Below are 114,965 nucleotides of genomic sequence, written 5' to 3' on the forward strand. Positions count from 1 at the left end.
CATGACCAGGGCTCCTCTTCCGTGCTCGCCAGGATCTCCGCGATGTGGACGGGGCGCATCGCGGTGTGCAGGCGGGACATCGTGCCGCCGAGGTGCATCAGGCAGGAGTTGTCCGCCGCGCACAGGACGTCGGCGCCGGTCGACGTGGCGTTGCGGACCTTGTCCTCGCCCATTGCTGCCGAGACATCGGAGTTCTTCACGGCGAAGGTGCCGCCGAACCCGCAGCACTCCTGCGCGCCCGGCAGCTCCTTGAGCTCAAGTCCCTTCACCGCCTTGAGCAGTTGGTAGGGCCGGTCGCCGAGCCCGAGGGAGCGCAGGCCGTGGCACGTCGGGTGGTACGTCACCGTGTGCGGGTAGTACGCGCCCACGTCCGTCACGCCGAGCACGTCCACCAGGAACTCGGTGAGCTCGTACGTCTTCGGCACGACCGGCGCAAGAGTGGCCGCGAGCCCGTCGCCGCGGCCCTCGGCACGGGCACGCTCGCCCATCCGCGGGTACAGCTCGCGCACCATCGCCCCGCACGATCCCGACGGCGTCACGATCGCGTCGTATTCACCGAATACATCGGAGAACTTTCGGGCGAGCGGCTCCGCCTCATGGCGATAGCCGGTGTTGTAGTGCGCCTGCCCGCAACAGGTCTGCCCCATCGGGAAGTCGATGTCGACACCCAGTCTGGTCAGCAGTTTCACCACCGCGCGGCCGGTGTCCGGATAGAGCGTGTCGTTGACACACGTCAGGAACAGTGCGACGCGCATCGCGGCCCCTTCGTATCGATCATCGGATGGGTGCAGGGTACGCGGCAGGCGGCCCCGAGGGGAGACACCTGGCGTCACCGTTCGGCGAGGCGCCGCTCGGCGGCCCGCCACGCGGTGTGGTTCCCGCGCGGTTCGTACCGGGTCAGGGACTGGGTGCCGACGATGAGTTCACGTATCGCCGCCCGGTCACCGACGAGGCCGTGGGCGCGCGCCTGCACGAGTACGTTGCCCAGGGCCGCCGCCTCGGCGGGGCCCGCCACGACGGGGAGGCCGCAGGCGTCGGCCGTCAGCTGGCACAGCAGTGCGTTGCGGGCACCGCCGCCCACGATGTGCACGACGTCGACCGCGCGGTCGGCCAGGCGTGCCGCGTCGACGATCGCCCGCCGGTGCGCGAGCGCCAGGGAGTCGAGGATGCACCGGGTCGTCTCGGCTCGGCCGCGCGGCACCTGCTCGCCCGTGGCGCGGCAGGCGTCCGCGATGCGCTCGGGCATCCGACCTGGGACGAGGAACGCGGCGTCGCCCGCGTCCACCACCGACCGCAGCGGTGCGACGTCCCCCGCTTCCCGCAGCAGCGCCCCCAGTTCGGGATCCCCCCAGGCGCGCAGGCACTCCTGAAGCAGCCACAGGCCCATGATGTTGCGCAGATAGCGGACCGTGCCGTCCAGGCCCAGCTCGTTCGTGAAGTTCGCGGCGCGGCTCGCCTCGCTCAGGACAGGGGCGTCGAGTTCGAGTCCGGCCAGCGACCAGGTGCCGGTGCAGATGTAGGCGAACCGCTCGCCGGATGCGGCCGGGACGGCGGCCACCGCGGACGCCGTGTCGTGCGAGCCGACGGCCGTCACGGGAACCGGACCCGCCAGCCCCGTCTCCTCCAGCACCTCCGGCAGCAGCTGCCCCGCCGGGTCCCCGGGCCGCCGCAGCGGCGGGAAGAGCCCGAGATCGACCCCGACGCGCTCGGCGACCGAGGACGCCCAGTCGCCCGTGCGCGGGTCGATCAGCTGGGTGGTCGAGGCGTTGGTCACCTCCGTGCCCTGCTCGCCCGTCAGCCAGTACGAGATCAGATCGGGAATAAGCAACAGGCGCCGGGCGGCAGCCAGTTGAGCACTGCCCTGCGCCGCCACGAGTTGATAGAGCGTGTTGAACGGCGCGTACTGCAGCCCCGTCGCCGCGTACAACTCCGCCGCCGGCACGCTCGCCCACACCTTCTCCGCCACGCCTTCGGTGCGTCCGTCGCGGTAGTGCACGGGGTGGCCGAGCAGCGCGCCGTCCGCGTCGAGGAGGCCGTAGTCCACGGCCCAGCTGTCGATGCCGACCGACGCGATCCGCCCGCCCGCCGTGGCCCCCGCGGACCGCAGCCCGTCGAGCACGCCCGCGTACAGGCCGAGCACGTCCCAGCGCAGCCCCTCCGGAAGCCGCACCGGCCGGTTGGGGAAACGGTGGGCCTCCACCAGGCCGAGGCTGCCGGGGCCGACCCGGCCGATCATGACGCGCCCGCTGGAGGCACCCAGATCGACCGCGGCGAACGCTCCCTCGCGCGCCCCCGCCGCACCGCTCGCCAGCGCGCTCACCGCAGGAAGGCCGCGGCGACGCCGGCGTCCACGGGTATGTGCAGCCCGGTCGTGTGCGTGAGGTCCCCGCCCGTCAGGGCGAACACCGCGTTCGCGACATGCTCCGGCAGTACCTCGCGCTTGAGGATGGTCCGCTGCGCGTAGAACTCGCCGAGCTTGTCCTCCTCGATCCCGTACGTCGCCGCGCGCTGCGCCCCCCAGCCGCCCGCGAAGATCCCGGAGCCGCGCACCACACCGTCCGGATTCACTCCATTGACCCGGATGCCGTGCTCGCCCAACTCGGCTGCCAAAAGCCGGACTTGATGTGCCTGGTCCGCCTTGGTCGCGGAGTACGCGACGTTGTTCGGGCCCGCGAACACCGCGTTCTTCGAGGCGATGTACACGATGTCGCCGCCGAGCCCCTGCGCCCGCATGACACGGGCGGCCTCGCGCGAGACGAGGAAGGAGCCGCGCGCCATGATGTCGTGCTGGAGGTCCCAGTCCCGGGCCGTGGTCTCCAGGAGCGGCTTCGAGATGGAGATGCCCGCGTTGTTCACCACGAGGTCGACCCCGCCGAACGCCAGGACCGCCGCCCCGAAGGCGCCGGCGATCTGCTCCTCCGACGTCACGTCCACCGTGACAGCCACCGCCTTGTCGGGGCCGCCCAACTCCTCGGCCACCGCGGCCGCGTTGTCCCCGTTCAGATCTGCGACCACCACGCACGCGCCCTCCGCCACGAGCCTGCGGGCGATCGCCTTCCCGATGCCGCTGCCCGCGCCGGTCACGAGCGCGATCCGGGTGGCGAGCGGCCTGGGCTCGGGCATCCGCCGGAGCTTGGCCTCCTCCAGGGACCAATACTCGATGCGGAACTTCTCCGACTCCTCGATCGGCGCGTAGACCGACACGGCCTCGGCGCCGCGCATCACGTTGATCGCGTTGACGTAGAACTCGCCCGCCACGCGCGCGGTCTGCTTGTCCTTGCCGAAGCTGAACATGCCGACTCCGGGGACGAGCACGATCGCCGGATCGGCTCCCCGCATGGCCGGCGAGTCCGGGCCCGCGTGCCGCGCGTAGTAGGCCGCGTACTCCTCGCGGTACTCGGCGTGCAGCTCCTTCAGACGCGCGACCGCCTCGTCCAGGGGAGCGGTCGGCGGCAGATCGAGGACCAGGGGCCTGACCTTCGTGCGGAGGAAGTGGTCGGGGCAGGACGTGCCGAGGGCCGCGAGGCGCGGGTGCTTGGTGCGCGACAGGAAGTCGAGCACGACGTCCGAGTCGTCGAAGTGGCCCACCTGGGGGCGGTCCTGCGAGGCGAGCGCCCTGATGAACGGGGCGAGCGCGGCGGCCCGCTCCCTGCGCGCGGCCGGTCCCGCGCCGGTGTACCCCGCGAGCAGCGGGCCGAACGGCTCGGACCTGCCCCGCTCGGTGAGGAACGCCTCCGCGGTACGGATGATGTGCAGGGAGCGCTGCTCGCACTCGTCCGCCGTGTCGCCCCACGCCGTGATGCCGTGGCCGCCGAGCACGCAGCCGATCGCCCGCGGGTTGGCCGCCTGGACCGCGGCGATGTCCAGGCCGAGCTGGAACCCGGGCCTGCGCCACGGCACCCACACCACCGTGTCGCCGAAGCACTCGGCGGTCAGCTTCTCGCCGTCCGCCGCACAGGCCAGCGCGATCCCGGAGTCGGGGTGCAGATGGTCCACGTGCGCCGCGTCCACCATGCCGTGCATCGCGGTGTCGATGGACGGCGCGGCGCCGCCCTTGCCGTGCAGGCAGTAGTCGAACGCGGCGACCATCTCGTCCTCGCGCTCCACCCCCGGATAGACGCCCGCCAGCGCGCGCAGCCGGTCCAGGCGCAAGGCCGCGAGCCCGTCGGCCGTGAGCGTCCCCAGGTCGCCGCCCGAACCCTTGACCCACATCAGCTCGACGTCACCACCGGTCACCGGGTCGCTCGACGTGCCCTTCGCCGATGTGTTGCCCCCCGCGTAGTTCGTATTGCGCGGATCGGCCCCCAACCGGTGGGAACGGTCCAGGAGTTCGCTCAACACAGCGTGCTGCTCCGTCATGTCGCTCATGCCCCCCATCCGGCCTGTACGCCTCCGACGCGGTCCTTGACGATCCGCTCCTGCCATCCTGACCGCCGGTAGGCCCCCATGGGATCCGGGTCGAGCCCCAGCTCTTCCCTGACCTCCCCCAGTAGGGGACGCACGTCCGTGTTGTACGCGTCCATCAGCGCCCCGTTGGCCGCCAGCACATCGCCCTCCCGCTGCGCCGCGGCGAGCGCCTCGGTGTCGATGAGCAGCGCCTTGGCCGTCGCCTCCTGGACGTTCATCACCGAGCGGATGATCGCGGGGATCTTGGCCTCGATGTTGTGGCACTGGTCGAGCATGAACGCGATCCCGGAGTCCGCCTCCAGACCGCCGCCGCGCCGCACCTCGTACAGGATGCGGAACAGCTGGAAGGGGTCGGCCGCGCCGACCATCAGGTCGTCGTCCGCGTAGAAGCGCGAGTTGAAGTCGAAGGCGCCGAGCCGGCCCTCCCGCAGCAGGAACGCGACGATGAACTCGATGTTGGTGCCGGGCGCGTGATGCCCGGTGTCCACACACACCTGCGCCTTCTCGCCGAGCTTGAGGCAGTGCGCGTACGACGTGCCCCAGTCCGGCACGTCCGTGGCGTAGAAGGCGGGCTCGAAGAGCTTGTACTCGAGGACCATCCGCTGGTCGTCGCCCAGCCGGTCGTACACGGTCCGCAGTGCCTCGGCGAGCCGGTCCTGGCGGTCCCGGAGGTCGTCCTGGCCGGGGTAGTTGGTGCCGTCGGAGAACCACAGCTTCAGGTCGCGCGATCCGGTGGCGTCCATGATGTCGACGCACTCCAGGAGGTGGCCGACGGCCTTGCGGCGCACCGCGGGGTCCGGGTTGGTGACGCTGCCCAGCTTGTAGTCGTCGTCCTGGAAGACATTGGAGTTGACCGCACCCAGCCTCACGCCGCGCTCCTCGGCGTACGCGGCGAGCTTCGCGTATCCCTCGGGTCCGCCCTCGACGCGGTCCCACGGTATGTGCAGCGCCACGGTCGGGGCGGCCCCCGTGAACGCGTGGACCTGCGCGGCGTCGTCGAGCTTCTCCCGCGGGGTGCGGGGCACGCCGGCCTGGGCGAACACCTTGAAGCGGGTGCCCGAGTTTCCGTAAGCCCAGGACGGTGTCTCGATCGACTGGCGCTTCAGGACGGCCTTGGCGGCCGCCGTCCGCGCCTCGTGTGCTGTGGACCCGGTCATGTCTCTCCTGTGAACGAACGATCGTTGTGAAACGATTCAAAGCCTGACGCTAAAGGGCCGTGCGGGGTGTGTCAACGGCCCCGCACGGCCTGGTCCGTGACTGCGCCCGCGGCCCGATCGCCAGGGCCGCAGGCGCAGTTCACCCCTCGCGCGTCAGCGTGAAGCGGTGGGTGCCCGGGGTGAGACCGGAGACCGTCACGCGGCCGGAGTCCAGGCGCGCCCCGGACACCGCGGATCTGCCGTCCCGCCAGAGCGTCCGCCCGCCGGAGCGCACGGTCGCGCCCCGCCCGTCCGTGGGCAGCGCGACGACGCCCCGGGTGCCCCGCGGCGCATGCACGGTCAGCGTGAAGGTGTCACCCTCAAGCGCCCACTCCACACCCAACGGACCGTGCGGGGTCGGCAGTTCACCGCGCGCCCAGCGCACCGAGCCGGTGAACGGACGCACCTCCCAGGCGGCGTACCCCGGCGACGTCGGCTTCGCGCCGAGGAGCTGATGCGTGAGCGCCGGCAGGACTCCGGTGGACCACCCGTGCGCCATGCTCGTGTAAGCGCCCTCGTACAGCGAGCCGTTCGGACCGATGCCCTCCCAGTGCGTGATGCCGGGGTCGTGGCTCTCCATCCACCCGTAGGTGCGCTTGATCTGGTCGATCGCCGAGTCGGCCAGGCCGCTCTCGAAGCGCGCCACGAACTCCGGGTACGAGGTGAAGGCGTACACCCGCTGGGAGGCCCCGCCGAAGAGGGTGTCGTTGTCCATGAAGGCGTTGCCGTACCGGAGTTTCGTCGTCGCGTCCAGGTGGGCGAGCGCCGACGCCGCCCGCTCCGCGCCCGCGACGCCCGATGTGATGGCGATCGCGTTGCCGTCCTGCGCGTGCCGGACGGCGCCGGTCGCGGAGTCCAGATAGGCGCCCGCCGCCTCGTCCCACAGGTGCGTGTTGACCGCCTGGGCGACCTTGTCCGCACGCTCCCGCCACCGCCCCGCGTCCGCGCCACGGCCCACATGGTCCGCGATGCGGGCCGCGTCCCTCAGCGCCTGCACATAGTTCGCGTTGTAGTACGTGATGCGGCCCGTGCGCCCGAGGAACGCGTAATCCCCGTACCCGGACGTGCCGTTGAGGCCCTTGCTCAGCAGGCCCGCGTCGTCCGTCACGCTCGGGTACCACGTGTCGAGGACCTTGACGAGCTGCGGGTAGTACCGCTCGGCGTAGTCCTTGTCGCCGGTGTACAGGACGTAGTCCCAGCTGCACGTCACCCACCACAGCGGGTAGTCGAACAGCGGGAGCGTGTAGTCGTTGATGGAGGCCGGCGGGATCCAGCCGTCGGCCCTCTGGTGCTCGGCCAGGTCCGCCAGCACGTTGCGCGCGGCCTCGGCCGCGTCGTCGTGCGTGAGATAGAGGGTGCGCCCCGCCACCGCCACGTCGCCGACGTACGGATCGCGGTCCCGCTTCGCGCCGTCGTGCAGGACGAGCTTGCCGTCGAGCGACGCGCTGAAGGCGCCCCTCGGGTCCACGTCGTCCTCGCGGAAGGTGTCGACGACCAGCTCGTTCGTGTACGAGGCGCCGTACCAGTAGCGGTTCAACTCTTCGTCGGAGCACAGGAACCAGCCACGGTACGACTGCGGTGTGCCGAGATACGCCGTGAAGTCGAGCGACACGGAGTCCACGGCCACGGTGCCCCACGGCTGCGCGGCGGGCGCGTCGGACGGCAGCGCGTCCAGCGTGATCCTGAGATAGCGGAAGCCGTGCAGGCCGTCCGCGTACACCTTGTCACCGCCCGAGGCGTAGCCCTTTCGGTCCGTCCACTTGGCGCCGCCCGCGGGGACGGCGTACTGGTCCGTTCCCTTCGAGGCGCCGCCCGCCTGGTCGTTGCGGGTGAAGTCGGAGCGTTCGGTGAGGAACTGGAGCGTCTCGGAGAAGGCGAGGCGCACCCCCGGGTGGTTGTCGGACGCCGAGGCGAAGTCGACCTTCGGGTAGCCGACGACGACCTTGCCGAAGTCGATCGTCACGCTCGGCGCCACGACAGGTTCCACGGCCTCGGGCCAGACCTCGTTGATCCGCGTGAACACGCCCTGGCCGAGGTCCTGGGCCGAGTTGACCGTGATCCGGACCCGCGCCGTGGACACCGGCGCGTCGAAGCGGACGGCGCGCTGCACCGCGCTGTTGCCGGTGACGGCCGCGACCTTCCGCCACTCCGAGTCCACCCAGGCGTCCACAGTGAAATCGGTGGGGACGCCGTCCGTGTCGGACACGACGGTCAGGCCCGACAGCGTGAGCGTATCGGGCGCCGTCACCGTCAGGGTGTCGGGGAAGGCGCGCTCGGTGTCGTCGTTCCAGAAGGTGTCGAGGTCGCCGTCGACGGCGTTCGGCGCGTCGTACGTGCGCGGCCGGCCGTCCCCTCCGTTGTTGCCGGCGTGCGTGGTGGAGCCTTCCGCGGTGGTGCCGTCGGGCCAGCGCGGCGGCGCGGGAGGCTCGGGGCGGCGCAGGACGGTGACCTGGCCGCCGGGCTTGAGGAGGGCGTCGGGGCGCGTCACGTCACCGGCGGACCCGATGATCCGTACCGGTCGCACCGTACGGCTGGACGGCGCCTGGACGTAGCGGTGCCAGGCCGCATCCGCGACCGGTCCGGCGGCCGATCCCTGAACCGGCGTCGCTGCCGCGGCCGTTCCCGGGCCCAGGAGGGGCAGCCCGGCCGCGGCCAGCACCGCCCCGCCCACACCCGCTCCGAGCACGGCGCGCCGGTCGGGCCCCTGTGCTGACTTCACGTCATCCGTCACGTCTGTGTGCCTCCGTCTGCCCGCACCGGGACCGGGCAGGAGTGAATCGATTTAGGCATGGGCTCATCTGGGCCTCGCGGTACGTCAGTTGGAGAAGCGGTGAGTGCCGGACGCCGCCGCGAAGACGGCACACCCGTCGTCCATGCGGAGGAACTTCGCCGCGCCGTGGGCGACCTCGGCCGCGTCGGAAGCGGGGATCCACACCTCGGCGGTCGTGTTGGTCGGCACGGTGAGCGTGAGCCGGAACTCGTCGGAGTCCACCGACCACTTGGTGCTGATCGGCCCCTGGACGGAGTCGTAGCGCCCTTCCGCTCGCGTGATCCCGCCACCGGGCCGTGGCCGCACGAGGATCTTGCGGAAGCCCGGCTCGGCCGGCGCGATACCGGCGATGTTCGCGTACATCCACTCGCCGACCGAGCCGTACGCGTAGTGGTTGAACGAGTTCATCCCGGCGTCCTGGAAGCTGCCGTCCGGCCTGATGGAGTCCCAGCGCTCCCACATCGTCGTCGCGCCCTTGTCGATCTGGTAGCCCCAACTGGGGAAGGACCGCTGGACGAGCAGCCGGTAGGCGACGTCGGTGTGACCGGCCGCGGTGAGGACCGGCAGCAGGCGCGGAGTGCCGAGGAACCCCGTCGACAGGTGCCAGTCCTTGGCCTTGATGAGAGCGACGAGACGGTCGGCGGCGGGACCCCGGTCGGCCTCCGAGAGCAGGTCCATCGACAGCGCGAGCACATACGCGGTCTGCGTGTCGCCCTTCACCTTGCCGCCGTCCGAGACGTACGCCGCGCGGAACGCGTCGCGCACACTCGCGAACAGCGAGGTGTACGGGGCCGGGTCCTTGCCCAGCGCCTTCGCCGCCCGCGCGACGAGGTCGGCGGCGTGCGCGAAGTAGGCCGTCCCGATGACGTCCTTGGGCGTCTCGTCCTGGAGGTTGAGCCAGTCGCCGAAACCCTCGGCGGGACGCAGGAAGCCGCTGCTGTGCTTCTCCAGGTAGTCGAGCCACTTCAGCATCGATGACCAGGACTCTTCGAGGACACGGGTGTCGCCGTACGCCTGGTACAGCGCCCAGGGGACGGTCACGCCCGCGTCGCCCCAGCCCGCGACGCCGTCGCCGACGCCGGGCATGTCGGGGGCCACGTTCGTGAAGGCGCCCTCGTCGCTCTGGCCGTCGCGCAGGTCGCCCAGCCACTTGGTGAGGAAGCGGGCCGACTCCATGTTGTAGGCGGCCGTCGGCGCGAAGACGTTGATGTCGCCGGTCCAGCCGAGCCGCTCGTCGCGCGCCGGGGTGTCGGTGGGGATGGAGACGAAGTTGCCGCGCTGGCCCCAAGTGATGTTCTGGTGCAGCTGGTTGAGCATCGGCACGTTCGTCGAGAAGTCCATGGTGAAGGGCGCCGACGTATGGATGACCCGCCCCACGACGGCGTTCAGCGGGGGCTTGCCGGGGTAGCCGGTCACCTCGACGTAGCGGAAGCCGTGGAAGGTGAAGCGCGGCTCGTACGTCTCCTTGCCACCGCCCTTGAGGGTGTACGAGTCCGTGGCCTTCGCCGTCCGGAGGTTGGCGGTGTAGATCGTGCCGTCCGGGTTGAGGACCTCGGCGTGTCGCAGCCGTACGGTGGTGCCGGCCTTCCCGGCGACGGTGAGGCGGACCGCGCCGACCATGTTCTGGCCGAGGTCGTAGACGAACACGCCGGGCGTCGGCTCGGTCAACTTCCTTGCGGGCAGCTCGCGTTCGAGGCGGGTGGGGCCGCCGGCCTCGGCCACGAGAGCGGCGCTCACCTTGTCGACGGCGGCGGCCGCGACCCAGGCGGAGTCGTCGAACCCGGCGCGCGTCCAACCATCGGTCTCCAGGCGCGCGTCGTACTCCTCGCCCGCCATCAGGTCGGCCTCGGTGACGGGCCCGGTCGAGGCGCGCCAGTCGGTGCCGGACAGCACCCGCTCGGTCGAACCGTCGGTGTACGTGACCTCCAACTGGGCGAGGAACGCGGGCCGTTCGCCGTACTGATGCGGACCGAACCAGGCGATGTTCCCCGCGTACCAGCCCGCGGCGACCGTCGCCCCGAGCGCGTTGGCCCCGGACTTCACCAGCTTCGTCACGTCGTACGTCTGGTACTGGACGCGCTTGCGGTAGTCCGTCCAGCCCGGCGCGAGCCGGTCCTCGCCGACCCGCTCGCCGTTGATGTGGGCCTCGTACAGGCCGAGCGCCGACGCGTAGAGGCGTGCCCGCGCGACGGACTTGCCCTTGAGCCGGAACTCGTGGCGCAGCTGGGCGGCGGGGGAGTGCGACGGCGCGACCTTGCCCCAGGGGCCCGACCCCCACTTCGCGAGTGCTTTCGCCGCCTTCCACGCGGTGTCGTCGAACCCGGCCGACTTCCAGTCGCCGACGGGCTCCTGGTCGGCGGCCTTCCATTCGGCGCCCGTGGCGAAGGTCTTCACCCCGTCCGCCGTCGTCAGCTCCAGGAGGCCGAGGAGTCCGGCGGGGCTGTCCGTGGCGTTGACGGCGGCGACCGCCAACACGGCTGTTCCGGCGCGGAGTTGGGCCGTCACGTCGACGACGGCCGGGCGACGCCAGTTCTCCGCCGGGCCGTCCGGGTCGGCGTGCGCCACCTCGGTGCCGTTCACGTACGCGGTGTAGCCGTCGTCGGCGGTCATGACCAGGCGGGCCCGGGTCAGTCCTTCCGGGATGTCGGCGCGGCCGCGGAAGTAGCGGGTTCCCGCCGGGGCGCCGGCGGCCGGGTCCCCCTCGGGGAACCAGATCCAGGAGGCGTCGTCGAGCGCGGGCGTGCCGATCAGCGCAGCGGGCGCGCCGATCCACCGGGCGGACCAGTCCGACGCGGCGGTCAGGCCGGTCTCCCACCAGGAGGGCTCGCTCCACCCGGAGGCCCGGCCCGTGGTGTCCCAGACCCGGACCGACCAGTAGTAGCGGGTACGCGCGGCCAGGGCGGGTCCCGCGTAGGGGACGAGGGTCGACTCGGGGGAGTCGACCTTGCGGCTGTCCCACACGTCGGGGTCCGTGAGGCGGCTCGCGGCGGTGGCCACGCGTATCTGATAGGCGCTCTGGGCCCGGCCCGGCTCGTCCGACTCCAGGGGCCAACTCAGCCTGGGACGCGGTACGTCGAGGCCGAGCGGGTGCCTCACGTACTCGACGGTGGGCGCGCTCACGCGCACGGCCTCGGCGGCCCGCGCCCCTCCGGCGGCTCCCGAGGCGGGTGCGGCCTGCGCGGCTCCCGGCGCGGCGGAGGCGATGGCCGTCCCCAGGGCGGCTGTCGCGGTCGTGCTGAGAAGTCGTCTTCTGCTGATCACACTCGGCTCCATACGACTCGGCTATGAATCGTTTCAGGGAGGGAAGCTAGAGTGGCGAATGTGGCCTGTCAAGGGTTTGCCGCAGTGCTGCAAAGGGTTGAGAGATTTCCAAGTCCCCACCATTGACGCCGCAGTTGGTGCGGGACTAGCTTCCGTGCAATCTGTTTGAAACCTTTCATAGTCAAGCCCTTCAGACCCGATCGGTGCCATCCCATGAGAGAGCCCCCCGTCCTGGCCGTAGAGGGACTCGACAAGTCCTTCGGTGCCGTGCGCGCCCTCCACGGCGTGTCCCTGCAGCTCCACGCCGGAGAGGCGCACGCCCTCGCCGGAGAGAACGGCGCGGGGAAGTCCACCCTCATCAAGACGCTCGCCGGGGTCCACCGGCCCGACGCCGGCACCGTGCTCATCGACGGCGAACCCGTCACCCTGCACGGACCCGCCGACGCCCGCGACGCCGGGATCGCGGTCATCTACCAGGAGCCCACGCTCTTTCCGGACCTCTCCGTCGCCGAGAACATCTTCATGGGGCGCCAGCCCCGCCGCTCCCTCGGCCGGATCGACCACAAGGCGGTCAACGCCGCGGCCGCCGCGCTCTTCGCGCGACTCGGCGTCGACCTCGCCCCCGAGCAGCCCGCACGTGGCCTGTCCATCGCCGACCAGCAGATCGTCGAGATCGCCAAGGCGCTCTCCTTCGACGCCCGGGTCCTGATCATGGACGAGCCGACCGCCGCGCTCACCGGCAGCGAAGTGGCCCGCCTCTTCGCCGTGGTGCGCACCCTGCGCGAGCAGGGTTCAGCCATCCTCTTCATCTCGCACCGCCTGGAGGAGATCTTCGGGCTGTGCCAGCGCGTCACGACGTTGCGCGACGGCGCCCTGATCGCGAGCGAACCCGTCGAGGGCCTCACGGAGGACGACCTGGTACGCCGGATGGTCGGCCGTGACCTCGACGAGCTCTACCCCAAGCAGGCCACGGACATCGGCGCGGTCGCCCTGAGCGTGCGCCGCCTCACCCGCGAAGGCGTCTTCACCGACGTGTCGTTCGACGTGCGGCGCGGCGAGATCGTCGGCCTCGCGGGGCTCGTCGGCGCCGGTCGCAGTGAGGTCGCCCGGGCGGTCTTCGGCATCGACCACCGGGACGCGGGCACCGTCGAGGTCGACGGCCACGCGCTCGTCAACGGCGCCCCGAGCACCGCTATGGCCGCCGGACTCGCCCTCGTGCCCGAGGACCGGCGCGCCCAGGGCCTCGTGATGGGCATGTCGATCGAACGCAACATCGGGCTCACGGGGTTGCGCACGACCGCGCGGGCCGGACTCATGGACCGTGGGGCCGAGCGCAGCCGCTCACTGGACTGGGCCATGAAGCTCCAGGTCAAGTACGCGCGGATCGCCGACGCGGTCGGCACCCTGTCCGGCGGCAACCAGCAGAAGGTCGTCCTCGCCAAGTGGCTCGCCACCGGCCCCCGCGTGCTGATCGTCGACGAGCCGACGCGCGGCATCGACGTCGGCACCAAGGCCGAGGTGCACCGGCTGCTTTCCGGACTCGCCGCGGACGGCGTCGCGGTGCTGATGATCTCGTCCGACCTGCCGGAGATCCTCGGCATGGCCGACCGCGTCCTCGTCATGCACGAAGGCCGCCTCACGGCGGAGATCCCACGCACCGAGGCGACGGAGGAGTCCGTGATGGCGGCGGCGACGGGGAGGGCGGCCTGATGCGCGGCCCGAACGAAACGCACCCCGGAAGGAGGACCCCATGACCGTCACCGCACAGCCGCCCGCACCCGCCGTCGACCCCGACAAGGCCGGTGGCACCCGGCTCGTCGACCGGGTCTTCAAGATGCGTGAACTCGCCATCCTGCTGGTCTTCCTGGTGATGATCGGCGTCACCCAGGCCGGCAACAGCGAGTTCCTCTCGGAGCAGGGCATCAAGGACCTGCTCCTCAACGCCACCATCCTCGTCCTCGTCGCCACCGGGCAGGCGCTGGTCGTCATCACGCGGAACGTCGACCTGTCCGTCGGCTCGACCCTCGGCATCAGCGCCTTCGCCGCCGGTGACTACCTCCACGGCGGCGGCAACTCCGTCGTCGCGATCACGCTCGCCGTCGCCCTCGGCATCGGCTGCGGGCTCCTCAACGGCGCCCTCGTCAGCCTCGGCCAGGTACCGGCCCTCGTCGTCACCCTCGGCACGCTCTACGTCATCCGCGGCATCGACTCCATCTGGGTCGGCTCGCGGCAGATCACCGCGTCCGATCTGCCGGGCGGATACGTCGACTTCGGCTCCGGCGGCATCTCCGCCGTGCCGTATCTCGCGCTGATCGCCCTCGCCGTCCTCATCGCGGTCGCGTACTACCTGCGTCACTTCGGCGGCGGGCGCGAGCTGTACGCGCTCGGCTCCAACCCGGAGGCCGCGCGCCTCGCCGGTATCCCCGTGCGCCGCCGGATCCTCGCCGCCTACACCGCGTGCGGGGCGCTCGCCGGGCTCGCGGGCGCCCTGTACCTGGCACGCTTCGGCAACGTCGACTCCGCCACCGGCAACGGCTACGAACTCACCGTCGTCAGCGCCGTCGTGGTCGGCGGCGTCGCCTTCACCGGCGGCTCCGGCAGCGTCTACGGCGCGGCCCTCGGCGCCCTCCTGCTGACCTCCATCAACAGCGTGCTGCCCGCCCTCGGCGTCAGTTCGGTGTGGGTGCTCGCCATCAACGGCGTCCTGCTGGTCCTCGCCATCGCCGTCGACCGGGTCGTCGCCCTGCGCGTCGCCCAGGCACTGAAGAAGAGGGCTGCAGCCAACAGAAGGAATGGCAGCCATGGCTGATCTCCCCCTCGCCCGTGCCGTCCGCTGGGACACCGTGGTGGGCGCACTCCTGGTGGTTCTCCTCCTGGCGTCGTTCTCGTTCGTCGACGGCTTCGGCAACGCGCTCAACCTGTCGTTCCTGCTGGGCAACACCCTGCCCATCGCGCTGATCGCGCTCCCGATGACCCTCCTGGTGGTCGCCGGCGAGATCGACCTCTCCGTCGCCTCGACCGCCGGACTGTCCGGGGCCGTGATGGGCTCCCTGTGGAACGCGGGCATGGCCATCGAGACGATCATCCCGCTGTGCCTCGTCCTCGGCGTCGTCTGCGGACTCGTCAACGGCCTTCTGGTGACCCGCCTCGGACTGCCCTCCCTCGCCGTCACCATCGGCACCATGGCCGCCTACCGCGGCATCGCCCAGATCATCCTCGGCTCGGACGCGGTCACCGACTTCCCGTCGCGGTACCTGGACTTCGCCGCGGGACGTATCGGCGACACCTTCCTGCCGTACACGTTCCTGCCCTTCCTCGCGCTGCTCGCGATCGCGGTCGTCATCCTGCACGCGACGCCGTTCGGCCGCTCGCTCTTCGCGATCGGCGCCAACGAAGAGGCGGCGCGCTTCGCCGGGATCCGCGTCCGGCGCCACAAGCTGTGGCTCTTCGTCGCCACCGGCCTCATGGCCTCCCTGACCGGCGTCTTCTGGGCCCTGCACTACGCCAGCGCCCGCTACGACAACGCCACCGGGCTCGAACTCTCCGTCGTCGCCGCCGTGCTGCTCGGCGGCATCGACTTCGACGGCGGCAAGGGCACCCTCGGCGGCGCGATCGCCGGAGTGTTCCTGCTCGGCGCCCTCCAGAACGCCATGAGCCTGCTCAACGTCTCCGCCCAGTCGCAGATCGTCGTCACCGGCGTCCTGCTCGTCGTCTCCGTGCTCGGACCCCGCGTCGCCCGGCAGCTCGCCACCGCACGAGCGGGCCGCCAGGCCGCCACCCCCTCGCACTGACCTCCCGTACCGCCCGAAAGGGGCCCATGATGTCCGCACCCGCACTCCGCCGAGCCTGCCTGGCGCTCGCCGCCGTCACCTCGCTCGCGCTCGCCGCCACCGCGTGCGGCGGCACCACCAAGGACTCGGCGAAGGACGACGACGCCGGGACGTCCTCCCACGCCAAGGCCGATCCGGGGGCCGCGACCAAGAAGGGCCTGAAGGTCGCCTTCCTGCCCAAGCAGGTCAACAACCCGTACTTCACGACCGCCGACAAGGGCGGCGAGAAGGCCGTCACCGAGCTCGGCTCGACGTACAAGGAGACCGGCCCCAACAGCGCCACCGACACCAGCGGGCAGGTCAGTTACGTCAACACGCTCACTCAGCAGCAGGTCGACGCCATGGCCGTTTCGGCGCAGGACCCCGGCGCGCTGTGCACCGCCCTCAAGCAGGCCATGAAGAACGGCATCAAGGTCGTCACGTACGACTCCGACACCAAGCCCGAGTGCCGTAACGCGTTCGTGTCGCAGGCCAGTGCCGAGGCGCTCGGCCGTACCCAGGTCCAGCTCCTGGGCGAACAGACCGGCTACAAGGGCGAGATCGCGATCCTGTCCGCCGCGCAGACCGCGACGAACCAGAACACCTGGATCGACTTCATGAAGGACGAGCTGAAGAAGCCCAAGTACAAGAACATGAAGCTGGTGAAGGTCGCGTACGGCAACGACGACGCCCAGCAGTCCTTCCAGCAGACCCAGGGCCTCCTCCAGGAACACCCCGGGCTCGCCGGGATCATCTCCCCGACCACCGTCGGCATCAAGGCCGCCGCCCAGTACCTGTCCGGCTCCAAGTACAAGGGCAAGGTCGCCCTGACCGGCCTCGGCACCCCCAACGACATGCGCAAGTACGTCAAGAACGGCACCGTCGAGGGCTTCGAGCTGTGGGACCCGGCCAAGCTCGGCGAGCTCGCCGCCCGCACCGCCGTCGCGCTGTCCTCCGGGCAGATCACCGGCAAGGAGGGCGAGACCTTCAAGGCCGGCGGCATGGGCACCTTCACCGTCGGCAAGGACGGCGTGATCGACCTCGGCAAGCCCACCGTCTTCGACCGGAAGAACATCGACGACTACCACTTCTGAGTCCCCGGACTCCCGAGTCCACCGTCCCCACAGCCACCAGCGCATTCACGGGTAATCTGAACCATTCCCGTCGCTCATCGCCCCATGGAGGTCCCCGCCCGATGGCCCAGTCGGTGGGTATCAAGGACGTCGCCCGCGCCGCCGGAGTCTCCGTCGGCACGGTCTCGAACGTCATCAACCGCCCGGACTCCGTCGCCTCCGACACCAGGGCCCGGGTGCTGTCCGCCATCGACCGGCTCGGCTACGTACGCAGTGAGTCGGCGCGCCAGCTGCGCGCCGGCCGCAGCCGCATCATGGGGCTGCTCGTCCTCGACATGGGGAACCCGTTCTTCGTGGACGTCGCGCGCGGCGCCGAGCGTGCCGCGCGCGACGCGGGGCTCGGCGTGATGGTGTGCAACAGCGCGCAGGACCCTTCCGAGGAGGCCGAGTACCTCTCCCTGTTCGCCGAGCAGCGCGTGCGGGGCGTGCTCCTCACCCCGGCAGACGCGAGCGGCCGCAACATCGAGAGCTTCCGCCGGCACGGCATCCCGTTCGTACTCGTCGACCGCGTCGCCGAGGGCACCTCGGAGTGCTCCGTGTCCGTGGACGATGTCACCGGCGGCGCGCTCGCCGTGCGCCACCTCGTGGACGCCGGACACCGCAGCATCGCCTACGTCAGCGGTCCGCCCGCGCTCAACCAGGTCAAGGACCGCCGCACCGGCGCCCTCCAGGCCCTGGCCGAGGCGGGCCTGCCGGCCGGAGCGCTGCGTGAACTGCCCACCGAGCGGCTCGACGTCGCGGCGGGACGCGACGCCGGAGCCCGCCTGCTCGGCCTCGCGGAACGTCCCACCGCCGCGTTCTGCGCCAACGACCTGCTCGCCCTCGGTGTCCTCCAGTCGATGTACGCGGCCGGTGTACGGGTCCCCGAGGACATCGCGATCGTCGGCTACGACGACATCGAGTTCGCGTCGGCCGCCACGGTGCCCCTGACCTCAGTACGCCAGCCCGCCGTCACCATGGGAGCGATGGCCGCCGAGCTCCTCCTGGAGGAGACGGAACCCGCGAGCGGCGAACCCCACCACCACCGCAGGGTCGTCCTCCAGCCCGAGCTGGTCGTACGGGGGTCGAGTCTGGGCTCGCGCTGAGATGTGCTGAACTGAGCGGACAGCACGCACCGTATTCCGAACGCCGCCCAGGAGCCTCCTTGTCGACCGCCACCTACCGCCAGCCCGGAGTCGTCCTCACCGACCGCCGCTTCTCCGTGCCGCTCGACCACGACCACCCCGAGGGCGAGCGCATCGAGCTGTTCGCCCGCGAGGCGGTGGCCGTCGGCAAGGAACACGCGAACCTCCCGTGGCTGCTCTACCTCCAGGGCGGCCCCGGATTCGGCGCCAACCGGTTCTCCGGCAAGCAGGCCTGGCTCGGCCGGGCGCTCCAGGACCACCGGGTGCTCCTCCTCGATCAGCGCGGCACCGGCAGCTCGACCCCGGCCAACCGGCAGACGCTCCCGCTGCGCGGCGGCCCGCGCGAACAGGCCGACTACCTCGCGCACTTCCGCGCCGACTCGATCGTCCGCGACTGCGAGGCGATCCGCGGCGAGGTGACCGGCGGCGCCCCCTGGACGGTCCTCGGCCAGAGCTTCGGCGGGTTCTGCGCCACGCACTATCTGTCGACGGCCCCCGAGGGACTCACCGCCGCCGTCATCACCGGCGGCCTGCCCACCCTCGACGGTCACGCGGACGACGTCTACCGCGCCGCGTACCCGCGCATCGAGCGCAAGGTCGCCGCCCACTACGCGCGCTACCCGCAGGACGTCGAGCGCGCCCGCGCCATCGCCGAATACCTCGCCGAGCACGAGCCCGTACTGAACGGCGGCTACAAGCTGACCGTCGAGGCGTTCCAGTCCCTCGGCATCCTGCTCGGCGGGACCGGCGGCAGCGACCGCCTGCACTACCTCCTGGAGGACGCCTTCGTGCGCACGCCGGGCGGCGTCGAACTGTCCGACGCCTTCCAGGAGGACGTACAGGCCACGCTCTCCTACGCCGGACACCCGCTGTACGCGCTCGTGCACGAGGCCATCTACGGGCAGGACGCCCGGCCCACGAACTGGTCGGCCGAGCGCGTACGCGGCGAGTTCCCGCAGTTCGACGCCGCGAAGACGCTCGCCGGTGACGGGCCCCTGCTCTTCACGGGCGAGTCCGTCCACCCGTGGATGCTCGACTGCGACCCGGCCCTGCGCCCCCTGCGCGAGACCGCCGAACTCCTCGCCGCCCGCACCGACTGGGCCCCGCTGTACGACTCCGAGCGCCTGGCCGCCAACGAGGTGCCGGCCGTAGCCGCCGTCTACCACGACGACATGTACGTCGACACCGCCCACGCCCTGCGCACGGCCCGCGCCGTCAAGGGCCTGCGCACGTGGGTCACCGACGAGTTCGAGCACGACGGGCTGCGGGCCGGTGCGCCGCGCGTCCTCGACCGGCTGCTCGCCATGCTGCACGGCGACATCTGACACACGCCGACGGGGAGGACGGGCGAGAGGCGGGGGAGGCGCGACGGCTTCCCCCGCCCGCCAGAGCCTCCGCATGGGGGGCGGCGGCGGTCGAAGTGGGTGTCCGGTGGGAGCTGCCTCAGGTGCTCGGTGCGGTCCCGGTTACGCCGGCTCACGCCCACCGGCCGGCGAACCGGCACCGTTGTCACGGATTCAGGTATCCATCAGGGGTAGACCGGGCAGCACCTTCTCGATGGTGATGGGGAAGTCGCGCACGCGCACGCCGGTGGCGTTGAACACCGCGTTCGCGATCGACGCACCGGCCCCGCAGATGCCCAGCTCGCCGACGCCCTTCGCGCCCAGGACATTGGCCTTGTCGTCGTACCCGTCGAGGACGACCGCGTCGACGTCGGGGACGTCGGCGTGCACCGGCACCAGGTATTGCGCGAAGTCCCGGTTGACGAAGGCGCCGGATCGCAGGTCGACCACGGCCTCTTCTTCGAGGGCCGCGCCGGCTCCCCAGATCATGCCGCCCATCAGCTGCGAGCGAGCCGTCTTCGCGTTGAGCACGCGGCCCACCGAGAACACGCCGAGCATCCGCCGCAGACGGATCTCGGCGGTGTCCGCGTCGACCCCCACCTCGGCGAAATGGGCCCCGTAGGTGTTGATCGAGTAGTCCGTGTAGTTCGGATCATCGCCCATGAAGCGAGTACCGCCCTCCGCCTCGAACCCTTCCGGACGGTTGCGCGCGACGATCTCGCTCAGCGCCTCGGACGCGCCGCCGACAGCCACGTTGCCGTCGGAGAACACGGCGTCCGCCGGGTCCAGGCCGTGCAGCGGCGAGTGCGTGTCGCCGCGCGCCGCGGTCAGGAGCTGCTCGCGCAGGGCCATACACGCACCATGCACCGCATTGCTCGAACTGGCGGCGCCCCACGAGCCGCCGGACCCCCAGCTGGTGGGAAACTCGGAACGCCCTAGCTCGATCTGCACCCGATCGGGCGGCAGTCCGAGCCCGTCGGCCGCGACCTGGGTCAGGACGGTGTACGTGCCCGTGCCGAGATCGGTCATGTCTGTCTGGACGACGGCGATGCCGTCAGCCTCCAACCGCACTCGCACTGCTGTCGGCCCTTGGAAGTGCCCGCGGATGGCGGCCGACATGCCGTAGCCGACCAGCCACCGCCCGTCGCGCGCACTCGCCGGGGTGGCGGGGCGGTGCTCCCAGCCGAACCGGCGAGCGCCCTCGCGCAGGCACTCGACCAGGTGCCGGTCGCTGTACGGCACGTCGCGCTCGGGATCGACGGTGGGCTCGTTGAGGATCCGCAGCTCGACCGGGTCCATCCCGAGCGCATGGGCCAGCTCGTCCATCGCCGACTCGACCGCCAGCATGCCCGGCGCTTCGCCCGGCGCGCGTACGTCCGTCCCGGGCGGCAGATCGAGCGGCGCAAGCCGGTGGCTGGTCAACCGGTGGGGCGCGGCGTAGAGACTGCGGGTCGTGGCGGCGGTCTGCTCGGCGTACTCCAGGTCGGGGTTGGTGTGCATGGTGACGTCATGGGCGATCGCGTTCAGCCGTCCGTCCTGCTCCGCGCCCAGTCGGACCCGCTGGCTGGTTGTGGGCCGGTTGCCGACGAGCTGGAAGATCTGCTGCCTGGTCATCGCGACCTTGACCGGTTGGCGCAACTCGCGAGCGGCGAGCGCCGCCAGGATCGTCTCGGAATGGATGCCCAGCTTGGAGCCGAATCCCCCGCCGACGAAGGGGGTGACGATGTGAACCCGCTCCGGGGCGAGCCGAAGCGTGGCGGCGACGGAGGCACGCGCCGCGTCGACGATCTGGCAGCTGACGTAGACGACCAGGTCCTCGTCGCGCGGTTCCGCCAGACACGCGTGCGGTTCCATCGGCATCGAGAGCTCGTACGGCGTCGTGTACTCCTGGTCGAGCTTGACCGCCGCGCTGTCGAAACCTGCATCGAAATCGCCGACCGCAGTGTCGGTCGGGAGACCGGCGTTGACCACTTTCGGGATGTACACCTCGTCTTCCTGCTCGGCGAAGTTGAAACGTCCGTGTTCGCCGGCGTATTCGACTTCGACCAGACCGGCGGCCGCTCGGGCCTGTTCGAGGGCCGTGGCGACGACGAAAGCCACCGGCTCGCCGTAATAGTGGATGTCGGGGCCGGTCAGCACCGGCTGGGCGCGCCAGTATTCGGCCGGAACGGACTCGTCGCGGACACCCTGCGCAGGGGCATTGTGATAGGTCATCACCATCTTTACGCCAGGCGCGCGTTCGGCGTTCTCGGTGTCGATCCGGGTGATGCGGCCTTTACCGATCGTCGCGCCGACGATGAACCCGTAGAGAGGCTTACCGGCCCCCCACTGCTCGTAGGCGTATGTGGCCCGGCCGGCGACCTTCAACGGGCCGTCGACACGGTTCAGCGCTTGCCCGATCATCTCGTCTCCTCAGCTCGCCCGAGCCGCTTGCGCCAGCGTGCGGCACAGCGTGCGCCTGGCCAGCTCGATCTTGAAGTCGTTCTGCCCCTGTCCCACGGCGTCGCGCATCGCGGCCTCGGCGGCAGCGCGATAGGTGGCCATCGTGGCGGGACGGCCGGTCAACGCGGCCTCGGCCTCGATGGACCGCCAGGGCTTGTGCGCCACACCGCCGAAAGCCACCCGCGCCTCACTGATCGTTCCCTGATCGGTCGAGACGACAGCCGCCACGGAGACCAGCGCGAACTCGTACGACGCCCGGTCCCGCACCTTGCGGTAGATCTGCCGGCCCGACGGGGGCGGGGGCAGGAGCACGCTCGTGATCATCTCGCCAGGACGCAGCACGGTCTCGATGTGCGGCGTGTCGCCCGGCAGCCGGTAGAAGTCCGCGATGGCGACGCGGCGTACCGACCCGTCGGCGTCGAGCAGCTCGATCTCCGCCTCCAGCGCGGTCATCGCGACAGCCATGTCCGAGGGATGGGTGGCGATGCAGGAGTCGCTGGCGCCGAGGACGGCGTGAATCCGGTTGAACCCGCCGATCGCCGAGCATCCGGAACCGGGATCCCGCTTGTTGCAGCCCGCAGCTGTGTCGTAGAAGTAGGGGCAGCGAGTGCGCTGCAACAGATTTCCCCCGGTGGACGCCTTGTTGCGCAGCTGGCCCGAGGCTCCGGCCACCAGTGCCTCCGACAGCACCGGGTAGCGGGTACGCACTCGGGTGTCGGCGGACACATCGGAATTCGCCGCCTGGGCCCCGATGCGCAGTCCGCCGTCCGGGAGCTCCTCGATGTTCCGCAACGGAAGCCGACTGATGTCGACCAGATGGCTGGGCTTCTCGATGTCGAGCTTCATCAGGTCGAGCAGGTTGGTGCCGCCGCTGATGAACTTCGCGCCGGTTCTGGACACCGCTGAGACGGCGGCCTGTGCGTCCGTCGCTCGCTCGTACGTGAAGGATCTCATTGCGGGTCTCCCACCGCGATGCCGCGGATGGCCGCGACGATGTTCGGATAGGCGGCGCACCGACAGATATTGCCGCTCATCCGCTCGCGGATCTCAGCATCGGTCAACGCGATCTGCGGCGAGGTCACGTCAGCGGTGGCGTGGCTGGGCCAGCCCGCCTCCACCTCGGCGAGCATGCCGACGGCCGAACAGATCTGGCCGGGAGTGCAGTAGCCGCATTGGAAGCCGTCACGCTCGACGAAGGCACGTTGCATGGGGTGCAGGCCATCGGGATCGCCCAGGCCTTCGATCGTCACGATCTCGTCGTCCTCGTGCATCACGGCGAGCGTCAGACAGGAGTTGACCCGCCGGCCGTTGATCAGCACCGTGCAGGCGCCGCACTGCCCGTGATCACACCCCTTCTTGGTCCCGCTCAGGCGCAGGTGCTCGCGCAGCGCGTCGAGCAGTGAGGTCCGTGGATCCACCTCAAGCCGTCGCACCTGATCGTTGACGTTCAACTCGATCGCCGAGAGCTGGGCCGTCTCGCCCTGGCTCCGCTCCGCGGCGCCCGTATCCGAATCACTCACCACAGCCCGCCTTCCTCGCTCGGTGCGGGTGTCACCCTGGACATGCGTCGCCGCTGTGGGGCGCACTCCTCCTCAAGATCTCGCAGAAATCGACGCACCGCTCGTCGGGAGGCGCGGGGCCGCGCCCGCCTCACTCGGCCGGGCGCTTTTGCGCGGCAGCCCGGCGCGGATCCCGCGCCGGCCACCCCGCGAACCGGCGCGGGTGGCGAAGACGCGCCAGCGGCGTGTCTGTGCGGGGGGTGTCGGGGAAATCTTGAGCTGCAACCAGTCGACCCCACCCTCGGCCTCTTCGACGACGTGCCAGTTGAAGCGGCCGGAAGAGGGGCCGCAGCGTCGAGGCGCAACTCGTCGACGGGCGCGATCTCTGCGCGATCGGCATGTCTTAGATTTGGCGTTCGAACTCTTCAGTCGGTAGGGCCTGTCACCTACCCTGCCCCTTCCGATGACGCGTCTGATGACACGTCAGAAATGGTGGGGTGGTCGCGGGATGATCGACACGACAGGCAAGGAACTCCCCGACGACGAGGACGGCGAGCGGCGGCTCCGGCTGGACGTGGAGGACGGCGGCATAGGCGTCCTCACCCTGTGCCGGCCGGAGAAGCTGAACGCCTGGAGCTGGGAGTCGAGCCGCCAACTCGGCCTGCTCGCCGACCGGATCCGCTTCGACGACGCGATCCGGGTGGTGCTGCTGCGGGCCGAGGGGCGGGCCTTCTGCGCGGGCATCGACATCAAGGCGCCCGGCGGCGCGATCACCGGCCGCACCGGGTCCGAGCGAACGCGCAACTACTACGAGGGCATCCGCTGGGTCCACGAGCGGTTCCGCGCGTTCGCCGGCCTGCCGCAGCCCGTCGTCGCGGCGGTACAGGGCTACTGCCTCGGCGTCGGGTTCGAGCTGGCGCTGATGGCCGATGTGCGGATCGCGGCCGACGACGCCGTGTTCGCGCTGCCGGAGGCGCAGCTCGGGGTCGCGGTCGACGCGGGCGGCGATCTGCGGATCGCGCGCGAGGCGGGCGCGGGATGGGCCAAGTACCTCGCGCTGACGGGCCGCCGCATCGACGCGGGGGCGGCGCACCGGCTGAACCTCGTCCAACAGGTCACCACGACAAGCGAGTTGGAAGCTGCTGCCCGTTCCGTCGCCACGGAGATCGCGGCCAACGCGCCGCTCGCCACGCAGTCCGTCAAGCGCGACATCGACGCCTTCGCGGACGCGGGCCTCGGGGCCGCGCTCGACCGGGTCGCGATGAGCGCGGCCCTCACGCTCACGTCGGAGGACATCCGGGAGGGGTACGCGGCGAAGGCGCAGCGGCGCGCGCCGCGCTTCGACGGGAAGTAGCGCCCGCGGTGCCCGTGCCCTTCACAGTCAATACTCGAACGGCCCCCTCCCCATCTGCTCCCGCACGGTCACCACGGGCGGGCTCACGAGGCCGCGCCGCTGCCAGTTCGCCCCGTCCACGACGAGGGTGTGGCCGCTGATGAAGCGGGCGTAGGGGGAGGCGAGGAAGGTGGCGGCCCAGCCCAGCTCGCGGGGTGCGCCGACGCGCAGGGCGGGCTGCCGGGCGTCGTGGCCGGCGTCGCCTGTCGCGGTGGTCTCCTCTCCGGGGCCGCCCCTCTCAAGGTTGGCGCGGATGTCCCCCGTCATGTCCTCGTGCGGCATGAGCCCCGGCACGAGGCCGTTGACCTGGATCCCGTACGGGCCCCACTCCACGGCCAGCGTCTCCACCAGGTTCTTCACGCCTGCCTTGGCCGCCGCGCTGTGGGCGAAGCCGGGGCCGCCCGTCCACGCGTACGAGGCGCCGACGGCGATCACCGAGCCCGGCGTGCCTGCCGCGAGGTGTCTGCGGCCGAACTCGCGGGTCATGTAGAAGGTGCCGTTGAGGGTGATGTCGACGACGGTGCGCCAGGCGTTCGGGCTCATGTCCTCGGCGGGTACGGGGAAGTTGGCGGCCGCGTTGTTGACGAGGACGTCGGGTGTACGCCCGTGCGCAGCCTCCGCCGCGTCGAAGACCTCGGCGATGCGGTCCGGGTCCCTGATGTCGCAGACCGCAGCCGTCACCGTGCCGCCGTCACGGCTCACCCGCGCCAGTTCCTCCAGTGCGGGCTCCAGATGCGCGGCCCGGCGGCTCACGATCATCACGTCCGCGCCGAGGCGTGCGAACTCGGCGGCGACGGCCTTCCCGAGCCCGGTCCCGCCACCGGTGACCAGAACCAGGTTTCCCCGGTACGTTCCCGGGGGCAGCGCCGTCGTGCCGGCCGGGGGAGGGGCGGGCAGTCCCCGTGGGGTCGTCGCACGGGCGGGGCGGGTCGAGTCCGTCATGCCGTATCGATACCGCGTGGCTGCCGAAAGCTCCATGCCTGCGACAACGCCTGCCGCATCGCCTGCGACACCGCCTGGGGCATGCCTGCGGCGGCGGGCGCGAAAAAGGGTCGCCGGCCTGTTCCCAGATATCCAAGCGACCGCTTAGTATGCGAACGAGCCCGGTAAGACGAAGCAGTCCCGTGGAGGCCCCGCATGCAGGCATGGCAAGTGCACCGGAACGGCGAGCCTAGCGAGGTGATGGAGCTCGCCGACGTCGAGCGGCCCGTCCCCGGCGACGGCCAGGTCCTGCTCAGGGTGCGCGCGGCGAACATCAACTTCCCGGACGCGCTGATGTGCCGCGGCCAGTACCAGGTGCGGCCGCCGATGCCGTTCACGCCCGGCGTGGAGATCTGCGGCGAGACCGAGGACGGCCGGCGCGTGCTGGCCAACCCCGCGCTGCCGCACGGTGGCTTCGCCGAGTACGCCGTGGCGGACGCCGCCGCCCTGCTGCCCGCGCCCGACGCGCTCGACGACGCGGAGGCCGCGGCCCTGCACATCGGCTACCAGACGGGCTGGTTCGGCCTGCACCGCAGGGCGCACCTCCAGGCGGGCGAGACGCTCCTCGTGCACGCGGCGGCCGGCGGCGTCGGCAGCGCCGCCGTCCAGCTCGGCAAGGCGGCCGGCGCCACCGTCATCGGCGTCGTCGGCGGCGAGGAGAAGGCGAAGGTGGCCCGCGACCTCGGCTGCGACGTCGTCATCGACCGCCGCGCGCAGGACGTCATCGCCGCCGTGAAGGAGGCCACCGGCGGCCGCGGCGCCGACGTCATCTACGACCCGGTCGGCGGCGAGGCGTACACGCAGTCCACGAAGGTAGTCGCCTTCGAGGGCCGGATCATCGTCGTCGGATTCGCGAGCGGCACCATCCCGAGCCCGGCCCTCAACCACGCCCTGGTGAAGAACTACGCGATCCTCGGCCTGCACTGGGGCCTGTACAACACCAAGGACCCGAAGCTGGTGGCCCACTGCCACGAGCAGCTCACCGAGCTCGCGGCGCGCGGTGCGATCAAGCCGCTGATCAGCGAGCGGGTGCCGCTGGGCGGCGCGGCGGCGGCCGTGCAGCGCGTCGCCGACGGCGTCACCACCGGCCGTGTCGCCGTGGTGCCCGGCCACGAGGGGGCGGGCGCATGACCGACGCCGCCGAACTGCGCAGCCGCACCCAGGAGTTGCTGGCCGCCCACCCGCCCGCGACCACGGACCGTATCGACTTCCTGAAGGCCCGCTTCGACGCCGGACTCGCGTGGGTGCACTACCCGCAGGGCCTGGGCGGGCTCGGTCTGCCGCGCTCGCTCCAGGCCGTGGTGGACGCCGAACTCGCCGCAGCGGACGCCCCGGACAACGACCCGCGCCGCATCGGCATCGGCCTCGGCATGGCGGCCCCGACGGTGCTCGGCTTCGGCACCGACGAGCAGAAGCAGCGCTTCCTGCGCCCGCTGTGGATCGGCGAGGAGGTGTGGTGCCAGCTGTTCAGCGAGCCCGGCGCGGGCTCCGACCTCGCGGCGCTCGGCACCCGCGCCGTGCGTGACGAGGCCACCGGCGACTGGGTGATCAACGGCCAGAAGGTGTGGACGTCCGGCGCGCACGCGGCCCGCTGGGCCATCCTCATCGCCCGTACCGACCCGGACGTGCCCAAGCGTCGCGGCATCACGTACTTCATCTGCGACATGACCGACCCGGGCGTCGAGGTGCGGCCGCTGCGCCAGATCACCGGCGAGGCCGAGTTCAACGAGGTGTTCCTCACCGACGTCCGCATCCCGGACGCGCACCGCCTCGGCGAGATCGGCGACGGCTGGAAGGTCGCGCAGACCACGCTGATGAACGAGCGCGTGTCGATCGGCGGCTCCCGCATCCCGCGCGAGGGCGGCATGATCTCCGCGGTCGCGAAGACGTGGCGCGAACGCCCCGAGCTGCGCACCCACGACCTGCACCAGCGGCTCCTGAAGCTGTGGGTCGAGGCCGAGGTCGCCCGTCTCACCGGCGAGCGCCTGCGCCAGCAGCTGGTCGCGGGTCAGCCGGGCCCCGAGGGCTCGGGCATGAAGCTCGGCTTCGCCCGGCTCAACCAGGAGATCAGCGGCCTGGAGATCGAACTCCTCGGCGATGAGGGCATGTTGTACGAAGACTGGACCATGCGCCGGCCGGCCGTCGTGGACTTCCTGGCCCGTGACGCCGGATACCGCTATCTGCGCGCCAAGGGCAACAGCATCGAGGGCGGGACGAGCGAGGTCCTGCTCAACATCGTCGCCGAACGCGTCCTCGGGCTGCCGTCCGAGCCGCGCACCGACAAGGACGTCGCCTGGAAGGACCTCGCGCGATGAGCGATCTGCTGTACACGGAGGACGAAGAGGCGCTGCGGTCCGCGGTGCGCGGCCTCCTCGCCGCCCACTGCGACGCCGCGTCGGTGCTCGCCCGCGTCGAGACGGACGAGCCGCACGACCGCGCACTGTGGAAGTCCCTCGCCGAGGGCATGGGGCTCGCGGGCCTGCTGATCCCCGAGGAGCTCGGCGGCCAGGGCGCCACGCACCGTGAAGTAGCCGTGGTTCTTGAGGAGTTGGGGCGTTCCGTCGCCCCCGTCCCGTATCTCACCAGTGCCGTCGTCGCGACCGAGGCGCTCCTCGACTGCGCGGGCGACGAGGCCTCCGCCCTGCTCGGCGCGCTCGCGTCGGGCCGCACCGTGGGCGTGCTGGCCGTCCCCCTGTCGGCCGCGCCCGGCCAGGCCTTCACCGGTGTACAGGAAGAGGGTGGCCGGCTGGAAGGGCGGGTCACCGGAGTCGCCGACGCGGCGGCGGCCGACGTGCTCCTCGTACCGACGAGCAGCGGCCTGTACGCGGTCGATGTCACCGACGACGGCGTCACCGTCGAGGCGCGGACGTCCCTCGACCCCACCCGGCCCGTCGCCACGGTGACCTTCGCCGGTGCACGCGCGCGCGTGCTGACCGGCAACGCCGTCCCGGCCGTCCGCCGCGCGCTGCGGGCCGGAGCGGGACTCCTCGCCTCCGAGCAACTCGGCCTCGCCGACTGGTGCTTGACCGAGACGGTCCGCTACACGCGCGAGCGCCACCAGTTCAACCGGCCCGTCGGCTCCTTCCAGGCGCTCAAGCACCGGCTCGCCCAGGTGTGGCTGGAGGTCGTCGGCGTCCGTGCCGCGGCCCGCAGCGCGGCGGACACCCTCGCCGCCGGGAGCGACGACGCGGACGTAGCGGTGGCCGTCGCCCAGGCGTACGCGGGACCCGCGGCCGTCCACGCGGCGGAAGAGGCTCTCCAGCTGCACGGCGGTATCGGCATGACCTGGGAGCACCCCGTCCACCTCTACCTCAAGCGGGCCAAGGCCGACTCGATCGCGCTGGGTTCCGCGGGCAGGCACCGGGAGGAGCTGGCCGAGCTGGTCGACCTCCGGGCGCCCTGACGCCGGGTCCGATGCCTGACATGGCATCGGGCCTGCCTGCGGGTTTTACCTTCCCTTGACGAGATGGCATTATTGCGACTCGTTCGCAATAGGAGTTGATCTTCAATAGGGGTAGGTATGGTGGTCAGGCCGGCACGAGGCGCGACAGCGATGGCGGCGGTCGCCGCATTGTCGGTGACCGCCGCGGCGTGTTCGGCGCCCGGCGGGCCGGGCGAGGGCGGCGAGGGGCGGGCGGGGTCGAGCGCGGTCGTGGGCATCGCCTACGAACCGGACACGCTCAGCCCGCTCCTGGGCTACGGCAAGGACGGCAACTCGAAGATCTTCGACGGGCTGCTCACCCACGACGCGGACCTGAAGCTGAAGCCCGCGCTCGCCGCCGAGCTCCCGAAGGTGAGCGCCGACGGCCGCACGTACACGTACAAGCTGCGCGACGGCGTGCGGTTCAGTGACGGCAAGCCCTTCTCGGCGAAGGACGTCGTCTTCACCTACGAGACGATCCTCGACAAGAAGACCAACAACGCTTCCAGGACCGAGCTCGACGCCGTCGACACCGTCGAGGCCAAGGGTGACGACACCGTCGTCTTCCGCCTCAAGTACGCCTACGCCCCGTTCGCCGAGCGCACCGTCCTGCCCATCGCGCCGGAGCGCATAGCGGGCAAACAGGACGTCAACACCGGCGACTTCACCACGAAGCCGGTCGGCACCGGGCCCTACACGCTCGTGAAGTGGTCCAAGGGCGAGAAGCTCACCTTCAAGGCCAACCCCCGCTACTGGGGCGGCGAGCCGAAGGTCAAGAACTTCACCATGGCCGTCGTCAAGGACGACGACGTGCGCGCCACCCGGCTGCGCTCCGGCGACCTCGACGGCGCCATCCTGCCGCCCAACCTCGCCGCGACCTTCAAGAACGACGGCGACAAGAAGACGTACACCGCCCGAACCTTCGACTACCGCGTCGTGACCCTGCCCACCGGCAACAAGGTCACCGGCGACACCGCCGTCCGGCGCGCACTCGACACCGGCGTCGACCGCAAGGCCATGGTCGACTCGATCCTCGACGGCGCGGGCAAGGAGGCGTACGGCCCGGTCCCGACCGACAGCCCTTGGTTCACCAAGGGCACCGAACGCACCCACGACCTCGCGAAGGCCAGGAAGATCCTCGACGACGCGGGCTGGAAGGCCGGCGAGGACGGGATCCGCGCGAGGGACGGCGTCCGCGCCGCCTTCCCGCTCTGGTACCTGACCGGCGACAAGCTCCGCCAGGACCACGCCCTCGCCTACGCCTCCGACGCCAAGAAGCTCGGCATCCAGATCAAGGTCGAGTCCGGCACCTGGGAGGTCATCGAGCCGCGCATGCCCAAGGACGCGGTCCTCGCGGGCGGCGGCTCACCGGCCGACCCCGACTTCGACCAGTACACGCTCCTCAAGTCCTCCCTCGCGGGCGACGGCTTCAACAACATGGCCTGGTACGACAACGCGCGCGTCGACAAGGCACTCGACGACGCCCGCAGGACCGACGACCGCGACGAGCGCAAGGCCGCGTACGACACCGTGCAGCGCGAACTCGTGAAGAACCCCGGCTACACCTTCCTCACCCACATCGACCATCTCTACGTCGTCGGCGACCGGTTCGGCGACCTCACCACCCAGGTCGAGCCGCACGACCACGGGCTCGCGTCCGGCCCCTGGTGGAACGTCGAGAAGTGGCAGCCGGCCTCGTGAAGCGGCGGCTCCCCTGGGGGCCGATGGCGCGCCTGACGGGACGGCGGATCCTGTTCGCCGTCCCGGTCCTCGCCACCGTGACCTTCGGCGTCTTCGCGATCGCCGCCGCGTCCCCCTTCGACCCGGTCAAGGCCTACGCGGGCACGGCCGGCCTCACCGCCTCGCAGGACAACCTCGACCAGCTCCGCGCCAACCTCGGAGTCGACCGTCCCCTCGTCACCCGCTGGTGGGACTGGCTGACCTCGGCGCTCCAGGGCGACCTGGGCGACTCCTCCGTCCTGCGGCAGCCCGTCGCCGACGTCGTCGGCGAACGCATCGGCTGGTCCGTGCTGCTCGCCGCCACCGCCTTCCTCGCCGCCGTCCTGCTCGGCACGGCGCTCGGCGTCCTCGCCGCGCGCCGCCAGGGAGGATGGCTCGACCGAGCCGTCAGCGGAGTTGCCTACACCCTCGAAGCTGCACCCCCGTTCTGGCTGGGCCTACTCGCCATTTGGCTGTTCGCCCTCAAACTCGGCGCACTTCCGGCCGGCGGACTCACCGACACCGCCAGCACCACGATCACGGCCGGACAGGTCGCCTCGCACCTGGTGCTCCCCGCCGCCGTCCTCGCCCTCTCCCAACTGCCCTGGTTCGTCCTGTACGTACGCCAGGGCGTCGGCGACGCACTTGAGGAGGACCCCGTCCGCGGGGCGCGCGCCCGCGGACTCGCCCCGCGCACCGTCCTGCTCGGCCACGCCCTGCGCTCCGGAATGCTGCCCGTACTGACCCTCATCGGCTCCCGCGTACCCGAACTGATCACCGGCGCTCTTCTGGTGGAGACCGTGTTCAGCTGGCCGGGCATCGCCGCCGCGACCGTCCAGGCCGCGACGTCCGTCGACTTCCCGTTGCTCGCCGCGCTGACCGTGCTCGCCACGCTCGCCGTGCTCCTCGGCAACCTGGCCGCCGACCTCCTCTACGGCCTCGCCGACCCGAGAGTGGGCTTCGATGGCTGAACTCACCTGGCGCACCTACGGCGGCGCGCGCCGCTCCACGCGCGTGTGGCGGGTGCGCATGTCCGCCGTCCTCGTCGCGGCGGTCGTCCTCGCCGTCCTCGTCGTCCCGCCCCTTGCGCACCTAGACGAACAGGCCGTCGACCTCGCCGCCAAGCTCCAACCGCCGTCGTGGGTCAACCCGTTCGGCACCGACGACGTGGGCCGCGACCTGCTGCTGCGCTGCGTGTACGGGCTGCGGGTCTCCCTCCTCGTCGGAATCGTCGCCGCCGTCGTGGCGACCGTCATCGGCACGGCCGTGGGGGCGCTCGCGGGCGCCGTCGGCGGCTGGACGGACCGGGTCGTCATGCGGGTCGTGGACGTCTTCTCGTCGGTGCCGCACCTGCTGCTCGGCATCTTCATCGTCGCCATGTTCCGGCCGGGCGTGTGGCCGGTCGTCGTCTCCGTGGCGCTCACTCACTGGCTGTCCACGGCCCGTATCGTGCGCGCCGAAGTGCTCTCCCTGCGCTCGCGGCCGTACATCGACGCGGCCTTGTCCGGGGGCTCTTCGCGGTGGCGGATCGCCGTGCGCCACCTGCTGCCGGGCGTCCTTCCGCAGGCCGCGCTCGCCGCCGTCCTGATGGTGCCGCACGCCATCTGGCACGAGTCCGCCCTGTCGTTCCTCGGCCTGGGCCTGCCCGCGCACCAGGCGAGCCTGGGCACCCTCGTGCAGTCCGCGCGGGGTTCGCTGCTCGCCGGGGACTGGTGGCCGACCCTCTTCCCCGGCCTGTTCATCATCGTGCCGACCCTGGCGATCGCGGGCCTCGCGGGCGCCTGGCGGGAACGGCTCAACCCGCGCCGCCGATCGGAGCTCATGCTTTGACCCGGCCCCGACCAGTCCTCTCTGTACGGGACTTGTCCGTACGGTTCCGGATGCGCGACGGCGCGTACGTCCAGGCCGTCGGCGGCGTACGCTTCGACCTCGCGGCGGGCGAGTGCCTCGCCCTCGTCGGGGAGAGCGGCTGCGGCAAGTCGGTGCTCGCGTCGGCCCTCCTCGGGCTCCTCCCGGGGAACGCCGAGATCGCCGGGTCCGCGCTCGCCGGGGGCCTCGACCTGCTCGCCGCCGACGAGCGCACCCTGGCCCGCACCGTCCGCGGGCGCCGCGTCGGCCTCGTACCGCAGAGCCCCGCCGCGCACCTCACGCCCGTACGGACCGTCCGCTCCCAACTGGAGGAAACCGTACGTGAGTTGACTGGAGTCCGCCGCGGACCACGGCTGCGGGCCGCCGCAGAGGAGGCGGCGGAGCGCGCCGCGTTCCCCGCCGGGCATCTCGACCGCCACCCGCACCAACTGTCCGGCGGGCTCGCCCAGCGGGCCGCGACCGCGCTGGCTCTCGTCGGCGACGCGCCCCTGCTCCTTGCCGACGAACCCACGACCGGGCTCGACCGTGACCTCGTGGAGCGCACCGTCGACGAACTGCGCCGCCACGTCGGGGCGGAGCGCGCGCTCCTGCTCATCACCCACGACCTCGCGGCGGCCGAGCGGATCGCCGACCGGGTGGCCGTGATGTACGCGAGCCGTATCGTCGAACTCGCCGAAGCCGCCGCCTTCTTCGGCAACCCCGGGCCACGGCACCCGTACGCCCGCGGCCTCCTCGACGCCCTGCCCGACCGGGAGTTCACGCCCATCCCCGGTATGCCGCCCGAACTGGGCGCGCTCCCGGCCGGCTGCGCGTTCGCCGCGCGCTGCGACCGCGCCACCGACACCTGCGCGATCCGGCCCGCACTCGCGGACGGCGTGGCCTGCCACCACCCCGCGACCGTGCCGCTGGAGGCGCCGCGTGCTTGAACTGATCTCCGTGACGGCCGGGTACGAGCGCGCGAACCCCGTCGTGCGGAACGCCGGCCTGACCATCGCCCCCGGGGAGGCCGTCGGGCTCCTCGGGCCGAGCGGCTGCGGCAAATCCACCCTCGCTCGTGTCGCCGCCCTGCTCCACCGCCCTGACTCCGGCCACGTCGTCATCGACGGGGAGCCGGCCCGCGGCTGGCGCCACCGCGCGCCCCGCGAGCAGCGCACCGCGTTCGGCGTGGTCTTCCAGCAGCCGCGCATGTCGGCCGACCCGCGGCTGCGCCTCGCCGACCTCATCGCCGAACCGCTGCGGGCCTCGGGACGCGCACCGGCCGCCCGGGTAGGAGAGCTGGCCGCGACCGTCGGCCTGGGCACCGACCTCCTGTCGCGGCGCCCCCACGAAGTCAGCGACGGACAGCTGCAACGCGCCTGCCTCGCCCGAGCCCTGGCCCTGCGCCCGCGCTGGCTGATCTGCGACGAGATGACGGCGATGCTCGACGCGTCCACGACGGCGGCGCTGGTGGGTGTCGTGGAGGCCTATCGCGAGGAGACGGGCGCGGGGCTGCTGGCCGTGGGCCACGACCGGCATCTCCTTGAACGCTGGTGCGGTCGAACGGTGGAGTGGGACACGCTGGGCTCCGCCGGGGGTGGCGGGTGAGCGGGGCCGTCCGGTGAGCGACGGGCGGGCCGGCCCCCGCCCGGCAGCCCCGCGTTCACCCTGATCGCACAGGTGAACGCGGAGTGCCGGTCCGGCCAACTCCCGCTCCGGGCCTGCCCATCGGCACCTGTGGGACCTCATACTCGCTGGGGTCCCGTACGGCACTCCCCGGGAGGAACACATGGCCCACCCCACCCGTCGCAGAGCCCTCACCACCCTCGCCGCGGCGCTCACCGCCACCGTCGCCGTGCCCGGCTACGCGCAGGCGTCCGAGCGGGGGCGCGCCCCCCGCCCCCTGACGCGCGCCCACGCGCACAACGACTACGAGCACCCCCGGCCCCTCCTCGACGCCCTCGACCACCGCTTCGCCAGCGTCGAGGCGGACATCTACCTCGTCGACGGTCAGCTCCTCGTCGCCCACGACCCGGTCGACCTCGACCCGAAGCGCACCCTCGCGGCGCTCTACCTGGAGCCGCTCGCGGCCCGCGTCAGGGCCAACCACGGCTCCGTGTACCGGGGTTACCGCACGCCTCTCCAGCTCCTCGTCGACATCAAGACCGAGGGCTCGGCCACCTACCTCGAACTCGACCGCCAACTGCGCGGCTACCGCCATCTGTTCACCACGTACGCGCACGGCCGGGTGCGTACCGGCGCGGTGACCGCGGTGATCTCCGGCGACCGTGCCGCCCGGGAGCCCATGGAGCGGCAGCGGGCACGCAGCGCGTTCTACGACGGCCGCCTCACCGACCTCGGCGCCGCCGCGCCCGCCTCCTTCACACCGCTCATCAGCGACAACTGGGCGAACAACTTCACCTGGCAGGGCGCGGGACCGATCCCGGCCGCCGAGCGCGAGAAGCTGCGCTCCATCGTGTCGGCCGCCCATCAGGAGGGCCGCCGCGTCCGCTTCTGGGCCACGCCCGACGTCGCGGGACCGGAGCGCGACGCCGTGTGGGGCGAACTGCTCGCCGCCGGCGTCGACCACCTCAACACGGACGACCTCGCGGGTCTCGAAGCGTTCCTCGACGCCCACGAGAAGTAGGCCCCGCCGTCACATCACTCGTTCGGCGGACACGTCACTCGCCCGGGCGCAGCCTCCGCTACGCCACACTTGCGGCCGAAAGCCGCGGTGTTGGCGTGGCGGAGGAGGTTCGGCGATGTCCCTGTCGATTTCGGTCGTGCTGCTGCTTCTGATCCTGGCGGTGGTCTTCCTGCGCAACGGCGCGATGAAGATCTCGCACGCGACGGTCTGCGTGCTGCTGGGGTTCCTGCTGGCCGGTACGAGTATGGCGCCCACGCTGCAAAACGGTCTGACGGCGACGGCGGGGATCGTGAGCAGCCTGCATCCGTGATCCATCGACTGTCACCCAAGGGCTCGTTGATCGTTTCGGGTTCATGAACAACACCCTTGTGCGCATGGACACTTCAAGGGTGTGGCCATAGCTTCGCGCCATGACGAGCAGAGCCCTGAGTCGCGCCCTCGCCCTGACCATGACGATCGCCGCGGTCTCGGTCGCGTACCCCGCCCAGGCCGACGACATCCCCAAGGCGCCCGGTCACCGGCTGGTGGAGCAGTACGCGGGCGCGCCCGCCGAGGCGCACCCCGTGCCGGGTCAGGCGCCGCCGCAGCACCCGTACCTCGCGGCGAACGGGCGCAGTGGCATGCACGCGGACGCGGCCGGCAGCGGCACGTACCCCTGGAGCGGGCCGCTGGGGAACAAGCCCACCGCGAGCAGCGAGAAGATGGCCGCGCTCGGCGGCGAATGCGCGACGGTGACCTTCGACAAGGACGGCCGCATCGTCACCGTCTGCGGCACGTTCACCGGCTTCCTGGTGAAGCTGCTCGACCCGCACACCCTCAAGACCCTCGCCGAGTACAAGCTCCCGCAGCGCCCGTCCACCGTCGAGGCCATCACGCGCCTCGACTTCTCGAAGATCTTCAAGGACACCTCGGGCGGCGCCTACTCGTACCTCGACAACGAGGACCGGCTCGTCCTCGCCGACTCGCGCCAGCACATCATCAGGCTCGCGCACGAGCAGGCGGCGGACGGCAGTTGGAGCTTCCGCGTGACCGACGACTGGGACCTGACGGGGCAGGTGCCGCACGACTGCGTGAGCTGGACGAACCTCTACCCGAGCGGCGCCTGTGACCCGGTGACGTCGGTGATGCCCGACTGGCAGGGCCGCATCTGGTGGGTGACGCGCCAGGGTCGCGTCGGCACGGTCGACCCGTCCAACGCGACGATCAAGTCGATCCAGCTTCCGGGGGAGGAGATCCAGAACTCCTTCTCGGTCGCCGAGGATGGCGTCTCGATCGTCTCCGACCATGCGCTCTACAGCTTCGAGGCGGGTGCGGACGGCACTCCGAAGGTCGTCTGGCGCCAGACGTACGACCGCGGCACGGGCACCAAGCCCGGCTCGGTGAACCAGGGTTCGGGCACCACGCCCGACCTGTTCGGCGCGGGCGAGGACTACGTGGCGATCACCGACAACGCGGACGACCGCATGAACATCCTGGTCTACCGCCGCGGCCGCGACGTCCCCGACGACCGCCGCCTTGTCTGCAAGGTCCCCGTCTTCGGCTCCGGCGCCTCCACGACGGACAACTCCCTGATCAGCTACGGCAACAGCCTCGTGGTGGAGAACAACTACGGCTACGAAAACATCACCTCACTCACCTTCGGCCGCTCCGTCGTGGGCGGCGTCACCCGGGTCGACGTACGCAAGGACGGCTCGGGCTGCGACACGGTCTGGGAGAGCAAGGTCCGCTCCCCCTCGACGGTCCCCAAACTCTCCACCGCGAACGGCCTCCTGTACTTCTACACGAAGGACCCCAACTCCCTCGGCATAGACGCCTGGTACCTCACGGCAGTCGACTTCCGCACCGGCGAACCCCGCTGGAAGCAACTGGCGGGCACGGGCATCGCCTACGACAACAACTGGGCCCCGATCACCCTCGGCCCGGACGGAACGGCGTATGTGGGGGCCTTCAACGGACTGGTGGCGGTGCGAGACGGGAAGTGAGGCACGCGGCGCGCTCCGAGTAGGCTTCTCCCAACAGAATCCAACAGAACCGAACGCATCGGTCGACGGAGGAGCTCGCTGTGAAGGTATTGATCGCCGGAGGCGCCGGATTCATCGGCAGCACGATCGCCTCGGCCTGCCTGGATGCCGGGATCACCCCGGTCATCCTCGACAGCCTGGTGACAGGGAGGCGGGAGTTCACCGAGGGGCGCGTGTTCTACGAGGGTGACATCGCGGACGGCGCGCTCGTGGACCGCGTCTTCGCCGAGCATCCCGACATCGACGCCGTCATCCAGTGCGCCGCCCTGATCGTCGTGCCGGACTCGGTCGCGGATCCGGTGGGCTACTACGAGGCGAACGTGGCGAAGAGCCTCGACTTCGTCGGCCATCTCCTGCGCAACGGCTGCCCCCGCCTGATCTTCAGCTCCTCCGCCTCGATCTACCGCGCGAACGACGACCTGACCGTGGACGAGGAGTCTGCCGTCGAGCCGCTGAGCCCCTACGCCCGCACCAAGGCCGTGTGCGAGGCGATGTTCGCCGACATCGCCGCCACCCGGCCCCTCCGCGTGCTGTCCCTGCGCTACTTCAACCCGATCGGCGCCGACCCCAAGATGCGCACGGGCCTGCAACTGCCGCGCCCCAGCCATGCCCTGGGCCAGATGATCCTGGCCCAGGAGGACGGCGTGCCGTTCCGGGTGACCGGCACCGATTACCCGACCCGCGACGGGTCCGGGATCCGGGACTACGTGCATGTCTGGGACCTCGCGGCCGCCCACGTGGCCGCCCTGCGGACCTTCGACACCCTCCTGGCCGGGGCGATCACGTCCACCGCCGTCAACCTCGGCACCGGTAGGGGTACCACCGTGCGTGAACTCCTCGACGCCTTCAACAGCGTGACGGACGCGCCGATCGCGTCCGTCGACACCCAGCGCCGGCCCGGTGACGTCGTGGGGGCCTATACGCGCAGTGTCCGGGCGAAGGAACTCCTGGGGTGGCAGCCCCGATACTCGGTCGCCGAGGGCATCCGCGACTCGCTCCGGTGGGCGGCGCTCCGGGACGAGGTTCTGGCACGCTGAATCCCTGGCTCAGTGCCGCGAGAAGACTCCGATCCCATTCGCGACGGCCCGCTCCGGCACGTCCGTCGGGTGGTTTCGTACGGTGACCGCCGCGGCGCCCGGATCCCTGGTCACCAGGGTCGACGAGCCGCCGCCGTCCAGGCTGAACGCGTCGTCCGCACCCAACTTGCTCATCGCGTCCGCCACTTCCGCGATGGTCAGGCCCGTGCGGTACTGGGGGGCGCCGTCGAGGGCCAGGAGGAAGAGGTGGTGGCCGTCTGCCGTGGCGCCCGCGGCGGTGCGGACCGCGGCCGTCTTCGCGTCGAGGCCGGGCAGCGGCGCGCCGTCCCGCAGTACGGGGTAGCCGCCGACCGCGAACCGGTATGGAATGTGGGACGTCGCCGCCACCAGGCGGTGCCTGATCTGGACGCGGTCGCCCACCGACAGCTTCCGCAGCTCCTGCGCGCCCGCCTCGCGCCCGACGAGCACAGTGGTGCCGGATGCTATGGGCCCACTGCCGGGAGTGTCGGCCGATGACACGACGCGACCGTGGCGCACCGTCACCTCGTACGTGTCCGTGCTGCACGGCGCGGCCCGGTTCGTGTCGGTGCCGCACGTCGCGCGCACGCGGGACACGGCGCCCCAGTCGGAGGTGAACGCGCCGACCGAACCGACCGGCAGGGCGTACTGGTTGAGGCCGCCGAGCGGCAGCCGCCGGCCGTCGGCGCTGACCGAGCCGTCGAGGGCCATGCGGTCGAGCCGGACCCGGCGGTCGACGCCCACGCCGAGCACGTCCTCGGTGGTGGTGCCGGGCGGGAGCGCGGGGCCGAAGCGCTGGCCGTCCGGCACGGCGGCCTTGAGCGTCCGGCCGCCGGCGACGGCGGGACCGACGGAGGCGCCGGTGGCCTCGACGCCGGGGTGCTGGGACTCGGTGATGTTGAAGAAGTCGCCGTTGACGCCGCCGACCGCGCCGCTCGCGTCGGCCATCGAGGACACGGTGGCGCGGGCGCCGACCGCGTCCGGGTGCAGCAGATCGACCCGCACCCGCGCGTTGCGCAGGTCGACGCTCAGCACGTGGGCGTGCGTGAGGCCCTTCGCCGCGGGGATGTCGAACTCCTCGTACGTGACACCCGGGGCGATCGCCGTGCCGCCGCCCTCCGCGCCACTTGCCGGTACGGCCCCGGCGAGGACGGTGGCGGCCAGCGCGCCGAATGCGGCACATGCCGCCAGGGCCGATCTGTAGCGTCCGTCTCGGCAGTGTCCGTCGCGATGTCTCACGTGACCCCCCTGGTGTCCGCGTAACTCACCCGTGTCACAAGGGAGTTCACCAGACGCGGAGGGGCACGTCGATGGCTAGGTGCCGACCAGCCGGGAACGGATCAGGAAACGTACACCTTCGGGTGCTTCCAGGGAGAATCCGCTGCCGCGGCCCTCGACCACGTCGACGATCAGCCGGGTGTGGCTCCACACCGCGAACTGGCTTTTCGACATCCAGAAAGCGACCGGCTCCGCGACACCCTCGACGGTCAGGGAAGCGAGCCGCACATCGCTGCCACCCGTACGGAACTCGCCCTCCGGGAAGCACATGGGAGCACTGCCGTCGCAGCACCCGCCGGACTGGTGGAACATCAGGGGTCCATGGGCCGTACGCAGGCGCCGCACCAGATCGGCGGCCGCCGGGGTCAGCTCCACACGCGGGGCCTCGTCACTCACGGCAGGTTCCTTCCGTAGGGCGGTGTAGCGGGGCCACAGTCAACTCCCCGCCAGGTTGCAGGAAGGTTGCGCCCCGCGTCACGCCCCGCGTCACGTCCTGTCGCAGCTAGGAACCCTCAGGGACCAGCCGTTCGCGAAGGAAGGAGACGACTCGCTCGCGGGCGGCGAGCGCCGGGTTGCCCGGCTCCTCGCGCACCTCCGCGGTGAGCACCGCGTGCGCGGTCCTGGCGAAGCCGCCCGCGTTGCCCGGTGACGAGTCCAGCGCGATGACCTCGAAGGCGTCGCCGAGATGGTCGTGCAGCGTGCGGAAACGCTGGTCGGGCACCGCCTTGTCCTCGCTGAAGCGCAGGCCGAGCACGCACAGACCGGACTCCTTTGAGCGGCTGACCACCGTGTCGAACTCGGCGCGGGACAGCCCCGGGTCGACCCGCCGGGCCCCGCTGACGGGGAACGGGACCGACGGCTGGCTGAGCACCGGCGCAAGCACCACGTCGTCCACCGCGGCGGCGAGCGCGAAGCCTCCGGTGAAGCACATGCCGATGACGCCGACACCGGGCCCTGGCGTGCGCGCCGCGAGATCGCGGGCAAGGGCGCGCAGATAGTCCGCGATGGGCCGGCGCGCGTTGGTGGCGAAGGCGCGGAACTCGGAGGCGACGCAGAGCCGGGCCATGACCTTGAGGGCGTAGCCGACGGACTCCTCGCGGCCCGGCTCGCCGAACGGGGACGGGATCGCGACCGTGAACCCCCGCTCGACCAGATGGTCGGCGAGGCCGAGCACGGCGGGCGTGATACCGGGGATCTCCGGGATCAGTACGACGCCGGGTCCGCTGCCCTTCTCGTACACGTCGTAGGTCAGCCCGGCGCCCGTGAACGGCGCCTTGTGCCAGCCGGTGAGATCAGAGGTCGGTGCCGAACCGGTCACGACGCTTCTCCTTCGACGTGATTGAGCAACGAGCGGGCGTGGCCCACGATCTCACGCGGCGAACGCCGAGATCTTCAGTGTGTCCGAAAGGATCTGCCACACCGCCAGGGCGAACAGCCCGCTCACCACACTGCAGCCGTTGGTGCACGTCGTCACCTCGTCGTACCAGGCGCGCACGGTCAGGAAGTGCAGGCCGAGGGTCCGCGAGAAGGAGAACCGGATGTGGAGACCGTCCCCGAGGCTGTGGCCCGGCAGCGTGGTGATCTGGAAATAGGTCTTCCCGACGCGCTCGACGGACACGGGGTTGTCGCCCACCAGCGAACACCGGTCGCCCTGCCGGACCGGCCCCCGGCAGCCGCTGCCGGCCACGGGGAACAGCCAGAAGTGGTGCGTGAGCTGGGACCGGACGTCGTGCGGGGTGGTGAACGGATGCAGCCCGAGGGCGAAGTTGTACTCGTACAGCCAGTTCACCCCGGAGCACGGATAGGCGTCGGTGCCGCACTCCGCGCGGCGGCTCCCGGCCTGGGCGGCGGAGGGCTGAGGGGCGAAGGGTCCTTGCGGCGCGGTGACGAGGGTGCTCCACATGACGACCGCCAGTACGGCCCGCGCCCACGCGAGACGCCGCATGCGTACTCCCTACTTCCTCACGGCCCGGTCATGTCCGTGAAGCACCATAAGTCGGACCAAGTGGCGGCGGGCTACGTACTGGGTCAGTCGGCCCAAGGGCCACTCCCGAATCCGTTCCCGAGTCCGTGTCCGTCACTTGTCCGAGCCGTCCCAGGCGTATCGCGCGGGGCGTGGCGCCCCACCAGCGCCGGCAGCAGCGGTTGAGGGCGGACTGCTCGGACAGGCCGAGGAGGAGTGCCACCTGGCCGAGGGGCAGGCCGGTGCCGGTGAGGTAGCGGTGGGCGGCGGTGCGGCGCTCCTCGTCGATGATCTCGGCGAACGTCGTGCCCGCGGCGCGCAGCCGCCGCTGCAGGGTCCGCGGATGGACGTTGAGGAGGCCGGCGACGGCCGAGATCTCGGGCGACGACGTGCCGAGCGACTGCTCGACGACGGCCCGGACGCTGCCCACGACGTCCGCCGGTTCCTTCGGCAACTGCTCGTCGAGGTACGCGAGCGCGAGGTGGCGCAGATGCGCGTTGCTGCCGCCGAGCGACCGGTTGGCCAGGCTCAGGGGGACGCGCAGCAGCGCCGCGGGGCGGTCGCCCTTGACCGGTACGCCGAAGAACTCCTCGTACACGGACAGCGGGGCCAGCAGGGGATGGGGGAGTTCCACGGAGCCCAGTCCGTACGGGCCGACCAGATATCTGATGGCCCGGTGTATGAAGCCGAGGGAGAGGTCGATGCCCTGCGGCGGCGCCACCACTCCCTCGCGCACGCCGTAGCGCAGCGCGGCCATCCCCGGAGTGCCGTACGGATCCGGTTCGAGGCTGAGTTTCACCGAACGGGCGTGGACGAAGAGGTAGCGGGTCGTGCATTCGAGGGCGTCCCCGAGGGTGTCGGAGTTCTGGATCGCGAGGGCCAGGGCGCCGAGCATGCCCAGGTCCTGCCGGGCCGCGATGCGCAGCCCGAGATCGGTGCAGCCGAGGTCGGCGGCGGCCAGTTCGAGCACCGTCGCCATCGCCTCCTCCGGCACCAGGAGGTCGTCCACGTCGAGTGCGGCCGGCGGGCAACCGGCCTGTCGGGCGTACGACTCGGCGTCACCGCCGAGCTCCGCCACCGTGGCGCGGAAGCCGCGCAGCCCCGCCGATCTGATCACGGACATGTCGTACAGCGTCAAAGATCTGTCGTCCCAGGTCAATTCCTGCGGGGTGTGGGTCCCGACACTGGGAAACATGACGCACACCGCAGACTCCAGCACCGCCGGCTCCGCGGCCCCTGCCGAGCACATCGACGTGGTGATCGTGGGCGCCGGCCTGTCCGGCGTCGGCGCCGCGTACCGGCTCCAGACGGAATGCCCGGAACGCTCGTACGCGATCGTCGAGGCGCGCCAGGCCATGGGCGGGACGTGGGACCTGTTCCGCTACCCGGGCGTGCGCTCGGACTCCGACATGTTCACGCTGGGCTACCCGTTCAAGCCGTGGCGGGACCGCAAGGTCCTCGCCGACGGCGGGTCCATCCTGAGCTACATCAAGGAGACGGCGGCCGAGTTCGGCATCGACCGCCGGATCCGCTACGGCATGAAGGTGCTCGCCGCCGACTGGTCGACCGAGGCGGCGCGCTGGACCCTGACGCTGGAGCGCACCGACGAGAACGGCCACCGCGCACTGTCCACCGTCACCTGCGACTTCCTCTACTCCTGCGCGGGCTACTACGACTACGACAAGGGGCACACCCCGGAGTTCGAGGGCGCCGACTCGTTCTCCGGCACGGTCGTGCACCCGCAGTTCTGGCCCGAGGACCTGGACTACGCGGGCCGGCGCGTCGTCGTCATCGGCAGCGGCGCCACCGCCGTCACGCTGGTCCCCGCGATGGCGCGGAGCGCCGCGCACGTCACCATGCTCCAACGCTCCCCGACCTGGATCAGCTCGCTGCCCTCGCGCGACAGACTGGCCGACGGCATCCGCGCCGCGCTGCCGGCCAAAGCCGCCCACCGGGTGGTGCGCAGCAAGAACATCCTGTTCACCATCGGCGTCTACCAGTTCTGCCGACGCAGCCCGAAGGCCGCACGGCGCGTGCTCACCGGGCTCAACAAGCGCATCGTCCAGAACGACCGGCTGGTCGACGAGCACTTGACGCCGTCTTACGACCCGTGGGACCAGCGACTGTGCGCGGTGCCCGACGCGGACCTGTTCAAGGCCCTCAAGTCGGGTGACGCGGAGATCGTCACGGACCACATCGAGCGCTTCGTCCCCGAGGGCATCCGGTTGCGGTCGGGCCGCGTCGTGGAGGCCGACATCATCGTGTCCGCGACCGGACTCAAGCTCCTCGCCTTCGGCGGCATCGTGCCGCGTGTCGACGGTGAACCCGTGGCGCTGAACCGCCAGTTCGTGTGGCGCGGCGCGATGATGACCGGCGTCCCCAACTTCGCGGTGTGCATCGGCTACACCAACGCCTCCTGGACGCTGCGTGCCGACCTCACGTCCCGGCTGGTGTGCAAGGTGCTCAACCACATGCGCCGCCACGACTACGCGGCCGTGGAGCCGAGGCCGACGGGCGCCCTGAACGAGCGCCCGCTGCTCGACCTCGCCGCCGGCTATGTGAAGCGCTCCATCGACGCGTTCCCCCGGCAGGGCGACCGCAGCCCCTGGAAGGTCCGGCAGAATTACGTGCTCGACGCCGCGTCGACCATGCGCACCAACCTACACCGGACGCTCGCACCCACCCCGGCGTCCAAGGTGCGCGCGGCCCGCAGCGGCATGGGCGAGAAGCCGGCCGAGACGGCGACCGCGGCACGGTGACGGGACGCGGTCCACGTGCCGACCCCTGCACGGCACGGTGACGGGCTCCGTCGCCGTGGTGTCGCGCGCCCGGACTACCCCTCGTCGACGAGCGAGTCGAGGATGGTGCGGACGGTCTCCTCGGTGATGTCCGGGTGGAGGAAGGCGAGGCGGGCGACCGTCTCGCCCTCCCAGACGCTCGGGGTGACGAAGGCGGTCCCCGAGGCGAGCAGCTTCTTGGACCAGGCGTAGTAGTCCTCCGGCTGCCAGCCGGTGCGGCGCACGAGGACCACGGTCAGCTCGGGCTCGCGCAGCAGCTCCAGGCCGTCGGTCCGCTCGACGAGGCGCGCGGTGCGACGGGCGATGTCGGCGCCCCGGGCGACGGCGTCGCGGTAGGCGTCCGTGCCGTGCACGGCGAGCGAGAACCATAGCGGCAGACCGCGCGGGCGGCGCGTGAGGTGGTACGCGTAGTCGCTCGGGTTCCACTCGCTCTCGTCGTCGGCGCCGTCCGCCCCGTGGATGGCGTCGAGGTAGGAGGCGTCCTGGGTGTGGACCGCGCGGGCCAGTTTCGGATCGCGGTAGAGCAGCGCGCCGCAGTCGAAGGGCGCGAACATCCATTTGTGCGGGTCGACCACGAGCGAGTCGGCGTGCTCGATGCCGCGCAGCCGCTCGCGCAGCTCCGGGACGAAGAGCGCCGCGCCGCCGTACGCGGCGTCGATGTGCAGCCACAGGTCACGGGCGCGGGTCTGTTCGGCGACACCCTCGAGGTCGTCGATGATGCCGGCGTTGGTGGTGCCCGCGGTCGCGACCGCCGCGACGACGGGCGCGCCGCCGTCCCGCTCGGCGGCATCCAGAGCGGCGCGCAGGGCGTCACCGGTGAGGCGGTGGTCGGCCGTCGGTACGACGAGGGGCTCGACGCCCAGGATGCGCAGGGTGTTGCCGACCGAGGAATGGACCTGGTCGCTCACCGCGATCCGGACCGGAGCGCGCTCGTCGAGACCGCGGCGGTGGCGGCCGGTGTCCCGGGCGACGACGAGGGCGGAGAGGTTGCCGGCGGAGCCGCCGCTCACGAAGCAGCCGCCGGCGTTCGCGGGCAGCCCGGCCAGGTCGGCGAACAGCCGCAGCACCTGGTTCTCCGCCGCGACCGCGCCGGACGCCTCCAGCCAGGAGACACCGTGGAGCGAGGACGCGGAGAGCACCATGTCGAACAGGGCGGCGGCCTTGGTGGGGGCGCCGGGTATGAACGCGAGGAACGCCGGGTGGTCGCACGAGACGACCGTGGGCTCAAGGGCGTCGGTGTACGTGCGCAGTACGTCGGCGGGCGGCTGCGGGGTGGGTCCGATCGCGTCCTTGAGCGCCAGGGTCAGTTCCTGGTGGTCGCCGAGGCGGCCGAGCGGCGGCGGGTCGAGCCGGAGTCGGTGCAGCAGGTGGTCCATGACCTGCTGAGTGAGGTCCTCGTCGTAAGAGTGCACGGGGCGTCTCTCCTGTCGCGCGCTACGGGATGCTGTGAGTCCCAGCCTTTTGGGTCTCGACTGGACCCATTTCGGAGAGTAGGCGTCACCGAGGCACGCGTCAACCGAGGCACGCGTCAACCGAGGCACGCGTCAACCGAGGCCGTGAGTCGGTCGAGGCGCCCGTCAAGCGAGGTGCGCGTCAATCGGCGGGTGTGCGGAGCGCGGGTGCAGGGGGTCGGGTGTCAGGGGGCGGCGGCGCGTGGCGCGTGGCGCGGGATCGTGCCCGTGGTCAGTCCTGTGCGGCGAACTGGTCCAGCAGCGCCAGGAATTGGCGATGCGAATCGTGCAGGTGATCCCGCATCCGCGCCTCGGCCACGTCGCCGTCGCCGGACAGCACGGCGAGCGCGATGGCCTCGTGTTCCTCCCGGAACGCGGAGCCGAAGTCCCGCTCCGCCGGGTACACGCGGCTCCAGTCGGAGCCGAGCCACAGGGCGTTGCCACCCACGAACATCTCGGCGCGTGCCCGAGTCACTGCTTCGGCGAGCACCTCGTTGCCGCCGGCGGCCGCGATGCCCAGGTGGAACGCGGTGTCGCAGCGGTGGTACTCGCCGAGGTCGGCGACGTCGGTGGCGAGCATCGCCACCAGTTCTCGGCGGGCCGCACCGGCCCCGCGCTCGGCGGCGAGGCGCGCCGCGTACGGCTCGATCGCGAGGCGGTACTCCATGTAGTCGCGCAGTGAGGCCCGGATCGTCGCGGTGACCGCGGCCCGTGACCCTTCGCCGCCGGGGCATGCGGGTGCCACGCGGGTGCCGCCGTTGCGTCCCAGTGTGGTCGTGACCAGGCCTTCCTCGGCCAGCTCTCGCACCGCCTGCCGCACGGTGTTGCGGCCCACCCCGAAGACGGCGGACAGCTCCCGCTCGGTCGGCAGCCGGTCGCCCGGTCCGAAACCGCCGAGCGCGATGCGCTGTCGGAGCGCCTCGGCCACCACGGCGTGCGACGCCGCCTGGCGCGTTCCGGCCGTCCATTCGTCACGACTCTCGCTGTTGCTCACGGGCCCTCTCCCAGCTCGCGGGTCATGCGCGTCCCGTCATGCCCCGGGTGGCCATGGTATTGGACTTGACGCGAACCCTATTGACAGCCCCCATTGAGCGCCTTAGCGTCACCTCCACGTTTTTGGGTCCATGACGAACCCAATCGTTGCCGTGAAGGAGTACGCACATGAGCACAGTCGCAGGTGGCGCTACGGACCCCGGGGCACGGCGCCGATCGGGCCCGTGGAAGGTCGCCGGGGCCTCGATGATCGGCACCAGCGTCGAGTGGTACGACTTCGGCATCTACGCCACCGCCGCGGCGCTCGTCTTCCCCGAGCTGTTCTTCCCGGAGATGAACCGGGCGCTCGGCACGCTCATGTCGTTCGCGACGCTCTTCGTGGGATCCCTCGGACGCCCGCTCGGCGCGGTCGTGTTCGGGCACATCGGCGATCGCTACGGCCGTAAGCGAGCCCTGATCTGGTCCATGACCCTCATGGGCGGCGCCACCTTCTGTATCGGCCTTCTCCCTGGCTACGCCACCATCGGTGCCGCCGCGCCGCTCCTGCTCGTCCTCATCCGCATGGTCCAGTCGCTCGCGGTCGGCGGCGAGTGGGGCGGCGCCGTGCTGTTCGCCGTCGAGCACGCGCCGCCCCGGCGCCGGGCGTTCTTCGGCTCTTTCCCCCAAGTCGGCGACGGCGTCGGCTACTTCATGTCCACCGGCGTCTTCGCCCTGGTGGCACTGGCGGGCCATGACGCACTCGTCGGCTGGGCCTGGCGCCTGCCCTTCCTGCTGTCCGCCGTTCTGGTGCTGGTCGGCCTCGTGATCCGCAGTTCCATGGAGGAGTCGCCCGAGTTCGAGGCGGCGCGCCAGGCCGAGGCCGCCGAGGAGAAGCAGGCGGCACCGTTCGTCGCCGTCGTCCGCGACGCCTGGAAGACCTGGCTGCTCGCCTCCGGCGCCTTCCTCATCACCGTCGGCGGCTACTACGTGGTCGTCACGTTCATGTCGACCTACGCCGTCAACGAACTCGGCTTCACCGATTCGCAGGTGGCGGGCGCCGGCACGGCCGCCTCCGTCGTCGTCATCGTGTGCACCCCGCTGGCCGCGCTGGTCGCCGACCGCCTGGGCCTGCGCCGCGTGACACTGACCGGCATCCTGCTGCACCTCGTCGTGGCCTTCCCGATGTTCTGGCTCGCCGACACCCGCTCCGTGCCCGGACTCTGGCTCGCCATGTGCCTGCCGATGCTCGCCAGTACCGTCGCGTACGCCTCGATCGGCACCCTCATATCCGGCTGGTTCGCTCCCCGGGTGCGCTACACCGGTCTGTCCATGAGCTTCCAGACGGCGGGGCTCATCGGCACGCTGGCACCGGCGGCGGCGACCTGGCTGTTCAGTGCCGCCGGAAACACGTGGATCCCGGTCGCCACCGCCTTCGCCGCGATGGCGCTGATCAGTGCGGTCTGCCTCGCCGCGTTCCGGCAGGCGCCGGAGTTGGAACCGGAGTTGGAACCGGAGACGGCACCGGAGACGGAGTCGCAGTCGGCGCTGGAGTCGGCGCCGGACGCCGGGGAGCGGGAAGCGGCGAAGAGCTGATCGACGGTGACCAACGGCGATGGACGGCGACCAACGCCGATCGACGGCGACCAACGCCGATCGACGGCGACCAACGCCGATCGACGGCAACTAAGGCCGACCGGCAGTGCCTAACGCTGATCGGTAGTGACTGACGCCGATCGGCAGTGCCTAACCGCGCGTGCCCCTGATCGCTGTCCGTCTCGATCGTCATGCCCGGCCCGGCCCTCTCCCCGTGGGGATGCGCCGGGTTCGCCGGCCGGAGCAGCCGCAGCGGGTAGTCGGCTGTGGGTGCGCTCGGCGATGCGGCAGCCCTCGGGGTTCCCCCGGTTACGTAGCGTCCCTGTCGGAGAGCTGCGACGCCGCGTTGGAGAAGTAGCGCAGTGCCGAGTCGCGGGTGCCGGCCACGTGGTGTCGGGCCAGTTCCTCCGCGCGGGACGCGTCGTGGTCGCGGATCGCCTCGTACAGGCGCTCGTGCTCCCCGCACATCGGATCTCCGTCGTTGAGGTCGGAGGTCAGCCGGAAGAGCCGGCGCAGCCGGGCGTCGAGAGGGGCCATCAGCTCCTGGAGGAGCGGGTTGCCCGACGCCTCGACTATCTGCTGGTGGAAGTCCGCGTTGTGGGCCACGGCCTGGCGCAGCCGCCCCGCGTCGGAGGCCTTGCGGCTGCGGGCCAACAGGCGCTCCATCGTGCGTAGTTGGACGGTAGTGGCGTGTTGCGCCGCGAGCCCCGCCGCCAGGCCCTCCAGGTTCTCCCGGACGTCGAAGAGGTAGGCGGCGTCCTGTGCGCCGAAGTCCGTGACCACGGAGCCGCGCCTGGCCTGCACGGTCAGGAAGCCCTCCTGTTCGAGCCGCTGCATGGCTTCCCTCAAGGGGATGCGCGAGACGCCCAGCTGATCCGCCAGGTCGCGCTCCACCAGTCGCATGCCCGCCGCGAAGGTCCCCTCGATGATCCGCTCGCGGAGTTCCACGTAGACCCGTTCTCTCAGGGACTGGTGGGTCTCACCGATCGTGGGGCGGCGGTCAGTGCGGGTGGTCATCGAGTCCTCTCCAGTGGCGAGCGGGCGCGGCCGTGACCGCGCCAGGGGGTGCTCCTGATCATCGCAGACCGCGGAAACAAGATCCCTCAGACCATTGCCTGGTATTTGGTATACCAGTTAGCTTGTCGTTGCCCGCCGCTCACCAGCAGCGTTCCGCCGCTTCGCGACCGGCTGGTCAGTCGTGCCGGGCGCCGAACGAACAGTTGGAGGAAGTCTTGTCGCATCCCGCCGACACTCCGTCGATCCCGCTCGCCCCCGAGGTCCTCAGGAACGCCACGCTGCCCGACGGCCGGCGCGCCGACATCCACCTCGCCGAGGGTCGGGTCACGGCTTTGGTCGACCAACCCGACACGGCTGACCAACCCGACCACTCCCACCGGCCCGACGTCGGCCGGGGCCCAGCGGCCGGGCCCGGCAGCATCGACCTCGGGGGCGCTCTCGTCCTGCCCGCGCTCGTCGACGGGCACGCTCACCTGGACAAGACGCTGCTCGGCGCACCCTGGCAGCCGCACGCCACCTCGGCCACGCTGCGCGAACACATCGCGAACGAACGGGCCCTGCGCGCCTCCGTCGGCGTATCCGTGACGGACCGGGCCACGGCCCTGGCGCACCGCATGGTGTCCCTCGGCACCGGCCATGTGCGATCACACGTCGACATCGACCCGGACGTGCGTCTGGACGGTCTGCACGCGCTGGCCGAGGTGCGGGAGAAGTTCCGCGACCGGCTGGGCATCCAGATCGTCGCGTTCCCGCAGAGCGGTGTGGTCACCGCGCCGGGCGTCGCCGACCTTCTCGACGCGGCGCTCGCGGAGGGTGCCGACCTGATCGGCGGGCTCGATCCGGCGGGCTTCGACCAAGACGTGGACGGCCAGCTCGACATCGTCTTCGGGCTGGCCGAGCGGCACGGCGCGGGCGTCGACATCCATCTGCACGACGGAGGCGAGACCGGCGTCCGGCAGCTACGGGCCATTGCGGAGCGGACGGCGGCCCTCGGCCTCAACGGCACCGTCACCGTCAGCCACGCCTACGCCCTCGGTGAGGTAGACGCCACCGAACTCGACCGCACCGCCAGTGCCCTGGCGACGGCCGGTGTGGCGATCATGACCAACGGCCCCCGGCGCTCCATGCCGCCCGTGCTGCGCCTGCGCGAACATGGCGTCCGCGTCTTCGCCGGCTCGGACAACATCCGCGACACCTGGTGGCCCTACGGCACCGCGGACATGCTCGAACGCGCCACCATCATCGGCCTCCAGGGCGATCTGATGACCGACGACGAACTGCGCCACGCTGCCTCGATGGTCACCGACGAGGCCGCCGCGGCCCTCGGTCTCAACGGCTACGGCCTCGCCCCCGGCTGCCGCGCGGACCTCGTCGTCATCGCGGCAGGCGGCGTGGCGGAAGCGGTCGCTGCCCATCCGCGACGCCTCCTGGTCCTCCACGACGGACAGGTCGTCGGGCCCGCGCCCGAGCCGGAATTCCCGGACTTCCCCACCTTCTCGGCATTGGGCGGCGACGCCTCTGCCCCACAGGGAGAGCGATGAGCGTCCAGCCGTCCACAGCCGACCCCGCCGGAGCCGTCGGTAGACCCGGACCCGGAGTCGCCGGGCCGGACACGGGCGATGGCCTCTCTTCCGGACAGATCGGCACGTTCGATCTCGTCTTCTTCGTCGTGGCCGCCGCCGCGCCACTCACCGTGCTCGCCGGAGTAGCACCCGTCGCCATCGCCATCGGCGGACCCGGCGCCCCTCTGGGCTACCTGATCTCAGGAGCCCTGCTCGTCCTCTTCGCCGCAGGCTTCACGGCCATGAGCCTGTATGTACGCAACGCCGGTGCCTTCTACGCCTATGTGGCCCGTGGCCTCGGCCGCACCCTCGGCGTCGGTATCGCCTACGTCGCCGTGGTGTCGTACAACCTCATCACCCCCGGAGTGGCTGCGGCCTTCGGCTACTTCGCGGCCGGCTCGGTGCACGACGCGACCGGAGCGGACATCCCGTGGTGGGTGCTCTCCGGTGTCTGCATCCTCGCCGTGGGCGTGCTCGGCTGGCTCAGAGTGACCCTCAGCGCCAAGGTCCTCGGCGTCGCGCTGGTCCTCGAAGTGCTGACCCTGCTCATCATGGACGGCGGCATCCTCGGCCACCGGGGCACAGCGGCCCTCGACGTGCACTCCTTCGACCCGGGCACACTCGCCACCGGCGGGATCGCGGGCATGTTCGTCATCGTGATCGGCGCCTTCACGGGCTTCGAAGCCACCGCCATCTATGCGGAGGAGGCGCGCGAACCGAGCCGCACCGTCCCGCGTGCCACCTTCATCGCCATCGGGTTCCTCGCCCTGTTCTACTCCGCGGGCGTGTGGCTCGTCATGGGCGCGTTCGGCACGGACCAGGCGGTGGCCATGGCCCGTGCCGCCGCTGGCCCCGAACTCACCTTCAGGGCAGGTGAGTTGTACGTCGGCTCCTGGCTGGCCGACACCATGCACGCCCTCGTCATCGTCAGTGCCTTCGCTGCCACCCTCGCCTTCCACAACGCCGCCGCGCGCTATCTCTATGCTCTCGGACGCGAGGGACTCCTGCCGCGGCGACTGGGCATCGTCTCCGCCCGGCACGGCTCTCCCGGCGTCGCGGTGAGTGCGCAGACCGTCTTCAACCTCCTGGTGATCCTCGTCGGCGCCGCCCTCGCCGCCGACCCGTTCTCACAGGTCCTGATCTGGACCAACAGCATCGCCGTCCTCGGCATCATGGTCATGCAGGCCCTGGCGGCCCTCGCCGTATGGGCCTTCTTCCGCCGGGACCGCCGGGGCATGTCGGCCGCCCGAGTGGTCTGGTCCCCACTGATCGCGTTCGCCGGCCTCGCGCTCCTGACCGTCCTGGCGGTCCTCCACTTCGACCTTCTGACGGGCGCGTCGGACACGGTGAACGCCGTCCTCCTGGCACCCCTGCCCGTGGTCCTGCTGGCAGGCATGTACATCGCCCTGCGCATCCGGAACAGGGACCCGCAGCGCTACGCCCGGCTGACCAACATCGACGTCGAAAGGGACTGACACCCGGCGGCAGGGCCTGACACAGCGGCAGGGCCTGAAATGGGGGACGTACGCGGGTGGCGCGCCCGCCCGCGTACGTCCCGCGTCGAGTACGTCTCCTGTCGAGCGATGAGTCCTGGGGGCGTGCTCGGTCTATGCATGTAAGGGCTTCGCGTGACGGACACCCAGGAGATGTGATGAGCAAAGTGGTCATGCACAACGTCGTTTCCGTGGACGGCTTCATCGCCGACTCGGAGGACCAGGTCGGCCCGCTGTTCGACTGGTACGCGAACGGCGGCATCGAGATCGGCTCGAACGGGAAGGTGTCGGTGTCCAAGGTTTCGGCCGACTACGTCCGGCCGATGTGGGAGAGCATCGGGACGCTGGTGATCGGGCGGCACCTGTTCGACATGACCAACGGCTGGGAGGGGCAGCCCCCGGCGGGTGAACACGTGGTCGTGGTGTCCCACCGGCCGAGGCCCGAGGGCTGGCACCCCGAAGCGTCGTACCACTTCGTGGACGGCGTGGCGCAGGCGATCGCGAAGGCCAAGGAACTCGCCGGGGACCGCACCGTCGGAGTGGCCGCCGGCGAGACAGGCGGCCAGGCGCTCGCCCTGGGGCTGGTGGACGAGGTGTCCATGGACGTCGTGCCCGTCGTCTTCGGCTCGGGCAAGCGGTACTTCGGGTCCGTCGACGCCCAGCACCTCCTCGAGGACCCCCACGTCGTGATCCAGGGCGACCGCGTACTGCACCTCCTCTACAAGGTCCGTCACTAGGGCCTCTCGTTTGGATCAGGCTGGGCTCGCGGGGTCTGGCACGCGCATCTGCGGCGTTGTCGTCAATCGAAAGGCCCTAGTTCACGAGGTCAGAACGGAAACGACCCGGTTGGTCATGTCCTGCGGCGACGCCAACGGGGTCTGGGTGTACGCGAGAACCCAACGCAGGCGCTGATCGCGCGTGGAAAGCACTCGCGTCCGGTATCCGGACGTGTCACCTGTCTTCCCCCAGAACGTCACGCCGTTCACCGTGGCCTGCTGCAGTCCCAGGCTGTACCGGGCGGGACCGCCGTCGAGCATGCGCACACTGTCGGGTGGCAGCGTGAACAGGTGGTTCATCGCGCGCGGTGGCAGCAACTCGCCTGAGAACAGCGCCTGATGGAACCGGAAGAGATCGGTGACCGTCGACACCAGTTCGCCCTCGCCCCAGGCGCTGGACTGGTCGTACACGGTGACGTCCCGGAGCGACCCGTCGGTCATCTTCAGGTATCCGTGCACATGGGAGCCGTGCAGTCGCGGGTCGCGGTCCGGTATCAGAGTCCCTCGCAGACCCAGCGGGCGGACGACACGCTCCCTGATCACCTCGCCGTACGGGCGTCCGGTGAGGGCCTCGACCAGCAGGGCGAGCAGGACGTAATGGATGCCCCGGTACTCCTGCTTGCTGCCTGGTCGGAACTTCAGCGGATCGAGCGTCACAGTGCGCACCAGCTTCTGCGGTGTCCACTTGTCGAACCGATGGCGCAGGACGGCTTCCGGGGTGCTGACGTCGGGCAGGCCGCGATGGTCGGGGAGCCCGCTCGTGTGGTTCAGCAACTGCGCGACGGTGATCCGCGCAGACTCAGCCGGAAGCAGACCGGGAAGATGCCGTCCGATGGGCTCGCCGAGCTCCACGAGCCCCCGCGCCCACAACTGCAGCACCACGGTCGCCACGAATGCCTTCGTGACGCTGCCCGCGCGGAACGCGTCGTCCGGGCGTACCTGACGTGCGGTTCTGATGTCGGCCACGCCTGCCGTGCCGTACCAGCGCTGCCCCGGGCGGTCGACGAGTAACTGTGCGGACGTGGCCGGTGGGTGGGTGAGGTCGGAGATCGCTTCTTGCAAGGCGCGCGTGTCGAGTGAGGCCGAGCCCGACGGCGTATGCGCGGCGGCACGTCCCGTGCCGGCCAGCATCGCGCCCGCCGCCGCACTGCCTGCCAACAGGGAACGTCGCGAGAGGAATGTCATGACGTCGATCTTGCCGCCGACGCCCCGCGCTTCCATCAGGGATGGCCCCCACGCGCACCCTGATTGATCCCGGGGTCCTGGGCGGACGCCCGCGCGAGGAAGCGCCGCCGGTCGACGATCACCCGGTCGATCTCGCCCGTCGCGACCAGCTCGCCCGCGCTGTCCACGGCTCGTACGAGGAAGGTGAGCCGCCGGCCTTCCGCCTCGGCCGGCGGCTCCGCGAGGACGTCGACCCAGGCGCCCACCCGCGTGGCACGAAGATGCTTGACGCGCACGCCGGTTCCCACCGTCGTCCGGCCCGGCGCTGTGAAGGGCGCGGCGGCCCGCACGGTGGCCGCCTCCATCCACGCGATCAACCACGGAGTGGCGAGAACGGGCAGGTCACCGCTCCCCACCGCCATCGCGGTATGGGCGTCGGACACCTCATGGCGCATCACACCAAGCTAGCCCGAGGCCGGAGCCTCGCGCGCGTCGGCCGTCGTTCGCTACCGCTGGTGATGGAGCCGTTCCAGCAGGAGGTACGCACGTTGCTCGGCGGCCGCGAGTTCGGCGGGATCGATCCCCGCCGGCCACAGTTCTCCCGCGGCGGCGTCGTCGGCATCGCGCAACTCCACTACCGCCAGCACCAGTTGGACCTGGACGACCGGGAGCTGTGGCCCCGAGCCCTCGGTCAGTGAGCGCTGCGCCTGATCGGATGCCTGCGAGCATTCGGCCAGCGCACGCTCGACGCGCAGGGCGGCATGGTCATGGACGACGAGGAGCGCGCAGACGAGCCCGACGACGATGCCGAGCACGCTTCCCAGCACCCGGTCGGCGACGAGCTCCCCGGCAGGGGCGGGCGCGGCCAGGTCGCTCATCAGCAAGGCCAGTGGGGTGAGGAAGACGACGCCCAGTCCGTAGTTGCGCGGGACGAAGTATTCGAGGAGGAATTCGAGGAGCACGATCACGCAGGCGAGTGCCACCGGCGTCGGGTCCGTGGCCAGCACGCCCAGGGCGAGCAGCAGGCCGATGACCGTGCCGAGGGTTCGCTGGACGGCACGCTGGGCCGTGGTGCGGAGGTTGACCGAGTGCAGCACGGCGGCCGCGGAGATCGACGCCCAGTAGCTGTGCTCCAGCCCTCCGGCCACCGCCAGCCCGCCCGCGATCCCGGTGCCCAGGACCATCCGCACTGCGGGAACCGCGAGGACGGCCCGGTGTTCGGGGCCACCTGCGCGTCGCCCCATCAGCAGCTCGGTGGCGCGCCAGGCGACAGGTTGAGCCGGTCCCGCGGCCGGTCCTGAGACGGGGGCCGTGGGCGGAGCCTCGCTGTCCTGCGCCGCCCAGGACAGGAGGGACAGCTCGGGCAGAAGCGCGGGTGGACGCCGGCGCCGCTCGGTGAGGATCCGAGCCTGCCGAAGCAGTTGCCCGGCCGTCGCGGCGGGGTCATGGAGCGGCCGACGCGCGGAGCTGATCAGCAGTGACCAGGACAGGTCGGTGAGGCGTACGAAGATTCCGTCCCGGCCGGCCTGGTGCGCCCGCGTCGGAGGCGCGATACCGAGGGAGTGGTACGCCTGCAGCACCGCGACGGTCGTGCGGTGTCGCGCCTTCCGTGCATCGCCGCTCGCTCCAGGCATGGTGAGCAGTCCCGCGAGCTCACGCAGGGCCCTGGCGACGGCGAATCTCTGCGGACGGTCCGGGTGCAGGAGCCAGCCGGACACACCGAGCACCCAGGCGACCGCCGCTCCGGCCGCGGCAAGGCCTGTCTGTGGCAGGACGTCGGCGGCAGAGGGCGAGCCGTTGGCCGCCACCGCGAAGGAGAACAGCAGCAGCACCGCCCCGAGCCCGCTCAACCGGGTCGCATCGCACGCCAGCTTCGCCAGCCCGGCGACCACCGCCGTCGCCACGACCACGACGGCGGCACCCCCGCCTCCTTCCCCTGGCCGGACCCAGGCGGCGAGAGCCGATCCGCAGCCCACACAGGCCGTCATGGCAACCGCCACCAGCGCGAGCACGCGAGCACGACGCGGGTAGGGCAGGTTGCGCCCGAACGTCGTCGTGAAGGTGCCCAGCATCGCGTAGACGGAAAGCTCGGGCCGCCCCGCGATCGCGACCGGCAGTGCCACCAGCGCCATCGCCAAGGCGCCGCGCACGGCGAAGAGAAGTGCCCCGTCGGCCCGCTGGAGCGTGAGTGACCCGCGCGGGGAGAGCAGGCGCACCGCGCTGGCCACGGCAGGCCGCCAGCCGTGCCTGGTCACGGCAGCGAGTGGGCGGCGGGTAGAAGGCATCCGGTATGTACCACCGGCTCCGAGCGGGGTTTCTGATCCGAATCCAGCTGAATCCAGTCTGTGTCCAGGCAGCGGGCTCCGCCAGGCTGGCCGACGGCGGAAAGACTAGTCTGGTGATCCATGAGCGCATGGCTGCCTTTGTCCGCGGTTCACCGGCTGGGTGTCGCTGTGGTTGCCGGTGCGGTGGTCGGGGCGATCGTCGCGGTGACGAACAACGCTGCGCTGGGTGTTCTCTCCGGTATCGCAGCGACCGAACTGGTCTTCGTGCTGGCGGGTTGGGCAGTGCTGTGGCCGATGGATGCGAAAGCCACAAAGGCCAACGCCCGACGTGAGGACTTCCAGCCCGTCACCGACGAGCTCGTGATCGTCGGCGTCGCCCTGTGCGGCCTGGTGGCGACCGTGCTGCTGCTCCTGCTGGGCAAATCCGAGAGCGGCCACGCCGCGGCGGCGGTCGCGCTCGGCGGCGTCTTCATGGCTTGGGCGGCGCTCCATCTCATGTACGCCACGCGTTACGCGTACCTGTACTACACGGCCTCCGGCGGGATCGACTTCAACAACGACGACCCGCCCGCGTACAGCGACTTCCTCTACTTCAGCTACAACCTCGGCATGACCTACCAGGTGTCCGACACCAACGTCTCGACCTCGACGATCCGCGCCGTGGTGCTGCGGCACTCGCTCCTGTCGTACGTGTTCGGCACCAGCATCCTCGCCACGACCATCAACCTCGTCACAGGCATCGTCACCGGCTGAGATCGGCCGTGACGCCTTCGCCGGCAGGACGACCGAAGCAGGACGGGGGACACTGGGGGAGGAACGGCGCCTCTGGGCGCCTGCTTGCTGCTGCCATCGGCTACTTGCTGCTGCCATCGGCTACTTGCTGCTGCCATCGGCGTTGTCATTGCCGGCGGCGCTGATTTCGATGGCGCGCCGCGTCACCGCCGCGGTCTTCGGCAGGCGCAGAGTCAGGACACCGTCCGCCATATCCGCCTGGATGCGATCGACATCGACGTCGCCGGGCACGCGAACCCCATAGGAAAAGGTCCCTGACCGGCGCCGCAGCGCATTTCCGTCCGTGGTCTCGTCCACGGAACCGGAGATGTGGAGTTCCCTGCCGTCCACCTCTACCTTCACGCGTTCACGACGGACACCGGGCAGTTCCGCGCGCACCACGTAGGCGACACCGGAATCCGCTTCTTCCACCACGGGCATCCAGTGCTGCGAAGGGCCGGCCGGCTGCGAAGAGCGCTCGAGGAGACGGCTCACCTCGCCCCACAGGTGCTGGAGCTCCGTTGTCGGATCGGCCCCGGCCCACCAGGCAGTTCGTGCCGGATTCGACCGGGCGACGTCTGCGCGCTCATCCATGATTACTCTCCGACTCCGTCGACTCTCGCGGCGCTCGGCCGCCGGATTCCCTGACGACAGCCTGCGTCCCGGGCCCCCTGCCCGCAATTAGGCCCACGCCATTGGGTTGCATTCCCCTCCTCACTCAATTCTGGAGCTCGGAGGCGCCGATTTCGCTGCTGTTGCGACCCGGCTGACATCGCGCTTGAGTTGAACCAATCTCTCTCGGCACCTGGAGCAGGCATGTCGATGTCCTTCGGATCCGGGTTCGGCTCGTCCGACCCCTTCAGCGACTTGTTCAACCGGTTCTTCGGAATGTCACCTGCCTCGTCACCGCCGGCCGTCCAACGCGTGCCGATCGGGCGGCTCTTGACGGATTCGTCGCAGGAACTCCTCAATCTCGCCGCCCGGAAAGCGATCGAGGACGGAACCTCCGATCTCGACACCGAGCACCTGCTCTGGGCGACCACGAAGGTCGATCCGACCCGGAAGCTGCTCGCCCAGATCGGCGTGGACCCCGACGCGCTGTCCACGGAGGTCGCCGCTGTCCTGCCGCAGGAGTCCGGCCAGCCATCGGCCGAGCCCGGACTCACCCCTGCGGCCAAGCGCACGCTCCAGGCCGCTTACTCCCATTCACAGGCCGCCGGGGCCTCGTACATCGGCCCCGAGCACATCCTCGCGGCACTCCTGAGCGACGCCGACAGCGGCGCCGCCCGACTGCTGCGCGCGCAGGGCTTCAGCCCGGACCGCCTGGAGGGCCTCGCGGACCAGGCGTCCCGCGCGGACGGGTCCGCGGAGCCCAAGAAGCCGGCGACGACGCTCGACGAGTACGGCCGGGACCTGACGGAGGACGCGAAGGCCGGGATGCTCGACCCGGTGGTGGGGCGGGCCGACGAGATCGAGCAGACCGTCGAGATCCTCTCGCGGCGCTCCAAGAACAACCCCGTACTCATCGGCGAGCCCGGCGTCGGAAAGACCGCCATCGTGGAGGGCCTGGCCCAGCGGATCGTGGCGGGCGAAGTCCCGGACACCTTGAGGGACAAGCGAGTTGTGTCACTCGACCTCTCCGGCATGGTCGCCGGCGCCCAGTACCGCGGCCAGTTCGAGGAGCGCCTGAAGAAGGTCATCGAGGACGTCCAGGACGCCAGCGGCGACATCATCCTGTTCATCGACGAGCTGCACACGGTCGTGGGCGCCGGAGCGACCGGCGAGGGTTCCATGGACGCGGGCAACATGCTGAAGCCCGCGCTCGCGCGTGGCGAGCTGCAGCTCGTGGGCGCGACGACCATCGACGAGTACCGCAAGCACATCGAGAAGGACGCCGCGCTGGAGCGCCGTTTCCAGCCCGTCCTGATTCCGGAGCCGACCGTCGAGCAGACGGTGCAGATCCTGGAAGGGCTGCGGGACGCATACGAGGCCCACCACCAGGTCCGCTTCGCCGACGGCGCCCTGGCGGCGGCGGCCGAGCTCTCCGACCGTTACATCAGCGACCGGTTCCTGCCCGACAAGGCCATCGACCTGATGGACCAGGCAGGCGCGCGCGTGCGGCTGCGCAGCGCCGGGCGTTCCACCGAGGTCGTGAGCCGCGAGGACCGCATCGCCAAGCTCCGGCGGGAGCAGCAAGAGGCCGTGGCCGGTGAGGACTTCGAGAAGGCGTCGGAGTACAAGCGGCAGATCGCCCAGCTGGAGGGCGAGCTCGCGGGCATCGAGGAGCGACGCGAGGGCGTCGTCTCGGTCACCGAGGCCGACATCGCCGACGTCGTCTCGCGCCGCACGGGCATCCCGGTCTCCCAGCTCACCGCGAGCGAGAAGGAGAAGCTCCTCAACCTCGAGGCGGAGATGCACGCGCGGATCGTCGGCCAGGACGAGGCGGTCACCGCGGTCTCCGAGGCCGTGCGGCGCAACCGCGCGGGCATGGGCGACCCCAACCGCCCCGTGGGCTCGTTCCTCTTCCTCGGCCCCACCGGCGTGGGCAAGACGGAACTCGCGAAGACCCTCGCCGACCTCCTGTTCGGCGACGAGGATCACATGATCCGCTTCGACATGAGCGAGTTCCAGGAGAAGCACACGGTCGCCCGTCTCGTCGGCGCCCCTCCCGGATACGTCGGTTACGAGGAGGCCGGCCAGCTCACCGAGAAGGTCCGCCGGCAGCCGTACAGCGTGGTGCTGTTCGACGAGGTGGAGAAGGCACACCCCGACGTCTTCAACACCCTGCTCCAGATCCTCGACGACGGGCGTCTCACCGACGGCCAGGGCCGCACGGTCGACTTCCGCCACTGCGTCATCATCATGACGTCGAACATCGGCGCCCACAGGATCCTCGCCCACCACGGTGATGTGTCCGAGATCAAGGACGACTTGATGGAGGACCTGCACGCCAGGTTCCTACCCGAGTTCCTCAACCGCATCGACGACATCATCATCTTCCACGCCCTCACCGAGGACGACCTGTCGCAGATCGTGGACCACCTCCTGGACCAGAGCAAGCGCCGGGTGCACGCGCAGGGCATGACCCTGGACGTCACGGAAGCGGCCAAGAAGCTGCTCGTGGCCCACGGCCACCAGCCGGAGTTCGGTGCGCGTCCGCTGCGGCGCACGATCCAGGCCGAGCTCGACAACCGCATCGCGTCGATCCTGCTGAGCGGTGACGCGGAGCCCGGGGACACCATCGTCGCGGACGTGGTGAACGACACCATTCACTGCACCGTGAGCAAGGGCGACGCCGCGGGGGAGGCGAAGGCCGAAGGGTCCGCGGAGGAACCGCCCGCGGCCGAGGCGCAGCAGACGCCCGATGCCTGATCCGGTCGGGCGCGCCTGACGGCGCCTGAACCAAGGAGGACACATGGTCCATCACCACAAGTCCAACCGAGCCGTCGAGGGCAACCCCGACGACCGGCGAGGCATGCCTCTGCGCCCCAACATGGACGCACTCGAAAGGCGCACCCAGGAGGACCTGCGGGACGTCGGGCTGCGGGTGAAGAAGCCCGAGCGGCCCGCGAAGCAGTACGAGGCGATCCTGAACGAGGTCGAACGCGAGGTCGACAGCGGCGAGATGCCGAGCGGCAAGATGTCCCGCGCGGAGCGAGAGGCTTTCCCGCCGACCCGCTACAACAGGTGACCTTCCTGCAGTGAGGCCACGCCAGCAGTGCGGCCACGACAGGTGAAGGGAGCGGGAACGGGAATGAGCGGAGAGCCCGAACCGATGAGCGCCGTCGAGCGACGCGCGCTCGAGAAGGAACTCGCCGACGTGACGGCCGAACGCGACGCGGACGCCGGCACGTTGCAGGACACCACCGAGGTGGGCGACCGAGCCGACCAGGCCGACGAGTTGATCCGCTCCGACGAGACCCACCGTCTCGACGCACGCATCGACGAGATCAAGGTGCGCCTGCGCGAAGCCGCCGACGCGGGCCCGCCCGGCACGGACGTGGTGGGCGTGGGCAGCACGGTCGAGGTGCGGTACTCGGACGGCTCGGTGGCGACCGTCCAGATCGGCGAGGGCGCGGCGGTCCTGGACCAGACACTGGTCACCGCCGACAGTCCGCTCGGCAGCGCGCTGCTCGGGGCCCGGCCCGGCGACAGCGTCAGCTATGACGCGCCCGACGGGCGGGCGACGGTCACGGTCGTGTCGCTGGGCGCGTAGCCGGCCGGGTCTACGCGCCCCCGGGACCCCCCGGGAGACGTTCCAACGCGGAAGCCACATCCGTGTGCCGGGCGACTTCCACCAGTGCGCGGGCCATGACCGAACCTGGCTCGCGGGCCGTGACCACGAGCCCGACCGGCACCGTCCGGGCGGGCTCGACGAGTGGCACCGCCCGCATGCCGTGCGGGACGCCGAAGACATGCAGCCACGCGTGCGGCACGATGCTGGCCCACCGGCCCGTCCTGACATGGGCGAACAACGCGCCCACCGAGTCGGTCTCGACCCGGGGCGAGGGCCGGGACCCGGCCTCGGCGAACACCTCGTCCAGCACGCGGCGCCCCTGCATGGAGTCGGTCAGCAGGCACAGCGGCAGCCGCGACGCCTCCGTCCACGTGGCGGTCGTCCGATGGGCCAGGGCGTCGGCGGCCGTGATCAGGAGCACGTACCGTTCCTCGTACAGAGGGACGGTGTGGAAGTTCTCCGCAAGTTCCTTGTGCAGATAGGTGATTCCGGCGTCGAGCTCGAAATTCTGCAGTTGCCGGAGAATGTCCCGCGACTGGAGATCCGCTATCACCTCCACGGTCACCAGCGGGTGCTGCGCGCAGAACGGGCTGGTCAGCAGGGAGACGGCGCCGGACGCCGTCGGGACAGAGCCGATCCGAATCCGGCCGCTCAGTCCGGTGCGCAGCGCGCCGACCTCGTCCTTGAGCGCGTCGCGATCGGCGAGGATCCGCTGCGCCCACACCACGATGCGTTCACCTTCGGGCGTGAGGCCCTCGTACTTGCGGCCGCGCCGGACCAGCGGCACGTCCAGCTCCTCCTCCAGCTTGCGGATCGCCTCAGAGAGGGCGGGCTGGGAGACGTAACAGGCCTGGGCGGCGCGGGCGAAGTGGCGCTCCCGCGAGAGGGCCACCAGGTATTCGAGCTGGCGAAACAACACGCCATGGGTCTACCCGACGGCCATGGGGAAAGCCAATCGGGCTCGCTGGCCGCCGGGCGAATCCTCGGTCGGGGCGTCAGGCCACGGGCACCCGTTCCAGCCGCTCGGCGCCGGTGTAGACGTTCATCGAGGAGCCGCGCAGGAAGCCGATCAGGGTCAGCCCGCTCTCGGCGGCGAGGTCCACGGCGAGCGACGACGGGGCGGAGACGGCCGCCAGCATGGGGATTCCGGCCATCAGCGCCTTCTGCACCAGCTCGAAGGAGGCCCGGCCGCTCACCATCAGCACGCTCTCGCGAAGCGGCAGCAGCCCCTCGCGCAGCGCGTGGCCGACCACCTTGTCGACGGCGTTGTGCCGGCCCACGTCCTCGCGCAGGCACAGCATTTCCCCGTCGGCGCCGAACAGGCCCGCGGCGTGCAGGCCGCCCGTGCTGTCGAACACCTTCTGGGCCGCCCGCAGCCGGTCCGGCAGCGCCGTCACCAGCTCGGGACCGACGCGCAGCGGATCCTCGGAGACGGTCCACGCCGCCGAGGTGCGCACCGCGTCCAGGCTGGCCTTGCCGCACAGCCCGCACGAGGACGTGGTGTAGAAGTTCCGCTCCAGAGAAGCGTCAGGGGCGGCCACACCGGGGGCCAGGGCCGCGTCCACCACGTTGTACGTGTTGCCGCCGTCGGCCGTGGCGCCCGCGCAGTAACGGATCCCCGTCAGATCGTCGGCGGCGTGCACCACGCCCTCGCTCACCAGGAAGCCGGCCGCGAGATCGAAGTCGTCGCCCGGTGTCCGCATGGTCACCGTGAGTGCCCGCCCGCCCACCCTGATCTCCATCGGCTCCTCGACGGCCAGGGTGTCCGGCCGGTACGAGGACACTCCGTCCCGAACTCGCAGCACACGCCGCCGCGCGGTCACGCGTCCCATGATGTTGCTCCTCTCCTCGGAGCAGCACTCCGATGGTGTCGACGATATGACTCGTGGCGGGCCCCGTCCTGCGGCCGCGCACTCAGGGAAGACTCCGGCGGCTGTACCCAGCTGTGACAGCCAGGCACAGCAGACCCACGGCCGCCATGCCCGCCAGGAGCGCCGGGTAGGGGGCGGTGCCCGCGTCCGCCGTCAGGGCGAGCAGAAGCGGTGTGAGGAAGCCGCTGTAGGTGGCGCCCTGATAGAGGACCGCTGTCGAGGGGTGTGCTCTCGGTGGCATGAGCCGTTCGATCTCCATCAGGCCCGCCGCCAGGGTGAGGCCGTATCCGGCGCCGAGAAGGGCCGCCGCGGCCATCACGAGACCTGCGGAGTTCCGGTGCGCGGCGATCGCGCCCACCGCGAGTCCGCCGATCACCGTGACCATGGCGGCCAGAGTGGCCCGCGCGCTGTGCGCATGGTCCAGCCGGACGGCCAGGGGGCGGACGGCGATGCCCGCCGTGAGCGTCAGCGCCGTCACGAGACCGCTGAAGAGCGGCGCGTATCCGGGAACCCGGTCGGCCACCAGCGGCGGCAGCACGACGTACGCGACGGTCGCGGCGCCGAACACCGCCGGGCTCGCGGGAAGCACGACCCACAGGAAGCGCCGGTTCCTGACGACGGCCCGGTGCAGGTCCACGAAGCGGTACGTCCCCGGGGCGGCACCGGGTGCCGGCACCGTCTCCGGTACGCGGCGGGTCGCGCCCAGCACCAGCAGGGCCAGCAGACAGTGGGCGAGGCCGGGCAGCACCATCGGATGCGGCAGCCACTCGGCGAAAGCGCCCGCCGTCACCGCGCCCGCCGCGAACCCACCACCGGTGGCGTACGTCGCGCGCCGGTCGCCGGCATCCGGGCCCGATGCCCCGGCGGACAGTTCCCGGAGCCATATGGTGCCCGCGGTCAGGACGACACCCGCCGCGAATCCGGTGACCGGCCGGCTCACGTAGACGGCGGCAGGGCTCACCGGAGCCGCCGCCAGCAGGGCGCTCGCGGCGGCGGACAGGGCCAGGGCGGGCCGGACCGTGAGGCAGCGGCCGAACCTGTCCGCGGCCGCGCCGCCGACCAGCAGACCGGGGAGCAGCCCCAGAAGATAGGTGGTGAACATCGCGGCGACCGGGACGGGAGGCCAGTGCTCCTGGGTCCGGTACACCACCGCGAGCGGAGTGAACTGGTTCGCGCCCCACCCGGCGGCGAACACCGCGGCCGCCGCCGGAAGCCAGCCGCGGACGGCGCGAGATGCGGGCATGCAGGAACGTACCTTTCTGACTGAACACGGTGCGTCAGTGCGTCAGTGAGTCGACGCGTCGGCCCGCCGTCGCGGCGAGCGCTCCGAGGGATCCGCACCCCCGAACTGTCCTGGGAGTGCCGGGTGTTGGGTCAGCTCGGGGTGCCGACGGGCTCCAGACGCACTACAACTCCCTTGGAGGTGGGGCAGTTGCTGATGTCGGCGACGCTGTCCAGCGGTACCAGGACGTTCGTCTCGGGGTAGTAGGCCGCGGCGGAGCCGGGGCTGGCCGGGTAGGCGACGACCTTGAAGTTCTCGGCGCGGCGCTCCCGCTCGTCGTGCCAGACGCTGACCAGGTCGACCATGTCGCCGTCCTCGATGCCGAGCAGCTTGAGGTCAGTGGGGTTCACCATCACGACACGGCGGGCGTTGTGGATGCCGCGGTAGCGGTCGTTGGGGGCGTACCAGATGGTGTTCCACTGGTCGTGCGAGCGCAGCGTCTGGAGCAGCAGGTGACCCTTCGGCACGTGCGGCATCGTGAACTCGTTCTGCGTGAACACGGCCTTTCCACTGGGGGTGTTGAAGACGCCGCGGTTGGCCGGGTTGGGCAGGTTGAAGCCGCCCGGCTCGGTCACACGCGCGTTGAAGTCCTCGAAGCCCGGGATGACGCGGGAGATCCGGTCGCGGACGGTGCCGTAGTCGTCCTCGAAGCCCTGCCACGGGATGCCGTACCTGTCGCCGACGGTCGCGAGGGCCATGCGGCTGATGATGGCGACCTCGCTGAGTAGGTGGGGGGAGGCCGGCGGCAGCTTGCCGCGGGAGGCGTGCACGTCGCTCATCGAGTCCTCGACGGTGATGAACTGCTCGCCGGAGGCCTGGAAGTCCTTGTCGCTGCGGCCCAGCGTGGGCAGGATCAGGGCGGTCTCACCGCACACCGTGTGGGAGCGGTTGAGCTTCGTCGAGACGTGGGCCGTCAGGCTGCAGTTGCGCATCGCCTGCTCGGTCACCTCGCTGTCGGGGGTGGCCCGTACGAAGTTGCCGGCGACGCCGAGGAAGAACCTGGCGCGCTTCTCGTACATGGCACGGATGCCGTCGACGGCGTCCAGGCCGTGGTGGCTGGGCGGCGTGAAGCCGAACTCCTGGCCCAGGGAGTCCAGGAACTTCTGCGGCATCCGCTCCCACACGCCCATCGTGCGGTCGCCCTGCACGTTGCTGTGGCCGCGCACCGGGCACGCGCCCGCACCGGGCTTGCCTATGTTGCCGCGCAGCATGAGGAAGTTGATGACTTCGCGGATGGAGGGGACGCCGTGCTTGTGCTGGGTGAGGCCCATCGCCCAGCACACGATGACCGACTTGGCGTTCAGGACGCGCTCGAAGACCTCGTCGATCTCCTCGCGGGACAGGCCGGTCGCGTCGTAGATGTGCTCCCACGTGACCTGGCGCGCGTGCTTCTCGAAGGCCTCGAAGCCGATGGTGTTCTTCCCGATGAAGGCGTGGTCGATCACCGTGCCGGGGTTGGCGTCCTCGGCCTCCAGGAGCAGCAGGTTCAGGGCCTGGAACAGGGCGAGGTCGCCGCCGGCCCTGATGTGCAGGAACTGGTCGGCGATCTGTGTGCCCTTGCCGACGATGCCGCGCGGGCGCTGCGGGTGCTTGAAGCGGAGCAGGCCGGCCTCGGGAAGCGTGTTGACGGCGACGATCTTGCCGCCGTTGCGCTTGGTCTCCTCCAGGGAGGACAGCATGCGCGGGTGGTTGGTGCCCGGGTTCTGGCCCACGACGAAGACCAGGTCGGAGTTCTCCAGGTCGTCGAGCGAGACCGTGCCCTTGCCGATGCCCAGGGTCTCCGACATCGCGGAGCCGCTGGACTCGTGGCACATGTTGGAGCAGTCAGGCAGGTTGTTGGTGCCGTAGGCGCGGGCGAAGAGCTGGAGGAGGAATGCGGCCTCGTTGTTGAGGCGCCCCGAGACGTAGAACAGGGCCTCGTCGGGGGAGGTGAGCTGCTTGAGCTCCTTGGCGAGGATGCCGAACGCCTCGTCCCAGCCGATCGGCTCGTAGTGGGTCGCGCCGGGCCGCTTGACCATCGGCTCGGTCAGCCGGCCCTGCTGATTGAGCCAGTAGTCGGACTTGGAGTCCAGCTCGGCGATCGAGTGCTCGCGGAAGAAGTCGCGGGTGACGCGGCGCGAGGTGGCCTCGTCATTGATGTGCTTGGCGCCGTTCTCGCAGTACTCGTTCATGTGCCGCTTGCCCGGCGCGGGCTCCGGCCAGGCACAGCCGGGGCAGTCGATGCCCTTGGCCTGGTTGATGTTCAGCAGCGTCAGCATGGTGCGGCGCGGTGACGTCTGGCTGAGGGAATACTCCAGCGCGTGCGTCACGGCGGGGAGGCCCGTCGCCCAGGTCTTGGGGGGCGTGACGGTCAGGTCATCGATCGGGTCCTCGATGCTGCGGCTCATGATCTGGTCTGCCTCTTTCTTCCATGCACCTGGGTGGACGGGTCCCCGGGAAACGGCGGCCTGTTCTCCGTGTTCACTTTTACGCGGTTTATCTGTGCGCGCCGATTGTGTTGCGCCGGTTACGTTTACGTGTCACCACCGCGAGAGAAGCTTCCTGCAATCCGGTGGGCGCGTCAAAGAGGCATTTCCGATCACCTGATAGGTACCGCTTATCAAGGCTCCTGCCCTTGTCCTGCCTGGGCTCCGAGGCCCGATAGCCCTGACCGATCATGCCATCGAGAGTCCCTCTTTGACTTCTTGGGGAGACTTTTCCATGATGATCGACGAGCGAGGAAAGCTGAAGTGACGAGCGAGGAAAGCTGAAGTGGGGAAAGGCTTCGGATTCCGACCTCTGGATAATTCGCGAACTTTGGTCTCTAATGTTTCACCAACCCCGGCTGATATTTCATGGGAGGGCGCAACCGTGCTTGATCACCGCGACGAGCCGACCGGGACCGGTCGGTCCCGGCGCCACCGCGCGGAGCGCCTTCCCGCCGTTCCGTCGCCCCTCGTGGACCGCTTCGGCCGGGTCCACACGGACCTGCGGGTCTCGCTGACCGACCGCTGCAACCTGCGGTGCGCGTACTGCATGCCGGCCGAGGGGCTGAACTGGCTGCCCCGTGCCGAAGTGCTGACCGACGACGAGGTCGTACGCCTCGTGCGCATCGGCACCGAGCGCCTGGGGATCACCGAAGTCCGGCTGACCGGAGGTGAGCCGCTGCTGCGCCGTGGCCTGCCCGGTCTGGTGGCCCGCCTGTCCGGCCTGAACCCGGCGCCGGAACTGTCGATCACCACCAACGGCATCGGCCTGGCGCGCAGCGCGGTCGCCCTGCGCGATGCCGGGCTCAGCCGGGTCAACGTCAGCCTGGACACACTCCGCCCGGACCGGTTCGCGGAGATCACCCGGCGCGACCGGATCAAGGACGTACTGGCCGGGCTCTCGGCCGCCCGTGACGCAGGCCTGAACCCGGTGAAGATCAACGCGGTGCCGGTGCGGGGTGTCAACGACGACGAGATCGTCCATCTGACGGCGTTCGCGGCGGAGCATGGCTACCAGATGCGGTTCATCGAATCGATGCCGCTCGATGCGCAGGGTGCCTGGGACCGGGACCGGATGGTCACCGCCGCGGAGGTCCTCGACCGGCTCGGCGAGCACTTCGAACTCGTGCCGGTCGGGCGGCAGGACAACGCGCCCGCCGAGGAGTGGCGGATCGCCGGCACGGAGGCTCTGGTGGGTGTCATCGCCAGTGTCACCCGTCCGTTCTGCGGTACGTGCGACCGCGTGCGGCTGACGGCGGACGGGCAGCTGCGCAACTGCCTCTTCGCCACCGAGGAATCCGACCTTCGGGCGCTGCTGAGAGGTGGCGCCGACGACGCGACGGTGGAGGCGGCGTGGCGGACCTCGGTCGGCGGGAAGGGCCCCGGCCACGAGATCAACAGCCCGGAGTTCCGCCGCCCGGAACGCCCGATGTCGGCCATCGGCGGCTGACGGGCCCCACCCCAAGAGCCTCCGAGGCGGACAGGCGGCGGACAAGCGGCTGACGAGCGGCAGGCAAGAGGCAGACAAGAACGAAGGTGAGCTGGATGCGAAGTTGGATCGAGGACGTCAAGTCCGAACTCGACGTCGACCTTGACGTCGCGAACCGCAAGCTGACGGCGTCGGCCGAACGCTGGGCGACCGGGACCGAGAACAGCGCGGGCACCGCATGACCGCGACAGCCACGCCCGCCCGGCGCGGCTCGGGGAGAGCGCAAGTGGCGGCAGACACCCACATGCCCTGGGAACAGGCCCGGCAGGTGGCAAGAGACTGCGGCGGACAGCCGCTGCCGGTCGTCCCCCGATCCTTGACGGACGCGCTCGGTCACGCTCTGGCCGAAGCGCTGACGGCGCTCACCGATCTGCCGCCGTTCGACACGTCCGCGATGGACGGCTGGGCCGTGGCCGGACCGGGACCCTGGCTGGTGGGCGGCGCCGCCGTCCTCGCCGGCGACCGGGCGGCGCCGCTCAGCGACTACGGCACCGCCGTTCCCATCGCCACCGGCGCCCGGCTGCCGACGGGCGCAACGGCCGTACTGCGCAGGGAACATGGGGAGTTCGATGCCGGGGGCGGGACGCTGCGCGAGTGCTCCACCGGGCCCGGCTCGGTGGCTGCGGGCCGCGACATCCGGCCGCGTGGCCAGGAGTGCCACGCGGGCGAAGCGCTGATCCCGGCCGGCAGCACGGTGACCCCGGCCGTGCTGGGCCTCGCGGCGGCGGCCGGGTACGACCGGCTCGCCGTACACCGCCGCCCGACCGTCGAACTCCTTGTCCTCGGAGACGAGTTGCTGGAGTCCGGCCTGCCCCGGCACGGGCGGGTCCGCGACGCGCTCGGCCCCATGCTGTCGCCGTGGCTGCGGAGCTGCGGCGCCGACGTGATCAGCCGCCGCCTGGTGGCGGACGACCTGGGATCGCTTCGGGAGGCCGTACGCGATTCGGCCGCCGATGTCGTCGTCACCACCGGCAGCACCGCCGCAGGACCGGTGGACTTCCTGCACGCCACTCTCGAAGAGGCGGGCGCCCATCTGCCGGTCGACTCCGTCGCCGTACGGCCCGGACACCCCATGCTGCTCGCCGAGCTGCCGCCCACCGCCGACGGCCGGGCCCGCCGGCTGGTCGGCCTGCCCGGCAACCCGCTCGCCGCCGTCGCCGGCACGATGACGCTGGCCGCGCCACTGCTGCGACGTCTCGGCGGGCACGCGGACGCGGAACCGCGGCGGATTCGCGCCACCGCCGGCTTGCCGGGGCACCCGCGGGACACCCGGTTGCTGCCGGTGCGACGCACGGGCCACGAAGTGGCGCCGCTCCCGTTCGACGGCCCCGCCATGCTGCGCGGGCTGGCATGTGCCGACGGTTTCGCAGTCGTCCCGCCCGGGGGTGTGCCCGCCGGAGCCACCGCGGAGGTGTGGGAGGTGCCGGGACGGTGACCGCGACGACAGAGGGCACCGCTGCGGCGACGCCCGCCGGCACCATCCGCTACTGGGCGGCGGCCAAGGCCGCGGCCGGTACGGCGGAGGAGCCCTACCGCGCGACGACACTCGCCGAGGCGCTGGAGCACGTCCGGTCCCGGCATGACGAACGTCCGGGGTTGGCGCGGGTGCTCGGGTACTGCTCGTTCCTCGTGGACGGCCGTCCGGTCGGCGGACGCGACCACGCCTCGGTCCACCTCGCCCAAGGGGGAACGGTCGAGGTACTGCCCCCGTTCGCGGGCGGCTGACCCACCCCAACTCGCCACGCCCAGGCGGGATTTCCTGCGTCCCGCACACACCACACCCACCACCTCGGGATCGAACCATGCCGCACACTCCAGCCCCCTCCGGCCCTCCCATTCAACTGCTCGCGCTGCGCGACACCCCGCTCTCCCTGGACGAGGTGTACGAGGCGGTGGGCGATGACACCGCCGGAGGTACCGCCGTCTTCATCGGTACGGTGCGCAACCACGACGGGGGCAGGTCGGTGGACGCCCTCGAGTACAGCGCCCACCCCGGCGCCGGGGGAGAGTTGCGCCGGGTGGCCGAGAAGGTCGCCGCCGACTTCCCGGTCAGCGCCCTCGCCGCCGTCCACAGAACGGGCCGTCTGGAGATCGGTGACGTCGCGGTGATAGCGGCGGTCTCCTGTCCGCACCGCGCGGAGGCCTTCGCCGCCTGCGCCCGCCTGGTCGAGGACCTCAAGCACGAGGTGCCGATCTGGAAGCACCAGTTCTTCTCGGACGGCGACGAGGAGTGGGTCGGCGCCTGCTGACGCCCTACCGCTGGTCACTCTGGGTGTGTGCGGCTCTGCGCCTGCCTCGACCCGGCCGCCGTGCGGGACACTCGGCCGTCACATAGGGTCGCGGTGCTGCTACGACAAGGCGGGAGTGCCCATGTCAGGACAGTTCGAAGCGACGTTCGTGGTCGCACGGCCCGTCGACGAGGTCTTCGAGTACCTCGCCGACGGTCGCAACGATCCGCAGTTCAGTCCGCGGGTGCTGAAGATCGAGCGTGTACCCGACACCCCGACCAACGTGGGCACCGTCTTCCGGAGCACCGTCAAGGACGCCGGGATGAGGTCCGCGAGGGAGTTCCGCATCACCGACCTCGACGCCCCCGTGAAGATCCGGTGGGCCGAGGTGTCGAAGAACAGTGTGATGGCACGTGAGGGCGGCTACGACCTGGAGGGGCTGCCCGACGGCGGGACCCAGGTCCGCATCTTCAACGTGCTGGAAGGCCACGGCGTGGGCAAGCTCCTCGTCGGTCTGGCGCTCTCCGCCGCCCGTAAGGACGCCGACGCCTTCGGGGCCCGGATCAAGGCGGCGGCCGAGGCGGCCATCGCTCCCAGCTGACCCCGCCCCGCCCCGCCCCGCCCCGGCGCGCAGCCACGCCGCGCCGCATCACGCCACGCGCGTCTAGACCGCCGACGCGAGCCTGTCGTCCTCGCGAGCGGGTGTCAGGTGGCTGCGGAAGAAATCCGTCAGCCGGGCCACCGCGGGCGTCACGTACTCGTCCTTGTCGTACAGGTCGACGTGTACCGCGCCGTCGATCCATACGAGTTCCTTTGGGCCGCGCGCGTGCTGGAACGCGTGCACACTCATCCAGGAGGTCACCGCCTCCCGCCCGACGATCATCATCAGGGGACGCGGCGCGATCAGGTCGACGCGCACGAAGGCGTCGAAGCCCGCGATGCGGTCGACGCTGCTCCAGGTCAGCGCCTTGGCGGACCGGGGATGCCGCGCGCGCGGAGTGCAGTAGTAATCCCAGCCCTCGAACACGTGCGGTCCTGCCTGGCGGGCCTCCTCCTCGGTGGCCGGGAAGAGGCCGAAGCGCTGGACCCCTTCGCCGCGCGCCTCGGCGCTGCGGGCCTGCGCCGCCGCGTCGAGCATGCCCTGGAAGACGGCCGGGTCCTGGCTGCCGTCCGCGCCGAGGCGGAACTGGCGGGAGATGTCGACGGCGCTGACCGTGCCGACGGCCCTGATGCGGTGGTCGGTCGCGGCGGCCGAGAGCGTGTAGCCGCCGGAGGCACAGATCCCCAGCACCCCGATGCGTTCCGGGGCGACCTCGTTCCGGGTGGTCAGGAACGAGACGGCCGCCTTGAGATCCTCGACGCGTTGGCCCGGGTCCTCCAGGCCGCGCGGCTCGCCCGCACTCTCGCCCTGGTAGGCGGCGTCGAAGGCGAGGGCGATGAAACCCCGGTCGGCGAGGCGCCGCGCGTACAGCCCCGCGGCCTGTTCCTTGACGCCGCTGCCGGGATGGCCGACGACGACCGCCGGTCCCGGGGCGGCGTCCACGCCGTCCACGCCGTCCGGGGTGTAGAGGTGGCCTGCGAGCGTCAGGCCGCCGCTGGGGAAGGTGACGTCGATGCGCATGGTGGTTCACTCCAGTCGTGCGTCGATGGGGAGGGGCCTCGCGGGGGATTGGGCGGCGGGCCCGGTGGGCGCCGGCTTCCCCTGGCCACGTCACCACCATCGGCTCGCCCGCCACGGGGTGCCAGGGAGGGCCCTGCCTATGCGCGCCAGTACCAGGCACGCGGCCGTGCCCGCGAGGACACTGGAGGGATGGCATCCGCGAACACTCCGGCCGGCGGCAATGAGCTGGGCGACTTCCTGCGCTCCCGCCGCGCCGGCCTCGACCCGCAGCGGGCGGGCTTCCCGGACGACGGCCGCCTGCGCCGCGTGCCGGGGCTGCGCCGGGAGGAGCTGGCCCAGCTCGCGCACGTGAGCATCGACTACGTCGTCCGTCTTGAACAGGGGCGCACCCGCCGGGTGTCCCGTCCCGTCCTCGACGCCCTCGCCGACGCGCTTCAACTCGTTCCGGACGAGCGTTCCTACCTCTTCACGCTCGCCGACGCCGCCCCCGCCACACCCGCGCGCCGGCTCGGCCGCCCGGAGGTCGCACCGGAGCTGCGGCAACTCCTCGACACCATGGAGAACGTGCCCGCCATGGTGCTGCACCGCGGCATGGACGTGCTGGCCTGGAACTCCGCTGCCGTCGCGCTGCTCACCGACTTCGGCGCCCTCGCCCCGGCCGAGCGCAACCTGATCCGGCTGACCTTCCTCGACGCGAACTTCCGTGATCTGTATGCGGATTGGCCCCGCGCCGCCCGCGAGTGCGTCGCTGTCCTGCGCATGGAGACCGGCCGCACCCCCCACGACCCGGCGCTGGCCGCCCTGGTCGGTGAGCTCAGCGTCCGCGACCCCGACTTCCGTACCTGGTGGGCCGGCCACCAGGTACGCGGGCCTCGCCGGCTCACCAAGACCTACGTCCACCCGGTGGCGGGGAGTCTCACTCTCGACGTCCAGCAGTTCACCGTGGACACCCACCCCGAGCAGTTCCTCGTCGCCTACACCGCCCCACCCGACTCCCCGTCCCACGAGGCACTGCGCTTCCTGCTCCAGTGGTCCGCCACACCCACGACCACCCGCGCCCCACATACTCCTCACTAGCGCAGGACGGGCGCAGGACGGGCGCGATGGCTGGCGCAGGCCTCGGAATGGTCACCATCAGGTCCCAGCCCGAGCACCCGTGCAACCTGAGCGACCCGTGACCGGTCTACCTGGCAGAGAACGCTTCGAGCGCATCGAGCGCCCTGCAAGGAAAGGCCGACCATGGGGGACGTACGCAGACGGGGAGCCGTCGCACTGGGGATCACCGGACTCGTCGCACCGCTGACACTCGCACTGGGCGCCGCGCCCGCGCAGGCCGCGAGCTGCACGACCTCGACCGGTCCCTATCAGAAGCAGGTGGAGGGGTTCCTCGGCCGGCCGGTCGACGGAAAGCAGTCCGCCGCCGACTGCAAGGCCGTCCAGGCTTTCCAGAACAAGCACGGGATCACCCCGAACATCGGCTACGCGGGGCCTGTCACGTGGGGCGTCATGGACCTCATGAACAAGCAGAAGGCCGTCGGCAGCAATCCCAACAAGGCGGGCAAATGCCCCGTCAACAAGGGGCGCATCGCCTGTGTGAACCTGACGCTGCAGCTCAGCTGGATCCAGGACGGCAAGAAGCTCGTCTACGGGCCGGTGCCGGTCCGCACCGGTCGTAACGGCTACGAGACCCGCACCGGCCTGAAGAAGATCTACTGGCGGCACATCGACCACGTGTCGAGCATCTACAACGTGCCCATGCCGTACAGCCAGTTCTTCGACGGCGGCCAGGCCTTCCACTCGGTCGGCGTGAGCATGTGGAACCCGCCCGGCTCGCACGGCTGCGTCAACATGACCAGCACCACCGCGAAGAAGTTCTGGTCCCTGCTGAAGACGGGCGACGACGTCTACGTCTACGGCCGCAAGCCGGGCACCTGATCCCAACAGGCGGCCGCGCGTTCCGCGTTGTCCTCGTTCCCCTGCTCTTATACGTTCCAGGTACTGGAATTGACGAACAGTCATGGAACGGAGCGTGCGGTGACGTCGGGGGAAACGAACGGTGGCGAGCTGATCGGCAAGGTACTCGGGGGCGTTACCGCGTCACCTCGATGATCGGGCGCGGCGGCATCCACTGTGGCGGATACGGGCGGCGGCCTGCGCCTCCCGCTAAGCGCGCGCAGGGCAAGGAGCCGGGCCCGGCATCGGACATCTGGTCGCTCGGCATGACGCTGTACGCGGCGGTCGAGGGCACGTCGCCGTTCCGCCGTACGTCGGTGTGGTCGACGCTGGCGGCGATCGTGACGGAGCCGCTGCCGGACGGGCCCCGGCCCCTCCCACGTCCAAGCCGAGCTCGGTGTCGAAGAGTTGCAGCGGCTGGACCCACCGCGACCCGAACCCGGGCACGTACGGCTACATGTCCGGCAGCTACCACATCGTGACCGGGCCCTACCAGACGTGCTCCTCCGTCGCGCTGGCCGAGAACGGCTCGAAGCTCTGGTACCACTGCTCGGTCGTCAACGCGTACGGCCACAACTGGACCTACGCCCGGGTGGCGGGAACGAACACGTCGGGCTGGATGTCCAACGACAACCTCACCAACCAGTCGGGTGCGTCGACGCGCTTCTGAGCCCTCCCCGGCAGCAGCGGCTCAGCCCGTCCCGTAGCGCGCTTCGATCCCCGCGATCACCAGGGCGAGACCGTCCTCGAAGTGCTGCTCGTAGTCCTCGAAGATCTCCGCGCCCGCCGCGGCCGACAGCGGGAAGTCGGCCATCCGGCGGGCGCGTTCGTCGATGTCGTACCCCTCGCGGCGCTCGCCCGGCAGAGGTCGGACGCCCTGTTCCTCGGTGACGAAGCCGAGCGTGTACACGTACGCGGTCGTGGTGGCGCGCACCGCCTGGGCGAGCGTGAATCCGGCGTCGGTGAACAGCCGCAGCGTCCTTTCCATCTCCACCGCGTGCAGTGTGCCGGTGAAGCGTGAGCCGCTGAAGACCTTGGCGCCGTCGCGGTGGCTCAGGAGCGCGGTGCGCAGACCGCGGTTCGCCGTCACCAGGCGCTCCCGCCAGGTGGCGTCGGGCGTGAGCGGGTCGTCGGCGGTCATGCGGCGGTACATCTCCGTCGCCATCTCGTCCAGCAGCTCCTGCTTGTTCTTGAAGTGCCAGTAGAGCGCGGGCGCCTGAACGTTCAGCTCCTTGGCGATGGCGCGGAGCGTGAGGCCGTCGAGGCCGACGTCGTTGAGCAGGCGCAGTGCGGTGTCGACGACCTGCGTCTTGTCCAGCTTGGGGGATCTCCGGGTAGCCACGCTTGACAGTTTAACGCCGTTAAGCGCATGCTGCGAAGCATGGAACTTAACGGCGTTAAGGAGCTGGCCATGGACACCCGTACAGACGCGATCACACACACAGACGCGATCACACACACCGAGGTCCTCGTCGTCGGCGCCGGGCCCACCGGCCTGGCCCTGGCTGTCGACCTGGCCCGGCGCGGGGTCGACGCCCTGGTCGTCGAGCGGGCGGACGCGCTCTTCCCCGGGTCGCGAGGCAAGGGGATCCAGCCCCGCACGAGGGAGGTCTTCCACGATCTCGGCGTGCTGGACGCGATCCACGCCGCGGGCGGCCCCTACCCCGTCGGGATGATCTGGCAGGACGGCGCGCGGGTCGGCGAGCACAGGATGTTCGACCCGGCGGAGGCGAGCGACGACTCCCCGTACACCGAGCCGTGGATGGTGCCGCAGTGGCGCACGCAGCAGATCCTGTCCGAGCGGCTCACGGAGCTCGGCGGCCGGGTGGAGTTCGGCCGTGAGCTGGTGGCGGTGGAACAGGACGCGGACACGGTGACCGCGGTCTTCGCCGCCGGAGGCGCGGTCCGCGCCCGGTACGCCGTGGCCGCCGACGGCGGCCGCTCGACCGTGCGCCGCGCGCTGGGCATCGCCATGACCGGCGAGACCGTCGACCCGCATCCGATGCTCGTGGCGGACGTACGCATCACCGTCCTCGACCGCGACAACTGGCATGTCTTCCCGCCCCGCGAGGGAGGCGACGGATTCCTCGCGATCTGCCCGCTCGCCGGCACCGAGGACTTCCAGGTGTCCGCGCAGTTCCCCGAGTCAGCCGTGCCCGACCTCTCACTCGACGGCATCCGCAAGGTGGTCGCCGCGCGCTCCCACCTGGCGCCCGAGGACGTGACCGAGCTGCTCTGGGCCTCGGACTTCCGGCCAAGGGCCGCGCTCGCCGACCGCTTCCGTGCAGGGCGCGTCCTCCTGGCCGGGGACGCCGCGCACGTCCACTCGCCGGCCGGGGGGCAAGGGCTGAACACCAGCGTCCAGGACGCGTACAACCTGGGGTGGAAGCTGGGCGCGGTCCTGCGCGACGGCGCCCCGGAGTCCCTCGTCGAGACGTACGAGGAGGAGCGCCGCCCGGTCGCCGCGCACATGCTCGGCATCTCGACGGGCGTCCACCGCGGCGAGATCCGCCGCGGCGAGGCGACCCGCCAACTCGGCCTGGACTACCGCGAATCGTCGCTCGCGGTGGACACCCGCACGACCGCGGGCCCGGTGCGCGCGGGCGACCGGGCGCCGGACGGAACGGCGGACGGCATCCGACTCTTCGACACCTTCCGCGGGCCCCACTGGACGCTGCTCACGGTCGGCACGGACACCGAACTCCCCGCGCTCGGCGTCCCCACCGTCCGCATCCCGGCGTGCGAGGCGTACGGCACGGGCGTACACCTCGTCCGGCCCGACGGCTACGTGGGGTGGGCGGGCGACACGGCCGACGGCCTCGCGGAGTACGCGCGCCGCATGGGCCTTTAGGGCACGCGAGCGACCCCGACGTAGAAGCCGCTCAGCTCCTTCTCGGGCGCGGGCGAGTCCTTGTACCACCGCGTCGACGTCACCAGACCCGGATCCACCAGCTCCAGGCCCTCGAAGAACGGTTCGACCTCGGCCCGTGTACGCATCCGCAAGGGGATCTCGCCCTTCCGGTACGTGTTCTTCACCGTCTTCGCGAGGTGCGGGTGCTCATCGGTGGTGCCGTGGGAGAGCACGAAGTAACTTCCCGAGGGCAGGGCGTCGATGACGGTCCGCGCCAGGCCGTAGGGGTCCTCATCGTCGGTGATGAAGTGCATCAGGGCGACCATCGACAGCGCGACGGGCCGGGTGAAGTCCAGGAACGTACGCGCGTGGTCGAGAATGACCTGGGGCTGACGGACGTCCGCCTCGATGTAGTCGGTCGCCCCCTCGAGGGTGCTGACCAGCAAGGCCTGCGCGTGCCGCAGCACGATGGGGTCGTTGTCGGCGTACGCGACCCGCGCCGACGGCACGATGGACTGCACGATCTGGTGCAGGTTCGGCTTGGTCGGTATGCCCGTGCCGATGTCGAGGAACTGGTCGATGCCGTTTCCGGCCAGCCAGGCCGCCGCGCGGTGCATGAACGCCCGGTTGCGCACGGCGCTGAGGCGCGACTCCGGTGGCAGCTTCTCCGCGACTTCCCTGTCGACCGGATAGTTGTCCTTGCCGCCCAGCAGCCAGTCGTAGACACGCGCCGGATGGGCCCTGCTCGTGTCGATGCGGCTTCCGGAGGACTGTGCCGTCATGCGTGACTCCAGCGTGTACTAGATCGCCGACCGACTCACCGGGACCGCTGCGTGCCCCTGGGTCAGGCCGTGAAGGACCTCGCGATTATGTCACTGGCCACGTCGTCGCGCAGAGTTGTCAGCGTGAGGCCGCCACAGGTCATCTCACCTCCGGTGACGGTGAGTTGAGGCAAGAGGACCGGGGGAGGAGACGGGCTCCCTACGGCGGGCGGCGCCTTCGACGCCGTACCGGGCCCGTCTCCTCTCAGTGCGCCGGTCAGGCCGTGTTCAGGGTCAGGCCGTACCTGTTGAGGATCTCGTTGATCGGCTGGTACCAGGTCTCGCCGCCGCCGGAGCAGTCGCCCCAGCCGCCCGAGGTGACTCCCTGGGCCTGGTCACCGCTGATGAACGAGCCGCCCGAGTCGCCCGGTTCGGCGCACACGTTCGTCTTGGTCATCTCGTGCACCGCGCCCTGGCTGTAGTTCACGGTCTCGTTCTTGGCCAGCACATTGCCGCAGTGCCAGTGCGAGGTGGAGCCCGAGCGGCAGATGGACGCGCCGATCGGGGCCTCGGCCGAGCCGCGTACCAGCTGGTCGGGGACGGTGCCCCAGCCGAGAACCACGGGGACGGTCCACCAGCCGCTGCCGACGTTGACCCAGGCGTAGTCGTTGTCCGGGAACGACGACCCCTGGAAGTTGCCGATGTACGAACCGTCCCAGCCGTTCACGGCGGCGCCGGCGCCGCTGCAGTGGCCGGCCGTGACGAATCCGCCGATCACCGAGAAGCCGATCGAGCAGCGCACGTTGCCGGTGTAGTAGGGATCCCCTCCCACCGTGCCGGCGGCGAGGGTGCGGGGCGCGTGGGCCGTCTTCCCGACGGTGACAGGACCCTCCTCACGGGCCTGCGCGAGGAAGTGCTTGACATCGTTGTCTCCCTGCCGTCCGGCCAGGGTCTCGATCACGATCCGGTTGGACTGCGGATCGACGTGCCAACTTGCCACGCCCTTGGGGGCCTCGAGCGCGTCGATGTGCTCCTTGGCCGCGTCGAGCTGCTTGGCCGTGTACTTCACCAGCTTGGCCTCGGCGCCCGTCGACCGTACGGCCGCGGCCTTGTTCCGGTCGGTGACGGCCACGGTCAGCCGGCCGCTCTCCGGTGTGAACCACGCGCCGCCGTAGGACGATCCGGCGGCCCGCCGCGCCTTTCCTTCGACGGCCGTGGCCTTTTTCTCCGCGCTCAGCCGTGCCTCGGCCTGGCTCTTGGTGAGGCCGAAGTCGCGCTGCATCGCGGCGAGCACGGCGCCGGAGGCCGGTGCCTTCTCGTCCGCGGGGGTGGCGGCACCGGCCGAGGCCGGCATGAACCCGGCCGACACTCCGGCGACGAGTAATGCGGACAGGGCGATGCGCAGGGGTTTCGTGCGTCTCATGGGTTGGCCCTTCGTTGTTCCAGCTTCGTGGGGGTGGAACAGCAAAGCCTGGGAGCGCTCCCAGGAAATGCCCGCTGGGAGCGTATCGAAGGATCATGGGCAGGTCCATGCCAATGAAGGCCTCCGTCTCGGCCAACGAAGGCCTCCGTCTCGCGGATCAAGTGCACAGCCGTGGTGGGCCAGTTGGCTTTGGTAGCCGCCCCCGCCCAGTCAACGTCCAGCCCCTGTGGGCCTGTTGACGACAGCGCGGACTCTTCATCACTGCGCCACATTGCCGGGGTTCGTTGGGCAACTGAGGCACGGATGATGACGAGGGCATGCCATATTCGATCGCGCGTGTCCCACACCCCCACGGTTTCCCAGGAGGACTCAGTGAAGAAGAGCTCACGGATCCGCAGAGCGGCATTCACCCTCGGCAGCGCCGTCGCGCTGGTCATCGTTTTCCCGGGCATCGCGCTCGCGGACCCGCCCCCGGCGCTGCCCGCCAACGCGGACGGCCTGGAGCAGACGTTCCAGCCGGCCTACGACTACGACGGTGACGGCTGCTACCCGACGCCCGCCATCGGCCCCGACGGCACCATCAACCCCGGCCTCAACCCGTCCGGGGCCGTCAACGGTCAGTGCCACGACTCCTGGGACCTCGACAGCACCAACGGATACGCCCGCTCCAAGTGCAACAACGGCTGGTGCGCCATCATCTACGGCCTCTACTTCGAGAAGGACCAGGCCGTCGCGGGCAGCGGTCTCGGCGGGCACCGCAACGACTGGGAACACGTCGTGGTGTGGGTGCAGGACAACGAGGCCAAGTACGTCTCCACCTCGGCCCACGGCAACTTCAACGTCTACAGCCGTGACCAGATCCTCTGGGACGGCACCCACCCCAAGGCCGTCTACCACAAGGACGGCCTGGGCACGCACTGCTTCCGCCCCGCGACCGCCAACGACGAGCCGCCGGAGAACCACCGTCACACCTGGCAGTTCCCGAGCCTCGTCGGCTGGAACGGCTACCCCGCGGGCCTGCGCGAGAAGCTCAGCCAGGCCGACTTCGGCAGCGCGGTCTTCGGCCTCAAGGACGGCAACTTCAACTACCACCTCGAGAAGGCCGAGCCGGCCGGCATACCCTTCGACCCCAACGCCTGAGCAGGGACGGGCCGGTCGGCCATCTAACGAGCTCGTGCATGGTTGGCGGTGGCGTGTCGAAGGCCGTGGGTTCGCCGTCGTGTTCACGTTCGCGTACCGCTGCCCAGGGTGGCGCTCTGTTGGTGGGAGAGGAGTCCGGCGACGCCTTGGATGATGTCGCTCATGTGCTCACGTCGGCCGTGGTGTCGGGCGAGGGCCCGCCAGTTCTTGAGATGGCCTATGCCGTGCTCGACTCGGATGCGGCGCGAAGAGTGGGCTTTGCGCTGGCGCTCGTGCATTTCCTCGTACCACTCGGGCGGATTCTTCTTGAACTTGCGGTGCGGTGGCGTCACCACGCGTCCGGCCGTCTGGGCGCCCAGTCCTTGGTAGCCGGCGTCGGCCAGGATTTCCACGGCCGGCCCGTTGGCCAACAGCTTGACCAGGCCCAACTTCCTGGCGTGGGTGATGTCCGCGCAGCTGGCAGGCTCGGCTGGGCTGCAGAACAGCAACCGCCCCTCGGCGTCCGTGACGACCATCGACTTCACGGCGTTCTGCTTGTTCTTGCCGGAGATGAACTTCTCGCGGTCCTTGCGCCCGGCGGCCGGGCGGCGGACGCGGATCTCGGTGCCGTCGATGATGCCGGTCTGTCCGTCGGCGCCGAGGTGGTCGATGACCTCGGCGAGGGTGCGAAGTCGGATGTCGGGTGCGATGGTGCAGCCCCGTTCAGCGAGCAGCGGCCGTATTTCACCGATCGCACGCGTGATGGTGGAGCGGTCGACACCGAACCAGCAGGCCAGGACGTCGTGCGTGGCGCCGTGGCGCAGGCTGACCAAGGTCGCCAACAGTCGGTCGATGAAGACCAGTTTGTGTTTGGCCCCGGCACCCACTGCCCGGCGACGGGGCCGCGACTCCAGCTCGGCCTGGTGCCGCTCATGCCACAACGGGCCGATCTCGGCGACGAGTTCAGCAATCACTTCGGGGGTCAGCCCGGTGATCCGCTGACTTCGGATGATTGCTGCACGTGCCCGGATCCCCACCACACAGACCATGATCAACGATCATGCTGTCGACGCGCCACCGCCAACCATGCACGAGCTCGTTAGGGCCTGACAGGGGCACCGCGTCCGGCCGCCGGCCGGGCGCGGCTGCCCACCGGTCCGTCCAGAGGGAGGTGGCGGGTCCCGGCGCCGGGAAGTTACCCTGCGCTGCGGCGCTGATCGGCGGAGATTGGCCGCCGATCCCATGGGAGGTCTTTCGTGGACGTGTCACTTCCGGTCCTCCTCGAGGACCATCCGGTCATCGCCAGTGTCATCGACGACGACGGGCTGCGCGCCGTCCTGGACTCGGAGTGCAAGGTCGTCTTCCTGCTGTACGGGTCGCTGCTGAACCTCCCGGCGATCGTGCAGCAGCTCAAGGACAGCGGAAAGGTCGTCCTGGTCAACGTGGACCTGCTCGAAGGGTTCAGCGGCAAGGACATCGTGGTGCAGTACGTGAAGGAGCACACCTCGGCCGACGGGGTTCTCAGCTCCAAGGCGCACATGGTGCGCGCCGCCCGCGAGGTCGGCCTGTTCGCCGTGCACCGGTTCTTCCTCATCGACTCGAAGTCGTACCGCAATCTGGCGCCGCAGGTCCGCCAGTCCAAGGCGGACTGTGTGGAGATCCTGCCGGGCTGTATGCCGCGGGTCATCTCCTGGGCCGTCCAGGACATCGAAGTGCCCCTCATCGCGGGCGGGCTCGTGTGTGACCGCGAAGACGTTTTCGCCGCGCTGAAGGCGGGGGCCGCGGCCATCGCCTCGTCGAATCGTGACGTCTGGGCCATGTAAGGGAATGTGACGCTGAACTCTATTGACACTGTCGATCGGCCCTGCCTAGCATGGCGAACGCACCCGGAGTTCATGTCCTGGACACGGGCGCGATAATCAAATAAGGGTTCCGGCCTCGCGCCGGGACAGTTACTAGAGACCAGAGAACAGTAACCTCCGAACATCGGAGTTTGCTGTTCTTTTTTTGTGCCCATTTCCTGTCCACGACGAGGTGGCTGCGGTGATCCGGATGAACAAGGCCCAGAAGTGGCTGAGCTTCTTCGCGCTCTCCATGACCGGCGGAATCATTTTCCAGGTCGCCTACATAAGGTTCGTGTACCTCGAACCTACCTATACGGCGCTGAATCTCAGCTCGCAGCAGTACGGGAACATCATCTCGGCATTCGGTGCCGTGGCCATCGTCATGTATTTCTTCGGCGGCTGGTTCTCCGACAAATTCTCGCCGAAACTCCTCATCGTTGTTTCGCTCGTCGGAATGGGAATCGCCGATATTTATCTCGCCACCGTTCCCGGCTTCTGGGGAGTAGTGGCGGCGCACATCGCGATGGCTGTCGTCGGCATGGGTCTGTACTGGTCCGCGCTGGTGAAGTCGATCAGCATGCTCGGCGACTCCGGCGAGCAGGGCCGGCTCTTCGGCTTCCTCGAAGGCACCCGAGGCATCGTCTCGACGGCCATCGGCTTCGTCGGGACGGCGATCGTCGCCGCCTCCGTCGTGCCCGCGCACGGTGTCCTCGCGCTGATCCGGATCTACGGCGTGCTGAGCTTCGTCTTCGCCGCGATCGTGTGGTTCGTCGTCCGCGAGGACAAGACGAGGCTCGCCGGGCTCGACTCGGCGACCGTCACCCTCAAGCAGCTCCTCGCCGCGGCCCGCAACCGTTACACCTGGCTCATCGGCGGCACCGCCATGCTGATGTACTGCTTCTACACGACGCTCGGCTACTTCTCGCCGCTGCTCCAGGACAACTACGGCGTCTCCGCCTCCATGATCGCCGTCATCGGGGTCGTGCGGTCCTACGTCTTCCAGTTCGTGGCCGGGCCCGCGGGCGGCGTCGTCGTGGACAAGGTGACCCGCTCCAGCGCGTTGTTCCTGCGCTGGATGTTCGCCGGCAGCGCCGTGCTCGCCGCCCTCTTCCTCGTACTGCCGCGCACCGCCTCGCTCGCCTGGCTCGCGCTGGTGATGATGTTCGTCCTGTGCGCACTGGTCTTCGCCTCGCGTGGCGTCTACTGGTCCACGGTCGGTGAGGTGGAGGTCCCGGAGCAGGAGCGCGGGGGAGTCATCGGGTTGGCGTCCGGGCTCGCGTATCTGCCGGATGCGTTCCTGCCGTCCCTGTGCGCCTGGTGGATCGGCGACTCCTCGGCCAGCCCGAGGGTGCCTCAACAGGGTGGCGGCTACAGCGCGCTGTTCGTCTTCCTGCTCGTGGCCGCACTGCTTGGTCTGGTGATGACGACGCTCACCGCCCGCACCCGCAGGCGTGAACTGGCCGCCCGGGACACGGCTCCCGTCAGTGACTGCGTGCCTGCGGGGGTGTGATCGCCGGGTCCTTCGGCTCACCGCCCCGAGCGCGTAGAACGTATCCATACAAAGATTTACAAGCATCGTAAATATTCGTAAAGAGTCACGAAGAGTAAGAAGATCGGCAGGCATCACATGGACATCACGGACTTCTCCCGGGACTTCTTCTCCCTCGACGGGAAGAACGCGATCGTCACCGGGGGCAACACCGGCCTCGGTCAGGCGTTCTCCCTCGCCCTCGCGAAGGCGGGCGCCAACGTCCTCGTCCCGGCGCTCGCCGACGACGGCGGCGAGACGCGCAAGCTGATCGAGGCCGAGGGCCGGCGCATGGAGTTCCTCGAGGCCGACATCACCGGCGCGGGCGTGCCCCGGCGGGTCGTCGAGACTTGCGTGGACACCCTCGGGTCGGTCGACATCCTCGTGAACTCGGCGGGCATCTGCAATCTCGCCTCCGTCGAGGAGTTCGACCGTGCCGAGTGGGACCCGATGCTGGCCGTGAACCTCACCGCCCCCTTCGAACTCGCCCACGAGGCAACGAAGTTCATGATCCCGCAGCGCTCCGGGAAGATCATCAACATCGCCTCGCTGTTCTCCTTCCTGGGCGGCCAGATGTCTCCCGCGTACGCCGCCACCAAGCACGGCATCGCCGGCTTCACCAAGGCGTACTGCGACGAACTCGCCCAGCACAACATCCAGGTCAACGCGATCGCCCCGGGCTACTTCGCCACCAGGATCACCGAGGCCACGCGCGCCGACCCCGAGACCAACCAGCGCGTCCTCGACCACATCCCGGCCGGCCGCTGGGGCGATGTCGCCGACCTCATGGGTGCCACCGTCTTCCTCGCCAGCCGCGCCGCCGACTACGTCAACGGCCATGTCCTGACCGTCGACGGCGGCTATCTCGTCCGCTGACCCCGACCCGACACCCACTTCTCCCTCACCCCCACACGTACACACACGTACAAAGAAGGTTGATCCACATGGTGCAGTCCGCATCGAAGCTGAACCGAGAAGAGATCGTCGACCGCCTCACCTCCCTGGTCGGCGCGGGCGCGGTCGTCACCGACGAGCAGCAGCTGCGCGAGGCGAGCGTCGACCGCTTCAAGAAGTACCAGGCGGTGCACGGCATCTATGACGCCCCGCCGCCGGCCGCGATCGTCAACGCCAGCAGCGTGGACGACGTGTCGAAGGTGCTCGCGTTCGCCGACGAGAACCGCATCAACATCGTGGCCCGCACCGGCCGCACCGGCACCGAGGGCGGCCTGGAGACGGCCGTCACCGACACGATCGTCCTCGACGGCTCGGGCCTCGACGAGATCATCAAGATCGACGAAGAGAACATGCAGGTCACCGCCGGGTGCGGTGTCCAGCTTCAGGTCCTTGAGGACGCGCTGCGCGCCAAGGGCTACACGACCGGACACTCCCCGCAGTCCAAGCCGCTCGCGCAGATGGGCGGGCTCGTCTCGACGCGCTCGATCGGCCAGTTCTCCACGCTGTACGGCGCGATCGAGGACATGGTCGTCGGCCTGGAGGCGGTCTTCCCCGACGGCACCGTCAGCCGTATCAAGAACGTCCCGCGCCGTGCGACCGGCCCGGACATCCGGCACATCGTCATCGGCAACGAGGGCGCCCTGTGCTACATCACCGAGGTCACGGTGAAGATCTTCAAGTACCAGCCGGAGAACAACGAGTTCCACGGCTTCCTCGTCGACGACATGGCGACCGGCACCGCCATCATCCGCGAGGTCGTCGTCGGCGGCTTCAAGCCGTCCGTCGTGCGCGTCTACTCGCCCGAGGACGCCGGCCAGCACTTCTCGCACTTCTCGAAGGGCAAGTGCGTCGTCGTCTTCGTCGCCGAGGGCCCCAAGGGCATCGTGCGCGCCACCAGCGAGGAGATCGAGCGCGTCGCCGCGCAGCACGCGCACGAGAAGGTCGACCCGAAGCTCATCGAGGCGTGGTTCGACAACCTCAACTGGGGCCCGGACAAGATCGAGGCGGAGAAGGAGGTCATGCGCGCCAAGGCCGAGCTCGGCTACACCACCGAGGTCTCCTGCGACTGGTCGAAGGTCACCGAGCTGTACGGCGCGGTCATGAACCGCATCCGGACCGAGTACCCGCACGCCGACGACCTCACCCTCCTCGGCGCCCACTCCTCGCACAGCTACCAGACGGGTACGAACCTCTACTTCGTCTACGACTACAAGATCAACTGTGAGCCGGAGGAGGAGATCCACAAGTACCACGTGCCGCTCAACGCGATCATCGTCGAGGAGGCGCTGCGCGTCGGTGGCTCGATGGTCCACCACCACGGCGTCGGCAAGTACCGCACCGCGTGGACGAAGCAGGAGCACGGCAGCGCCTACCACATGCTGGCCAAGCTCAAGGAGGCGTTCGACCCGAACGGGATCATGAACAAGGGAACGATCTTCCCGCTCGACGCCTGATCCCCAACTGTCGTACAGGGGGCTGCCGTTGCCCGGCGGCCCCCTCCTCTCTCGCACCCCGGAGTGGGCCATGACTCGCTACTTCATCGGCATCGACAACGGCTCCCAGAGCTCGAAGGTGACCGTTTTCGACGAACACGGCCGGGCCGTCTGCGAGGGACGGCAGAGCCTGCGTCCGTACGCCACCCCGCGCCCCGGCGTCGTGGAACACCCGGACGACGACCTGTGGACGTCGATCGGAGAGGCCAGCCGGCAGGCCATGGCCGCGTTCCCCGGCGACGTGGCCGACATCGTCGGCGTCGGCCTGTGCACGATCCGCTTCTGCCGGGCCGTCCTCAAGGCCGACGGCACACTCGCCCAGCCGGTGATGAGCTGGATGGACGCACGGGTCTCGCGCCCCTACGAGCACACCCTCCCCGAGGCGCGGTACGTCACCACGTCCTCCGGCTACATCAGCCACCGCATGACCGGCGTCTTCCAGGACACCGCCGCCAACTATGCGGGCGATTCATGGCCGTTGGACTCCGGCACCTGGCAGTGGACGACAGACGACACCGTTCTCGCCAAGTCCGGCATCCCGCGCGAGATGCTCTTCGACCTGGTGATGCCGGGCGACGTCCTCGGCACGGTGACCGCCGCCGCGGCCCGCCACACCGGCATCCCCGAGGGCCTGCCCGTCGTAGCCACCGCCAACGACAAGGCAGTTGAGGCCCTGGGCTGCGGACTGCGCGCCGGTGACACGCTCCTGATTTCCCTCGGCACCTACGTGGCCGGCATGACCGTCGGCGACAGGAACGTGCCCGACGCTTCCGACTTCTGGACCAACTACGCCTGTATGCCGCACTCCTACCTCTACGAGAGCTTCGGCGTGCGCCGCGGCATGTGGACGGTGAGCTGGCTGCGCGACCTGCTCGGCGAGGAGGCGGTGGCGTCAGCGCGCGCCGCCGGCCTGTCCGTCGAGGACTACCTGAACGCCGAGGCCGCGAAGGTCCCGCCGGGCTGCGACGGCCTGATGACGGTGCTCGACTGGCTGGCGCCCACCGACGCCCCGTACCGCAAGGGCACGATCCTCGGCTTCGACGGCCGCCAGGGCCGCTTCCACATGTACCGCTCGATCCTCGAAGCGCTCGCCCTGTCCATCCACGCCACCGGCACCCACATGGCCACCGAACTCGGCACCACCTACCGGCACACCGTCATCTCCGGCGGCGGCTCCGGCTCCGACCTCATGATGCAGATCTACGCCGACGTCTTCGGCATCCCGGCCCACCGTGCCGAGGTCAACAACGCGGCGGGGCTCGGCTCCGCGATCTGCGCGGCGGTCGGACTCGGCGCGTACAAGACGTTCGACGAGGCGATCGACGCGATGGTCCGCCCCGGCGCGGAGTTCACACCCGACCAGGCCAACCACGACCTGTACCGGCGCCTCGGCGAGGTGTACCGGGACATTCGCGAGCACACGGACGGGATCTACCGACGTTCGTACGACGTCTTCGGCTGACGGCTGACGGCTGACGGCTGACGGCTGACGGCTGCGCGCATCGCTCAACCCAGGTGATGCCGTAGCCGCAGGGTGAGATGGAGGGGCAGCGCCCGGGGTGCGCCGAACCATCGGCCGGCAGTCGGAGGGTGAGCGTGGCCGCGTGGACCCCGCGCACGATGATCTGTGAACTGATACCTCCGAGCGGGGCAGGCCTGTACGGCACCTCGGCGTCGTCGCCCGCGGAGCCGGAGGTGATGACCCCGCCCGCGCTGTCGAAGACCGCGGCCGCCGTCCCGGTACGGCGCACCAGCTCGTGCAGGACATCTGGGCGCGCAGGAACGCAACGGCCCGCGCGGTGGTGCCACGACCGCGCGGGCCTTGTTTTTCGGCGGCGTCCGCGTCGCCGCTCGTAGGTGTCAGACGGAGCCGAGGTCGGCCGACAGCCAGTGCTCGGGGCGGAGATGGAAGGTGACCTGCGCGCCATGCTCGGCGGTGGCCGCCTTCACGTATCCCTCGACCTTGTCGGCGGGCAGATAGCGGGCCGCGAGATCGGTCAACTCCTGGACGGTGGACGTGACTTCCGACGTCACCGAACCCTCCACGGTCACATAGCGGACCGTGGGTTCGAGGTGTTCGACCATGAGCGAGACACGGCCGGCGGCCCTGATGGCCTTCGCCTTGGCGGAATCCCGGCCGGTCATGAACCAGAAGGCGCCGCCCGGCTCGTACCAGTACCAGATCGGGACCGTCAGGGGCGCACGGCCGGGCTGTGCACGTGCGACGGCCAGGGCGGCGATGTGGGGTTCGGTCAGGAACGCCTCGCGCTCGTCGAGCGGAAGGGGCATAGCGTCTCCTCGTGTATGTCGATCACGTCGAGCAGGTCGAGATGCAGTCTTCAACGCCGGTCGGGAAAGAGAACGGTGAACACACCGGCGGGTATTCCGTCGCGAGAACCAGGCCCTTGCGAGGGCGCCGTACGGGACGCGCGCGGCGGTGAAGCCCCGTCCCGCAGGGCGACCATGACCGGCTGTCAGTGGCGGGTGCCACGATGGCGCGCATGGAGATCTTCGAATGGGGGCCGCTGCTCAAGCGGTGGAGCGAGGAATGGCTGGAAGGGACGGCCGCGGAGGAGCCGGAGGAGTTCGAGGAGCTGGACGAGGAGATCGTCCGGCGCCGCTGGCTGGGGTTCGACCCGGCCGGTCCGGCGCGGCTGGTGGCTCTGGAGGAGCGGCTCCGAGGGCTGGGGACAGAGGTTCCACTTCCGCCGTCCTTCCGCTCCTTCCTCGAGACGTCGGACGGCTGGCGCCATGCCGGCGGCTTCGTCCATCTGCTGGCGGGGGTGGATCGCGTCGCGCCGTACGGAGATCCGTACGGCCTTCAGCCGATGTACGAGGAGCAACTCGACCAGGACTCGGCCGAGGAAGAAGTGCTCAGGGCCGGGATGTGGGGCCGGGCGCTGCAGTTGTCGCTCGACTCGGATATGACGGATGTGCTGCTCGACCCGGGCGATGTGGGCGCCGACGGGGAGTGGGCGGTGTACGTGTACCACGGGTGGGGTGGTGAATACCCGGAGCGGTACGACTCGTTCCGCGCGTTCATGGAGGACATGTACAAGGAGTTCTACCGCCTGGCCGGCGGCCACTCAGGCTTCGAGAACGTGGTGACGCGTGAACTCGACGCCAAGGTGGAGGAGGCCCGACTTGCTTGCCTGAGAGGCGAGTTGGACGAGGCGCTCGCCGTCTTCCGTGAGGCGGGGGACCTCGGCAGACCGCGGGCGGTCCTGCTGGCCGCCCAGCTGCGGGCGCTGCTCGACGGGCGCGGCTGGGTGCCGGTCGACCCACGCATGGACGATCCGCTGTACGCGGGCGAGGTGCTGCCCCTGAAGGTGCGCGATCACCTGCGCGAACACCGCAGAGACGACACCTTCGTACTCGGCCCGGCGACGGAGGACTACGCGTCGGACCGGGAGAGGGCCGGTGTCGTCCTGGAGGAGATCAGGCAGCGCAAGTACCAGTACACCTCGCCCGGCCCCTTCGGGCGCGCGGTCGGGGAGGCCAGGGAACTGGCGCGCTGGGGTGACACGGACCGCGCGTGGCGGGTGCTCGCGGCGGCGGTACCGCAGTGGGAGCCGTACGGGGAGGACCACGTGGCGCCGTTCGGCCTGCTCGGGGACCCGCTGCTCGGACCGCTCGTCACACCGGAGCGGGGCCGGCAGCTGCTGATGACACCCCGCGCCGGTCAGGAGGGGGTGATGCCCGCGCCGGCAGCCGTCGAGGGGGAGGCGGCTCGCGACGGGCTCGCGTGGCTGACGCATCACCAACCCAGGGTTGAGCTGCGCAGAGACGCGTACCGTTTCGTATTGGTGGAGGGCATACGCCCCGAAGAGCTGGCGAAGCGGTTCGGCACGGGCCCGTTGGAGCCGATGGAGAGCGAGTGGGACTCCTGGGATCTCCCGTTCTCTCGGCAGCACGAGCGCCGCGGCCCCGTCGCCCGTCTCGGCGCTGTCGACGGCTGGAGCTTCGCCTTCGAATCGGCCCGATGGCCAGGCTTCGACCGCACCCGTCTGACCCACCCCGGCACCGAGCTGTCGCGCGGCACCCGGGCCCTCACGGTCTGGTGGGAGCCGGGCCTGTTCCACCTCGCCTTCGCCGAGGACGGGCAGCAGCGGTACGCCTTCACGGTGCAGGAGGCGGAGCGCCACCAGACAGGCGACATCCCCGCCGAGCTCTACCCGGATCACCTGTTCCCGGACCCGGCCGGCCCCGCGACAGACCTCTCGGACGAGAGTCGAGCGCTGGAGGCGATAGCGACGAGGTTCGGGGTCTCCCTGCCCGAATTCGCTCTCAACCACGGCAGATTGCCGACGCTCCCGACACGCCCGTGGCTCAGGCCTCCGGAGCCGAGGGAGGTGCAAGCGAGACTCACGTTCACGCGCCACCGGTAGGGGTCGCATGGATGTGGCACCGGCTCGACGCCGGAAACGGTTTTGTGCGGGGTGGTGGGGTCTCGTACGGTCACGACCATGAACATCACGGTGGGTGACCCGCGCAGGCTCGGAGTGGCCGGGCCCGAGGCGAGGCTGCGGTTCGAGGCGGAGCCACAGGAGTCGGGGTCCGGGCCGGGGCGCAGGGTGCTCGCGGTCGACGGAAAGCCTGCCTTTGAGCTCAGCTTCTGGTGTGGGTCATGCCAGTTCCTGTTCCGGCGGCTCGAGGGTGCCAATGAATCGCTGTCGTTGGCGGGTGCTCAGGACCGCCTCGCCGGGCAGCTCCCGGACCTGGATGACGGTGTGCTCGACGCGTTCGGCACTCTGCTGCCGGAAGGCGACTACCTGCCCTTGCTGTTCAGCGTCGAGCCACGCCTGGTCGTTCCGGGCCAGGAGGGTGACTACTTCAGCCAAGAACAGGTGGCCACGTGGGGCCTCGACGCGTTCTGGGGACTCCCGGAGTACCCGCACACGCCGTACTACCGCACGTTCGAGACCGTGGTCGATGACGAAGCCCATCTCTACGAGTTCGTCGTGCCCATGGTGCCCCCGACGTGGAACGAGCGGGAGCGGGTCGAGGAGTACGCCGAGCAGATGGAGCGGGGCACGGTGCCGACGGCCGTGGCCGTGTCGACCCTGGATGTCTGCCAGCCCGCGATGGACCGGTCGACCGACTACTACACGCACTGGGGGCTGACCCATTTCCTGCTCGACGGCCACCACAAGCTGGAGGCAGCGGCATCCGTAGGGCGTCCCGTACAGCTCTTGTCGCTCCTGGCCCTCGGCGAGAGCCTGTCCGAAGCCAGTGATCAAGACCGGCTGGCGGCTCTGCGTTCCCAGCCTTCCAAGATCCGTGGGGCTCGACGGGCTCACTGACCTCGGGCGCACTCCGATTGGGCTGCTCTCGCTTTGGCTCTGTGGACAGAGGCGCTCAGGCGTGGACCAGCTCCAGCGCCTTGTTCAGGTTGTGTTCGGCGATGGACGCCATGAACGCCCGGTCGGGGAAGTCCCCGTCGAGCAGCCTCAGCGGGCCCGCCGTCAGTGAGAGCCGCTGGGCCAGCATGTAGAGCGCGAGCCGGTCCTCGTCGAGTCCGTCCACCCGCAGTGGCTGATAGGCGTCGTGCAGGCGGATCCGCAGGAAGGCGTGCTCCCACTCGACATCGAAATACATCAAGCCCTCGATGTCGATCACCACCGGGTTCCCGCCCGCGTCCACCAGCACGTGATCCGGCCCCAGTTCGCCGTGCACGACCGCGTACTCCGCGCGCGGCCGTACCGCCGCCGCAAGACTCAGCAACCGCTCCTCGAGCCGTTCGCGCGCCCGCGCGATCCGGGGATCACGCGATGCCGCCTCGGCGAGGTCGCGTAGCGCACGGTCCAGGACGACCCCCTCGCCCGACGTCCCGCGCGATGTGCCTCCCCCGTCGACCACGGCCACCTTGCCGTACGCGGGAGCTCGATGGTGCCGCATCGACTCCAGCGCCTCCCCGAGCCGGACCATGACCGGGTCGGCCGCGCGGGGGTCACGTGCGAGCAGTTCCTCCAGGTTCTCGCCCTGGAGGTCCTCGACGATCGCGAGGTCGCCCGGGCAGTGAGTGCCGTCGCGGTCGAGGAGACGGATCGCCGGGACGCGGACGCCCAGCGCGTCCAGCCGCGCGTGTGCGGCCTCGAACAGGTCGAGCCCGAGACCGGGGGAGAACGGGTCGGTGAGGTCGTCGTCCCCCTCGGCCGCCGGCCAGTAGTTCTCGGCGTCGTCCCACAGGTAGGCGATCGCCGTGGTCGCGTCGTCCATCACCAGGCGGTAGACGCCCTTCTTGCTACCGCCCGCGACGCGCTCCACCGCCTCCAGCCGACGCCCGCCACCCAGCGCGGCCCGCACTGCCCCGGTCAACTGATCCCGCGCCACTGTTCCGGGTGCCACAGTCCGAACCGCCTCTCCGCCTCCGCCACGACAACCCGCGCACCCTACGGGAGCATCGACGTGGAGGCGATTGGATTGCGGGCGGGGGACTGCTGTTCAGAACGCCCAGCGCGTGTGGGAGTAGACCCCGTCGTCCCGGCCGAAGCCGTACGCCGTGGCCGGGGACACCGCGAACACCATCGCGTCCCCCTTCCGGAACGCGTCCCCGATCCCGTTGAAAGTGCCCTCGGGGGAGGTGATGTGCGCCCCGTACTTCGCCTCGTATGCCGCGATCACCTCCTCCAGCACCGCCGGATCGGCGACCGGCTCCGCCTTGCCCTCGACCACGACGTCGAGCCCTTCGGTGAGCGAGTTCCGGCCGGTGGTCAGCGCGCAGTGCCCGTCATGAGCGAGGTTCCTCGCCTTCTGCTCGCCCGGGCCGGTGGAGAAGTACAGCACCCCGTCGTGCCAGGCGGCGATCACCGGAGTGACGTGCAGGCGACCGTCGGGGCGCACCGTCGACACCCAGAAGATCTCGGCGGCCTCCAACTGCCGCTGGGCCTCGGCCCATTCGGTGGCGGTGACGTCGGCGTCACCCGGGCGTGGGTTGAGTGCGGAGCTGTAGCGGGCGTCGAGCTCGGTCGTGGGCTGCTGCGCAGGTCCCTGTTTCGGCATGGTGGATCTCCCTTCCTCACCCGTACAACGATCCGCCGCCCGCACGGACATCGCGTGTCGTGGGTCAGCCACGTATGGCGTTCACGTCGTGGAGCGGGATGCGTAGGCACGGATGTCCGCGTCGGAGTCGGTGGTCGCGGTGGCGAGGGCCGCGCGGGCGTCGGGGTCGGCGCGGTGGGTGAGGAGTGAGAGGACGGCGGCCTTGCGGACGTCCGCGTTCGGGTCCGCCGACGCCTTGGCGAGGGCGGGAACCGCCGTGCTGGAAAGGGACGTTCGCAGGGCGGTCGCGGCGCCGGCCCTGACCTGCCAGGCGGGGTCGTCAAGCGCGGCCACCGCCCGTTCGGCATACGGGGACGGGCAGCCCGTCGCGGCCAGCGCGGTGAGCGCGGCCGCCCTGACCAGCGGGTCGGAGTCGTCGAGGAGCGGGTCGAGCGGGGCCGGTGCCGGGTCGCGCACCGCCGCGAGCCCGCGGGCCACCGCGACCCTGACCTCGCGGGCGAGGTCGGCCGTGGCCGCCGAGAGCTGAGCGGTCGCGTCCACCGAGACCAGGGCCCGGACGGCATGGATGCGGACGTCGATGTCGGTGTCGGAAAGCGCGGTGGCGTACACCGATGCGTCGCCGAGCCGCAGCTCCCGTAGGACGTCAAGCGCGGCGCCCCGCACCGCCGGGTCCGTCACGCCGAGTGCCGCCCGCAGGCCGTCGCCCAACTCCGGCTCGCCGGGCAGGACTTCGACCAGTTCACGCAGGGCGCCCGCCGCGGCCTCCCGGACCTGGGGCGCGGCATCCCGCAGCCGTGCGGCGAGCGCGGGGCCGGCCCCGGCGGGCACCGTCTCGGCGAGGACGTTGACGGCGGCCGCCCGCACCGCCGGGTCGGAGTCCGCAAGGTAGGGGGAGAGGGCATCCAGGCCGGGGGACTCCTCGGCCAGGGCGAGGACACCGAGGAGGGCGGGGCTCGACGCGGGGGTCCGGGTGGCCCGGGGCGAGGGCGCCGCCGGGGCTGACGTCGCCGGCCGGGCGGCCGGAGCCACGTCCCGCTGCCCCGCCGTCGCCACCGGCACCAACGCGACCTCGCCCAGCACCCGCTCCGCCCCGGCCGCCACCGGCTCGAACTCCGGCACCGGAACGACATACGGCTCGACCGGCCGGGCCCTGAACTCCATGGCCCCCGCACGGGACTTGTAGACGTCGAGATGGTGCAGCCACCCCGCGTCGTCCCGCTCGGGATGGTCGAGCCGCTCGTGGTACAGGCCCCAGCGCGACTCGGTCCTGGCCAGCGAGGCGCGCGCCGCCATCTCCGCGCAGTCCCGGATGAACGACACCTCCGCGCACCGCATCAGCTCATGGGCCGTCCGCGCCCCCATCCCGGCGATCTCACCCCTCATCCGTTCGAACGCCTCCACGGCCAGGGACAACTTCGCCCCGGCCTTCGGCGGCGCCACGTAGTCGTTCACGAACCGCCGCAGTTTGTACTCGACCTGTGGCTGCGGCGGCCCGTCGGGGTTGCGCAGCGGCCGGTAGACGAGTTCGTGAGCGGCAGCCAGCTGGTCGCCGGGCAACTCACCCTCGTAGGCGCGGAACTGGGACGCGTCAGCACCCGCCAGGTCCCCGAAGACGAACGCGCCGATCATGTAGTTGTGCGGTACGCAGGCCAGGTCGCCGGCCGCGTACAGGCGGGGGACGGTGGTGCGGGCGTGGGCGTCGACCCGTACGCCGGACGCCGAATGGCCGCCGCACAGGCCGATCTCCGAGATGTGCATCTCGATGTCATGCGTGCGGTAGTCATGGCCGCGGCCCTCGTGAAACGTGGCGCGTGTGGGCCGCTCCGTCGTGTGCAGGATCGACTCGACGGCGGTGATGGTCTCCTCCGGCAGATGGCTGAGCTTGAGGTACACCGGAGCGCGGTCGGAGGCGAGTTCGGCCGCGAACTCGGCCATCATCTGCCCCGACCAGTAGTCCGACTCCACGAACCGCTCGCCGTGCCGGTTCACCTGGTAGCCGCCGAACGGGTTCGCGACGTAGGCGCACGCCGGGCCGTTGTAGTCCTTGATCAGCGGGTTGATCTGGAAGCACTCGATGCCGGTGAGCGCGGCACCGGCGTGGTACGCCATCGCGTAGCCGTCGCCCGCGTTCGTAGGGTTCTCGTACGTCCCGTAGAGATAGCCGGATGCGGGCAGGCCGAGGCGGCCGCAGGCGCCGGTGGCCAGGATCACCGCCCCCGCCCGTACGGTGACGAACTCGCCTGTACGGGTGTTGAATCCGGCCGCACCGACGGCCCGGCCGTCCTCGGGACGCGTGAGCACCCGTACCGGCATCACCCGGTTCTCGATGCGGATCCGCTCGCGCATCTCGCGGCGCCGCAACTGCCGGTAGAGGACCTTCTTGACGTCTTTGCCCTCCGGCATCGGCAGCACGTAAGAGCCGGAGCGGTGCACCTGGCGGACCGCGTACTCGCCGTGCTCGTCCTTCTCGAACTTCACGCCGTACGACTCCAGGCGCTTGACCATCGCGAAGCCTCGGGTCGCCGTCTGGCGCACGGTGGACTGGTCGACGATGCCGTCGTTGGCGCGAGTGATCTCAGCGACGTAGTCGTCCGGTTCGGCCCGGCCGGGGATGACCGCGTTGTTGACGCCGTCCATGCCCATGGCGAGCGCGCCGGAGTGCCGTACGTGTGCTTTCTCCAGGAGCAGTACGTCCGCGCCGCGTTCGGCGGCCGTCAGGGCGGCCATGGTGCCCGCGGTGCCGCCGCCGATGACGAGGACGTCGCAGGAGAGTTCGGTCGCGTCGGAGAGGGCGGGGATGGCCAGGGGGGTGTCCACGGGCGGGCCTTTCACAGGGGTGCGGGTGGTCAGAGGGACGTGAGGATGCGGCGGCGGAGGCCGGTGGTGGCAGGCGCGTTGCGTGCGTCCCGCTGCCGGGGGTGCGGGACGTCCAGGACCTCGCCGGAGGAGAGCAGGGCGATCCGGTCGCCGAGGTAAAGGGCCTCGTCCACGTCATGGGTGACGAAGACGACGGTCGCGCCGGTGCCGCGCAGGATGTCCACGAGCAGGTCCTGCATACCGGCGCGGGTGTGCGGGTCGAGCGCGCCGAACGGCTCGTCCATGAGGACCGCGCGGGGCCGCCCGGCCAGAGCACGGGCGAGCTGGACGCGCTGCCGCTGCCCGCCGGAGAGCCGGTGCGGCAGCTTGCGGACATGCCCGGCGAGGCCGACCCGCTCCAGCCACTCTGCCGCGACGCGTCGCCGCTCCTCGCGCCCCAACCGCCGTATCGCCAGGGGAAGTTCGACATTGGCGTGGACGCTCCGCCACGGCAGCAGGGCGTCCTCCTGAAAGACCAGCGCCCGGTCGGCCTCGGGCCCGCGGATCGGCACCCGGTCCTGGGTGACCTGCCCGTTCAGCGGGGGCAGCAGCCCGGCGAGGGTGCGAAGGAGCGTGGATTTGCCGCAGCCGGACGGGCCGAGAACGGCCACGAGTTCGCCCGGCGCGATCCGGAGGTGCACGGTACCGGGCAGGGGCCGGCCCTCGCGATGGCCGAGTCGCACGTCAGCCAGGGCGAGTTCGGCACCTTGACGCACGGGAGCAGTGCTCGTGGGACTCATGAGACGGGCTCCTTCTCCAGGGCCGGAGCGGGGGACGGGACTGCCGGGGGAGCGGTGGCGCGGCGTACGGCACGCGACGGTGCCCGCTCCGGCGGCCGCGGCAGCCAGGCGGTGGCGCGGCGGCCGAGGAACTCCACCGCCGTGGAGGTGAGCCAGCCGAGGGCGCCGATGGTGGCCATGCCGACGAAGACGCCGGGATAGTCGACGACCGTGTAGTCCTGCCAGGTGCGGTAGCCGACCCCGTACTCTCCGGAGATCATCTCCGCGGAGATCACACAGATCCACGCGACGCCGATGCCCACCGAGAGTCCGCCGAAGATGCCCGGCAGCGCGCCCGGCAGCACCACCGAGAACAGCACCCGCAGCCGGCCGCCGCCCATGGTGAGCACGGCCTCCTCCCACACCGGCGTCAGCGCGCGCACCGCGTGCCGCGTAGACACCAGCACCGGGAAGAAGGCCGCGGTGAAGGTGATGAACACGATGCCCTGCTCGTTGTTGGGCAGCAGCAGGATTGCGACCGGGACCAGGGCGATCGCAGGGATCGGCCGTGCCACCTCCACCAGCGGGCCGAGCAGATCGGCGGCCCACCGCGACCGCGCGATCGCCGTGCCCGCCGCCACCCCGAGCGCCGCGGCGAGCAGGAATCCGATCACGATGCGGCGCAGGCTGTGGCCCACGTCCTGCCAGTACGGGGCGGTGCCCAGCCGGTCGCCGAAGGTGGACGCCACCTCGCCGAACGTGGGGAACTGGCCGAACCGCAGCCACAGTTCGACGTCCAGGGAGGTCAGCAACTGCCACAGTCCGAGGGCCACGGCAAGCGATGCGGCCCGGATCAGCCAGCGGCCCGCGCTCATGACGCGAGCCCCACGGCGTCCGCGTAGCTGACGACGCGGGCGCCGGCGTGCCGTTCCACGTACGTCCTCGCGTGGCTCGGAGTGACGAAGGCGCGCAGGTCGGACCCGTCCGCGACCCACACCGCCCTGTCGGCGAACCAAAGGGTGCCGGTCAGCGCGTCCGGAACGTATGCGGCCCGCACCTCGGCGCCCTTCGCGGCCTTCAGGAGCTGCTTCGGACTGTCGAAGGTGCGCGTGGAGCCCTGTCCCTTCAGCCACAGCTCGGACTTGGCGGCGCTCGCCTTCGGATACGAGGGTGTGTGCCCGGCCCGCTTCAGCGGCTCCGGGTCGACGAAGGAGTCCACGTCGACGTCGCCCACCAGCTTGGCAGCCTTCAGGATCGGTACGTCCTTCTTCAGCGCGGCGATCAGCTCCGGCCGCAGCGCCGGGTCGAACGTGGCGATGCCGTGGGCGCCGTTGTAGAGATAGACCGCCTCGGCCGGCAGCCCGGTCTCCTTGGCCACCGACTCGGCGGCGGCCACCGGCCGCTTGCGGAGATGGTCGGTGGCCCGCCGCTGAGCCTGGAGGAAGTCGTCGAGGACCCCGGCGCGCTCCTCGGCGAACTTCTCCCGGACGGTGACACCGTGGAACGTCGGCAGATTCAGGTCGGCCCCGTCGTACAGGGCCTGCGCCTTGCCCTCGTACGCCAACTGGCCGGGCCACGCGACGAATTGGGACAGCGCGTCGACGCTGCCGCCGGTCAGGGCGGAAGCGCCCACGCTGGGCTGCTGGTTGAGCTTGCTGATGTCCTTCTCCGGGTCGATCCCGGCCTTCTTCAGGGCCCGTACCAGCGTGCCGTCGGCGGCCGATCCGACGCTGGTGGACACCTTCTTGCCACGCAGGTCGCCCAGTGACCGCAGTGGTGAACCAGGCGCGGTGACAATGGTGTTGAGGCCACCGCGCAGGTTGTATCCGGTGACCGAGACCAGCTGCGTCGGCTGCCCCAGCTGCTTGCCCCGGGCCGCGTTGATCAGGAGCGGGAAGTCACCCATCGACCCGATGTCGATCTTCCCGGCGGTCATCTGGGCGGTGATCGGGGCGCCGGTCGCGTAGTCCTGCCATTTCACTTTGTAGGTCTTGCCGTCCTTCCTCCCCCGGGCCGCGAGTTCCTCCTCGAAGTAGCCGAGCGAGCGCAGCAGCGTTCCGGCGGTGACGGTGTTGATGGTCTTCGACTGGTATCCGACGGTCACCGTGACGGTGTGGGAGTCCTCGGCCCCGGCCGCGCCACCGCACGCCGTGGCAAGGGGTAGCAGGAGGGCGAGCGGCAGCAGCCGGGCGAGTGGGGCAACGGTCTGATGTGGCACGGCAGTTGGGCCTTTCATCGGAGCAGGTAGGGCATGTTGACGGTGACCGCTCCGGTGGGGCACCGGGCCGCACACGGGCCGCAGTACCAGCACTCGTCGACATGCATGTACGCCTTGCCGTTGTCCTCGCGGATCGCGAGCGAGTCGAGCGGACACATGTCTACGCAGAGCGTGCAGCCGTCGATACACCGCGACTCGTCGATGGTCACGGGTACGTCGGCGCGCTGCGGGACAACAGGCATGACCGTCTCCAGGGAGGGCGGTGGCAGGAAGGGGGGTGGGTCAGGCTGAGTGGCGGCGCAGGACGCCGCTCATGGTGATGCGGTCGCCGCGGAAGCGGATGAACTCCAGGTCCACGGGCCGCCCGTCGGGCAGATGAGTGAGTCGCTCCAGCATCAGAACGGCACTCCCGCGCGGGGCCTCGAGGACCGCGGCGGAGTGCGCGTCGGCGTTCACGGCTTCGAGAGTGATCTCGGCATGCCCCAGCGGGCCGCCGGTCAGCGTCTCCAGGAGCCGGAACACGTCGGTGTTCTCCAGATCGCAGCGGAGCAGCTCGCCGCCCAGATCCATGGGCAGATACGACAGGTCCAGGGACAGCGGCAGCCCGTTGAGACGCCGCAGCCGCTCGATACAGAGCACGTCGGTGTGGTCGGGCAGACCGAGCCGGCGCGCCACCGGGCCGGGAGCGCTGACCGGTCCGACGGTACGCACCTCGTTGGTGACCCGGCCGTGCTCGTGCAGGGTCTCGGCCAGGCCTTGCAGCCGGTCGAGGCCGTGCGGGTACTTCTCGCAGACCACGACGGTGCCGACGCCGACCTTGCGGTCCACGAGCTGCTCGCCGCGCAGCAGGTCGAGGGCCTGCCGGACGGTGTTGCGGCTGGCCCGGTAGTCGGCGGCGATGACGTCCTCTAGGGGGAGGACGCCGCGTGGAAACCCGCCCGACAGGATCTGGTGGCGCAGCAGATCCGCGAGCTGCCGGGCCTGGTCCGCACGCAGCCGCCGACGGCGCGCGGCGGCGACCGGAAGCGAGGCGGGGATACGTTCGGCTGGCATGGCAGGGAACGTACCGGCGCCGCGGCTCCGGTGGTGTTGCGGCAGCATTGCGCCACCTGACGGCTCCAGTCGCACCGCTCTGACCTGCTGAGTCGCCGGCCGACGACCAAGATCTGCCACTTGACCGCCCAGCACGTGGACAGCGGTCCGTCGCGCAGGGCAGGGAGGAGCGGGCGCCGGGATCGCCCCCGGCGCGGCGGCGGACGACGATGGAGCGCGGGGCCGGTTCCTGGGGCCAGGTGCTGGGAGGTACCCGTGGAGCACGCCCGAACAACCGACGTACTGCAGGACGGGCTGGGCCTGTCCCGGAATCCGTACGACCGGTTCGGACATCTGATGCAGGGCTTCGTGCCGGCCGTCCTGGTAAGGGAGTTGTTGGTCCGGACGTCTCCGCTGCGCGGCAGCCGATGGCTGGCGCCGCTCACGGTCTGCGCGTGCCTGGCGTTCAGCGCGCTCTTCGAGATGTTCGAGTGGGTGGCGGTGGTCATCGGCGGGCACGGGGCGGACGCCTTCCTGGCCATGCAGGGCGATGTGTGGGACACCCAGTGGGACATGTTCTGCGCGCTGATCGGCGCCACGGTCTCGCTGCTGCTGCTCAGCAGGTGGCACGACCGGCAGTTGAACCGCCTGGCCGCCTGATGCCGGAGCGCCTCTTCAGCGGCGTCTAATGGATCGGAGATCAAATGCACCGGAGGATGGGTACACCGGGCCGGCCCGGATCGAAGGATCCCGGGCCGGCTCCCTGACGCACCTGGTGATCAGTTCGCGATCGAGGCGAGGTTGCCGGGCTCGTAGGAGCCGCCCTGATTGTTCAGGATCACGCCGAGCCGGTTGGTCGCGTTCATCATGGCGATCAGGGAGACCAGCGCGACGGCCTGGTCGTCGTCGTAGTGCTTGCGCACCTGGGCCCACGTCTCGTCGGACACGCCCCGGCCGTTGTCGGCGATGCGCGTGCCCTCCTCGGTGAGCGCCAGCGCGGCCCGCTCGGCCTCGGTGAACACGGTGGAGTGGCGCCAGGCGGCAACGAGGTTCAGGCGGGCCTGGGTCTCGCCGCCGGCTGCGGCGTCCTTGCCGTGGATGTCGACGCAGAAGCCGCAGCCGTTGATCTGGCTGGCGCGCAGCTGCACCAGCTCCTGGGTGGTCTTCGGCAGCGGCGACTCCTGGATCACCTGGCTGACGGCATAGATCCGCTTGCCGATCTTGGTGCCGATCTCGGTGCCGAACAGGTTCATACGGAGTTCCATGACGATGTCTCCTCATACGTGCATCGCGTGCCGTGCGCATCGTTTCGCGCCGCGGCCTGACGAACACGAGATGCCGCCCGCGCCGATCCTGTGACAGCACGGCAATGTGACGTAGACCACTGAGCCTGGGTGTCACAGGACGGCGAGGGGCGGCGTCTTGTGCGTGACACGGTCGCGAGAGAACAGGCAGGAGCCGGCCATGAGCGAGCCCACCGAGCGAACCACCGACGCGGCGGCGGACGACGTCCGTGACGGCCGCACGGACACCGCCACCGAGGCGTTCGTCGCCCATCGCAATCTGCTGTTCACCGTCGCCTACGAGATGCTCGGCTCGGCGGCCGACGCGGAGGACGTCCTTCAGGAGACCTGGTTGCGCTGGGTGGCTGTCGACCTCGAAACGGTGCGGGATCAGCGCGCCTACCTGGTCCGGATCACCACGCGCCAGGCTCTGAGCCGACTGCGTACCCTCCGCCGCCGCAAGGAGTCCTATGTCGGGCCCTGGCTGCCCGAACCGCTGCTGACCGCGCCGGACGTGGCGGAGGACGTCGAGCTGGCCGACAGCGTCTCGATGGCCATGCTGTTGGTCCTGGAGACACTCGCGCCGACCGAACGGGCGGTGTTCGTGCTCCGTGAGGTGTTCGATCTGGGGTACGACGAGATCGCGGAAGCCGTGGACAAGAGCCCCGCCGCGGTCCGCCAGATCGCGCACCGGGCCAGGGCCCATGTGGCGGCGCGCCGCCCGCGCGAGGTCATCTCCCCGGCCGAGACCCGCGGTGCGCTGGCCGCGTTCCAGCAGGCGATCGAAACGGGCGATCTGCAGAGCCTGCTCGACATGATCGCGCCGGACGTCGTCCTGCTGACCGACGGCGGCGGAGTTGTGCGGGCCGCGCTCGCGCCCGTCGTGGGCGCCGACAAGGTGGCCCAGGTGCTGGGCAGGATCGACGCCGCGATGTCTCTCCGCCCGGCCCAGGTCAACGGCTACCCGGCGCTCGTTCTCCGGCAGGGCGGCGACGTCGACACCGTCATGGTGGTGCACATCGACAACGGCCTCATCGCTGGGCTCTACGCCGTACGCAACCCCGAGAAGCTGTCGCGCATCGGCCGGGAGACCGCGGTGAGCCGCTGACCCCGTGGGGAAACTGTCATCTCCTTTTCGCATCACCCGTGCGGGGTTGGTTACCCATTTGAGGGATGGCGTGTCGCACAGAGGGCCGTTCCGGCCGGATTCGAGTGTGTCGCCGGATCAGGCTCCCGAAGGTGCCGGCGGGGCGAGCACGATGTCCCGCTTGAGGATCTTGCCGGTCGCCCCCTTGGGCAGCGCGTCGACGAATCTCACGATCCGCGGGTACTTGTAGGCCGCCACCCGCTGCCTTACGTAGTCGCGCAGCTCGTCCGTCGTGGTGCCCGCGCCGGGCCGGAGCACCACCACGGCCGCCACCTCCTCGCCGCGCGCCGGATCGGGCACACCGATCACCGCCGCCTCCGAGACGTCCGGGTGCCGGTACAGGACCTCCTCGATCTCGCGCGGATAGACGTTGTACCCGCCGCGAATGACGAGGTCCTTCTTGCGGTCGACGATGAAGTAGTAGCCGTCCTCGTCGACGCGGGCGAGATCACCGCTGTGGAACCAGCCCTCCTGGAACGCCCCTGCGGTGGCGTCCGGCCGGTTCCAGTACCCCTTCATCACGTTCTCGCCCCGGATCGCCAGCTCGCCGACCGCGCCGGGGCCGACCACCCGGCCGTCATCCCCGACGAGCCGCAACTCGACCCCTCGCACGGGAAGCCCGATGGAACCCGGCTTGCGGGGCCGGTCCGGCGGGTTGAAGCAGGCCACCGGTGATGTCTCCGACAGGCCGTAGCCCTCCAGCACCGTGACCCCCAGGTCTCGCTCGGCGGCGTGCAGCAGTTCGACGGGCAGCGACGCGCCGCCCGAGACCGCAAGGCGCAGCCGCGGCAGGGCCGGCCCGATGCCGGTCTGGAGCAGCGCGGTGAACATCGTGGGCACGCCCAGGAAGACGGTCACCTCGTCGCGGCGGAGTATCTCCAGTGCCGCCGCCGCGTCGAAGCGAGGCAGGAGGGTCAGGCAGGCGCCCACCGCGACCGCGGTGTTCATGGCGCAGGTCTGCCCGAAGGCGTGGAACAGCGGGAGTCCGCCGAACAGGACGTCGTCCGGCCCCACGCACAGCAGCGTCCGGGCCGCCGTCAGCGCGTTGGTCACCAGATTGCGGTGCGTCAGCTCGGCACCCTTGGGCGTCCCGGTCGTGCCGGAGGTGTAGAGGATCACCGCGGTGTCGTCGTCGGCGTTCACGGCCGCTTCGGTCATCGGCACGGCCAGGCGCAGCTGCGCGTCGAGGGCCGCCGGGTCCGCGACCAGGCACTCCGCGCCGGCCATCGCCGCCGCCGGAACGGCCTCGCCGGAGGCGGAAGGTGCGGCCACCACGAACCGGGCGGCACAGTCCTGCAGCACGAACGCCATCTCGTCCGACTTCAGCAGCGGATTCATCGGGACCACGACGGCGCCCGCGCGGAGGATGCCGTGGTACACGACGGGAAAGTGCACGACGTTGGGCAGGACCATCGCCACCCGGTCGCCCGCGCGCACGCCCCTGGTCCGCAACAGGGCCGCGAACCGGGCGGTCAGGTCGTCGAGTTCCCCGTACGTGAGGACGCTGCTGCCCTGACGGACGGCGGTCCGGTCAGCGTGGGACCGGGCCGAACGCGCCAGGAGTGCGCAGAGGTCGGACATGTGGCTGCTTACCTTTCATCGGGGTGTGGGGATGTGCGGGGTGATCACATCGCGAGGCGTGACCCCACCGCGCCCGCCGGTGCCGGAGTGCTCATCGCCCCAGAACTCCGGCGGCAGGACGCGTGATTGATGAGGCGTCAGCCACAACTGCACCAAGTGCCCCGGCTGTTCGCGCCGCGGCCCGTCCTCGTCGTGCGGTGCGCAGGTGTGCAGTACCGCGTGATTGTTGAGCAGCAGCAGGTCGCCGGGGGCGAGGTCGATGTCGAGGCGCAGCTCCGGCGATGAGGCCGCCTCGTCCATCAGGTCGAAAAGCTCCCGATCGGCCGAACTCAGGCGCGGTACCTCGGGAAACCGCTGCGCCGACTCCAGGCGGCCGCGGTCGTAGCGCAGGCTGAGCCTCTCCCCGTCCCGGTGGGCGAGCGGCAGGGCCTGCCAGGGGAGTTGGCCCGGGAGCTGTTCTCCGCGGCGGTCCAGGAAGTGTGTACGGCTCAGGCCGTCCAGGAGCTCGGGCCGACGAGCCAGCACGGCATTGTGCACCGCCGCCGAGCCGGCGAGTGTCGTACGCCCGCTGGAGCCGTCCGCCCGCAGGCACAGCAGCGCGAGCGCGTCGGCCGCTTCGGTGCGCGGCGACAGCGCGGCCCGTGCGTCGGGCGCGTCCCGCAGATGTCTGAGCATGTGACCGGTCGCGTCCTGCGACACCGGGATGCCGAGGTGCTGTCCCACACCCCACAGGAGGACGCCGGCCGCCTCCTCGCTGTACCGCTCCACCGGGATGCCTCGTACCAGCACGAAGCCCCGGCCGTTCTCCAGCTCGTCGGCCGCGCTCCGCAGCTCGCCCGCCAGGGTCGGCAGCGGGAAGTCGCCGGCCGTCACCTTCAACAGAGGCGTGCCCCGGGCGCGCACCGTCCGCAGGGCCGCGTCCAGCTCGTCGAGACGGGCCGGTGACAGGTGCAGCGCCCAGGCGCGGGAGGCTGCGAGATCCCGGCCCCGCCACACGGCCGGACCGGTGCAGGGGCGGCGGGGAAGTTCTGAGGATCGACCACGCACCACATTCATCCTTTCTCCGCCGGGGAATTCCGTGAGAAGCAGGTGCCGAGACCTGTATTCACCGGCTCTTTCGCGGCCTCTATCGCCGCTGTATCGACCCCTTTTCAAGGGGTCGATACTTTGCCAAGGTGTCTTCCATCAGAATTCCGTGCGACCTTCGCGGTGGTGCCACGCTAAGTCACGACCCCGGGCATCGCTTGACGTCACGGGACGAATGACTTATCAATCTGGGACACAGCTCTGGAGCGCGCCGATGAAACCGCTGGTCCGCAACGCGGCACTGAGCCGCTACATCGAGGTCAGCCAGTCCCTCGGCATCGACCCACGTGCCCTCATGAAGCGCGTGGGCCTCGACCCCGTCGGACTCACGATTCAGGACCGCTGGATCCCCGGCGCGGCCGTCGCCGAGCTGCTCGAACTGTCGGCGGCAGCGGCGCGGCGCGAGGACTTCGGCCTGCTCCTGGCGGAGCGGCGCCGTTTCTCCAACCTCGGCCCGATCAGCCTCGTCCTGCGCGAGGAGCCCGACGCGCGCAGCGCCCTCCGGCTCCTGGTGCGCCACGAGCGTATGTACAACGAGATGCTGCGCAGCAGGCTCACGGAGACGAACGGGCTCGCCACGGTGAAGGTGAGCCTCGACGGCGAGGCGCGTGAGGCCCGGCAGTCCGTCGAGCTGGCCGTCGGCGTGCTCCACGGATTTCTCCGGGTGTTCCTCGGCGCCCGCTGGCAGCCGCTGTCCGTGTGCTTCTCCCACGGCGCACCCCTCGACCTCTCCGCACACCGGCGATTCTTCGGGCCCGTCGTGGAATTCGACCGGGAATTCAACGGCATCGTTTTCTGCGCGACCGAACTCGACACCCCCAATGCGATGTCGGACCCCCTGCTGCGCGGCTACGCCCGACAGTACTTCGACTCCATCGCGGTCTCCGAGGACACCACTGAGCTCGATCGGGTGCGCGAGCTGATCGAGGTCCTGCTGCCGACGGGGCGCTGCTCCGTCGAACAGGTCGCCGGCAGCCTCGGCGTCGACCGCAGGACCGTCCACCGGCATCTCGCCGCGTCGGACGAGACCTTCTCCTCGCTCGTCAACGCCACGCGCACGCATCTTGCCGAGCAGCTCGTGGCGAACCCGAGCCGTTCCCTCACTGAGATCGCCGGGCTCCTCGGCTTCTCCGCGCCCAGCGCCTTCTCGCGTTGGTTCCGTGACCAATTCGGCAGCAGCGCACGTGAATGGCGCGCTCAGCGGGCCGCCACCGGTCCTGTCCAGGACTGACCACCGGCCCTGTCCCCACCCGGCCACCGGCCGTGTCCCCAACTGGCAAGTCTCCTGTCACCTGTGGTGAAGCGCCGCGCGTAACCCGCTCTTAACGTGGCCGTACCGCAAGGGTCACCGCGGCTCGACTCGGCAACGCCCTTGCATCAGCCATCAGTTGGGTCGGTGTGCCGTGTGCCCACGACGGCCTGCCGCCCGGCGCGTCCACGTACCAGGAGATGACCATGCACTTCCTCGACGACTCCCTGCTGCCCGAGAACCAGCAGAAGCTGGTGATCCAGGCGGCCCCCTACGGCCCCGAGTGGCTCCCCGGCGACGCCGATGACCTGCCCCTCACCATGGACGAGCACGTCCAGGCCGCCGTGGACTGCTACAACGCCGGTGCCACCGTGCTCCACATTCACGTACGTGAGCTCGACGGCCACGGCTCCAAGCGCATGTCGATGTTCAACGAGCTCATCGGCCGGCTGCGCGAGGCGGTCCCGGACATGGTCCTGCAGATCGGTGGTTCCATCTCGTTCGCCCCCGAGGACGAGGGCTCCGAGGCGAAGTGGCTCAGCTACGACACCCGCCACCTGCTGGCCGAACTCGACCCGCGGCCCGACCAGGTGACGATCGCCATCAACACCAGCCAGATGAACATCGTCGAGATCATGTCCGACGACGACCTCGCCGGGACCTCCATCGCCAAGCCCGACTACTACGCGGCGTACCGGGACATGGTCGTCGAGGCGGGCCCCGACTTCTACCTCGAACACCTCAAGCGTCTGCACGCGAACGACATCCAGCCGCACTTCCAGCTCGCCACCCTGGCCCAGCTGGAGACCGTCGAGCGTCTCATCCGCAGCGGCGTGTACACCGGCCCCCTGGTCCTCAACTACGTGGCAATCGGTGGCGGGTTCTCCGGGCGCCACCCGGCCGACCTCATCGAGTTCGTCCGCCGTGTTCCCGACGGCGCCGTCCTCACCATCGAGTCCTCGATGCGCGCCGTCGCCCCCATGAACGCCATCGCTATCGCCCTCGGCGTCCACGTCCGCGTGGGCAACGAGGACAACCTGTGGGCCCGCAAGGGCGAACCCATGAGCTCCGTGCAGCAGGTCGAGCAGATGGTCGGCATCGCCGACACGCTCGGCCGCGACATCGCGAACGGCGCGGAGGCCAAGGAGATCTACCACATCGGCGAGTACTACACCGGAGCCGACGAGACCCTGGCCGCGCTCGGCATGGTGCCCAACCGGCGTCCGGGCCAGCGCGGCTTCATGCTCGGCGGATCCGCCCGCTGACGGCAGCCGGACAAGCCGAACAAGCAGCACACACCGCACACGCTGAACAAGCCGAACGAAGAGAGCATCCCGTGGCATACGCCATCCGCTTCCACGAGACCGGCGCCCCCGAGGTCCTGCGCCGCGAACAGGTCACCGTCGGCACCCCCGGGCCCGGCGAGGTCCGGGTCCGGCACGAGGCCGTCGGCCTCAACTTCGCCGACACCTACTTCCGCACCGGCCTGTACCCGGCACCGCTGCCCACGGGAATCGGTGTCGAGGCCGCCGGTGTCGTCGAGGCCGTCGGCCAGGGCGTCACTCACGTCGGCGAGGGCGACCGCGTCACGTACACCGGCAGCCCGCTCGGCGCGTACAGCTCCGAGCGGGTCATGCCCGCCGATTCCCTGATCCGGCTCCCCGACGGCATCGACTGCGAGACCGCGGCCGCCATGACCATGCGCGGCCTCACCGCCTCGTACCTGCTGCGCCGTATCCACCCGTTGAAGCCCGGGGACACGATCCTGCTGCACGCCGCCGCGGGCGGCGTGGGGCTGATCGTCTGCCAGTGGGCGAAGCTCCTCGGCCTCACCGTCATCGGCACCGTGTCCACGGAGGAGAAGGCCGAACTCGCCCGCGCCCACGGCTGCGACCACACCATCCTGTACCGGCAGGAGAACGTCGCGGAGCGCGTGCGGGAGCTGACCGACGGGGTCGGTGTCCCGCTCGTCCTCGACAGTGTCGGCAAGGACACGGTCGCCGGGTCCATGGCCTCGCTGCGCCGCCGCGGCCTGCTGGTCTGCTTCGGCACCTCGTCCGGAGTGCCGCCGCTGGACGCGATGAAACTCGTCCAGCACGGATCGCTGTTCGTGACCCGTCCGGCGCTGGCCGACTACATCGCCGACCCCGCCGAGCGGGACGACCTCGCCGGGGAACTGTTCGGCCACGTCGCCGCCGGCCGCATCGGGATCCGCGTCGACCAGCGCTTCGCCCTCGACGACGCCGTGACCGCGCACCGCACGCTGGAAGCGGGCCGCACCACTGGCTCGTCCATCCTCGTCCCGTGAGCCACCATTCCCCCGTACCCCTGGAGAGCACCCATGCCCCGGACCGCTGCCCGCACCCGGATCCAGGTCGAACCGCTGACCTGCACCATCGGCGCCGAACTGCACGGCGTCCAGCTCGGCGACGCCGTCCATGACGACGCGCTCTACGCCAAGATCAAGGAACTCCTGCTCCGCCACAAGGTGTTGTTCCTGCGCGACCAGGACATGAGCCGCGCCGAGCACGTCGCGTTCGCCTCCCGGCTCGGCCCGCTGGAGGACCACCCGGTCCTCGGCAGCGACCCCGACCACCCGGGCCTCGTCCGCATCTACAAGGACCTGGACAGCAAGCCCGAGCACTACGAGAACGCCCTGCACTGCGACGCGACCTGGCGCGACCGCCCGCCCATGGGCGCCCTGCTCCGCTGCGTCGAGACGCCCGAGGTCGGCGGCGACACGATCTGGGTCAACATGGCCGAGGCCTACCGCAGGCTCCCCGAGCACATCCGCACCCAGATCGACGGGCTGCGGGCCCGGCACAGCATCGAGGCGAGCTTCGGCGCGGTCATGCCCACGGAACAGCGCCACCAGCTCAACGCCCGCTACCCGGACGCCGAGCACCCGGTCGTGCGCACCCACCCCGAGACCGGCGAGAAGATTCTCTTCGTCAACTCGTTCACCACCCACTTCGTCAACTACCACACCCCCGAGAACGTGCGGTTCGGCCAGGACCACGCGCCCGGCGCGAGTCACCTGCTCAACTACCTCACGAGCCAGGCGGCCGTCCCCGAGTACCAGGTCCGCTGGCGCTGGACCCCGAACAGCGTCGCTCTCTGGGACAACCGCTCCACCCAGCACTACGCGGTCCAGGACTACGGGCCCGCCGTCCGCAAGATGGAGCGCGCCGGCATCGCCGGTGACAGGCCCTGCTGAGCCGATGACCCGTCGCTACGCGTGGCTGGTGTTCGCCCTCAGTTTTGGGCTGTTGCTGTCCGACTACATGTCGCGGCAGGTACTGAACGCGGTGTTCCCGCTGCTGAAGGCCGAATGGCTGCTCTCCGACGCCCAGTTGGGGTCGCTGAGTGGCATCGTCGCCCTGATGGTGGGCGTGCTGACCTTTCCGCTGTCGTTGCTCGCGGACCGCTGGGGCCGGGTCAGGAGCCTGGTCCTCGCGGCGGTGGTGTGGAGCGTGGCGACCCTGGGCTGCGCCGTCGCCGCCGGCTACGGACAGATGTTCCTGGGCCGCTTCATGGTGGGAGTGGGCGAGGCGGCGTACGGGAGCGTCGGCATCGCGGTGGTGCTGAGTGTGTTCCCGGCGGGCCTGCGGGCCACTCTGTCCGGCGCGTTCATCGCGGGCGGCGCCTTCGGATCCGTACTCGGAGTGTCGATCGGCGGTGTGGTGGCCCAACACCTCGGCTGGCGCTGGACGTTCGGCATCATGGGCCTGCTCGGACTGGTCTTGGCCGCGGTCTACGGCGTCGTCGTGACGGAGCGGAGACTGGCGCCGGCCGGCTACGGCACCGGCCCCGCACCGGGTACGGGAGGCCCGGTACGGGCGCCGGGTACGGGAGGCCCGGTACGGGCGCTGCTGCCCCGGCTGTTCTCGTCGGTGTCCGTGCTGTGCGCCTACGTCGGAAGCGGCCTCCAGATGTTCATCGCGATGGCACTGCTGGCCTGGATGCCCAGCTTCCTCGACCGCTACTACGGCCTGCCGCCCGGCAAGGCCGGACTTGCCGCCGGAGGCTTCGCGCTGATCACCGGGATCGGCATGATCGGCGGCGGCATCGTCAGCGACCGGCTCGGCCGCAACAACCCCCACCTCAAGTGGACCGTCGCCATCGTGTGCAGCTTCGGCTCGCTGGTCCTGCTCACCGGCGGGTTCCAAGTCCCGCCCGGCGTACCGCAACTCCTCCTCGTGGGCGCCGGGACGCTGCTTTCCAACGCCACGGCGGGACCCGCCGCCGCCATGGTGGCGAGCCTGACACCGGCTGCCGTCGCGGCGACGGCCATGGCGACGCTCACCCTCGCCAACAGTCTGCTGGGCCTGGCGCCCGGTCCCGCGGTGACCGGCATGCTCGCCGACCGCATGGGCCTGGACGGCGCACTCCGCCTGGTCCCGCTCGTCGCCGTCGTGGCGGGCCTGGCCTTCGCCCTCGGCAGACGCCACTACGACAAGGGCCTCGTCTCGGCGTCGGCCCCGGCCCCGGCCCTCGAAATGACGGAGATCTCCATATGAACCCCGTTCCCGCGCCCACGGTCGTGCTCGTGCCCGGCCTGCGCGACCACGTCCCCGACCACTGGCAGACGGCCCTCGCCGCCCGCCTCCCCGGTTGTGTAACCGTGCCGCCCCTGACGGACCTCAGGCTGAGCTGTGACGCTCAGGTCACCGCTCTGAACGACGTGGTGTCCGGCATCGTGGGACCGGTCGTGCTCGTCGCGCACAGCGCCGGCGTGCTCACCACCGTCCACTGGGCGGCCCGGCACACCCGCCCGGTGCATGGCGCCCTCCTCGCGACGCCGCCCGACTTCGAATCCCCGTTGCCGGACGGCTACCCCGGACCGCAGGTCCTGCGTGAGAACGGCTGGCTGCCGACGCCGAGTGCCACACTGCCGTTCCCCAGCGTCGTCGCGGCGAGCACGAACGACCCCCTGGCCCGCTTCGAGAGGGTCGCCGCACTGGCCGACGCGTGGGGCAGCCGTCTGGTGGACCTCGGCCCGGTGGGACACCTCAACCCCGCCTCCGGGTACGGCGAGTGGCCCCGCGCCGTGGAATTCCTCCAGGCCTTCGGCTGCCGTACGACGCCGGACCCGAAGGTGTCGGCATGAGCGCGCGGAACTCCAACATCACGGAGTTCCTGGCCTGGTTGGCACAGGAGCGGGGACTTTCGTTCACCGACTACGCCGAGCTGTGGCGGTGGAGCACCGACGACCTGCCAGGCTTCTGGTCGGCCGTGTGGGAGTTCTACGGCCTGGATGCGGTCAGCGGCTACGACGAGGTCCTGGCCGACGCGAGGATGCCCGGCGCGACCTGGTTCACCGGAGCACGCCTCAACTTCGCGCAGCAGTGCCTCGCCCACGCCACCGACGAACGCCCCGCGCTCATCGCCGTGTCCGAGACCGGCGACGCCGTGGAGATCTCCTGGGACAGGCTCACCCAGGAAGTGGCGGGCACGGCCGCGGCCCTGCGCGAGATGGGCGTCGGCCCCGGTGACTGCGTCGCCGGGTACCTGCCGAACATTCCGCAGACCGTGGTCGCCCTCCTGGCCACCGCCGCCGTCGGCGCGACCTGGACGGTCTGCGCACCCGAATTCGGCACGCCCAGCGTCCTCGCCAGGCTGCGCCAGGCCCGGCCGACGGTCCTGGTCGCCGCGGACGGCTACGCCCACGGCGGCAAGGAGTACGACCGGCGCCCGCACATCGCCGAGATCCTCGACGGCCTGCCCACGGTCCACCACCTCGTCGTCGTCGACCGCCTGCACGCGTCCGCCGGTGGACCGGCATGGTCACGGCGGCCGGACGTGACGCAGCACAACTGGTCCGACCTGGCCGACCGCGAAGCCCAACTCGCTTACGCCGACATGGCGTTCGACCATCCACTGTGGATCCTCTGGTCTTCGGGCACCACCGGCGTCCCGAAGGGAATCGTTCACGGCCACGGCGGCATCGTCGTCGAACTGCTCAAGGCACTCGGGCTCGGCGTGGACCTGCGCGCCGACGACCGCTACCTCTTCCACACCTCCACCAGCTGGATGGTGTGGAACTTCATGGTCGCGGGCCTCCTTCACGGCAGCACGCTCGTCCTCTACGACGGCAGCCCCACCCACCCCGACATCAACGGTCTCTGGCGGATCGCCGAACGCACCCGCGCCACGAAGGTCGGCGTCGGTGCCGCCTACCTGATCGCGGCGGAGAAGGCGGGTGCCCACCCGGCCGCCGATACGGACCTCGGCGCGCTGCGGACGATCCTGCAGACGGGATCGGCGATGCCTGACAGCACCTGGGGCTGGGTCCACGACCGGCTCGCCCCCGACGCGCGGCTCCAGTCGATCTGCGGCGGCACCGACATCTGCTCGGTGCTCGCCGGAGGCTCCCCGCTGCTGCCGGTGCGCACGGGCCGGCTTTCCGGCCCCTCCCTGGGCGTCGCCCTCGCCTCCTGGGACGCCACCGGGCAGCCGCTCGTGGGGGAGCAGGGCGAACTCGTGGTCACGGCGCCCCTGCCGTCGATGCCGCTCCACTTCGTCGACGACCCCGACCACGAGCGCTACAGGAGCAGCTACTTCGATGTCTATCCCGGCGTGTGGCGGCATGGCGACTGGGTCACCCTGGACTCCGACCTGTCCGTCGTCGTGGCCGGACGCTCCGACTCCACGCTCAACCGCATGGGCGTGCGCATGGGATCCGCCGACCTCTACGCCGTCGTCGAACGGCTCCCGCGGATCGCGGACAGCCTTGTCATCGGCGCCGAACTGGCGGACGGCCGCTACTACATGCCGCTGTTCGTGGTGCCTGCGGACGGCGAGCGGTTCGACGACGCGCTGTGCGACGAGATCGTCGGCGCGATCCGGCACAGCCTGTCTCCCCGGCACGTCCCCGACGCCGTGGTCCCCATCGAGGCCGTGCCCCGCACCCTGACGGGCAAGAAGCTGGAGGTCCCCGTCAAGCGCATCCTCCAGGGCGCCCGCGTCACGGATGTCAGCGCGGAAGGCGCGGTGACCCGCCCCGAGATGCTGGCTTGGTTCGCGGAGTTCGCGGCCGGGCTGGGGCAGAGCTGAGAGCGCTGATGAGGCGCATGACGGGAAGGGCCCGAACGTCTCGGCACCGGGCGCGGAGCCCATAGGGACGCGGTTCGGGAGCCAGGAGTGGGCAGTGCGCGTGGTGCAAGAGTGGGCGCCCGCCACGGGTGAAAGCTGCGAATATGCGGGCCGCTCGTTCCGAACTTTCGACCGGATCCTCGACGGCCCCGCCAGCGAGCGCTTCATCGACCCATGGGTGCGCCATCTGACCTCGCTCGGCGTCCGGTCCGTGACCGGACATCTCGTCGAGTCCCTCGAACTCGGCCCCGACGGGCGCATCGCCGCAGCCCGCGCCCGTACGGCGGCCGGGCCCGCACACATCGACGCCGACTGGTTCGTGGCGGCTCTCCGGGTCGACCGGGTACGGCGGTTGTGGTCCGACGAGATCCGCGCGGCGGATCCGCGGCTCGCCGCGATGGGCAAGCTGCGTACCGCTTGGTGCCAGGGCATCGTGTTCTGGCTCAAGGAGCGCTTCCGCGGGCCCCTCGCCCATCTCAGCCTCATGGACTCGCTGTGGGCGCTGTGTCCGGTGGCGCAGTCCCGCTTCTGGCCGCAGCCGTTCGCGAAGACCTGGGGCGACGGGGCGGCCGCCGAGTCCCTGTCCGTCGTCGTCTCCGACCGGGAGACACCGGGCCGGCTGTACGGGAAGCCCGCGCGGCAGTGTGCGGGGTCGCGCAGGTCCGGCTCGGTGTCTGTGAAAGTTCCCGAACCCTCCGGCACACCGTCGTCAGCGCACAGCCTCACGCGAGGGGCTGGGACACGGCCCGGTCCTCAGTAGCCGCGCCAGATGTTGTCGAACGCCGCGTCCTCGATCGCCTTGCGCTGTCGTACGGCCTGCAGCTCCTGGACAGCGCTCCCGACGGCGGCCAGTACCGCCGTGACCGCGTCCCCGGCGAGCTCCGGCGCCTCCTCGGCGAGCTCCGGCGCGTCCTCGGCCGGTTCCTCCTCGGTCGGCTCGTCCCGGATTCCGGCGGCGGCCGCCAGGGCGACGAGCACGGGTTCGTCCTCCGCCCAGCGCTCTTCCGCCCGGCGCCGGGCGGCGGACTCGACCGGCTCCGTCCGCCCGCCCCGTAGCGGACTCCGAAGCCCTCGCGGCCGCTTCGTCAGCCCCTCCCGCTCCAGCTCGTCGACGTACGCCGAGGAGAGCCCGCGGCCCCGGCGCCACAGCCAGTCCTCGACCGACTCGTACGGCTCCTGTCGGACGAGAGCCGCGGTGGCTTCGTCCAGCAGGCGGTCCCCGGTGGGTGCTTGGGCGCTGGGCAGGATGCGGTCGCCGTCCACGACCAGGGCCTTGGCCTCGATGAGGTCGAACACCTCGGCCCCCGCAAGCGCCAGCGACAGGTCGCCCTGCTCCAGAGGGCGGTCGGGCGTCACGCCCAGGGCAACGATCGCGAGGTCCCGTGCGGT

100 protein-coding genes and 1 pseudogene (3 of these 101 only partly in view) are annotated in these 114,965 nt (G+C 70.6%); 56 read left to right on the top strand and 45 right to left on the bottom strand.

The genetic code is table 11. The annotated features are described in order from the left end of the window. Positions 1–3: the beginning of a LutB/LldF family L-lactate oxidation iron-sulfur protein gene (locus AC07EJ_RS00255; protein WP_478883402.1), read on the bottom strand. It extends 1,476 nt beyond the left edge of the window; only the first 3 of its 1,479 coding nucleotides appear in the window; its start codon is at positions 1–3; its stop codon lies beyond the left edge, outside the window. Beyond that, a protein-coding gene (locus AC07EJ_RS00260) for a (Fe-S)-binding protein (RefSeq protein ID WP_389486444.1) crosses the window boundary here: on the bottom strand, positions 1–755 show its 5' portion. It extends 1 nt beyond the left edge of the window; 755 of the gene's 756 nt are visible here — the first part of the coding sequence; its start codon is at positions 753–755; the stop codon is cut by the window's left edge — 2 of its three bases fall inside, at positions 1–2. Before AC07EJ_RS00260 ends, AC07EJ_RS00255 begins: the two co-directional genes overlap by 4 nt. A gap of 74 nt (positions 756–829) precedes the next feature. Then, the gene (locus tag AC07EJ_RS00265; RefSeq protein ID WP_393581667.1) at positions 830–2,236 is read right to left on the bottom strand and encodes a rhamnulokinase; all 1,407 of its coding nucleotides are present in this window, start codon (positions 2,234–2,236) and stop codon (positions 830–832) included. Between the two features lie 80 nt (positions 2,237–2,316). Next, on the bottom strand, positions 2,317–4,359 hold the full coding sequence (locus AC07EJ_RS00270) for a bifunctional aldolase/short-chain dehydrogenase (RefSeq protein WP_478883656.1): 2,043 nt from the start codon (positions 4,357–4,359) through the stop codon (positions 2,317–2,319). Positions 4,360–4,364: 5 nt separating this feature from the next. Next, positions 4,365–5,564: an L-rhamnose isomerase gene (gene rhaI, locus AC07EJ_RS00275; protein ID WP_389486442.1), complete on the bottom strand. Its 1,200-nt coding sequence runs from the start codon at positions 5,562–5,564 to the stop codon at positions 4,365–4,367. 139 nt (positions 5,565–5,703) lie between these two features. Further along, positions 5,704–8,334 carry an alpha-L-rhamnosidase-related protein gene (locus AC07EJ_RS00280; RefSeq protein WP_478883403.1) on the bottom strand — a complete coding sequence of 877 codons (2,631 nt, stop codon included), beginning with the start codon at positions 8,332–8,334 and terminating at the stop codon, positions 5,704–5,706. 84 nt (positions 8,335–8,418) lie between these two features. Continuing rightward, a complete protein-coding gene (locus AC07EJ_RS00285) occupies positions 8,419–11,634 on the bottom strand; it encodes an alpha-L-rhamnosidase (RefSeq protein ID WP_478883404.1) in 3,216 nt (1,071 codons plus the stop codon). Between the two features lie 213 nt (positions 11,635–11,847). Between AC07EJ_RS00285 and AC07EJ_RS00290 the strand changes: the two genes are divergently transcribed. The 6 genes from AC07EJ_RS00290 to AC07EJ_RS00315 all read left to right on the top strand — a co-directional run bounded on the left by AC07EJ_RS00290 (position 11,848) and on the right by AC07EJ_RS00315 (position 19,025). Next, entirely contained in the window at positions 11,848–13,344 is a 1,497-nt protein-coding gene (locus tag AC07EJ_RS00290; protein ID WP_389486436.1) for a sugar ABC transporter ATP-binding protein, read from the top strand. Between the two features lie 40 nt (positions 13,345–13,384). Then, entirely contained in the window at positions 13,385–14,443 is a 1,059-nt protein-coding gene (locus AC07EJ_RS00295; RefSeq protein ID WP_389486434.1) for an ABC transporter permease, read from the top strand. Next, positions 14,436–15,425: an ABC transporter permease gene (locus tag AC07EJ_RS00300; protein WP_389486432.1), complete on the top strand. Its 990-nt coding sequence runs from the start codon at positions 14,436–14,438 to the stop codon at positions 15,423–15,425. Before AC07EJ_RS00295 ends, AC07EJ_RS00300 begins: the two co-directional genes overlap by 8 nt. A gap of 29 nt (positions 15,426–15,454) precedes the next feature. Continuing rightward, the gene (gene rhaS, locus AC07EJ_RS00305) at positions 15,455–16,537 is read left to right on the top strand and encodes a rhamnose ABC transporter substrate-binding protein (RefSeq protein WP_389486430.1); all 1,083 of its coding nucleotides are present in this window, start codon (positions 15,455–15,457) and stop codon (positions 16,535–16,537) included. Positions 16,538–16,638: 101 nt separating this feature from the next. Further along, positions 16,639–17,661 (top strand): LacI family DNA-binding transcriptional regulator, encoded by a 1,023-nt coding sequence (locus AC07EJ_RS00310; RefSeq protein WP_389486428.1) that lies wholly within the window; start codon positions 16,639–16,641, stop codon positions 17,659–17,661. A gap of 59 nt (positions 17,662–17,720) precedes the next feature. Continuing rightward, positions 17,721–19,025: an alpha/beta fold hydrolase gene (locus AC07EJ_RS00315; protein WP_389486426.1), complete on the top strand. Its 1,305-nt coding sequence runs from the start codon at positions 17,721–17,723 to the stop codon at positions 19,023–19,025. A 192-nt stretch (positions 19,026–19,217) separates the two neighbouring features. Here the strand turns inward: AC07EJ_RS00315 and AC07EJ_RS00320 are convergent, their stop codons facing one another. The 3 genes from AC07EJ_RS00320 to AC07EJ_RS00330 are packed head-to-tail and all read right to left on the bottom strand — an operon-like array spanning position 19,218 to position 23,005. Next, positions 19,218–21,446: a molybdopterin cofactor-binding domain-containing protein gene (locus AC07EJ_RS00320; protein ID WP_389486424.1), complete on the bottom strand. Its 2,229-nt coding sequence runs from the start codon at positions 21,444–21,446 to the stop codon at positions 19,218–19,220. 9 nt (positions 21,447–21,455) lie between these two features. Then, the gene (locus AC07EJ_RS00325; RefSeq protein WP_389486422.1) at positions 21,456–22,439 is read right to left on the bottom strand and encodes an FAD binding domain-containing protein; all 984 of its coding nucleotides are present in this window, start codon (positions 22,437–22,439) and stop codon (positions 21,456–21,458) included. Next, entirely contained in the window at positions 22,436–23,005 is a 570-nt protein-coding gene (locus AC07EJ_RS00330; protein WP_389486420.1) for a 2Fe-2S iron-sulfur cluster-binding protein, read from the bottom strand. Before AC07EJ_RS00330 ends, AC07EJ_RS00325 begins: the two co-directional genes overlap by 4 nt. A gap of 487 nt (positions 23,006–23,492) precedes the next feature. Between AC07EJ_RS00330 and AC07EJ_RS00335 the strand changes: the two genes are divergently transcribed. Continuing rightward, positions 23,493–24,338 carry an enoyl-CoA hydratase/isomerase family protein gene (locus tag AC07EJ_RS00335; RefSeq protein WP_478883405.1) on the top strand — a complete coding sequence of 282 codons (846 nt, stop codon included), beginning with the start codon at positions 23,493–23,495 and terminating at the stop codon, positions 24,336–24,338. Positions 24,339–24,365: 27 nt separating this feature from the next. Here AC07EJ_RS00335 and AC07EJ_RS00340 read toward each other — a convergent pair whose 3' ends face one another. After that, positions 24,366–25,319: an SDR family oxidoreductase gene (locus tag AC07EJ_RS00340; protein WP_389486416.1), complete on the bottom strand. Its 954-nt coding sequence runs from the start codon at positions 25,317–25,319 to the stop codon at positions 24,366–24,368. Between the two features lie 195 nt (positions 25,320–25,514). Between AC07EJ_RS00340 and AC07EJ_RS00345 the strand changes: the two genes are divergently transcribed. The 12 genes from AC07EJ_RS00345 (at position 25,515) to galE (ending at position 38,048) form a co-directional block, all read left to right on the top strand. Continuing rightward, complete coding sequence (locus AC07EJ_RS00345; protein ID WP_389486414.1) at positions 25,515–26,489, top strand: NADPH:quinone oxidoreductase family protein; 975 nt, start codon at positions 25,515–25,517, stop codon at positions 26,487–26,489. Beyond that, positions 26,486–27,673: an acyl-CoA dehydrogenase family protein gene (locus AC07EJ_RS00350; protein WP_478883406.1), complete on the top strand. Its 1,188-nt coding sequence runs from the start codon at positions 26,486–26,488 to the stop codon at positions 27,671–27,673. The genes AC07EJ_RS00345 and AC07EJ_RS00350 overlap by 4 nt, the downstream gene beginning before the upstream one ends. After that, positions 27,670–28,761, top strand: coding sequence for an acyl-CoA dehydrogenase family protein (locus AC07EJ_RS00355; RefSeq protein ID WP_389486410.1), 1,092 nt, complete (start codon positions 27,670–27,672; stop codon positions 28,759–28,761). The genes AC07EJ_RS00350 and AC07EJ_RS00355 overlap by 4 nt, the downstream gene beginning before the upstream one ends. A gap of 117 nt (positions 28,762–28,878) precedes the next feature. Continuing rightward, the gene (locus tag AC07EJ_RS00360) at positions 28,879–30,480 is read left to right on the top strand and encodes an ABC transporter substrate-binding protein (RefSeq protein ID WP_478883407.1); all 1,602 of its coding nucleotides are present in this window, start codon (positions 28,879–28,881) and stop codon (positions 30,478–30,480) included. Then, positions 30,477–31,469 (top strand): ABC transporter permease, encoded by a 993-nt coding sequence (locus tag AC07EJ_RS00365; protein ID WP_389486468.1) that lies wholly within the window; start codon positions 30,477–30,479, stop codon positions 31,467–31,469. The genes AC07EJ_RS00360 and AC07EJ_RS00365 overlap by 4 nt, the downstream gene beginning before the upstream one ends. Continuing rightward, on the top strand, positions 31,462–32,328 hold the full coding sequence (locus AC07EJ_RS00370) for an ABC transporter permease (protein ID WP_478883408.1): 867 nt from the start codon (positions 31,462–31,464) through the stop codon (positions 32,326–32,328). Before AC07EJ_RS00365 ends, AC07EJ_RS00370 begins: the two co-directional genes overlap by 8 nt. Beyond that, on the top strand, positions 32,325–33,293 hold the full coding sequence (locus tag AC07EJ_RS00375; protein ID WP_478883409.1) for an ABC transporter ATP-binding protein: 969 nt from the start codon (positions 32,325–32,327) through the stop codon (positions 33,291–33,293). Before AC07EJ_RS00370 ends, AC07EJ_RS00375 begins: the two co-directional genes overlap by 4 nt. Beyond that, positions 33,286–33,951, top strand: coding sequence for an ABC transporter ATP-binding protein (locus AC07EJ_RS00380; protein WP_389486402.1), 666 nt, complete (start codon positions 33,286–33,288; stop codon positions 33,949–33,951). The genes AC07EJ_RS00375 and AC07EJ_RS00380 overlap by 8 nt, the downstream gene beginning before the upstream one ends. Before the next feature lie 181 nt (positions 33,952–34,132). Then, the gene (locus AC07EJ_RS00385) at positions 34,133–34,990 is read left to right on the top strand and encodes a phosphatidylinositol-specific phospholipase C/glycerophosphodiester phosphodiesterase family protein (protein ID WP_389486400.1); all 858 of its coding nucleotides are present in this window, start codon (positions 34,133–34,135) and stop codon (positions 34,988–34,990) included. 115 nt (positions 34,991–35,105) lie between these two features. Then, entirely contained in the window at positions 35,106–35,300 is a 195-nt protein-coding gene (locus AC07EJ_RS00390) for a hypothetical protein (protein ID WP_362900638.1), read from the top strand. 100 nt (positions 35,301–35,400) lie between these two features. Beyond that, complete coding sequence (locus AC07EJ_RS00395; RefSeq protein ID WP_389486398.1) at positions 35,401–36,972, top strand: hypothetical protein; 1,572 nt, start codon at positions 35,401–35,403, stop codon at positions 36,970–36,972. A gap of 80 nt (positions 36,973–37,052) precedes the next feature. Continuing rightward, positions 37,053–38,048, top strand: a complete 996-nt coding sequence (galE, locus tag AC07EJ_RS00400; RefSeq protein ID WP_389486396.1) for a UDP-glucose 4-epimerase GalE — start codon at positions 37,053–37,055, stop codon at positions 38,046–38,048. A 9-nt stretch (positions 38,049–38,057) separates the two neighbouring features. Here galE and AC07EJ_RS00405 read toward each other — a convergent pair whose 3' ends face one another. The 5 genes from AC07EJ_RS00405 to AC07EJ_RS00425 form a co-directional block, all read right to left on the bottom strand. After that, complete coding sequence (locus tag AC07EJ_RS00405) at positions 38,058–39,305, bottom strand: phosphodiester glycosidase family protein (RefSeq protein WP_393581436.1); 1,248 nt, start codon at positions 39,303–39,305, stop codon at positions 38,058–38,060. Positions 39,306–39,380: 75 nt separating this feature from the next. Further along, on the bottom strand, positions 39,381–39,740 hold the full coding sequence (locus AC07EJ_RS00410; protein ID WP_389486392.1) for a DUF779 domain-containing protein: 360 nt from the start codon (positions 39,738–39,740) through the stop codon (positions 39,381–39,383). 106 nt (positions 39,741–39,846) lie between these two features. After that, complete coding sequence (locus AC07EJ_RS00415) at positions 39,847–40,662, bottom strand: dienelactone hydrolase family protein (RefSeq protein WP_478883410.1); 816 nt, start codon at positions 40,660–40,662, stop codon at positions 39,847–39,849. Positions 40,663–40,713: 51 nt separating this feature from the next. Next, the gene (locus tag AC07EJ_RS00420) at positions 40,714–41,289 is read right to left on the bottom strand and encodes a hypothetical protein (RefSeq protein ID WP_389486388.1); all 576 of its coding nucleotides are present in this window, start codon (positions 41,287–41,289) and stop codon (positions 40,714–40,716) included. A 28-nt stretch (positions 41,290–41,317) separates the two neighbouring features. Next, on the bottom strand, positions 41,318–42,430 hold the full coding sequence (locus AC07EJ_RS00425; protein ID WP_389486386.1) for an AraC family transcriptional regulator: 1,113 nt from the start codon (positions 42,428–42,430) through the stop codon (positions 41,318–41,320). 70 nt (positions 42,431–42,500) lie between these two features. Between AC07EJ_RS00425 and AC07EJ_RS00430 the strand changes: the two genes are divergently transcribed. Beyond that, on the top strand, positions 42,501–44,066 hold the full coding sequence (locus AC07EJ_RS00430; RefSeq protein WP_478883411.1) for a flavin-containing monooxygenase: 1,566 nt from the start codon (positions 42,501–42,503) through the stop codon (positions 44,064–44,066). 74 nt (positions 44,067–44,140) lie between these two features. Here AC07EJ_RS00430 and AC07EJ_RS00435 read toward each other — a convergent pair whose 3' ends face one another. Continuing rightward, positions 44,141–45,517, bottom strand: coding sequence for a pyridoxal phosphate-dependent decarboxylase family protein (locus AC07EJ_RS00435; RefSeq protein WP_389486382.1), 1,377 nt, complete (start codon positions 45,515–45,517; stop codon positions 44,141–44,143). Positions 45,518–45,788: 271 nt separating this feature from the next. Then, the gene (locus tag AC07EJ_RS00440) at positions 45,789–46,550 is read right to left on the bottom strand and encodes a FadR/GntR family transcriptional regulator (protein WP_478883412.1); all 762 of its coding nucleotides are present in this window, start codon (positions 46,548–46,550) and stop codon (positions 45,789–45,791) included. 167 nt (positions 46,551–46,717) lie between these two features. Here AC07EJ_RS00440 and AC07EJ_RS00445 point away from each other — a divergent pair, with 167 nt between their 5' ends. Then, entirely contained in the window at positions 46,718–48,121 is a 1,404-nt protein-coding gene (locus AC07EJ_RS00445; RefSeq protein ID WP_389486378.1) for an MFS transporter, read from the top strand. A gap of 309 nt (positions 48,122–48,430) precedes the next feature. Here AC07EJ_RS00445 and AC07EJ_RS00450 read toward each other — a convergent pair whose 3' ends face one another. Beyond that, positions 48,431–49,138: a GntR family transcriptional regulator gene (locus tag AC07EJ_RS00450; protein ID WP_478883413.1), complete on the bottom strand. Its 708-nt coding sequence runs from the start codon at positions 49,136–49,138 to the stop codon at positions 48,431–48,433. A 215-nt stretch (positions 49,139–49,353) separates the two neighbouring features. On the opposite strand from AC07EJ_RS00450, the gene AC07EJ_RS00455 reads away from it, so the two are divergent. The 3 genes from AC07EJ_RS00455 to AC07EJ_RS00465 all read left to right on the top strand — a co-directional run bounded on the left by AC07EJ_RS00455 (position 49,354) and on the right by AC07EJ_RS00465 (position 52,930). Continuing rightward, positions 49,354–50,679: an amidohydrolase family protein gene (locus AC07EJ_RS00455; RefSeq protein ID WP_478883414.1), complete on the top strand. Its 1,326-nt coding sequence runs from the start codon at positions 49,354–49,356 to the stop codon at positions 50,677–50,679. Continuing rightward, positions 50,676–52,175 carry an APC family permease gene (locus tag AC07EJ_RS00460; RefSeq protein ID WP_389486372.1) on the top strand — a complete coding sequence of 500 codons (1,500 nt, stop codon included), beginning with the start codon at positions 50,676–50,678 and terminating at the stop codon, positions 52,173–52,175. The genes AC07EJ_RS00455 and AC07EJ_RS00460 overlap by 4 nt, the downstream gene beginning before the upstream one ends. 176 nt (positions 52,176–52,351) lie before the next feature. Next, entirely contained in the window at positions 52,352–52,930 is a 579-nt protein-coding gene (locus AC07EJ_RS00465) for a dihydrofolate reductase family protein (protein ID WP_389486370.1), read from the top strand. A gap of 81 nt (positions 52,931–53,011) precedes the next feature. Here AC07EJ_RS00465 and AC07EJ_RS00470 read toward each other — a convergent pair whose 3' ends face one another. Genes AC07EJ_RS00470 through AC07EJ_RS00480 form a run of 3 tightly spaced genes read right to left on the bottom strand, consistent with a single transcriptional unit; the run spans position 53,012 to position 56,418 of the window. Further along, on the bottom strand, positions 53,012–54,190 hold the full coding sequence (locus AC07EJ_RS00470; protein ID WP_478883415.1) for a serine hydrolase domain-containing protein: 1,179 nt from the start codon (positions 54,188–54,190) through the stop codon (positions 53,012–53,014). Beyond that, positions 54,190–54,588, bottom strand: a complete 399-nt coding sequence (locus AC07EJ_RS00475) for a thioesterase family protein (protein WP_389486366.1) — start codon at positions 54,586–54,588, stop codon at positions 54,190–54,192. The genes AC07EJ_RS00470 and AC07EJ_RS00475 overlap by 1 nt, the downstream gene beginning before the upstream one ends. Before the next feature lie 51 nt (positions 54,589–54,639). Next, positions 54,640–56,418: an FUSC family protein gene (locus tag AC07EJ_RS00480; RefSeq protein WP_478883416.1), complete on the bottom strand. Its 1,779-nt coding sequence runs from the start codon at positions 56,416–56,418 to the stop codon at positions 54,640–54,642. 120 nt (positions 56,419–56,538) lie between these two features. Between AC07EJ_RS00480 and AC07EJ_RS00485 the strand changes: the two genes are divergently transcribed. Then, the gene (locus AC07EJ_RS00485) at positions 56,539–57,171 is read left to right on the top strand and encodes a DUF1345 domain-containing protein (protein ID WP_389486362.1); all 633 of its coding nucleotides are present in this window, start codon (positions 56,539–56,541) and stop codon (positions 57,169–57,171) included. 120 nt (positions 57,172–57,291) lie between these two features. On the opposite strand, the gene AC07EJ_RS00490 is transcribed toward AC07EJ_RS00485, so the two are convergent. Continuing rightward, the gene (locus AC07EJ_RS00490; RefSeq protein ID WP_478883417.1) at positions 57,292–57,783 is read right to left on the bottom strand and encodes an Hsp20/alpha crystallin family protein; all 492 of its coding nucleotides are present in this window, start codon (positions 57,781–57,783) and stop codon (positions 57,292–57,294) included. Between the two features lie 222 nt (positions 57,784–58,005). Here AC07EJ_RS00490 and AC07EJ_RS00495 point away from each other — a divergent pair, with 222 nt between their 5' ends. The 3 genes from AC07EJ_RS00495 (at position 58,006) to AC07EJ_RS00505 (ending at position 61,405) form a co-directional block, all read left to right on the top strand. After that, positions 58,006–60,561 (top strand): ATP-dependent Clp protease ATP-binding subunit, encoded by a 2,556-nt coding sequence (locus AC07EJ_RS00495; protein WP_389486358.1) that lies wholly within the window; start codon positions 58,006–58,008, stop codon positions 60,559–60,561. 43 nt (positions 60,562–60,604) lie between these two features. Next, positions 60,605–60,880 carry a hypothetical protein gene (locus AC07EJ_RS00500; protein WP_389486356.1) on the top strand — a complete coding sequence of 92 codons (276 nt, stop codon included), beginning with the start codon at positions 60,605–60,607 and terminating at the stop codon, positions 60,878–60,880. Positions 60,881–60,943: 63 nt separating this feature from the next. Then, on the top strand, positions 60,944–61,405 hold the full coding sequence (locus AC07EJ_RS00505) for a GreA/GreB family elongation factor (protein ID WP_389486354.1): 462 nt from the start codon (positions 60,944–60,946) through the stop codon (positions 61,403–61,405). Positions 61,406–61,415: 10 nt separating this feature from the next. Here AC07EJ_RS00505 and AC07EJ_RS00510 read toward each other — a convergent pair whose 3' ends face one another. The 4 genes from AC07EJ_RS00510 to AC07EJ_RS00525 form a co-directional block, all read right to left on the bottom strand. Next, positions 61,416–62,345 carry a LysR family transcriptional regulator gene (locus AC07EJ_RS00510; RefSeq protein WP_389486352.1) on the bottom strand — a complete coding sequence of 310 codons (930 nt, stop codon included), beginning with the start codon at positions 62,343–62,345 and terminating at the stop codon, positions 61,416–61,418. A 76-nt stretch (positions 62,346–62,421) separates the two neighbouring features. Further along, positions 62,422–63,258: a formate dehydrogenase accessory sulfurtransferase FdhD gene (gene fdhD / locus AC07EJ_RS00515; RefSeq protein WP_389486350.1), complete on the bottom strand. Its 837-nt coding sequence runs from the start codon at positions 63,256–63,258 to the stop codon at positions 62,422–62,424. Positions 63,259–63,340: 82 nt separating this feature from the next. Beyond that, a complete protein-coding gene (locus AC07EJ_RS00520; RefSeq protein ID WP_389486348.1) occupies positions 63,341–64,540 on the bottom strand; it encodes an MFS transporter in 1,200 nt (399 codons plus the stop codon). Between the two features lie 131 nt (positions 64,541–64,671). Further along, positions 64,672–66,966, bottom strand: a complete 2,295-nt coding sequence (locus AC07EJ_RS00525) for an FdhF/YdeP family oxidoreductase (protein ID WP_478883418.1) — start codon at positions 66,964–66,966, stop codon at positions 64,672–64,674. A 550-nt stretch (positions 66,967–67,516) separates the two neighbouring features. On the opposite strand from AC07EJ_RS00525, the gene moaA reads away from it, so the two are divergent. The 6 genes from moaA to AC07EJ_RS00555 all read left to right on the top strand — a co-directional run bounded on the left by moaA (position 67,517) and on the right by AC07EJ_RS00555 (position 71,362). Beyond that, a complete protein-coding gene (moaA, locus tag AC07EJ_RS00530; RefSeq protein WP_389486466.1) occupies positions 67,517–68,494 on the top strand; it encodes a GTP 3',8-cyclase MoaA in 978 nt (325 codons plus the stop codon). A 95-nt stretch (positions 68,495–68,589) separates the two neighbouring features. Then, a complete protein-coding gene (locus AC07EJ_RS00535; protein ID WP_389486344.1) occupies positions 68,590–68,715 on the top strand; it encodes a hypothetical protein in 126 nt (41 codons plus the stop codon). A 62-nt stretch (positions 68,716–68,777) separates the two neighbouring features. After that, entirely contained in the window at positions 68,778–69,968 is a 1,191-nt protein-coding gene (locus AC07EJ_RS00540; RefSeq protein ID WP_478883657.1) for a molybdopterin molybdotransferase MoeA, read from the top strand. After that, a complete protein-coding gene (locus tag AC07EJ_RS00545) occupies positions 69,965–70,258 on the top strand; it encodes a MoaD/ThiS family protein (protein WP_393581421.1) in 294 nt (97 codons plus the stop codon). The genes AC07EJ_RS00540 and AC07EJ_RS00545 overlap by 4 nt, the downstream gene beginning before the upstream one ends. Before the next feature lie 77 nt (positions 70,259–70,335). Then, positions 70,336–70,782 (top strand): molybdenum cofactor biosynthesis protein MoaE, encoded by a 447-nt coding sequence (locus AC07EJ_RS00550; RefSeq protein WP_478883419.1) that lies wholly within the window; start codon positions 70,336–70,338, stop codon positions 70,780–70,782. Between the two features lie 121 nt (positions 70,783–70,903). Further along, positions 70,904–71,362, top strand: coding sequence for an SRPBCC family protein (locus AC07EJ_RS00555; protein ID WP_389486339.1), 459 nt, complete (start codon positions 70,904–70,906; stop codon positions 71,360–71,362). Between the two features lie 63 nt (positions 71,363–71,425). On the opposite strand, the gene AC07EJ_RS00560 is transcribed toward AC07EJ_RS00555, so the two are convergent. Beyond that, positions 71,426–72,382, bottom strand: a complete 957-nt coding sequence (locus tag AC07EJ_RS00560) for an alpha/beta hydrolase (protein WP_389486337.1) — start codon at positions 72,380–72,382, stop codon at positions 71,426–71,428. 189 nt (positions 72,383–72,571) lie between these two features. Between AC07EJ_RS00560 and AC07EJ_RS00565 the strand changes: the two genes are divergently transcribed. From AC07EJ_RS00565 to AC07EJ_RS00575, 3 genes are all read left to right on the top strand, one after another. After that, complete coding sequence (locus AC07EJ_RS00565; RefSeq protein ID WP_389486335.1) at positions 72,572–73,459, top strand: helix-turn-helix transcriptional regulator; 888 nt, start codon at positions 72,572–72,574, stop codon at positions 73,457–73,459. A 162-nt stretch (positions 73,460–73,621) separates the two neighbouring features. After that, positions 73,622–74,317 (top strand): L,D-transpeptidase family protein, encoded by a 696-nt coding sequence (locus tag AC07EJ_RS00570; protein WP_389486333.1) that lies wholly within the window; start codon positions 73,622–73,624, stop codon positions 74,315–74,317. Between the two features lie 415 nt (positions 74,318–74,732). Continuing rightward, positions 74,733–75,005 carry a hypothetical protein gene (locus AC07EJ_RS00575; RefSeq protein WP_389486331.1) on the top strand — a complete coding sequence of 91 codons (273 nt, stop codon included), beginning with the start codon at positions 74,733–74,735 and terminating at the stop codon, positions 75,003–75,005. Between the two features lie 21 nt (positions 75,006–75,026). Here AC07EJ_RS00575 and AC07EJ_RS00580 read toward each other — a convergent pair whose 3' ends face one another. Then, complete coding sequence (locus tag AC07EJ_RS00580) at positions 75,027–75,677, bottom strand: TetR/AcrR family transcriptional regulator (protein WP_389486329.1); 651 nt, start codon at positions 75,675–75,677, stop codon at positions 75,027–75,029. 39 nt (positions 75,678–75,716) lie between these two features. Between AC07EJ_RS00580 and AC07EJ_RS00585 the strand changes: the two genes are divergently transcribed. After that, positions 75,717–77,186 carry an FAD-dependent oxidoreductase gene (locus AC07EJ_RS00585; protein ID WP_478883420.1) on the top strand — a complete coding sequence of 490 codons (1,470 nt, stop codon included), beginning with the start codon at positions 75,717–75,719 and terminating at the stop codon, positions 77,184–77,186. On the opposite strand, the gene AC07EJ_RS00590 is transcribed toward AC07EJ_RS00585, so the two are convergent. Then, positions 77,183–77,968, bottom strand: coding sequence for an SAM-dependent methyltransferase (locus AC07EJ_RS00590; RefSeq protein ID WP_389486325.1), 786 nt, complete (start codon positions 77,966–77,968; stop codon positions 77,183–77,185). The genes AC07EJ_RS00585 and AC07EJ_RS00590 overlap by 4 nt on opposite strands. 256 nt (positions 77,969–78,224) lie before the next feature. Then, complete coding sequence (locus tag AC07EJ_RS00595) at positions 78,225–79,370, bottom strand: S1 family peptidase (protein WP_478883421.1); 1,146 nt, start codon at positions 79,368–79,370, stop codon at positions 78,225–78,227. A gap of 372 nt (positions 79,371–79,742) precedes the next feature. Between AC07EJ_RS00595 and AC07EJ_RS00600 the strand changes: the two genes are divergently transcribed. After that, positions 79,743–80,510, top strand: coding sequence for an NPP1 family protein (locus AC07EJ_RS00600; protein ID WP_389486321.1), 768 nt, complete (start codon positions 79,743–79,745; stop codon positions 80,508–80,510). 83 nt (positions 80,511–80,593) lie between these two features. Here AC07EJ_RS00600 and AC07EJ_RS00605 read toward each other — a convergent pair whose 3' ends face one another. Further along, positions 80,594–81,463 carry a transposase family protein gene (locus AC07EJ_RS00605; protein ID WP_393589731.1) on the bottom strand — a complete coding sequence of 290 codons (870 nt, stop codon included), beginning with the start codon at positions 81,461–81,463 and terminating at the stop codon, positions 80,594–80,596. Positions 81,464–81,745: 282 nt separating this feature from the next. Here AC07EJ_RS00605 and AC07EJ_RS00610 point away from each other — a divergent pair, with 282 nt between their 5' ends. The 5 genes from AC07EJ_RS00610 (at position 81,746) to AC07EJ_RS00630 (ending at position 87,770) form a co-directional block, all read left to right on the top strand. Next, positions 81,746–82,312 (top strand): glycerol-3-phosphate responsive antiterminator, encoded by a 567-nt coding sequence (locus AC07EJ_RS00610; protein WP_389478671.1) that lies wholly within the window; start codon positions 81,746–81,748, stop codon positions 82,310–82,312. 229 nt (positions 82,313–82,541) lie between these two features. Then, entirely contained in the window at positions 82,542–83,843 is a 1,302-nt protein-coding gene (locus AC07EJ_RS00615; protein ID WP_389478673.1) for an MFS transporter, read from the top strand. A gap of 117 nt (positions 83,844–83,960) precedes the next feature. Next, positions 83,961–84,737: an SDR family oxidoreductase gene (locus AC07EJ_RS00620; RefSeq protein WP_389478675.1), complete on the top strand. Its 777-nt coding sequence runs from the start codon at positions 83,961–83,963 to the stop codon at positions 84,735–84,737. A 68-nt stretch (positions 84,738–84,805) separates the two neighbouring features. Continuing rightward, complete coding sequence (locus AC07EJ_RS00625; RefSeq protein WP_478883422.1) at positions 84,806–86,269, top strand: FAD-binding oxidoreductase; 1,464 nt, start codon at positions 84,806–84,808, stop codon at positions 86,267–86,269. 70 nt (positions 86,270–86,339) lie between these two features. Further along, on the top strand, positions 86,340–87,770 hold the full coding sequence (locus AC07EJ_RS00630) for an FGGY-family carbohydrate kinase (protein ID WP_389478678.1): 1,431 nt from the start codon (positions 86,340–86,342) through the stop codon (positions 87,768–87,770). A 398-nt stretch (positions 87,771–88,168) separates the two neighbouring features. Here the strand turns inward: AC07EJ_RS00630 and AC07EJ_RS00635 are convergent, their stop codons facing one another. Next, the gene (locus tag AC07EJ_RS00635) at positions 88,169–88,597 is read right to left on the bottom strand and encodes a pyridoxamine 5'-phosphate oxidase family protein (protein WP_478883423.1); all 429 of its coding nucleotides are present in this window, start codon (positions 88,595–88,597) and stop codon (positions 88,169–88,171) included. 212 nt (positions 88,598–88,809) lie between these two features. On the opposite strand from AC07EJ_RS00635, the gene AC07EJ_RS00640 reads away from it, so the two are divergent. Further along, positions 88,810–90,696, top strand: coding sequence for an SMI1/KNR4 family protein (locus AC07EJ_RS00640; RefSeq protein WP_478883424.1), 1,887 nt, complete (start codon positions 88,810–88,812; stop codon positions 90,694–90,696). A gap of 78 nt (positions 90,697–90,774) precedes the next feature. After that, the gene (locus AC07EJ_RS00645) at positions 90,775–91,611 is read left to right on the top strand and encodes a hypothetical protein (protein WP_389478682.1); all 837 of its coding nucleotides are present in this window, start codon (positions 90,775–90,777) and stop codon (positions 91,609–91,611) included. Between the two features lie 55 nt (positions 91,612–91,666). Here AC07EJ_RS00645 and AC07EJ_RS00650 read toward each other — a convergent pair whose 3' ends face one another. The 8 genes from AC07EJ_RS00650 to AC07EJ_RS00685 all read right to left on the bottom strand — a co-directional run bounded on the left by AC07EJ_RS00650 (position 91,667) and on the right by AC07EJ_RS00685 (position 100,156). After that, positions 91,667–92,626, bottom strand: a complete 960-nt coding sequence (locus tag AC07EJ_RS00650) for a phosphotransferase family protein (protein ID WP_478883425.1) — start codon at positions 92,624–92,626, stop codon at positions 91,667–91,669. A gap of 126 nt (positions 92,627–92,752) precedes the next feature. Beyond that, entirely contained in the window at positions 92,753–93,310 is a 558-nt protein-coding gene (locus AC07EJ_RS00655; protein ID WP_478883426.1) for a pyridoxamine 5'-phosphate oxidase family protein, read from the bottom strand. Positions 93,311–93,391: 81 nt separating this feature from the next. Next, entirely contained in the window at positions 93,392–96,127 is a 2,736-nt protein-coding gene (locus tag AC07EJ_RS00660) for a fumarate reductase/succinate dehydrogenase flavoprotein subunit (RefSeq protein ID WP_478883427.1), read from the bottom strand. A 29-nt stretch (positions 96,128–96,156) separates the two neighbouring features. Beyond that, on the bottom strand, positions 96,157–96,906 hold the full coding sequence (locus AC07EJ_RS00665) for an ABC transporter ATP-binding protein (protein WP_478883428.1): 750 nt from the start codon (positions 96,904–96,906) through the stop codon (positions 96,157–96,159). Further along, entirely contained in the window at positions 96,903–97,760 is an 858-nt protein-coding gene (locus AC07EJ_RS00670; RefSeq protein ID WP_478883429.1) for an ABC transporter permease, read from the bottom strand. Before AC07EJ_RS00670 ends, AC07EJ_RS00665 begins: the two co-directional genes overlap by 4 nt. Next, positions 97,757–99,121, bottom strand: coding sequence for an ABC transporter substrate-binding protein (locus tag AC07EJ_RS00675; RefSeq protein WP_478883430.1), 1,365 nt, complete (start codon positions 99,119–99,121; stop codon positions 97,757–97,759). Before AC07EJ_RS00675 ends, AC07EJ_RS00670 begins: the two co-directional genes overlap by 4 nt. Further along, complete coding sequence (locus tag AC07EJ_RS00680) at positions 99,118–99,345, bottom strand: 4Fe-4S dicluster domain-containing protein (protein ID WP_055563275.1); 228 nt, start codon at positions 99,343–99,345, stop codon at positions 99,118–99,120. The genes AC07EJ_RS00675 and AC07EJ_RS00680 overlap by 4 nt, the downstream gene beginning before the upstream one ends. 40 nt (positions 99,346–99,385) lie before the next feature. Further along, entirely contained in the window at positions 99,386–100,156 is a 771-nt protein-coding gene (locus AC07EJ_RS00685) for a GntR family transcriptional regulator (RefSeq protein ID WP_478883431.1), read from the bottom strand. Positions 100,157–100,444: 288 nt separating this feature from the next. Here AC07EJ_RS00685 and AC07EJ_RS00690 point away from each other — a divergent pair. After that, positions 100,445–100,795 (top strand): annotated as a pseudogene (locus AC07EJ_RS00690) (DUF2238 domain-containing protein); the annotation flags it as partial. Between the two features lie 119 nt (positions 100,796–100,914). Here the strand turns inward: AC07EJ_RS00690 and AC07EJ_RS00695 are convergent. Further along, positions 100,915–101,400 (bottom strand): carboxymuconolactone decarboxylase family protein, encoded by a 486-nt coding sequence (locus AC07EJ_RS00695; RefSeq protein WP_393581405.1) that lies wholly within the window; start codon positions 101,398–101,400, stop codon positions 100,915–100,917. A 199-nt stretch (positions 101,401–101,599) separates the two neighbouring features. On the opposite strand from AC07EJ_RS00695, the gene AC07EJ_RS00700 reads away from it, so the two are divergent. Beyond that, complete coding sequence (locus AC07EJ_RS00700; protein WP_478883432.1) at positions 101,600–102,526, top strand: RNA polymerase sigma-70 factor; 927 nt, start codon at positions 101,600–101,602, stop codon at positions 102,524–102,526. 117 nt (positions 102,527–102,643) lie between these two features. Here AC07EJ_RS00700 and AC07EJ_RS00705 read toward each other — a convergent pair whose 3' ends face one another. Both AC07EJ_RS00705 and AC07EJ_RS00710 read right to left on the bottom strand, forming a co-directional pair. After that, a complete protein-coding gene (locus tag AC07EJ_RS00705) occupies positions 102,644–104,146 on the bottom strand; it encodes a long-chain-fatty-acid--CoA ligase (RefSeq protein ID WP_478883433.1) in 1,503 nt (500 codons plus the stop codon). A gap of 15 nt (positions 104,147–104,161) precedes the next feature. Continuing rightward, complete coding sequence (locus AC07EJ_RS00710; RefSeq protein WP_478883434.1) at positions 104,162–105,193, bottom strand: TauD/TfdA family dioxygenase; 1,032 nt, start codon at positions 105,191–105,193, stop codon at positions 104,162–104,164. A gap of 253 nt (positions 105,194–105,446) precedes the next feature. On the opposite strand from AC07EJ_RS00710, the gene AC07EJ_RS00715 reads away from it, so the two are divergent. The 8 genes from AC07EJ_RS00715 (at position 105,447) to AC07EJ_RS00750 (ending at position 114,336) form a co-directional block, all read left to right on the top strand. After that, complete coding sequence (locus tag AC07EJ_RS00715; protein ID WP_478883435.1) at positions 105,447–106,463, top strand: AraC family transcriptional regulator; 1,017 nt, start codon at positions 105,447–105,449, stop codon at positions 106,461–106,463. A gap of 224 nt (positions 106,464–106,687) precedes the next feature. Next, entirely contained in the window at positions 106,688–107,746 is a 1,059-nt protein-coding gene (locus AC07EJ_RS00720; protein ID WP_478883436.1) for a beta-keto acid cleavage family enzyme, read from the top strand. Between the two features lie 71 nt (positions 107,747–107,817). Beyond that, positions 107,818–108,789, top strand: a complete 972-nt coding sequence (locus tag AC07EJ_RS00725; RefSeq protein ID WP_393581402.1) for a quinone oxidoreductase family protein — start codon at positions 107,818–107,820, stop codon at positions 108,787–108,789. 33 nt (positions 108,790–108,822) lie between these two features. Next, on the top strand, positions 108,823–109,698 hold the full coding sequence (locus AC07EJ_RS00730; protein WP_478883437.1) for a TauD/TfdA dioxygenase family protein: 876 nt from the start codon (positions 108,823–108,825) through the stop codon (positions 109,696–109,698). Between the two features lie 4 nt (positions 109,699–109,702). Continuing rightward, positions 109,703–111,001, top strand: a complete 1,299-nt coding sequence (locus AC07EJ_RS00735) for an MFS transporter (protein WP_478883438.1) — start codon at positions 109,703–109,705, stop codon at positions 110,999–111,001. Next, positions 110,998–111,591: an RBBP9/YdeN family alpha/beta hydrolase gene (locus AC07EJ_RS00740; protein ID WP_478883439.1), complete on the top strand. Its 594-nt coding sequence runs from the start codon at positions 110,998–111,000 to the stop codon at positions 111,589–111,591. Before AC07EJ_RS00735 ends, AC07EJ_RS00740 begins: the two co-directional genes overlap by 4 nt. Further along, positions 111,588–113,537 (top strand): acetoacetate--CoA ligase, encoded by a 1,950-nt coding sequence (locus tag AC07EJ_RS00745; protein ID WP_478883440.1) that lies wholly within the window; start codon positions 111,588–111,590, stop codon positions 113,535–113,537. The genes AC07EJ_RS00740 and AC07EJ_RS00745 overlap by 4 nt, the downstream gene beginning before the upstream one ends. A gap of 94 nt (positions 113,538–113,631) precedes the next feature. Continuing rightward, positions 113,632–114,336: a hypothetical protein gene (locus AC07EJ_RS00750; protein WP_478883441.1), complete on the top strand. Its 705-nt coding sequence runs from the start codon at positions 113,632–113,634 to the stop codon at positions 114,334–114,336. Here the strand turns inward: AC07EJ_RS00750 and AC07EJ_RS00755 are convergent. Then, positions 114,330–114,965, bottom strand: partial view of a GPP34 family phosphoprotein gene (locus AC07EJ_RS00755; protein WP_393581396.1) — the 3' portion only. The gene runs 6 nt beyond the window's last position; only the last 636 of its 642 coding nucleotides appear in the window; its start codon lies off the right edge, out of view; its stop codon occupies positions 114,330–114,332. The two genes, AC07EJ_RS00750 and AC07EJ_RS00755, sit on opposite strands and share 7 nt — an antisense overlap.

The organism is Streptomyces sp. NPDC045026, assembly GCF_056432625.1.

Excerpts from the sequence above, each read along its gene's own strand:
- AC07EJ_RS00265 (WP_393581667.1), bottom strand. The coding sequence starts at position 2,236 with ATGATCGGCCGGGTCGGCCCCGGCAGCCTCGGCCTGGTGGAGGCCCAC.
- AC07EJ_RS00270 (WP_478883656.1), bottom strand. The coding sequence starts at position 4,359 with ATGACGGAGCAGCACGCTGTGTTGAGCGAACTCCTGGACCGTTCCCAC.
- rhaI (WP_389486442.1), bottom strand. The coding sequence starts at position 5,564 with ATGACCGGGTCCACAGCACACGAGGCGCGGACGGCGGCCGCCAAGGCC.
- AC07EJ_RS00290 (WP_389486436.1), top strand. The coding sequence starts at position 11,848 with ATGAGAGAGCCCCCCGTCCTGGCCGTAGAGGGACTCGACAAGTCCTTC.
- AC07EJ_RS00295 (WP_389486434.1), top strand. The coding sequence starts at position 13,385 with ATGACCGTCACCGCACAGCCGCCCGCACCCGCCGTCGACCCCGACAAG.
- AC07EJ_RS00300 (WP_389486432.1), top strand. The coding sequence starts at position 14,436 with ATGGCTGATCTCCCCCTCGCCCGTGCCGTCCGCTGGGACACCGTGGTG.
- rhaS (WP_389486430.1), top strand. The coding sequence starts at position 15,455 with ATGTCCGCACCCGCACTCCGCCGAGCCTGCCTGGCGCTCGCCGCCGTC.
- AC07EJ_RS00310 (WP_389486428.1), top strand. The coding sequence starts at position 16,639 with ATGGCCCAGTCGGTGGGTATCAAGGACGTCGCCCGCGCCGCCGGAGTC.
- AC07EJ_RS00320 (WP_389486424.1), bottom strand. The coding sequence starts at position 21,446 with ATGATCGGGCAAGCGCTGAACCGTGTCGACGGCCCGTTGAAGGTCGCC.
- AC07EJ_RS00325 (WP_389486422.1), bottom strand. The coding sequence starts at position 22,439 with ATGAGATCCTTCACGTACGAGCGAGCGACGGACGCACAGGCCGCCGTC.
- AC07EJ_RS00335 (WP_478883405.1), top strand. The coding sequence starts at position 23,493 with ATGATCGACACGACAGGCAAGGAACTCCCCGACGACGAGGACGGCGAG.
- AC07EJ_RS00340 (WP_389486416.1), bottom strand. The coding sequence starts at position 25,319 with ATGACGGACTCGACCCGCCCCGCCCGTGCGACGACCCCACGGGGACTG.
- AC07EJ_RS00345 (WP_389486414.1), top strand. The coding sequence starts at position 25,515 with ATGCAGGCATGGCAAGTGCACCGGAACGGCGAGCCTAGCGAGGTGATG.
- AC07EJ_RS00350 (WP_478883406.1), top strand. The coding sequence starts at position 26,486 with ATGACCGACGCCGCCGAACTGCGCAGCCGCACCCAGGAGTTGCTGGCC.
- AC07EJ_RS00355 (WP_389486410.1), top strand. The coding sequence starts at position 27,670 with ATGAGCGATCTGCTGTACACGGAGGACGAAGAGGCGCTGCGGTCCGCG.
- AC07EJ_RS00360 (WP_478883407.1), top strand. The coding sequence starts at position 28,879 with ATGGTGGTCAGGCCGGCACGAGGCGCGACAGCGATGGCGGCGGTCGCC.
- AC07EJ_RS00370 (WP_478883408.1), top strand. The coding sequence starts at position 31,462 with ATGGCTGAACTCACCTGGCGCACCTACGGCGGCGCGCGCCGCTCCACG.
- AC07EJ_RS00385 (WP_389486400.1), top strand. The coding sequence starts at position 34,133 with ATGGCCCACCCCACCCGTCGCAGAGCCCTCACCACCCTCGCCGCGGCG.
- AC07EJ_RS00390 (WP_362900638.1), top strand. The coding sequence starts at position 35,106 with ATGTCCCTGTCGATTTCGGTCGTGCTGCTGCTTCTGATCCTGGCGGTG.
- AC07EJ_RS00395 (WP_389486398.1), top strand. The coding sequence starts at position 35,401 with ATGACGAGCAGAGCCCTGAGTCGCGCCCTCGCCCTGACCATGACGATC.
- AC07EJ_RS00420 (WP_389486388.1), bottom strand. The coding sequence starts at position 41,289 with ATGCGGCGTCTCGCGTGGGCGCGGGCCGTACTGGCGGTCGTCATGTGG.
- AC07EJ_RS00425 (WP_389486386.1), bottom strand. The coding sequence starts at position 42,430 with ATGTCCGTGATCAGATCGGCGGGGCTGCGCGGCTTCCGCGCCACGGTG.
- AC07EJ_RS00430 (WP_478883411.1), top strand. The coding sequence starts at position 42,501 with ATGACGCACACCGCAGACTCCAGCACCGCCGGCTCCGCGGCCCCTGCC.
- AC07EJ_RS00445 (WP_389486378.1), top strand. The coding sequence starts at position 46,718 with ATGAGCACAGTCGCAGGTGGCGCTACGGACCCCGGGGCACGGCGCCGA.
- AC07EJ_RS00450 (WP_478883413.1), bottom strand. The coding sequence starts at position 49,138 with ATGACCACCCGCACTGACCGCCGCCCCACGATCGGTGAGACCCACCAG.
- AC07EJ_RS00460 (WP_389486372.1), top strand. The coding sequence starts at position 50,676 with ATGAGCGTCCAGCCGTCCACAGCCGACCCCGCCGGAGCCGTCGGTAGA.
- AC07EJ_RS00465 (WP_389486370.1), top strand. The coding sequence starts at position 52,352 with ATGAGCAAAGTGGTCATGCACAACGTCGTTTCCGTGGACGGCTTCATC.
- AC07EJ_RS00470 (WP_478883415.1), bottom strand. The coding sequence starts at position 54,190 with ATGGAAGCGCGGGGCGTCGGCGGCAAGATCGACGTCATGACATTCCTC.
- AC07EJ_RS00475 (WP_389486366.1), bottom strand. The coding sequence starts at position 54,588 with ATGCGCCATGAGGTGTCCGACGCCCATACCGCGATGGCGGTGGGGAGC.
- AC07EJ_RS00480 (WP_478883416.1), bottom strand. The coding sequence starts at position 56,418 with ATGCCTTCTACCCGCCGCCCACTCGCTGCCGTGACCAGGCACGGCTGG.
- AC07EJ_RS00485 (WP_389486362.1), top strand. The coding sequence starts at position 56,539 with ATGAGCGCATGGCTGCCTTTGTCCGCGGTTCACCGGCTGGGTGTCGCT.
- AC07EJ_RS00490 (WP_478883417.1), bottom strand. The coding sequence starts at position 57,783 with ATGGATGAGCGCGCAGACGTCGCCCGGTCGAATCCGGCACGAACTGCC.
- AC07EJ_RS00495 (WP_389486358.1), top strand. The coding sequence starts at position 58,006 with ATGTCGATGTCCTTCGGATCCGGGTTCGGCTCGTCCGACCCCTTCAGC.
- AC07EJ_RS00500 (WP_389486356.1), top strand. The coding sequence starts at position 60,605 with ATGGTCCATCACCACAAGTCCAACCGAGCCGTCGAGGGCAACCCCGAC.
- AC07EJ_RS00505 (WP_389486354.1), top strand. The coding sequence starts at position 60,944 with ATGAGCGGAGAGCCCGAACCGATGAGCGCCGTCGAGCGACGCGCGCTC.
- fdhD (WP_389486350.1), bottom strand. The coding sequence starts at position 63,258 with ATGGGACGCGTGACCGCGCGGCGGCGTGTGCTGCGAGTTCGGGACGGA.
- AC07EJ_RS00520 (WP_389486348.1), bottom strand. The coding sequence starts at position 64,540 with ATGCCCGCATCTCGCGCCGTCCGCGGCTGGCTTCCGGCGGCGGCCGCG.
- AC07EJ_RS00525 (WP_478883418.1), bottom strand. The coding sequence starts at position 66,966 with ATGAGCCGCAGCATCGAGGACCCGATCGATGACCTGACCGTCACGCCC.
- AC07EJ_RS00535 (WP_389486344.1), top strand. The coding sequence starts at position 68,590 with ATGCGAAGTTGGATCGAGGACGTCAAGTCCGAACTCGACGTCGACCTT.
- AC07EJ_RS00540 (WP_478883657.1), top strand. The coding sequence starts at position 68,778 with ATGCCCTGGGAACAGGCCCGGCAGGTGGCAAGAGACTGCGGCGGACAG.
- AC07EJ_RS00550 (WP_478883419.1), top strand. The coding sequence starts at position 70,336 with ATGCCGCACACTCCAGCCCCCTCCGGCCCTCCCATTCAACTGCTCGCG.
- AC07EJ_RS00555 (WP_389486339.1), top strand. The coding sequence starts at position 70,904 with ATGTCAGGACAGTTCGAAGCGACGTTCGTGGTCGCACGGCCCGTCGAC.
- AC07EJ_RS00560 (WP_389486337.1), bottom strand. The coding sequence starts at position 72,382 with ATGCGCATCGACGTCACCTTCCCCAGCGGCGGCCTGACGCTCGCAGGC.
- AC07EJ_RS00565 (WP_389486335.1), top strand. The coding sequence starts at position 72,572 with ATGGCATCCGCGAACACTCCGGCCGGCGGCAATGAGCTGGGCGACTTC.
- AC07EJ_RS00570 (WP_389486333.1), top strand. The coding sequence starts at position 73,622 with ATGGGGGACGTACGCAGACGGGGAGCCGTCGCACTGGGGATCACCGGA.
- AC07EJ_RS00585 (WP_478883420.1), top strand. The coding sequence starts at position 75,717 with ATGGAACTTAACGGCGTTAAGGAGCTGGCCATGGACACCCGTACAGAC.
- AC07EJ_RS00590 (WP_389486325.1), bottom strand. The coding sequence starts at position 77,968 with ATGACGGCACAGTCCTCCGGAAGCCGCATCGACACGAGCAGGGCCCAT.
- AC07EJ_RS00595 (WP_478883421.1), bottom strand. The coding sequence starts at position 79,370 with ATGAGACGCACGAAACCCCTGCGCATCGCCCTGTCCGCATTACTCGTC.
- AC07EJ_RS00615 (WP_389478673.1), top strand. The coding sequence starts at position 82,542 with ATGAACAAGGCCCAGAAGTGGCTGAGCTTCTTCGCGCTCTCCATGACC.
- AC07EJ_RS00620 (WP_389478675.1), top strand. The coding sequence starts at position 83,961 with ATGGACATCACGGACTTCTCCCGGGACTTCTTCTCCCTCGACGGGAAG.
- AC07EJ_RS00625 (WP_478883422.1), top strand. The coding sequence starts at position 84,806 with ATGGTGCAGTCCGCATCGAAGCTGAACCGAGAAGAGATCGTCGACCGC.
- AC07EJ_RS00630 (WP_389478678.1), top strand. The coding sequence starts at position 86,340 with ATGACTCGCTACTTCATCGGCATCGACAACGGCTCCCAGAGCTCGAAG.
- AC07EJ_RS00635 (WP_478883423.1), bottom strand. The coding sequence starts at position 88,597 with ATGCCCCTTCCGCTCGACGAGCGCGAGGCGTTCCTGACCGAACCCCAC.
- AC07EJ_RS00640 (WP_478883424.1), top strand. The coding sequence starts at position 88,810 with ATGGAGATCTTCGAATGGGGGCCGCTGCTCAAGCGGTGGAGCGAGGAA.
- AC07EJ_RS00645 (WP_389478682.1), top strand. The coding sequence starts at position 90,775 with ATGAACATCACGGTGGGTGACCCGCGCAGGCTCGGAGTGGCCGGGCCC.
- AC07EJ_RS00655 (WP_478883426.1), bottom strand. The coding sequence starts at position 93,310 with ATGCCGAAACAGGGACCTGCGCAGCAGCCCACGACCGAGCTCGACGCC.
- AC07EJ_RS00665 (WP_478883428.1), bottom strand. The coding sequence starts at position 96,906 with ATGAGTCCCACGAGCACTGCTCCCGTGCGTCAAGGTGCCGAACTCGCC.
- AC07EJ_RS00670 (WP_478883429.1), bottom strand. The coding sequence starts at position 97,760 with ATGAGCGCGGGCCGCTGGCTGATCCGGGCCGCATCGCTTGCCGTGGCC.
- AC07EJ_RS00675 (WP_478883430.1), bottom strand. The coding sequence starts at position 99,121 with ATGAAAGGCCCAACTGCCGTGCCACATCAGACCGTTGCCCCACTCGCC.
- AC07EJ_RS00680 (WP_055563275.1), bottom strand. The coding sequence starts at position 99,345 with ATGCCTGTTGTCCCGCAGCGCGCCGACGTACCCGTGACCATCGACGAG.
- AC07EJ_RS00685 (WP_478883431.1), bottom strand. The coding sequence starts at position 100,156 with ATGCCAGCCGAACGTATCCCCGCCTCGCTTCCGGTCGCCGCCGCGCGC.
- AC07EJ_RS00695 (WP_393581405.1), bottom strand. The coding sequence starts at position 101,400 with ATGGAACTCCGTATGAACCTGTTCGGCACCGAGATCGGCACCAAGATC.
- AC07EJ_RS00700 (WP_478883432.1), top strand. The coding sequence starts at position 101,600 with ATGAGCGAGCCCACCGAGCGAACCACCGACGCGGCGGCGGACGACGTC.
- AC07EJ_RS00705 (WP_478883433.1), bottom strand. The coding sequence starts at position 104,146 with ATGTCCGACCTCTGCGCACTCCTGGCGCGTTCGGCCCGGTCCCACGCT.
- AC07EJ_RS00715 (WP_478883435.1), top strand. The coding sequence starts at position 105,447 with ATGAAACCGCTGGTCCGCAACGCGGCACTGAGCCGCTACATCGAGGTC.
- AC07EJ_RS00720 (WP_478883436.1), top strand. The coding sequence starts at position 106,688 with ATGCACTTCCTCGACGACTCCCTGCTGCCCGAGAACCAGCAGAAGCTG.
- AC07EJ_RS00730 (WP_478883437.1), top strand. The coding sequence starts at position 108,823 with ATGCCCCGGACCGCTGCCCGCACCCGGATCCAGGTCGAACCGCTGACC.
- AC07EJ_RS00735 (WP_478883438.1), top strand. The coding sequence starts at position 109,703 with ATGACCCGTCGCTACGCGTGGCTGGTGTTCGCCCTCAGTTTTGGGCTG.
- AC07EJ_RS00740 (WP_478883439.1), top strand. The coding sequence starts at position 110,998 with ATGAACCCCGTTCCCGCGCCCACGGTCGTGCTCGTGCCCGGCCTGCGC.
- AC07EJ_RS00745 (WP_478883440.1), top strand. The coding sequence starts at position 111,588 with ATGAGCGCGCGGAACTCCAACATCACGGAGTTCCTGGCCTGGTTGGCA.